This window comes from Pseudomonas sp. DWP3-1-2, from assembly GCF_049896285.1.
Lineage (GTDB): Bacteria > Pseudomonadota > Gammaproteobacteria > Pseudomonadales > Pseudomonadaceae > Aquipseudomonas.
The window spans coordinates 1-115,343 of sequence record NZ_JAFCTZ010000011.1 but is presented as its reverse complement, the minus strand read 5'-3'; the positions used below and the strand labels follow the sequence as shown (position 1 = coordinate 115,343).

The following is a 115,343-nucleotide window of genomic DNA, read 5'->3' as shown; positions in this document are numbered from 1 at the left end:
GCCGAAGTGGCCCGGGCGCTGATACCGTTCCTGATCATCGGCGCAAGCTTGTTCCTGACCATATTCCCGATGGAGCGAGTGACGGTGGTGCCGGAGACAGGGTTTGGCACGTACTCGATGAACCTGCTGTCGCCGTTTCATGGTGGCAAGTACTTCATATTTCCTGACCCGGAAATGCCGGGCCAATATGAAGGCTTCAACTACCTGGGCCTTGGCGTGCTCCTGGCGTTTGCATTGAGCGTGACGCTGAACCGCAAGGCCGCTGTGGGCAGCTTTTCAACGCACCGGGCACTGACATGGTTAATGGTGCTGTTCACAGCCTATGCGCTGTCCAACATCGTTTATTACGGTGTCCATCAAGTCGTCACCCTTAACTACCCGTCGTTCATGGACCGAATCACTTCTCAGTTCCGGGCTTCAGGCCGTTTCTTCTGGCCTGTCGGATATTGCGTCGTCATCTTTGCTATTGCGACTCTGTACAGGAAACTCAGTGCGGTTGTGTTTGCAGGGTGCATGGTTGTACTGATGGTGTTGCAAGTCTCTGACCTGTCCAACCTGCGCCATCGACTCGTCGACACCGCCAAGCGTCCGGCGGCTGCGGTATTGACGCAGCCTGAATGGGATCAGCAAGTCACCCCCGACATTCAGTACCTGTACTTCTTTCCCAAGTTTCGCTGTGGGCGTTCCGACCTGATTCTCAACACCTTGATGCCCACCATGCGCTATGCCGCTGTGCACAACATCAAGATCAATACGGGCTATGTAGCACGCGCAAACTCCAACTGTAGCGTTCAGAGCACTCAGTCTGAAATCGCTGCATCAGCGCCGGACCATTCCTTGTATGTGTTTGTCAAAGGCGACTTCCCGCAAGTGGAACAGGTGAAAGCCTTGTTCCCTGCCAATCAGCAGCCCACCTGTAAAGAAATCGACTTTGCCCATATTTGCCGTCTTAACCAATCGGGGCGTGAAACTCAATGATCACTCTAGAAAAGCGCAAGATTTCCCTGGTGTCCCCTTTCTACAATGAAGAGAAGGGCGTGCAGGCATTCTTCAATAGAATCAATGAAGTGTTTGCGCCGCTGGCCGAGCGTTATGAGCTTGAAGTTATCGCTATTAACGACGGCAGCCGTGATCAGACCTACGACGAGTTGGTCAAGGCCAAGGCCAATAACGATTACCTGACTGTCGTCGACCTGTCGCGTAACTTCGGAAAGGAAGCGGCCATTTCGGCTGGCCTGGACTTCGCCACCGGCGACGCAGTCATTCCGATTGACTCCGATCTTCAGCATCCGCCTGAAGTGATCATCGAACTCATTGAAAAATGGGAAGAGGGCGCCGAGGTCGTGCTGGCCAAGCGAGTCGATCGAGAAACCGATCGACCTATTCAAAAGCTGACGGCCAACTACTTCTACAAACTGCATAACCGGATTTCCGACATCGACATCCCGGCCGACGTCGGCGATTTCCGCCTGATGGACCGCAAGGTAGTCGAAGCGCTGAAAACCTTGCCGGAGACCCGCCGCTTCATGAAAGGTCTGTTTGCCTGGGTGGGTTTCCGCACCACCACGGTGGAGTACAAAGTGGCGCCTCGCGAACATGGCACAACCAGCTTCAACACGTGGAAGCTGTGGAACTTCGCCCTTGAAGGCATTACCAGCTTCAGCTCGGCACCGCTTCGAATATGGACGTACCTCGGCTGTGCCGTATCGGCCCTGTCGTTTGTATACGCCGCCTATCTGCTGATCAAAACCATGTTTTTCGGCGCCGACACGCCCGGCTATGCGTCGCTCATGATCACTGTGTTGTTCGCCAGCGGCGTGCAGTTGATCGGGATCGGCGTGCTGGGTGAATACGTGGGCAGAATCTTTGCTGAATCCAAGAAGCGGCCGGTCTATATCGTCCGTGACGTGATCAAGTAATCCACGTGATCATTCCCGAGAAATACCATCAATTCATACGCTTTGGCCTGGTTGGCGTTGCGAACACAGCCGTGCATGCCGGCATCGTCATTGCCTTGATGGAGGCCTTTGCGCCTCCGGCCTTTGTGGCAAATGGCATCGCGTTCGTGTTTGCCAACCTGATGTCCTACGCGCTCAACAGCCGGTTTACCTTCAGAACCCCCGTGAGCTTCCTGGGGTATCGGCGCTTCCTGCTGGTGTCCCTGGTCTCCCTGGCCCTGACGCTGCTGATCACCTCGGTCGTTGAATACCTGGGTTGGCATTACGGTATCGGGTTGGTCATGGTGATTTTTGTGGTACCGGTGTTGAACTACATGGTCATGAAGATCTGGGCTTTCGCCCCCGCGCACTAAAGCGGGGGCGATGTGCCTGCGGGGGTACGCGAAATCTAAGGCCTTGCCTGCCTCGCCACACGGGTTTTCAACCAGCGCAATGGCGCCGTAATACGCCAACTGGTAGACCGATAGATTGCCGCGAGCGTCTGTTCGTGATGGGACTGCATATTCTGCAGTTCAGCCGCTGATAAAGTCGCCATCGCCGGGCTGCCGAAGCGGGTATTGACCCACACCTGTGTGCCGTCCAGATAGGTCAAGGCCGTCAACTCGGTGTCGCTGCCTGGCGTGAACTTACAGGGCTTTTCATAGAGCAACTTCCAGCCGTTGTCATGCAGCAGATCAATAATGCCGCCCTCCAGCGCCCGGCTATGGGTGGCCACCAGCAATACCCGCACCTTACGCTGCAGTGCATCGAGGGATGCACGGATGGATTTCAACTCGAAACCCTGTATGTCCATGTGCAGGAAGTCCACTGCCGGCACATCCGACAGCACGGCTTCAATCGTATAGGTGTCAATTTCTTCTGCGTTCACGGTAATGCCCCGGTAATCTTCGCTGCCGCCCCCTTCAATAGGCGACGCGCCCCAGTCCAGAACGCTCTGGGACCCGAATGAAACCTTACCGTTATTGTCCGAAATTGCTCCATGGATGCACCGCACCTGAATTCCGCTGGCGGCCGGGTCGACATCGTTTTGCAGGTGGTTTTGTGGAAGGGGCAACCCGTTATCGACAAGGTTGGTGTGGAGCAGTTGATGGCGCTGCAGATCCGCCTCCACCCCAATAAGGTTTATGTTCAAGATCCCTCTTCGTAAGGCCGCCTTGGCCCCAAACACCAGCCATGGGCCATAACCGGCACCCAGCTCGACCACCGTGAAGCTGTTTTTGGCCTGCTCGAGGGCAACGATTGCAGCGAGATACTCGATGGTCTCGGCATGCAATGCGTCATCGGGAAAGGGGATGGCTGCGACGCGCTGCTCTGCGGGGTGGCTGTCGATCCCGAAATAGGACAGTCGGGTTCTTACGCCGGAAAAGTCCGTATAAAAGCCCGGCGAGGGCTGCGCTTCGGGCGCGCGGTACTTATCGAACAGCTGCAGATCACTTAACTGGACGCCCAGATACACCTGGTTCTCTGAGAGTGCGTCACGTATTGTTTTTTCCATGTGAGGTCCGCCTGCAATGAATATTCAATTCATCCACTCGCGTCGGGGCGAGAAAGCTGGCGATGGGATTGTCTGAGGAGCACGAAAGAAAATCAATCACCCTACTGCAAAGACGAGAAATTGAAGCGCAGCTTATCTGCCTTCACCGTCGCAAAAATATCGGTGAAGGACGACGTTGAACCCGACTGAGATTAGCCCCCTGCCTTTCGGCGTCACCGGCCTCAGACTCAACCAGGGACCACAACTTGATCTGCCCTGCTGGCCAGCCATGGGTGTTTTCTCAGATCGCACGTGGCCGCACTTGTAAGGTTCAGGTAGACTCGTTCGCTGTGATGGTACGGTGTGTGTGGTATTTCATTAATGCTGTCGTCAGCGATAGCGATAACTGATCCAAGATAATGATAATGCGCTGTGTAGCGTGTGCGCGTTTATAGCGAATAAGGGAAAAATATGAGGTCATCCATACCTGGAAAGGGGCTTCACAGGGAGCGGGATCTTTCACTGGATGGCATTAAATTCATTGCCATTTTCCTGGTTATATTGATACATGTTTCCGCGAAAGGCTTTTCGTCCATGGGGACTCATTGGTGGGCGGTTAATTTTTACGAGAGCGTTTCACGAGTGGGTGTGCCGTTATTTTTCATGGTGACAGGCGCGCTGTTGTTGAGCAAAGAGACAAGTGCAAAAGCAAGTATTAAAAGAATTTGGCGTGTTGTCTTGCCGTTGGTGTTCTGGTCAGTTATTTATCTTTCGTGGTTTGAGTATACCGGTACATCGTTTAACAACTGGATAGCGACGATAATCAAGGGTCCAATAGTTGCGCATTTCTGGTATCTTTATACGCTTATCGGGGTTTACATATTTTTGCCCGTGATGATCGGCTTCTGCAAAGTTGAAAACACCAGTTCGCAACTTCTTGCCCTTGCTGGCTGTTTCATAGGCAGCAGCATCGTGCCAATGCTCTATGCCCTTCAGCACACCACCTACATTGGGATTGAGTGGAATTTTCTTCCCTTGTATGCCGGGTATCTCATTGCGGGCTGGTTTTTATACACTACCTTCAACCGCTCGAGTATTCCCCTGTGGATCGTTGCAGCGGTATGGTTTATGTGTGCCTCGGCGACCGCCATATTTACGTGGCAACATTCACTCTCTATCGGCCATGCCGATGAAACATTCTACGTTTACTCATCACCCTTCGTTATCGTAGGAGCCCTCACTTCATTTGTGTTGATTCGCGCCTTGTTTACGCTGTTTCTGCTAAAAAGCAGTGCGGTATGCCGGTTTTTAATATTTGCCGGAAAGCTGAATTTCGGTATATATCTGGTGCATGTTTTAGTCATGTTTTGGGTCGATCTGAATGGCCTAAGCTATAACGTTATCAATCCTTGGGTCGGAATACCGGTCACCTCGCTTGTGATCTTTATTCTGAGTGGGTTGCTGGTTTATATCGTACAAAGAATTCCGTTCCTCAAGCAGGTAGTTCCTGCCTGAGCACATTGGCATGTTGTGTGGTTAACCAAACGACGGCTATCAACCGCCAGGACGCTGAATAGCCAAAACGCCTGGTTAGCACGCAGGCCGTGCTCCAATAGTTTCCAGAAAAGCAGGATGGCGACGCCGGGTAGCCATCCTGCTATTGAACGGCACGCTCAATCGAACAGATCTGCCTCACCCAGCGCCTTGCCTTGCTGGTCCTTGCCGGACAGCAAAGGCGTGCAGTCCGTTGGCCATTCGATGCCGATGGACGGGTCGTTCCAGGCGATGCAGCGTTCGCTTTGGGTGGAGTAGAAGTCCGTCGTCTTGTACAGGAACTCGGCCGTGTCGCTCAGGGTGATGAAACCGTGGGCGAAGCCGGCGGGGATCCAGAGCTGGTTGCGGTTTTCTGCCGAGAGCAGCGCGCCGACCCATTTTCCGAAGGTCGGTGATGAGCGGCGAATGTCCACCGCCACGTCAAACACTTCGCCCTGGATAACCCGGACCAGCTTGCCCTGTGCGTGGGGGGCCAGTTGATAGTGCAGGCCGCGCAGCACGCCTTTCACGGAGCGTGAATGGTTGTCCTGGACAAAATCAGGCTGCAGGCCGGTCACTTCCGCGAACACCCGGGCGTTGAAGCTTTCGTAAAAAAAACCACGGTCATCGCCGAACAGCTTGGGGGTAAACAGCACGACTTCCGGGATTGCCAACTTCTGGGCTTGCATCAAAACACCTTTTCTTTGAGCAGGTTTTTCAGGTATTGGCCGTAACCGTTCTTGGCCAGCGGTTGCGCGAGACGTTCGAGTTGAGCCGCGTCGATCCAGCCTGAGCGGTAGCAGATCTCTTCCGGGCACGCGACTTTCAGGCCCTGACGGCGCTCCAGCGTTGCGATGTATTGGCCAGCCTCAAGCAGGCTGTCATGGGTGCCGGTGTCCAGCCACGCATAGCCACGGCCCATGATCTCAACATGCAATTGCTGTTGTTCCAGATACAGCATGTTCAGGTCCGTGATTTCCAGCTCGCCACGGGGGGAGGGCTTGAGTTCACGGGCCAGATCCACAACCTGGTTGTCATAGAAATACAGGCCGGTCACTGCATAGTTGGATTTAGGCACCGCCGGTTTTTCTTCCAGCGACAGCACGCGTCCGGCATCGTCGAACTCGGCCACGCCATAACGCTCGGGATCCTGCACGTGGTAGGCAAACACCGACGCGCCGGATTCGCGATGGTTCGCGTTGTTCAGCAACGACTGGAAGTCATGGCCGTAAAAGATGTTGTCGCCCAACACCAAGGCCGACTGATCGTTGCCGATGAAGTCCGCGCCAATCATGAACGCCTGTGCCAGCCCATCCGGGCTTGGTTGTACGGCGTAGGACAAGTTCAAGCCCCACTGGCTGCCATCGCCCAGCAGCTGCGAAAAACGCGGCGTGTCCTGGGGCGTGGAGATGATCAGGATGTCACGAATCCCCGCCAGCAGCAGCGTGCTTAACGGGTAGTAAATCATCGGCTTGTCGTACACCGGCAATAACTGCTTGGAGACCGAAAGCGTTGCCGGGTGCAGACGTGTGCCAGAACCGCCAGCCAGAATTATTCCTTTGCGTGCCATAAAAATCCTTAGTGTTGAGTTTCATCCAACATGCGTTGAACGCCTTGTTGCCAAGGCGGCATTTTCAATTGAAAAGCGTGTTCGAGTTTGCCGAGCGCCAGTCGCGAATTGCGCGGCCTGGGGGCGGGCAGCGGATAAGCTTCGGTGGCAATGGCCCCGAGTTGATCGGCCGACACCTTAAGCGTAACGCCGCTTTGTTCGGCGTGCTGCAAAACATAGCGGGCAAAGCCATGCCAGGACGTTTCGCCTGCGGCCGCCAGATGGCCAATGCGGTCGGATCCTTTCGTGCGTCTGAACCTAGCAGAGTATTATGGCTGATCACATCGGCTATGTGGGCAAGAGCTCCAGCGTCAGCACTTTCGGGCGACAGTTTGTTTCCGGAGTAGTGGCAAAAAAACCTACCTGGCTTGGCAATCCGGGCTTATTTTGGATATGCTCTTTGGCCACCAGGTTTCGCTAGCGCACGGTAACGACTACATGATGGGCCACCGCAACGGCTTCATTGCTAAGCGGTTAGGCAAAAGCTCAGCGAGGCCGGCTTCTAGGAAGTCAGAGTACTCAAGGGCGATTCGTTCAATTGTGGGCCGTGGCGGTGAGTTGCAGACACACCAGACGCAAGCCCAATAGCCAGAAGCCAGCCATGTCGCAACCAATAAAAATCGCCGAGCTTTTTGCAAGTCTGCCATCTCAAGTCGGCGCGGAGTATGCTTATAGCCAGCCGATTACTGGGCTTGACGTACCGGGCATCAGCGCTATTTACGGCCTCCACCTCGCCATCTGGCAATTGCGCGATCAGGATCTGCAAAGAGACTTCCCGCTCGATACGCTTAATGGACGGTGCGGCTTTCTAGCTTGGTGCGTGTTACATGGACGCCATGAATATGCAGCTCTTAGCCAGTTGACACCGTTCTGGAAAACACTCTCCCAACGTGCAATTCTGCCTCACAGCGAATGGTCCGGTGGTATCTCGCGCTTCCTGCAACTGGTCATTCATGGCCGCAGCGATCTTGGCATCGATCCCGAACTAAAAACCTCAGACGCACAGCGTGATGCACTTCATTGGTTTTTCGGATCTGGTGGCTGGCAAGATCTGGCAGTGAGCGCGCAGGACGTACCAGGCTGGCAACGACGCTTCTTGCTGGATCAACCCGATCTGCTCCACAGCCGCTTTGCACGCCTGCTGTTAGAGAAGCGGCCAGACCTGCAAGCCATATTCCGGCAGGAAACCATTGCAGGTCTTGCAGGATTCAGGAGCTGGCTCGCACAAAGTGCCCCGCATGAAACGGGTCTGCCGCTGCTACAGAAAATCCCGCTCCAGGCATGGCCTGAACACACTGCCCAGCCATTCCAACGCTGTAATGAGAGCTTCGGTGTCAACCTGATCGGCTACGCCTTCGGCGAGCTGGGTATCGGCGAGGATGTCCGCATGGCCGCGCATGCTTGCCAGGTTGCAGGCATCCCCTTCTGCGTCATCGATTTCGCCCCGGGCAGTAACGTCCGCCAGCAGGATCGCAGCATCGCGCAATGGGTGACAGACACCCCACGCTATGGCATCAATATCGTCTGTCTCACCGCTATGGAGCATCTGAGGCTCTTCCTCACACGCGGTGCCGAACTGTTCCGCGGTCGCTACACCATCGGCTACTGGCCATGGGAGCTGCACAACTGGCCAGCCAACTGGGAGCACTGCTTTAACCTTATCGACGAGGCCTGGGCATCGAGCCGACATATCGAACAGGCCATGCAGCGTGCCAGCCCGGTTCCGGTGCATTGGATGCCGATGGCCGTGCGCCTGCCCGACGAAGTCGATACCACCGCACTGCATCAGCGATCACGCTTTGGCCTGCCGCCGGACAAAACACTGTTCGTGTTTTCCTTTGACGGGAACTCTTTTATCTCTCGCAAGAATCCGCTCGGCGTTGTCGAAGCCTTTAAACGTGCTTTCACGACCACTGATCAACATGTCGGCCTGGTTATCAAGTGCATGCGCCCTGACTCGAAAAACTCGATCTGGAAGCAAATTCTGTCAGCCGCCCAGAATGACCCGCGTATCTTCATTATCGATGCGATGCTTGAAAAAGCCGATGTCCTGGAGCTGTACCGCGCCTGCGATTGCTTTGTATCCTTGCACCGTGCCGAAGGATTTGGGCGCGGCATTGCTGAAGCCATGTTGCTCGGGTTACAGGTCATCGCCACGGATTACGGCGGAAATACTGATTTCTGCCGCGCGGCGGGCGCGCGGCTGGTGCCCTTCCGCTTGCAAGCTCTAGAACCGGGTGAGTATATCGAGGCGGTGGGTCAATTCTGGGCCGAGCCGAATATTGGCGCAGCCGCGCATGCCATGATTGACGTCGCCAATCGCTTATCCCGTGAAACTGAATCTCTACCTTTGGGTCTCGGGCAGCGTTATAACGAAATTTTCTCTACTACTGCCATTGGGGTAGTTTACCGCCGCCGAATAGCCGACTTGATCGAACTCAAGCGGAAATCATAGTGAATCAACACATCATGTGTTTTCATCCGGTAATGCTATCCGGTGGCAATGGCACCCCTCTCTGGCCGATAGCGGCCCAGGATGAAAACGACAATGCCATTCACCGCAACGTTTTTCTTTCAGGTTGCCGCAATGCTTTTGTGCGATCGGATAATAGCCATGTCGCATTGATCGCTTTGGAAGACATCGTGATGGTCGATACCGCAGGTGCTGCACAGGCAATGCAACGGGATAAGGCACAGGAAGTAGTAATGACCCGCACTGCGAAAGTGACTGAAGGCGAAAAGAAAACTCTGCTCAGTGAAAAATCACTTTATATTCCTCTAGAAAAGATCCATAAATTAAAAAACACGGAAAAAACCAAATTCCACATGAATTGAGGTCCAGTCCGGAACCGACCTGGATGAAGACTATAGTGCTAGAGTTTGTGATAATTACGGAAGAAGAAAATGACAGAAAGTATTAAATACTCGATAGATAAGTTTACGAAAAGAACTCTAGACGGCTGGATATTTTCGCCTGGTACTCCAGAGAAGCATAAAGAAATAGGAGTAACGACCAATAACAGAAAGATGAAAGTCACCGCGAACAAATATCGCGCAGATCTAGAACAATCAAAGATAGGACGTGGCGATCACTCTTTTAACATCGTATTTCACCCTGAGCTCTCAGACGATGAGTATCTTTCTGCAGAAATAATGGAAATCAGCACAGGAACAAATCTTCAAAGTGAAGATCAAATTTCAGCACTGAGATTAGCCACAAAAAAAACAGTATATTTAGAAGTTTCTGATCTGATTAACTTCCTCCGCCACGAAAAAAGAGTCACCGGTATACAGCGTCTTGTTTCGCAGCTATGCCAATCGATAATTGAAGAAGATCGTAAAAATAGCTATAAGTTCTGCACGCTTCTGTCGGAGGCAGATAATGCCCTATACGAAATAGACCGAGATACCTTTAAGGAGCTAATAGGCGCGATATTAGGTGACATCAAAGGGGACGGATTAACGCCGTTAATAAACCTAGCGACAAGTAACATACTCCCGATTAATATAGCAGATGGGGATATGCTATTTGGCACGGGTGCGTCTTTTAGCTTTCAAAACTACACATTAGCAATAAAAAAATTAAAGCTAGAAAAGCAAATAAAATATGGAACAATCATTTATGACCTTATACCGTACCATAGCAGAAATACCCTCCCGCCCGAGCTATCTGTACGGTTTTCACTTTGGTTGTCAGAGATAGTTGCAGTTTCGGACATACTTGTTTCGATTTCTGAATACACTAAAAAAGAACTCGATCGCTTCATACTCGAAAAAAATATTGTTCCTATAGAATCACAGAGTACCTTCATACCCCTAGGGTCACATCCTTCAATAAAATCCTCAAACAGCAAAATACAGAATAGGTATTTTATCGAGGATGATTTCTGCATCTTTGTGTCAACCATAGAGACCAGAAAAAATCACGCCGCACTTATAAAAGCATGGGAAAAAATCCTTGACAAAAATCCACCTCAGTTGATTATTGTCGGGAAAAGCGGTTGGGGTTTCAATGAAGTGCAGGCTCTAGTTCAAGACAATAAAGAGCTTTTCAGGAAAGTAACATTTATTCATGATGCCTCTGACAGCGACCTAGAGTGGCTGTACTCAAACTGCTTGTTCACCGTATATCCCAGTCTGTATGAAGGATGGGGGTTGCCGGTAACTGAAAGCCTGACAAGAGGCAAGTTCTGCATTTGTTCAAATACCACTTCGCTGCCTGAGGCGGGCGGTATTTATGCTGATTACTTTGACCCTAAAGATATCAATGATATATCCAGAAAAATACTTTACTACATTGAAAATAGATCAGAAATAAAAGCAAGGGAAAGCCTTATAAAAAATTCTTACAGGCCTAGAACCTGGCAAGACTATGCATTTGACCTTGATAATCTGCTGGACTCCACTCACAAGAGTGATGATAAAGAGAAATCGGATACAACGTTAGATGGTGGAGTTATTTACAGTTTTTCTAATGTAATAAATCCAAGAGAAAGTTTTTTTGAATACATTAATCACCGATCAACAGCCTACTCAATCCTTAGCCAAGGAGACTGGTTTGTTCCAGAAAGCTCCGGTCGCTGGCTACAAGGAAATTATGGGTCAATAAGGATAAAAACTCACCAACCACAACAGAAAGTAGCGGTTTACATAAAGTATTGGCTAGCCCCAAACCTCGAATCTATTAGCTTTGAGATAGCACAAAGCAAAGAATATAACGAACTCATGTCGCTCAAGGGAAACGAGATAGCAGGCCATAAACTTATAAAAGTCAATACTGTATCGGACCAAACAGGGTGTGTGGAAATAGAATTCATAAGAAGAAGCCATCAGAAAAATCAGCACCCAGATGCACGAGATATTTTTATAAATCTGCTGTCTGTGGCTGTGGCACATGACCTTAGCGAAAGGATCGACATTCTTGAAGGTCTGCTTCTATGAGGCCGAAAATCGGAAATCTGGGTGTCGTAACGTCAAAATATACAGCGTCCAAGATGCGTTAAATTTTTAGTTTCGCTCTCGAAGGCTTCTGGTGGCAGTAGCTTTAAGGAGGCTTTCGAAAGAGATGGGGGGGGGTAAAACTGCGCCTCCCTATTGCATAACTCGATAAATGAAACCATACGAAGCATAGTGGGGGCGATTGAATAAAATGAAGAACTCAATAGAAATTTCTGATAATGTAGTTTTTTTCATACACATACCGAAGTGCGCAGGTACTTCGCTAGGATCTTTTTTTAATAAAAAGCTAAGGCCTAGTGGCCATTTTTTCTGGCATGGTCACGACGGCGATATAAATAAACTGGCTAGTGAAGAAGCATTTTTTTGCAGCACCGGTAACGACGCGATCAAGTTTATTGGCGGGCACTTTACATTAGGTGCAGCAAAAAAAATAATTGCAGATGCAAAAGTGTCTAACCCAACAATATGTTCGGTAATACGAGACCCTCTTGAGCAGGCCGAATCATACTTTCACTGGATTACTTCAGAGTCTGCTATAAAGGGAGCAAAACATCCGCTTTATGAACACTGCAAAGAGATGACCCCAGAAGAGTTTTTCTGTGATGAAAAAAACCTCTCCGAGGTCAGCAACATACAGTCGAAATATCTGCTGGGTGTGAACTGCGGAATACGCCAGAGTCACGACATTAAAAGTTTATCGCTAAATCTCCTTTTGCAGAATAATTTTTACATTGCCGACGTGTCAAAAGCCGACCTGCTTGTTTCGAGAGTGGCCGAGCTCCTTTTTTTAAATGACTCTAACAGCCCGCAGGTCATGCGCGCCCCGCGCGAGAATATATCAGGAGCCAGAAAGTGCAAATTCAATGAAGCAACTATAGATATTATTAAAGAAATATTCTGGGGGGATATTCTTCTGTATGAGACATTAAATAAGTCCTACAAAAACGCCGTCAATAATATGTTTTTTGAAAACAACCCCACCTAAGAATGCTCCGATCAACTTACCGCGCAACGCGCGGTAAGTTGAAAATGGCATCGCGTTTTGCGCCAAACGCATCGTCTAAAAACACCTGCGAGTTTTCAGGCCGGTAGCGCAGACTGCCCAGCCACAGATGCTTGTGTGGTATTATTCAGGCGCATTACTATGTTGCGCCCGCTTGGTGATAGCGGCGACCCACAGAGCCACCAGCATGGCGACGCCGAGCACCATCAGCGAAGGGCCTCAGCGCGCGCTCACGCCGCAGATGCCCATTACCACGGCGGTACCGGCTATGATCAACTGTGGATCGATGGCTCATCCAGCGCGCGCAGCAAGGTTTCGACACAGGTTTGCAGGCTACTCTCGCCAGGGAACAGATGCACGTCGGGATTCACCGGACCCTCGTAGCTGCTGTCAATGCCGGTAAAGTCTTTCAGCTCGCCCCGACGCGCCTTGGCGTACAGCCCTTTGACGTCGCGCCGTTCGCATTCTTCCAGTGGAGTATCGACGAAGACCTCGACGAAATTTCCCTCCGAGAACAGTGCACGCACTCTATCTCTATCTGCGCGGAACGGTGAAATGAACGCGGTCACTACTATCATTCCAGCGTCTACCATCAATTTGGCCACTTCACCTACGCGACGGATGTTCTCCGCACGATCATCGGCACTCATGCCTAGATCCTTGTTCAGCCCTTGGCGCACATTGTCGCCGTCAAGAAGAAATGTATGCCTCCCAGCTTTGTGCAGAGACAGCTCCAGCGAATTGGCTATGGTCGACTTGCCCGAGCCGGACAGCCCAGTTAGCCAGATGCACCGGGGACGCTGGTTGAGGCTGGCAGCGCGCATGGTTTCGTTAACCTGGGTATGGTGCCAGATCACCTCCGCTTTACTGTTGTGCTCGCGGCGTTCGTAGACGATACCATCCTTCCAGGGCCCAACTTCTGGTAGCCAGTCCGTACTAGGCGCGGCACATACAATAAAGAGCGGATTGAGAAGAGTATCTGTGCGCTGCATGTAGCGCAGGGGCTCCAGTGTTGGCCAGGCAAGTACCTGACCGCCTGCAGCACTGACTACCGCATGTGCTGCCGCCGTATCCCACTCGCTGGTTGGCCCAATACGTGGATAAAGGTCGGGAGCACCTTCTACGACCAGACATAGTTTTAGCGAGCTGCTTATGCTGCTCAGTTCAGAATGACGCATGCCAGCCAAGAACGCATCGAACTCCGAGGAGACGTACGAACGACTGTCGATGACCCGGCAGGTACGTTCGCCCGTAGGCGGTATCGTCACGCGAATGGCCCGCACGTCGCCATCGGCTGTGGCCTTGAAAGCACCGACACCGCGTGATCCCCAGTAACTAACGCACAGCGCTGGGGCATGCACTACCCCTAATACGGGCTCGCCATGCTCAATCAGCGCAATGTTTACGGTGAATTCGTCGTTTTTCTTGCTGAGCTCTTTTGTACCATCTAGCGGTGTAACCAGCCAGTAACGCGACCACCTGCGTCGAAGTTTGCTATCAACCTTGGCCGACGCCTCTGAGAGCACAGGGATTTCCGGGGTCAGCGTACTCAGCTCCGTGAGGATATGCCTGTGAGCAAGCAGATCGGCCTCAGTCCGCGAACTATGGTTCTGTTTATTTTGCACGACGCAATCACGTTGGTAGACGCACATTATGATTTGGCCGGCGCCTTCGGCGATGCGGCGGATAGCTTGTATGTCGATCATAGTACTCGCTGTGATTTTCTTAATAAGCGGTTAACAAGAAGTCAGGTTGCATTCCTTTCCGAATCCGCTCTGAAATTCATCGAGTGCACCCAACAGTTCCAAATGGCTGTGCTTGCGGAAAGGTAGCCACTCGTACTTCTTGGTCTGAGGATTCAATCAAGTTCAGTGGGCAGCTATCCTGAAAAGGAAAGATCAACATAATCTGTACCAGCGACAAGATTTCATCAGACCGTCTTTTTATGAAACTGGACGGAATTAAGCTGTTTTAGATTACTCGCTGCCTCAGCTAGTCTCGCGTAAACCATTGAATTCTTGCGGGGATAATCTTTCCTCGGCGGCATCGCCAACCCCCCATAAGGCCCACTCAAATAATCCAAACTCAGTCCCGGGTGGTAGTGCGGGTCGTTTTGACCGACTTCGTACCACCGCTCAATAAAACCTTGCTGCTCACGCAGGGCGCGGGCGCGTTTTTCCGGGGTTTGGTCTTTACCGCGGCTGGCGGATTCGGCGTGGATCAGTTGCGCGAATGGGGTCCAGATCAAGTTCAGGCCGCTTTGCTGGATGCGCAGGCACAGGTCCACGTCGTTGAACGCCACCGGGAAAGCGCGTTCATCGAGGCCGTTGACGGCGTCGAACACGGATTTGTGCACCAGCAGGCAGGCGGCGGTCACGGCGCTTTGGCGGCGGGTGATCTGGTTAAAGGCTAGATAGCCAGCGTCGTGTTCTTCCCAGGTGTTGCCGGTGTGTGCAGCGAGTCCGTTGACGCCCACGACGACGCCTGCGTGCTGCACCATGCGGTTGGGCCACAGCAGTTTGGCGCCCACGGCACCCACGGCAGGGCGCAGCAGTTGGCTGACCATTTCTTTCAGCCAGCCCGCTTCGATGATTTCGATGTCGTTGTTGACCAGGCCAATCACCTCGCCAGTGGCGTGGGTTGCCGCGTGATTGTTGATGGCTGAGTAATTGAAGGGGTGCGGGTGTGGCAGGACGGTTACGCCGCGCTTCGGGAGCTCAGCGAGGTAGGCCAGGGTCTGCGGGTCGCTGGACTGGTTGTCGACGACGATGATTTCCAGGTTCGGGTAATCGGTGTCGTTCAGCAGCCCTTCAATGCAGGTGTGCAGCAAACCGTATTGGTCACGGGTTGGCACCAGCAGGCTGACCCTGGGCAGGCTTTCGGGCAAAGGCCAGTGGGCACGCAGCAGAGCAGGGTAGTCGGGCAGGGCGCTGACCGTGGCACCCGACGCCAGGGACTGGCAAAGCCAGGTGATGGCCTCAAGGCGCTCAGCGGAGGGCGATGCCTGTTCCGGGCTGGCCGATGCCTGATGGCGGCGGTGATAGATCACTTGCGGCAGGTGCACGACAGTGGCCTGGTTTTGTTCGGTGGCCAGGGCAATGCCGGCGATCAGGTGGTGCCAGTTCAGCGCGTGCAGCCCACCGGCAGGCAACAGAAGGGCCAACGCGTCTTTGACAATGGCCGTGCTGAAGATTGCGCCGGGGGTGAACAGGTCTGCGCCGATAAACAGGTCGATGTCCCACACCGGTTTGAGCCAGGGCAGGCTGCGTTCCTCTTGGGGGCCGTCGCGGTCGCAATCGGCGTAGCCCCAGGCGATGCCGTCACCGAGCAAACCGGCCAGGTGATCCAGGCCGTTGGGTGCCAGTCGGTCGCCAGCGGTCAGTGGCACGATGCAGTTACAGCCCGCCTTGAGCAGTTGTTCAAGGGCTGGCAGCAGGTTGTGCGCAGACGTTCTGGCCACTTGCACGGGTGTGGATCGGTGCGCCCGCATGCTGACCAGGGTGATTTCTTCCTGCGCCGTGTCCCCTTCGCTGATCAGCAGCAGACCCATGGGGGTCGTTGAAGGCTGGACGTTTTGCGGCGCGGCGCGCTGGAACCGTTCGAACCATTGCGGGTAATGGTGAAAGCCCGCGCTTTTGGGGTAGCGCAGCGTTTGTTCTTTGGCGACCTGGGTCAGCAACGCGAGGGTGTGCTCATCGGGGGCGTGGTCGTGTTGTTTGAGCAAGCCTTCCAGACCTTCAGGCCAGCAGCACAGGTGTATCGGGCTGCCTGACAACGGCTGGCCCAGGTCGTTTTCCACGTGCAGGGTGTGCAGTTTGCCGTCGGCCAGCTCCCATGGCAGGTCGAAGCTGAAGCCATGATCACTGGTGGTGCGGTAGACGAGGGCTTGATGGTGCGTGTCGCAGACCATGCGACCGATCACGCGGCTGTCTTCACGCAGGGTGATGTGCACGTGGCGCTGGGGCGCTTCCGGGTCCCAGGACCAACCGCTGATGCGCAGCCCGCCGGTATGCCAGACCTGCGAGGCAATGGGCGCCGGTTCTTTGCTGGGTGCGGCGGGTAACTGTAGGTCGCCTTCCAGTGCGTAGTCCTGATTGGCGATCCGGGCGCTGATGTGGCGGGCGTCCTCCAGCCAGCTTTTGTGCAGTTGTACGCCAAACCCGTGGAACTGGTCGCCGGTTTCGGCGTTGGGCTGAAACTGGTCGGCCCGGGCCAGGGTCACGCAGGCACCATCGATGCAGATCTCCACCACCAGACGTTGGTCCGGTCGTGCGGTGTCCAGCGCCCAACCCTGGAGGACATCGCCGTACAGGCCGGTGATGGCGCCTTTGAGGGTTGAATCCATGACCACGCGTTCAACGGCGTTGGGCTTATTCACAACTTCTTCTGACATCAGGCCCGGCTCGGTGAAATAGGTAACAGGTTAATGGACTGCGCGCCGACCTCGGTGGCGACCGCGCCTGGCATGGCGTACAGCGGCAGGCTCAGTTCGGCCGCCAGGTGGGGGGCATTCCAGCCCGCACCGGGGTTCATTTCCAGGCTCAGGGCTCCTTCGCAGCCGGCCAGCAAAACGCGGTCTGCCAGCTCCAGGCTTTGCACGTTGGGCAATGCATGAACTGCGCCAGTGGCGAGCAAGGATTTGAACCATGGGCCGCTGCCGTGGGAAAGCAAGCGCATGGGGAGCTTTTCCCGGTTGATGCGTCGGCCCAGATCGAGCCACTGCCCGGCAAGGGTTGCGTCGTGCAGGGTGTCTGCGATCAACAGAACGCGGGGGACCGCTTCACGGGTCGGCAGCGCTTCACCCGCAGGTTCGGTGATGAGCGTCGCATTCGGCAGGGCTGCGGCATAACGCTCGTGCAGGGCCTCGTAGGGCAGATGAACGCTGAGTGCCTGGGCGGCGAAAGCCGGCCAGTCGGTGGCGCTGTTCTGTTGCAGCAATACGTCGTCGCGGCAGAGGATGCGATACGGCTTCGCGAGCTGAGTCGGCAGTGTATAAAACGCAGCAGGGCAGGCGGCCAGTTGCTGATAGATCAACTCGTCCAGCGGCAGGCTTTGCAGGTCTTCAAGCAGGCGTTGGCTGTCTGCTGGCAACTCGTACTCGACGCTCAAGGCCAGCGGTTGCAACCGGGCAGCCAGGGTGACGAGGGTGCGTTGGCCCAGATTGCGCCAGCTGAGGGTCAGCGGCGCCTCCGGGGCGGCGCGGTTCTGGATGTGCAGTTGTTTCATGCCTTGGGCGGGCCAGGTGCATGTCGGGCTGGCGGCCATGTGCTCGGCGAGTTGCCCCAGGCGCGCGCGTTGCAGGGCCTGACGCGCCGGTTTGATAGGGTCGCGCAGGCAGAATTCCTGATAACGCGATGAGGCATCCGGGTAGCGGCGCCTGAGAATGGCGTTGTTGTGGGCCACTCGCAGGGTTTTTTCGGCACCGAAGGAAATGCCGCCCTGATGCGCCACAAAGACGCCGGGGGCGCCCATGTGTCGCCAGCCCAGGGCGCGGGCACGCAGGCACCAGTCGGTTTCTTCGCCGTAGCCGCGCAGCAGGTGGACTTCGTCCAGGTAGCCGACGGCGTTGAGGGCGCTGCGTTTGATGTAGAGGCAGAAGCCACAACCGGTTTCGAGTTCCATCGCCGGGCTGTCGGTGCGTCTGGCCAGGTCGTCCAGTGCGCTTTGTTCTTCTGCGCTGGGCATCGGGTGACTGAAGCGGGTCTCGGGGAAACTCATCAATTCGCCGTTGTTGGTGAACGGCGTGACCGAGGCGATATCCGTGGCGCTGTAGGCCACGGTGCGCAGGCGATCCAGCCAGTCGCCGTGCACGCGGGTGTCGGCGTTGAGCCAGACCACATCCTGCCGGAGGCTCAGTGCCATGCCGCGATTCATGTTGCGGATGAAGCCCAGGTTCAGGGGGCGCTGGATCAGGGTGATCTGACCTTTGCTCGCCAATACTTTCAGGGCTTTGCGCAACGCCGCCGAGGGTGTTGCATCGTCCAGGACCACCAGACGGTGTGGGGTTCGGTTCAGTTTGCGGGCCTTGAGCGCGCTGTTGATGCATTCAAGGGTTTCTTCCAAGCCGTCGAACACCGGGATCAGCACATCCACCGGTTGTTTTTCACCGGTATCGGTCACCGGCGAGGGCGGCACAAACACCGGCATGGCCGAAACCGGGCTGCCCAGCAAGGCTTGGCCTGATGCGAAACGCACATGCACCGCTGGCGTGGCGTTGGGCACTTTTATACGGATACCGCCGTGGTTCGCCGGCAATCCGGCCGCGTTGAGCAGTGGGTGCGGCGCACTGGCGGTCATGTTGATCAGGCGGCCATTGGCTTCCAGTTGCAAGGTGGCGGGTGTCTGCAGGTTGCGCAGGTCAATGGCCCAGCCGTGGATCTCCTGCTCTTCTGGCAAATAGCGCACCACGCCCACGGTGCCGGGGCAGGCTTCCTGGGCCACCAGGAGTTTGAGCACAAACGCCAGTTCATTGCCCGCCGTGATATCTGGCAGCTGGGCAAGGATGATGCGGCGCAGGGTTTCCGGTGTTTCGCACTGGCTACGAGCCTGCCACAGCATCATGCGCAGGGCGGGTTCGTCGGGCAGTTTCTCCCAGGCGGCCGCCAGGTAGCGGCTGGCGAGCGCGGGTTGACCCTGGGCAAGGATGCTGCGCCCGATCAGGGCATGAATATCTGCCCGCAGGGGGAATGTATGGATGGCGTTGCTGAAAAAAATAAAGGCAAGCTTAGGGTCCTGAGGCAGGGCATCGATACCTTTCCAGAGCAAGGCTTCTGGCTGGTATTCGGATGTCTGCAAGGCACGCTCGAGTGCAGCGTCGGCAAGGCCGTGCTCACCGGCCTGACGATGGCCGTGGAAAAGGTCCATGAGCGTTTCTCGCCCACGGTCGAGGTGTCTGGACATAGCTGGCGCGTTCACTGAAAAAATAAAAGAGGGGCGACCCGAAAGTCGCCCCTTTTCGCATACTACCCAGCCTTGCGGCTGGGCGTATCCATCGCTACGACAAGGCTAGTCGTTAAACTGCGCCGTGAAGAACAACGACGTTGTCGTTGTGTGCGATTGCTTCTGCCGAACCCACGATACCGATAGCGACGTCAGCTTCAGTGCCGCCGTTAGCCAGTACTGCAGTCCAGCCAGCCTTGCCAGCTTCATCAGCTGCGCGGCCAGTTGCGCTCAGGTACAGAGCGTCGATGAAGTCGCTGTCAGTTTTGCTAGCGGCTTCAGTCGAACCAACAATGCCTGCAGCCACTTCGCCACGGCTAGTGCCGTTGAACAGCAGGTTGACCCAAGCGTCCAGACCCGCTTCGTCTGCAGTGCGACCCAGAGCGGTGGTGTACAGCTCACGGACGAAATCGCCGTTCGACTGATCCAGCTCTTGTGCTTCAGCAGAACCGGCAATGCCAGCAGCTACATCGGCCAACGAACCGCCGTTGGCGATGATCGCTTCCCAGCTATCCGAACCGGCGCCATCAGCAGCACGACCCAACAGGGCGGTGTACAGATCGTCGATGGAAGCTTCAGTGGCAGCACCACCGAACTCGGCAGAGTTCAGGAACTGGTTAGCGATGTCGGTCAGCGAAGTGCCAGCCTCAACCAAACCAGTGAACGCTTCGGCGCCAGCTTGATCAGCGTCGCGACCCAGGATGCCTTCGTACAGACGCAGAGCAGAAGCTTCAGCTTCGCTTTGTGCCAGGGCAACAGTGCCACCGTCGGTGAAGGTCAGGAACTCGGCACCAGTGATCGCGGCAGTTTGAGTACCGGTCAGGTTCACGTTATTGCTGTTGCCAGCGGTGAAGGTGTAGTCAGAAGACGTGCCTTCCAGCTGAACAACATCGTAGCCAGCGCCAGTGTTAACGACGTCAGCAGAGCCACTCAGGATGACGGTGTCGTTACCGGTACCGGTGGTGATGTTGTTGTTACCAGCGCCAGCTACAACAGTGTTGTTGCCGTTGCCAGTTACAACGGTGTCATTACCATTGCCAACGTCGATGTAGGAGTTCTGATCGCCATTAACGGTGATCACGTCATTGCCTTCACCAGTGGTAACCAGGAACTGGATGCCAGTGTCAGCAGCAACAGCAACGCGAGCCAGGGAAGCTGATTCAGTGGCAACTGGAGCGTCAAAGGTTACATTCAGGCTAGCGCTGCTATCGAATACGAATGCTTTAGCCGAGTCCAGGGAAGCAGGAACTTCAACGGTAACCAGATCAGTAGCAGCACCCGGAACGTTAACGATTACTACGTCAGCAGCGCCTTCCTGACCGGTTGGGATTTCCGGAGCATTTACGCCGTCCCAGCTAGCCAGGTTGATGGTTTCAGCGTTTTCCAGATCCAGCAGAGTGCTGATCGCGGCGACTGTGTTGGTCGAAATGCTGGCGGTGTCCAGAAAAGTTTGGAACTCGGTATTCGTGATTGGGCTGTCGTATTGCATGTGGAATTCCTGATACTTCAGGCCATCTGGCCTGTGCTACTAATTTTCTGCGTCAATGCAGAGTTTTCCCACGGAGACTTATAGCGGGCAGCGTTCATCTTCGTAACGGGTGTAATGGAGATGTGCAGCGCCACCAGAGGCTCGGTGCCTGTGGGGCCATACATCATCTGGTTGGCGACAACGAGTTGCGGCGAAGCGCCGCTGAACACGATGTGGCCAGACAATTCGAATAAATGACGGTTGGGTCCTACCAGGCTGAAGCCGGCAGACACCAGAGGAAGAGATTTGCCACGGGTACCGGTAAAGACGCCAGTGGGAACATTCGGGCTAGGGCCTGAGCCTGCGACGGTGGAGGTGTAAACCAGATCCACGCCAGCGGGCTTTTTATCCCAGACCACGGAAAAACCTTCGAGGCGCTTGGTGCCGTCATGCTCGCCGACCCAGCCTTCAGTGGATTCCACATCGCCAATTCGTTGCAGGTGCGCAATGAGTTTCAGCGCCACAGGCGCCTGGCTTGACTCGATGGCGGGCGCAGGTTCAGGCGTTGCTACAACGGCGAAGTTGCGCATGATGGCAGGGGAGGTGTCGATGCGGTCGATGCGCAGGTCAATCGGATCGATGACGGCATCAAACATGTGATATTCGGTGATCAGGACGGTGGTAGTCCCACCTTTGACGCGAGCGACGATCGTATCGCCCAGCCGGGTCAGCATGTTCTTGCTGACGCCTTCAGCCGGGAAAAAATCAATCCCACCCTTGCCAAGCGGCGCTTGCTGCAATGCGATGCAGACAGGCTTGTCAGCAGGGGGCTGCGACGCATAGCGGAAGATATACATCCCAGGCTCCAGCAGCGTGACGCGGGAGCTTATCTTCAAGCCATCTAGTTTTGGCGACTGCACTCAATAAGCTTCCTTCTTATCCTGAGTTGGTACATCAGTCATTCAACTTGACTTCCAACTGTTTCACAGGCACTGCCTAATAACTTAATGGCGCTATGGTGGCTACCGAGGGTCGAGATTAGTCTATCCGTAGGAAAAGTCAATTGGAGCCATAGGAAATTTCTTTAGGCGGGATGGGAAAGAATTTGCCGCTGATATGTTTCATTAGATGACCCGCGAACACTGCGTCAGGCCAGATCCTGCGGGCAAATTGAACACTTTTGAACAGTTCTGAATGACTGAATTGGACGGGCCTTGCGGAGCTCCCATGGGACGGGCATGGCGTATATGCCTCGATGCGAGGCAAGTAGCTTTGTGGGGGGGACCCATCGTTGACCTGTAGGGCTTGCATTTCAAGCGTTTGACGCTGGACAGCTGAACCGTTTTTGAGTATGGCGTCAGAAGTTCACGTCTGGCTTGATGGCATTCAGACATGCTGTCCAGGCCGGATTGGCCGGTGTATGTGCGGTTGAAGTATGAATGTACGCCACACTGAGCTCTTGCGATGAAATCCCCTAATACGACATAAATGGAAGGTTCACCCAGGCGCTGACGTGCGCGTTGCACTTCGTCGGCTCAGTGAAAACTAAATGGAACTTATAAGGAATAGGTCTTTTAGCTGTTTGGGTTGTTGATCGTGGCTACTGTGTTCTTAAAGAATCTTTCATTGGCAAATGACAGCGCTGCGGTTACTTTGATGGCCCTTTAATGCTGTCTGGTGGGAAACCGGATGGTACACTGCTGCGCGTTCACGCCCCTCTCATCAGTATGGATTCTATGAGTCGCTCACACGAAAATAACTTGCAGGCGGCCCTGAAGGCTTGCAAAGGCAGTTTTATCTCGGTTGGTTTTTTCAGCTTGTTTGTAAACGCCTTAATGCTGGTCCCCACCTTTTACATGATCCAGGTTTCCGGGCGCGTCGTGCCCAGTAGCAGCACCTCAACCCTGATCATGCTGACCCTGATCATGACGATATTGATGCTGACTCTCGGTTCGCTGGAGTGGGTGCGCTCAAGGATCATGGTCCGTATCAGCAACCGCCTTGACGCGATGCTCAGCCGTGATGTGTACCGCGCCAGTTTCAAGAAGGCGTTGAGCAGTGGCGGCATGGACGCCTCTGCACAATCACTTAACGACCTGACATCGTTGCGTCAGTTCTTGACCGGTAACGGCCTGTTTGCGTTTTTCGACGCCCCTTGGCTGCCGATTTATACCGCTGTCATGTTCTTGTTCCACCCTTGGTTTGGCTGGATGACCGTGGGTTCTGCATGCGTGCTGGTGGCATTGGCATTTTTGAACAACCGCTACACCAGCAAGGCTTTGACTGAAGCAAACCAGCAGAGCGTCATCGCCACGCTGCAAACCTCCAAGAACCTGCGTAACGCCGAAGTGATCGAGTCCATGGGGATGCTCAATACCTTGATGGCACGCTGGGCCGTGCGTCAGCGTCGCGTGCTGGTGCTGCAATCCCAAGCCAGTGACAAAAGCGGCATTATTACTTCAATCTCCAAGACGTTCAGGAATTGGGCGCAGTCGATCATGCTGGCCTTGGGGGCTTATCTGGTGATCACCCATGAGATCAACCCGGGTTTGCTGATGGCCGGCTCCCTGTTGCTGGGCCGTGCGTTGTCGCCTATCGACCAGATGATTGGCAGCTGGAAAGGTTTCGTTGCGGCGCGTGTGCAATATGGCCGGCTGAACGAGACGCTCGAAAAACTCAATGCGGAGCCGCAGCGCATGTCGTTGCCTGATCCGGAAGGCCATATCCAGGTCGAGAATCTGGTGATTGCCCCGCCCGGCGCCAAAGCAGCGGTCATTCGCAACATGAGTTTTGTCGCTCCGGCGGGCTCCATCGTGGGCATTGTTGGCCCCAGTGCTGCCGGTAAATCGACGCTGGCCCGTGCTTTATTGGGTATCTGGCCGCCCCAGCACGGCACCGTGCGTCTGGACGGCGCTGATATCGCTGCCTGGGACAAGCAGAAACTGGGCCCGCATCTGGGTTATCTGCCCCAGGATATCGAGCTGTTCGAGGGCACCATCAGCGATAACGTGGCCCGATTCGGCAAGGTAGACCCTGAGAAAGTCGTGCTGGCTGCCCGGGTTGCGGGTGTTCATGAAATGATTCTGCAGTTGCCTGATGGCTATGACACCGTTATCGGCAGCGAGGGCATCAACCTTTCCGGTGGCCAGCGTCAACGTATTGGCCTGGCGCGCGCCATTTACGGTAGCCCCCGGTTGATTGTGCTGGATGAACCCAACTCCAACCTGGATGACGTGGGCGAGAAAGCGTTGGCTGTGGCGTTGCAGAAGATCAAGGAAACCGGTGCGACGGTGTTTATCATTTCCCACCGCCCGAGCATTCTCTCGCGGCTTGACCGGATCATGGTCATGGCCAACGGCAACATTACGATGTATGGCTCGCGGGACCAGGTCATCGCCGAACTCGCCCAGCAGCAGGCAAAAGCCCAGCAACGGGTGGCTCCCGCTGCATCTGCTGTCACTGACGTTGCACCCACGCAACCTAGCGCGTGAAAGGAATTCATACATGAGCAGTAATGCGCTGAACGTGCTCGACGAGCCTTCTGATGACATGCCGACTTCCGACCGCGGCATACGCCGGATCGGCCTGACCATTGTTTTTGTGACCTTCGGTCTGTTTGGCACATGGGCCGCCTTTGCGCCGCTGGGCAATGCGGTCTACGGCACCGGTGTCGTGACGGTGCAGACGTACCGCAAGACGGTGCAGCATCTGGAAGGCGGCATTGTTAAAGAACTGCTGGCTCGCGATGGCGACACGGTGCACAAGGGCGACCCCTTGATTGTGCTGGACGACTCGCAGCTGAGTTCCGAATACGAATCCACGCGCAACCAGTTGATTTCCGCCAAGGCCAAGGAAGCCCGCTTGCGCGCCGAGCGCGATGACCTTTCGGCTATCCCGCCGTTGGCGATCAGCGGCACGGACAGTGAGCGTGCCCAGGAAGCCATTGATGGCGAAGCCCAGGTGTTCAAAGCCCGGCATGACTCTCGATTGGGCGAAATATCCGTTCAGCAGGAACGCGTGGGCCAGCTGAAACAGCAAATTGCGGGCCTCAAGGAGATGATTCGCTCCAAGCAGAGCCTGGGCAAATCCTACAGCGGTGAAATCACCGAGCTTAAGGACCTTCTGGCGCAGGGCTTCATGGACAAACAGCGCTTGCTTGAGCAGGAGCGCAAGCTGGACATGCTCAAGTCTGAAATTGCCGATCACGAGTCGAACATCACCCAGACCCGATTGCAGATCAACGAAACCGAACTGCAGATCGTTCAGTTGAACAAGAAATTCAGCTCCGATGTGGCAAAGGAATTGAGCGATGTGCAGGCCCAGGTGTTTGACCTGCAGGAAAAAGCCTCGGCCCTTGAAGATCGTTTGTCTCGTATCGTGATCCGGGCACCGGAAGACGGCATGGTGCTGGACATGAAAGTTCACACCATCGGTGGTGTGGTCGGTGCGGGAACGCCGCTGCTGGATATCGTGCCAGCCTCTTCGGAGCTGATCGTTGAAGCCCATGTCGCCACGACGGACATCGACCGCATTGCCTTGGGCAAACTGACCGATATCCGGTTCAGTGCGTTCAACAGCGCAACCACGCCTGTTATTGAGGGCATTGTGACCCGCGTTTCGGCTGACCGCCTGACCGATCAGCAAACCGGTGATGCTTATTACCTGGTCCGGGTCAAAGTGACCGACGACGGGATGGAAAAGCTCGGTGATCGCAAGCTGCAACCGGGTATGCCAGCCGAGGTGCTGATCAATGCCGGTGATCGCACCATGCTGCAGTACCTGATGAAGCCTGCGCGCAATTTGTTTGCCAAGTCGATGATCGAGGAATGATCGTGCTGCGTTTCTTACCCGTAGTGGCTGTTCTGGGGCTGGTGACACTGCACGTCGACGCCGCGCAACCGGTGGCACCACAAGCCACCAGCGCCTCGGCGTACACAACCGATCTGATGGCGCTGTATCACGAATCCCGTCTTGAAGATCCGCGAATACTGGCCGCTTATCTGCGCGCCCAGTCGGCGGCCGAGAAAGAGCGTGAAGCGTTTGGTGGTTTACTCCCACAGGTGACCGCGAACACCAACTCCAACCGGATTCTGCGCAAGGACGAAACAAACCGGGAAATCTACGACAACGCCAGCTACTCCCTGAACCTTACCCAAGCTCTTTACAACAAGACGGTCTGGGAGGGTTATCAGAAGGCCAAAAGCGTCACCAGCCAGAAAGCCTTGCAGGCCGATGACGCTCAGGCTGAAGCCACTGTCGATCTGGCCAAGCGCTACTTCATGGCCTTGTCTGCCGATGACGAACTCGAATTGCTGATGGCCGAACGCCGCGCCACGCAAAACAGCCTGGATCGCGTTACGGCGATGTATGACAAGCAAATGGCCATGGTCACCGACGTGCTGGATCTCAAGGCGCGTGTTGATTTGCTCGCTGCGCAAGAGGTCGAGGCGCGTAATCAGGTGCGATTGACCCGGGCAGGTCTGTCTGAAATTGTCGGTCGCCCCATTACCGAACCCCTGAGCCGAATCAGAAACGATATCGCCTTGCAGGCGCCAGGCAAGTCCATGGACATTTGGGTCATGCAGGCCATGGACAGCAACCCATTGCTCAAGGCCCATGAACGCGGCCTGGACGTGGCCAATGCCGCCGTGCGCGAAGGCAAGGGCGGTCATTACCCGACATTGACGTTCAGCCTCGGCGCCCAGCGAAGCGACGTGGGTTATGACAACACCCAGTCACCGCGCAGCGACAGTTACGTGGCCACCATTGGCGTAAAAGTGCCGATCTACAGCGGCGGCTCGACGTCGGCACGGGTACGCGGGCTGTACGACGAACAACTGGCAATCGAACAGGAAGTGGAAGGCGTGCGCCGCCAAGTGGTCAAGGAAACGACGAATGCTTACCTGACAGCCGTGTCCAGCGTGGAAAAGATTCGCGCCAGTAAAAACGCCCTGGCCTCGGCAGAGCAGTCCAGCATCGCGTCGCAAAAGGCTTTCGCTTATGGCGTGAAGAACTCGGTCGATGTACTGACCGCCGTGCAGGCTGAATTCAAGGCGCGTCGCGACCTGCTGAAGGCTCAATACGACTTCATCACCAACCTGTTCATCCTGAACCGCTGGGCCGGCCGCCCGCCTGAAGAAAGCGTAGACGCCGTCAACGTCTGGCTCGGTGGCGTCGAACTGGCTGCCAAGACAGAGCCTACCGGTACTAAATCCCTGACGGATAAACCCGCGCCATTGCCTGCTCGCCGTTGACGGCTTGACGGGCAGCAATCATTGTGGCGTTTCAATATCACCTGAACGCCACCTTGAGACCTCCCATGAAACACATTCTTGCCGCCGCTGGCCTTTCGCTTTTCGCTGCGCAGGCGTTCGCTGCAACGATCAATATCGAAAACAACTCGTCCTGGGAGATCCACGAGATCTACTTCGCCCCGTCCAGCCAGGACGATTGGGGTAATGACCACTTGGGCCAGAAAGTCCTCAAGCCAGGCATGACCCTGACGTTGACCGGTGTTAACCCAGGCAAGTGGGATGTGCGTCTGGTGGATCAGGACGAAGACGAGTGCATCGTAAAGAACCAGCAAATCAGCGCTTCGGAAAAATTCTCCATCGATGACGATGACCTGCTCGGCTGTCAGGCGGCGACGGAAGAGTAAGGGTGGGTCAGGCTTTATCGGGATTACGGGCGTAGCCATTCAATCCGAATAAGCCAGCCAAGCGCTACAGTCTGAAATGGAATGCCAAGTCCTTCTACGAGGGCATGGCATTGGCACAGATCCAGATTCGTCATCGGTTGCATTGAGTGTGATTTAAATCCCGCGTGTCATCACAGCTTGCGCAATAACGTCATCGCAATCATTCCGGATGACATGCTGACTATAAATACCCACATGGGAATACATATCCATCGTCTGTCCCTGCGTGAAACCCGACGGACTTCATCAATATCCACCATGCCCTTTTCACTCAAGCGCAGCGTAGAAGTCAGCGCGAGATACACCATCGCAGACCGCTGTATCTTCCCGATTTTACCCGTAAGCCCCCAAAAGGCTCTCGCGCTGGCGACCAGTTTGCAGTTTTTTAACTGGTCCTCAACCTTGGGCAGAATGAAGTGATCGACGTAAAGCATGACCAGACAGTTCAGGATTATCGAGAATGATGAAGCGAGCACCACCCACGTCAAGAACTCCTTATTCATCGCCGAAAACCCCATAAAACACGGTGCCCGCAAGTTCGCCAAATTCGTTGCCTCCCTGGCCCAAAGCTCATGCTCCATAAGCGCCTCCGGCGATGCCGCAGCGTTGCTTCACCACAACTGCCCCAACAAGACCTGAATCCATATCCCGGAAAGGACGTTGGCCCCGCCGGTCCATATGGGAATACATATCCATCGCCTGTGGCCAGGGGAAATTCTGCTGATTTCATCCATGTCTACCATCCCTTTTTTGCTCAGACTGCGTGTAGACGTCAACGCGAGAAACACCGCAGCAGACCGCTGCGTTTTCCCGATATACCCCGTCAGCCCCCAAAACCTCCGGGCATCGGCTACCAGTGTGCAATTCTTCAGTTGGTCTTCAACCTTCGGCAAAATGCACTGATTGACGTAAAGCATTACGAAGCAATTGATAAGCATCGAAACTGCCCAGACGACGGCCATCCACTCGGGGAAGTGGGCGTGGAACTGGATGGCCCGCGAGCAGATCGCCAGCGCTGCCTGGGTGGCCCCTGTGTTCAAGCTTGCCCAGTCATAAGCGGCCAAGGCCATGTAAAGCCATGGGCAGGCTCGCCGACGTCACGACGGCGGTTATTATTGTTACGTATACCCAGTACCTTTTTTTCCTGGGGATTTTTGATAGTTCATCAAGGTCGACAAGACCTTTCTTGCTCCAGCAACGTGAAAAAAATAGCGCGTTAAACAGCATGCCTACCCGATATAACCTGCCGACGACTCCAAGTCCCCTCCCTGCAACGCGTGCATCAACGACGATTCTGGTGTTCGCCAGCATCGCCTCAATGTCGTCGAGTACAAAAAAAGCAACGTATAGGAGCATGAAATAATTGACGAAAGTGACGATCAGCAAAATCAACGCTATCCCTTCAAGAATGCTCATTGATCGCCATTCACATACTCATAAATATGTTTACCCAGAGATTCCCCGCCTGCAGATCCCGCCTTGCCGGCCCCCCAGCCCCCAACTGCCCCGCCGATAATTCCGCAGACTAATAGACTCGCACCACCAGAAGGTACGCCTAACGCGAGGCAGACCGCACCGGAGACGACTAAGCCTGCAGTACCCCCGGCGGCTGCAGCAGGAATTCCGAACGCCATCTTTCCTCCCTCCACGTACTTAGCCTGCTTACACTGCTCCTCGCGTCCAACCGAGCAGGCTTCCTGAATGTCCAAAGCGCCCGCGCCTACGTCCAGGGCAACGCCGACGTAAGTGCCTTTGCTCAATGCACTGGCTGTTTTCGAAATACTTTTTACGGTTCTGGCGTATCCGGCAATTTCACCCTTGTGCAGGTAGCTTTTGCTGGAAATGCCGAGCATATCCTTGATATTTGACTGGATCTTGAGGCCCGTGCCGAAACGTCCAATGCCGTGAAGCTGGGTTTTCAGCTTGGCGAACAGAAGTTGACGCTGGGCAATGAACTGGTCTTTTGAGAGAACTCCGGATTTCCAGCGGTGGTGCAGCCTTTCAATATCTTTGAGGGTCTCTTCAACCTGCTTAAGGTGTTTGCTCCACGCGGCGGTGGCGCTGCCTATGCCGATGGAGCCGTAGGACATGAGGCTTTGCAGCAAGTCATAGTTCTGCACCATAACCTTGCTGCCGGTGTAGCCATTACTGACCAGGCTGTCGCGAATGTCACTGGCCAGCCACATCAGTTTTTGTTCCTCTGGGGTGCACAGGCTGCCCGAGTGGTCGCTGACGATGACCAACTGCCCGGGCAACACCACTGAGTTGAGGATATGCGGGTTGAGGCGGTCGAAGCGTTTTCGCGCACTGACGCTGGTCAGTACGGCTTCCCTGAGCTCTGAGTAGTTTTTCACTTCGTCGTTGATGAACGCATAGGTTCTGGCCATGGCGGGGCGCTCAAGCGTAAGGCTTGCAGGCGATGCGATCCCAGCCGCCGCAGATGTTGCCACCCGCTTGCCCATCGGCGCGGCTCTGGTGGGTGTAGGCGGTTTTAATGCGGCCGTAATTGAGATGGATGATTTCCAGCGGCTGGTCGGCCTCACCCACTTGGGAAAAATTGGAAATCAGCACTTCCTCAAGTTGGATTTCGAAATAACGGAGTTTGTCGCCGCCCGCGCGGTTGAGTGACAGCACGACGTTTTTGAGATGAGTGCCTTTGCAACTGGCCTCGAAGAGTTTGCTGCTCGCGCTGTCCAGTCGTTTGGTGAACCGCAAATCGGTGAGGTCGGCGCCGCCTGCCGTTGCACCACCGGAAGAGCTGGCGGTTGAGGAAATGCTTTGTCGGGCACCAAAGCTGTAATCGATGATCTCGATCCAGTTCTTATGCCCGTCGTCCAGCGCGTCACCTGGAATCCCATCAATCTTGATAAATGCATCGAATGCCATGAAACAACGTCCCTGATCCCTTGGTTGAAGATCAGGACGATAAGTTTGGGCGTGGGACGAGTCATTAAACAAAGTGTTGAAATCCCCTGTTTTGAGAGCTTTTGGGAAAGCGCCTACAACTACAAATAGTTACCAACCATTCCCACAAGGTTTTTATGGGAGATGCTACGAAGGGAATCCCGGTCGAAAAACGGGATTGGGAACCACCTGTGGCCGTCCATCATTGGAGTTGCACCCGGTTTTATGCTGAGACTGGTGTTGATGAGCTGTTTTCAGCGTGTTCGGGCCAAGCCTTGATAGCCATCACTTGTGCAGGGTTATTCCGGGTCTATTGAAAGTTCTTTCGTACGATATGACACACCATGTTGCATCCCCTTTATAGCCCCCGGATAATGCTCGGCTCGCTACGCCCATACGCAAACGAATGGAGTTTCTATGTTTACCCCTGTAATCCTGGCTGGCGGCAATGGTTCGCGTTTGTGGCCGCTTTCGCGCCAAAGCTTTCCCAAGCAGTTTCTTGCCCTTGACGGTCAGGATCAGGGAACGATGTTTCAGCGCACGCTGGCTCGGCTGCAAGGCCTTGAGCATTCGCCTGCGGTGGTGGTCAGTAACGAAAATCACCGTTTTATCGTGGCTGAGCAACTGCGCGTAGCGAAGATGAGCGGTCGCCGGATCATTCTTGAGCCGTTGGCCCGCAACACTGCCCCGGCCATTGCCCTGGCTGCGCTGGAAGCCACCGCCGATGGCAGTGATCCGATCCTGCTGGTGCTGGCCGCCGATCACCATATCCATGACGAAAACGCGTTTCGCGAGGCCGTGCGTGTGGCCCAGGCCCACGCCGAAGCGGGGCGTCTGGTGACCTTTGGTATCACGCCGACCCACGCCGAGACCGGTTTTGGTTACATCCAGTGCGGCGCGGCCATCGAGCAGGGCGCTTTTGCCATTGGGGCGTTCAAGGAAAAACCTTCGCCGGAGATGGCCGAGGAGTATCTGTCCTCAGGCGCTTACCTGTGGAACAGCGGCATGTTCATGTTCCGCGCTTCGGTGTTCCTCAAGGAGCTGGGCCGGCATCGCCCGGACATTCTGTCCGCGTGCCGGGTTGCCCTGAGTCAGGCAGACGCCGACAGTCACTTCCTGCATATCCCGGCCGAACAGTTCGCGCTGTGTGCCGACGAGTCGGTGGACTACGCGGTGATGGAACACACCGCCGCCGGTCTGGTGGTGCCGCTGGATGCGGGCTGGAATGACCTGGGTAGCTGGGCGGCGATCTGGGACGTGGGCCCGCATGACGCTGACAGGAATCGCCTCGAAGGTGATGTGATGGCCATCGACACGCATAACTGTCTGGTGCAGTCCCATCACCGTCTGGTGGCCACCGTTGGTCTGGAAGACCTGATCGTCATCGAAACCAAGGACGCCGTGCTGGTTGCCAACAAGCACAACAGCCAGCAGGTCAAGGACGTGGTCAAGCGTCTGCAGGCCGAAGAGCGCGCCGAGTTTGTGACCCATCCGCTGGTCATGCGCCCTTGGGGCCATTACGACACCGTGGACAAGGGCGAGCGCTATCAGGTCAAGCGCATCAGCGTTTTGCCGGGCGAATGCCTGTCGTTGCAGATGCATTACCATCGTGCCGAACACTGGATCGTGGTGTCGGGTACGGCGCGGGTTATCTGCGGCGACAAGGAACTGATTCTTTCCGAGAACCAGTCCACGTATATCCCGCTGGGCATCAAGCACTCGCTGTCCAACCCCGGCAAAGTGCCGCTGGAACTGATCGAAGTGCAGTCCGGGTCTTATCTGGGCGAGGACGATATCGTGCGCTTCGAAGACCGTTACGGGCGTCTGGCCAAGTAAGCGCTACGCCGTTTGTATCGCACCTGAAGAAACCCGCGTCCTGGACGCGGGTTTTTTGGTTATGTGCCCCCCATCCCCGCTTTCATTGACGGATATCAAGCTCGCCGTGTGGCTTCGTCCGACACTTGAGAGCGTGGCCCGCGCTCCGCATCAATGGGCCCCCTTCCTTGATGGAGACGTGACATGAGCCAGTACCAACGGTTGTTACTCATTGCCGACGATGACTTGCCCGATTCGGCGGCAACTGAACGAGCGCTGGCCCTGGTAGCGGGCACGGACGCGAGCATTCATGTGCTGGCGCTGGTGCAGGAGCCGTCGAGAATACCGGTGCTTGAGCTGAAGATGAGCGAAGAGGAGCGGGCGGAGTACTTCGAACGTTACAAGGACTGGGTGCAGGCGTCGGTCAAGCAGTTGCAGAACAAGCATGCGCACGTCACGTGCGAGGCGATCTGGACGGAAGATCCGCTGACGCAAATCCTGATTTGCATCCGCGAGCTCAAGCCCGACGTGGTGATCAAGGGCACGCAGACGCTGCCGATGCTCAAGCGTGTATTTGTGACGCCGCTGGATTGGGATCTGCTGCATGCCAGCACCGTGCCCGTGCTTTTTGTGAATCGGGGTGCGCGGGACCTGCCCCGCATTGTCGTTGCCGCCGTCGATCCGTCCACCAGCGAACCGGCTTTGCAGCGCTTCAATGAAGAGATCATCAAGGTGGCCGAAGCTTTCGCCCGGCAGTGCTGCGCCGAGTTGCACCTGGTGTATGCCTATGACTTGAGCCCCGCGTTCACGGCTCAAGCCTCGGCCGCAGTGTCCTGGACTGAAGAACTGCGCACGGCATTGTTCGAGCCTTTCAAGGCGCTGGCGGACAGTTGCCACATGCCGGACGGTCGTCGGCACTTCCGCATGGGATCGCCTGTGGGGGTTATCAAGGAACTGGTCGAGGAGCTGAAGGCTGACGTGGTGGTCATGGGCGCCGTGCAGCCTAAAGGGCTGGGCAAGCTGATCGGCGATACCACCGAGCGGGTGTTGCAGATTCAGGCATGCAGCGTATTGACCCTCAAGCCGGGCAGCCATCTGATCTGAGTCAGCTGCTGTTGGATTTCATCGGCCGTAACGCCGCTGTCGCTGAGTGCCTGGTCTGTGTTCATGCGGGACAGATGCTGACCAGACGAAAGATTTCCCCGCTGGCCTTGCGTTCGGTGGCTCACAGGCTGCTACCAAGGGCTGCTACCAAGGGCTGCGATCAAAGCGCCCGGACCCAGAGCACTTTAGTGCTGGCAGCGCTGGCTGTGCCGGTGGATGTGGTGTCGGTTGTGGTTTGGTCTGTGGTGAGTGTGGAGACATCGATGGCAATGCCGCCCTGACTGATGTTGGTCTGGCCGGGTGTGTTTGCGCCAGTAGACACACCGCCCTGGATAGTGGTGGTTGCACCCGACGTATTAATGACGCCGCCGAGAATGACGTTGCCGTAGATGTTCCAGCCGCTGGTGGTGAGTGTGCCTTCGGCTTCGATGGCGACGTTGCCGATAGGAATGCCTGAATGAGACACGCCAGCTGAGTCCGTCCAACTGGCTAGCGCTGGCGGGCTGGCGGCTTTGTTGCACAGATTCGTAGGCCAGAACGAATCCGTACACAAGTTTGTGTAACCGGAAAAATTCGGTGCGTAGAGTGGGATGTGACCACTGCCGGTCAGGGTGACGTTACCCGTGGTGAGCACGGTGTTGGTCAACCTGCTGCCTTGAACGCCATCGAAGCTGACGTTGCCTTGAAACCACAGCACGCCGGTGGGGAATGCAGTGATGCCAGTGAGTGTCCAGCCGGTGCTCGGCGTCGCGGTCTTGCCACAGGTGTTGTTTCCGTAGCCGCAAATCATGAAGTTGACACCACCGAGCTTGCGCAGGTCGGTGGTTGCCAGGTTATACGGACCTTCCGCAACTGCCGTTCCGTCAGCTTTTTTGATGTTCTGGATCTTGAGCATCGGCGTGCTGCCGTTGAAATAAAAGACGTAGTTGGCCTGACTTTGCAGAGCTGTCACGTCTACGGACTTGAACGTCAGGTCGCAATAGGGCACACCGGGCAAGCCAGGAGATGCGTTGGCGACTGCGGTCGTCAGGTTGTTGATCGTTCCGCCGGAATAGGCGCTGCCATTCATATTGCGCAAGGTGCCGGCGATCTGACTGGGGCTGCTGAACGTCGGTGTGTTGTATTGCTGGACGCTCAGATTCCCGCCACCCTGAAACTGGCCAATGTTGGCGGTCAGGATCGACACGTTGCCGTGAGCCTTGAGCACAGGATAGTTGGCGCTCCAGCCAGTCAAGGCAAAGGTGTAGCCCCAAAACGTGTTCACCGTTGCGGTCTTGAACGCTACATCGCCGCCGTACACGGCGTTGTACGTCAGGGAAATCGTGGCGGGCAGAGTGCCGCTACCGGAAATTTTCTTTGCTCCGGCAGTGGTAGTGATGACATTGCCGGACTGAGTGACCAGGCTCATATCCAGTGTGTAAACACTGCCGCCTGTCAGCGTGATGAGTGCGGTGCCGTTGTTGAATGCGGTGATGGAGTTGTCAGCGTTTTTGATGCCGCCGACGATGGCGGTACCGATGGTCGCACTATTGGAGATAACGTTGGCGGTGAAACCGCCTGCCTTGATCGACAGATAACTGCCGCCGTCCTGGGAAATGGCAATCGACTTGGCGCCCACCGTCAAGTTGACGGGTGCAGAGCTGCTGCTCATGGTGAACGTGCCTTCGGTGAGCAACGTGGCATTGCTTGCCACACCTCCGCCCGACAGCGTAATCCCGCCTTTTGCGCAGCCCGAAACCAGTGCTGTCGCGCCGTTGGTGATACTCAGCACACCGCTTACGCCAATGCTGGCCAGGGCCGCGCCATCGACAATCGACAGAGAGCCCCCGGAATAGACCAGATCGCCGTTGAACGTCAGCGCCTTGGTGGAACTGGCAACGGGGCTGGTGGCCGGACTGAGTTGATAGACCACCTGCAATGTGGAGGTCGCAAGGCTGCTGGTGCCGGTGATGTTGACCGACACTTGGGTCTGGAGGCCGACTGTTTCCTTGCCTGTAATCTGGGCTGTGATGCCGGATGCATTGGTGGTTAGGGTTTGTGCAGTCAAGGCCGCGACCTCACTGGTCGACAGGCTATTCAGGTAAAGGCGCACCAACTCCACTCCTTCCCATGCCCGTGCTTCAGCGGGCACCGTCGCATGACTGGCCATTTGCTGTTCCTGAGCGCTTCGTAAGCCATACATCATGCCCAGGGCCGTCACAGTGACCGCCATGCCTGTCAGCAACATGACCAAAATAGTGGCCATGCCTCGTTGGACAGACCTGGATGCTTTGCTTGTCGGAAATCGCATGGGCATGAGGTTTGCGCTAAACCTTTTCAAGGTTGGGCAGACAGACCGTGCTTTTGCTTTTCACATAGGCAGGCTGCGGGTCAGTGCTGTTGGGGTCGACGGTGCTGTTTGTGGCCGTCAATACGACCTGCACACGGGTGGTACCGCTGGTGGCGTCGGCGATCTTGCCAAAAGGCCAGCACCCTGCGTATTGCGCGGTAAAAAATGCAGCGGGCTGGTTGGCTTCGATCAGCGTGGTAGCGGTCCAGCTGGTGCTGTTCCATTGGGAAACCTGAGTGCAGCCGGAAGGCCCTTGCAGGCGGCTGAGCACACCGTTTTGCACCAGCAGCCCGGCGCAGGTCGCCGTGGCAGTGGATGTGGCTTTACTGATCCAGACCATGGCATTGCCGATTACAGCCGTGTTACCGATGGTTTGTGCCGTGCCTGCCAGAGTACCGGCGTTGAGCGTGGCGCCACTGAGCAGCACGGCGCGGCTGGCGACCGGCACCGCATTCGGGTCAATTCTGAAGCCGGCGTTGAGCAGTTCACGTTGAGCGATCATCAGGCCCGCGGCAATCTGTCCATCCTGCGTGGCGTCCTGGATGGACATTACCGAAATGCCAATTATGTTTTTGTACAGCGACAGCATCGCCAGAATGCTGACCATCGACAGCGTCATACCAATCATCAGGCTGACCAGATTGAAACCCTGCTGCGGTGCTCTCATGTTTCGTCACCGACGCGGATCACGCCACCGAACAAGCTGTTGTCGGCGGACCTTGTGGTCAGCACGACTTTGCCCAAGGTAGCGCCGCCGGTTATGGAGCGCCCGCCAATGGTGACCGCCGTCGCCGCAGTGCAGGCAACGACCAGCGGGATCGTGGTGGTTTGCGTCGGCAAGGTGATGACCGCCAGTGCCGCGTTGGTGGTGCATAGCGTGTTGCCGTGCAGGGCCAGAAGGTTGCGCATCTGAGCGACGGCGATGCCTTGCAGTTTCATGTCGCGCTGAGCCACGACGGCCCGCGACGATGTGAAGCTGATGCCCAGACCGATAATCGACATCAAAAGTATGCCGATCAACGATTCAAGCAGGATATCCCCGCGTTGCTTGCGTTTGCCGCAGTCAGATAATGAGAACATTGAGTGCGCTCTCGCTGCCGACGATCACGTCGATGGCGGTTGTCGTGCAGGCACTGCCTCCCACGACGGCCAAACCACGGCTGTTGAACGCCACGCAAGTAATCTCGGCACCTGCTGCCTGCGCGCTTGTGGAGGCCGGCAGTTGGGCGGTCCAAAGGATGTTGCTGGTTGAGGCGCAATTTATGGACTGCGCATTTGCAATGCTGAATAACTTTAGAGTCTGACCCGACCTGCACAGCACCGCCGCAGGCGCGTTGTCGAGCGCGGCACCGGGGTTGCGCAGCGCCGTGGCCTTGGCGCGACTGATGCCGTGCTTCAACAGGCCCGCAGCATTGCGCTGATGGGCGCTGTCAGTCCAGGCCTTGGTAAGCGGTGCGCCGATGAACAGCAAAATGCCGAAAATCGCGATGGTGACCATCAGTTCGATAAGCGTGAAGCCACTGGGGCGCATCTACAGCCAACTTCCGTTGTACGGACTGCAAGAAGCAATGACGCGCACATTGTCTTGGGTCAGCGTGACGCTGCAGCCATTAACTTTGCCAGCGTTGCCCAAGGCTTCGATCTTATAAGTGGTCGTGGTTGCAGTGACGATTTTGTAGGTGAACGAATCGGACTGACTGGGTTGCCAGGCAGAAGCGGCAGAGGTGCACGTTGTGGTGCCAGTGGCTGATACACACTTTGTCTCTGCCGTAGAGCTGGCGGTTGTCGTTGGGTAGACCAGTTGACGCTGGAAACGGTTTTCCAATACCAGGCTGAGGGCAACCAGATCAGCCTGAGCCGACTTGAGTTTGCTCTTGGTGACATAACTGTCATAAGCCGGGAATGCGATGCCAGCCAGAATGCCGACAATGGCGATGGTGATCAGCAATTCAACCAGGGTGAATCCATTCGATTTAATCGCGCCGACGCGCATGATCTGATCCGCAAAAAATGAGAGGTGATGCAATATTACTATGCCACCCCATCGGTGTCAGGATAGAAGAGACTGGCCGCGCCTGTCAGCAAGGCCGGCACAGTCAGATCCAGCAGGGCGTGGGCAATCCACCCTTGGTTTGCATGCAGGTGCGCCCGGCCAATGAAGCGCGATCGATGACAGATCCAATGCGGCAGATTCTGATATAGATCAGATGCGGCCCTGCCGGACACGCAAGACTGGTTGCTGGTCAATCCATTCAGTTGGCTAGGGGAATAATGATTATGTCTACGATAAAAAAACCTGCCAGCCTTGATGCCGATGAAAGCTGGAACGAATCTCTGGACGATGGCACGCAGGTGCAGATCCGGCCCTTGAAGCCCGAGGACCGGGAGCGTGAAGCTGAGTTCTTCAGGCACCTGGTGCGCTCGGGCCGCTTTCGCTTCATGAGTACCTTCAGCCCTGAGCAGGCCTCATTGCTGGATAAATTGATGGATATCGATTATCACAATCGCATGGCCTACGTCGCGTTGACCGAAGAAAACGGCCAGCAGATCGAGATAGGCGTAAGCCGCTACGGCGCTTTCGAAGGGGACCGCCACTGTGCATTCGCAGTGGCCGTTGCTGATGACTGGCAGCACCGAGGGCTGGGGCGGATGTTGATGGGCCATCTGATCGAAGCGGCGCGTGATCAGGGCTTTGATTGCATGGTGGGCATGGATATCTCCAGCAATGAGCTGATGCGTAAAATGGCCGAGAACCACGGTTTTGAATGCCATGTCGATGAGCAGCATCCTTCCCAGATATTCTACAAGTACGTGCTCGGCAAGAAGGATAAGAAAGGGCCCTGAGCCGATGAGGCCGCAGCCCGCTGGTTGACGAGCCCGGCCTGGGGGATACACCCCATCAGGGCGGTTCGCCAGCACCTTCAAAAGGTCAGGCGTTTTTTGCCAGCACCTTGCGATAAACATCCAGCGTTTGCTGCGCACAGGCCTGCCAGGTGTACTGCCGGGCTCGGGCCAGGCCGCGCTGGATTTTCTCTTCGCGCTCATCGCTGTGTTGCAGAACGCTCAGCATGGCCGCGCTGATGCTCGCGGCGCTGGAAGGGTCCACAGGCCAGGCTGCATCCCCCGTCACTTCCGGCAACGACGTGGTGTTGGAGGCGATCACCGGGCATTGCGCGGCAAAGGCTTCGATCACCGGCAAGCCAAAACCTTCGTAAAGCGAGGCAAACACCAGCGCGCCAGCGCTTTGCAGTAGGGTCAGGACTTCATCCTGCGGCAAATAGCTGAGCCAGCGGCCTTCGCCACGTTCTTGCAGCGCCTGAAGTTGCGGCAACAGGTCTTCATTGCTCCAGCCATCGCGACCCACAATCACCAGCGGATGCTCTTTGCGCACGGCTTCTGGCAGTTGCTCAAAGGCTTCAAGCACGCGGGGCAGGTTCTTGCGTGGCTGCAAAGTGCCGACAAACAGGAAGAAACCGGGTTTTAGTCCGTGTTTTGCCAGCACGGCTTCGCGCTGTGGCTCCGGGATGCGTTCGAAATAGATCGGGTCCACGCCCAGCGGCGTGACGCTGATGCGCTCAGGCTCAATGCCCAGGTGCTGGATCATGTCCTGCTTGCTGTGCTCGGAGATGGTGATGATGTGATCGGCGCGTCGGATGCTGGTTGCAAACAGCCAGCTCTTGAGGCTTTTCAGATCCTGTTTGATCCATTCCGGGTGCAGCAGCGGGATCAAGTCCATGATCGTGGCCACGGTCGGCACGCCACGAAGCAGCGGGATGTGGTGATCGGTGGCATGAAACAGGTCGATGTCATGGCCAATGGCCGCGCTGTTGCTCAGCGGCAACTTGAGTACGCCGCTCAGCACGGCGTGGATGCGATAGTCCTTGGCCAGCACCTGAGGCGAGCCACAGGCCATGGCGGGCAAGTGTTTGCCGAAAGCGTAAGGTTTGAATCGAGTGTCACTGCTTTGGGTGGCGTCGCTCAAGCCCTGCCAGAGCGCGCGGGTGTAAATACCGATACCGTCCAGATGTCCTGCTCGTTCCCCGTCGGCCCAGAGAGTGCAGCTAAAGCCTATGTTCATTCGTGCTTTTCTCGATTCAAACCCGTTGCATGATGACTCAACCGTGAGCCCGGAACGCGCTTGCGACGCGATTTCGGTGGAGGCTCTATGTGAGAAGTAATCAGGGCGCGGAGCCTAACATGTACAGGCGTTTCAAGCATTTATCACGGCCCGGGGCGTGACAACAAGGTGACAACCTGACCAAGGGGCATTCATGCCTTTTCCGGAAGTGCCGATAATCTGGAAACACTCATGCAAATAGCGGTGCTTTATGTTCAACACTCGTTTGAAAATGGAATTACAAGCGCAGCAAGCTGAGCTCTCTATTTACCGGCAGATGGAAAGGGGGATGGACACGCAAATGTTGTCCGTGACCCTGGACCCCACCTATCGCATTACCCACGCCAATGCCAACTTCCTCAAGGCGCTGGGCTATACCGCCAGCTATTTGCAGGGCCGTGGCATGGATGAGATTGTCCCGGCTTACGTCAAGCAACTCGATTGCTACCGCAACCTGCGTAAAGCCGTGGCAGCGGGCGAGTCGGTCATGGATAACTACCGGTTCCTCAGGGTGGACGGCAGCCTGGTCTGGGTCCGGGCGACCTGGTGTCCCATCGCGGGCGACGACGGCAAGCTCTCGCAGATACGCTGTTTCGCCAGCGATATCACCACGTCGATGGAACAGGCGGCGGAAAACGCGTCATTCATTCAGGCGTTGCAGTATTCCACGGCCGTGATCGAGTTCAATCTGACAGGTCATGTGCTGACGGCCAATGATCAGTTTTTGCGCGGCATGGGATACACCCTTGCCCAGATCAAAGGCAAGCACCACAGCCTGTTTTGTGAGCCTCACGAAGCGGCGTCGAGCGAGTACAAAGCGTTCTGGGAAACCCTCAATCGAGGTGAGTTTGTCGCCAGCCGTTTCAAACGACTGGACAGCAGCGGCCGTGTCGTGTGGCTGGAAGCAACCTATAACCCGGTTCATGACAGCCAGGGCAAGCTCTACAAAGTGGTCAAGTTCGCCACGATCGTGACGGATCAGGTGGAGCGGGAGGCGGAAGTCTCCGAGGCCGCCGGCATGGCCTACGAGATCTCTCAGCAAACCGACCTCAGCGCCCAGCGCGGAGCGTCGGTGGTCAAGGAAACGGTGCAGACCATGCGCAAGATCTCCGAAGAAATGCAGTCCGCCTCGGAAGGTATCGAAGCGTTGGGCAAGCAGTCGCTGTTGATCAGTTCGATTGTGCAAACCATCGGCGGCATCGCCCAGCAGACCAACCTGTTGGCGCTCAACGCCGCCATTGAAGCGGCGCGTGCGGGCGAGCAGGGCAGGGGTTTTGCGGTGGTGGCCGATGAGGTGCGCCAACTGGCGGGCCGCACCAGCGCGGCGACCGAAGAAATCGTCAGCGTCGTGCAGCAGAACCAGACGCTGGTCGATGAAGCCGTGCGCGGCATGGCCAACAGCCGAGGTCAGGCCGAACAGGGCCTTGGGCTGGCCAATGACGCTGGCGCGGTGATCGTCGAGATCCAGGACGGCGCCCGACAAGTGGTCAGCGCCGTGGGACGGTTTGCCAATCAGTTGAAGTGACGGCTGAGGGGCAAACACGGTGTTGGCCCTCCCCGCTGCGATATCCCGCCGTTCCAACGCCCCATGCACATGGCCTGGGGCGTTTTCTTCTTATGGCGCGGTGCAAGATCAGCGCTTTTGCATTGCTCGTGCATTGAGTACCCTTGCGGGCCAAAAAGTCGCTCCACGGGAGCCGCACCGCACATGACACCTTTCTTCACACACTGGCGTACCGGCCTGGCCTGGGCCGCATTCGCCGTGTTGCTCGCCGGTTGCGACAACACGGGAAAAACTCCACCGCCACCCCCCGCGCCGCCGCACACCACCTATACCCCCGCCGGTTGGGATGTATTGCCCGCGGTGACCGACAGCGATTTGCAGGCAGGTTTTGCGTCCTGGCGCAGCGCGTGTGTGCGCCTCAAGGCCGATTCGGTCTGGGGCGCGACCTGTGCGGCGGCCAGTACCCTGGCGGCTGAGCCCACCGGCGCTGAAATCCGCACTTTCCTGCAAGCTCAATTGCAGATTTATGTCCTGCGTTCCGCTGCGGGCAGTACGGACGGGCTGATCACGGGCTATTACGAGCCGGTCTATCCGGGCAGCCTCGCCCGGACGGCCCAGGCCAAGGTGCCGGTGTATGGCGTGCCTGACGATTTGATCGTGGTGAACCTGGACAGTATCTATCCCGAACTCAAGGGCAAGCGCTTGCGCGGCAGGCTCGAAGGGCGAGTGCTCAAGCCTTATGACGACGCAGCGACTATCAACAGCAAGGGGCTCAATGCGCCTGTCATTGCCTGGCTGACGGACCCGATGGACCTGCAATTCCTGCAAATCCAGGGTTCGGGCCGGGTGCGCCTGGACGACGGGCAACAGCTGCGCATCGGGTACGCCGACCAGAACGGTCGGCCGTATCGGGCCATTGGCCGCTGGCTGGTGGAGCAGGGTGAATTGAAGAAAGAGGACGTGACCATGGGCGCCATCAGTGCATGGGCCAAGGCGCATCCCGAACGTATCAACGACCTGTTGGCGAGCAACCCCAGCTATGTGTTTTTTGCCCGTAACCCTGACAGCAATGAAGGGCCACGGGGTTCGCTCAACGTGCCGTTAACGGCCGGTTACAGCGTGGCGATTGACCGCAAGGTGATTCCGCTGGGCAGCCTCTTGTGGCTGTCCACGACCCGCCCGGACGGCAGCAGTCTGGTGCGTCCGGTCGCGGCACAGGACACCGGCGGCGCCATCGCCGGTGAAGTACGCGCCGATCTGTTCTGGGGTACGGGCGATGACGCTGGCCATCTGGCGGGCGACATGAAGCAGAAGGGCAACATCTGGTTGCTGTGGCCCAAAGGGATGGCGTTGCCGGAGGGTTAAACAGCGGCGACCACCGGTTCGACCGCTGTAAAGCTTCATGGGGCAGAAGCTCTCCGGCGTCCCCAATCCCCGACAGGGAATTGGGGACGCCCGGCCAATGGTTGGACGCTTTAGCTGCTCATTGCAATCGCCAACCCGCGGTTGGGTTAGCACTGGTCAGCAGCTTCTCCACTACGTCGGCAGCCCGCTTGACGCTGGTATTAATACGCTTCGCCGCCTTTATGGCTTCTGCCCCTGTATCTTTACGATGTAACAAGACGTCGGCGCTGAGCAGTATGGCGCCCAAGTGGGTGCGCAAGTCATGTCCAAGAGTGCCAAAAAAATGAACGCGGGCATTCTCAACGGCGTGTGAATGGCTCACGAGGGATTGGGCAAGGGCCTGGTCCACGGACTCGTTGAAACGAACCATGTATTCATCTTCCAGATCGGTTTCCGATTCGATCCGTTGCAGCCATTTCATCATCACGCTCATGCGCAGAATGCTGTATTGCGAAACGATCTGGTGGATGGCCGAATCTGCCACAGGGCCGGTTCCGGCGTGAATATTGGAAGCTGTTCCATCGTATTGTGTGAGGGCAGTGTCGCCCGACGTGCTGCTGCGCTCATCAATTGTCTTCACCGTGGCTGAATCGGCGGCGACGCTCCTGAGCATTTTCTCCGCATGGTCGCGTGATTCAATCGACTCCAGACCTTTACGCTGTGCAGTTTTGCTTGCGAAGGAACTCCACTGCTCAAGAATGGGTTCAAGATTTTCTAAAATGAAGTCGCTCATGCGCATACCGATTTTCTGCCAGTCATACTGCGCTCAACGCTGAATGAGAGAGTCAATCAACACGGGCTGCCCGAGCGTTCGCGAAATTCCGAACGCTCATGGGTGATAGATAGGCCCGTTAAACGGCAGAAAGTTGCATGGTGCCTCGGACTTACGCCACAGTTGCTACCGGTTTTTCATGCCTGCCCGCAAAAAGATGACCAGGCATCATCTTTTGCGTGGCCTGAATCAACGGTTATGTTTGTACCTACCGCTCGCCTAGGGTTTATTATCAGAGCCACCAAGACACGACCGGTGTGGGGCCGGTCCGAGCTTGGCTTTTGTGAGCTGCGTACATGACAGTTAAAAACACCTTCAATAATGCCAGTGTCCCTGTGGTTATCCATGTCGTCGATGATGATTGTGCTACTCGCGATGCGCTACATCAATTGCTGACGTTTGCCGGCTACCCGGTACAGCTTCATGCCAGCGGAGCGGCGTTTTTAAAGGCTTACGACGGTCTTCCAGGCTGCATGATCCTTGATCTTGCGATGCCTGAAATGCGTGGTGAGGTTCTATTGGATGAGATCGTTCGCCTCAATTTGAATGTGGTTGTCATGGTGATGACAGGGCATGCGACCATTGAATCCGCCATTCACATAACACGTGCCGGTGCGATTGGTTTTTTGCAAAAGCCCTTCGATAACGCTCAGTTATTGGAAAAACTCGAACACATGTCCCTCAAGGCACAATCGGTTTTTGCCCGCCGAGCCTTGACTGACGATTACCGCCAGCGGCTCGAGAACCTGACTTCTCGAGAGCGAGAGGTTCTGGATCTGATGCTCGCCGCTATGACCAGCCAGGAAATCGCCACTCACTTGGGTAATAGTAAAAAAACGGTAGACATCCATCGGGGCCGAGTCATGCAAAAAATGGGAGCCAGCACTATTACCGAATTGATCATGGGATGGACCATGCTTTTTTATATTCCCATGTCGGAAGCGTAATGATCCCTCTGATTCCACAGGCGGCGCTCTTACCGGAAAATACGGTTGTCGGTATTCAACCGACGCATTTCGGGCCTGCGTGTCATTCTCATGTGGAAGGTTGCGTGGGGCACGCATGATGTTGATGAGGGGCCTGGCGGCAAATCTTCCTGTAGGGCTTGCCGGCGCCGGGTGTTTTTTCAACTCCGTTGAAAGCGGCTATTTGGAATTCTTTAGCGATTAGTCACTGTTTTACCTTTCTGATAGGTACATGTACCTATGTCAGCTTTGTCTCGCTTGCAAAAACAAATGGCCTCCATAAACTGTGGTGGCCAAGGTGCTGTTCATCTCTTTTATTAATACTGTTTTATGGCGGGCTTATTCGTCCTCCACTCTAGAGGGGCTGAGGGCCGCTTGAATGTGTTTTTATCCGATGAGTCAGCACGCAAGTAATATTAATTAAAGTAATCCGTCCTGTAGCCGAAGAGTTGTTTGTAGAGATTCTACTGCAAACAAAAATTCATAGCTTCCAGGCAAAAGTTCGTTTGATATTCGCAGGCAGCCATAGTGGATGTTTTTACTGTGGGCACGGTTAGGGGTGTCAAGAACACACGTCGCGCCTTTGGACATGCTTTAAAGGTCATCGGCTACAGGGTTCGCATGACGTCATTTGGAACGCACTGAGCCTGTGAGTCCACAGGACTCTTGTATTAGGTAGGAATACCATCAGGTAGAAATACCGAGAGGATTATTGTGCAGAAGAAGTTTGTGGCGTGTGTGCTATTGACCTTGAGCCAAGGGGTGTATGCGGTACAGCTTCCTCCGGGTGCAGGCAGCCAGATACAACAAATTCCCGCTACGCCCACACTAAAAAAGGTGGAGCCGGAAATCCATGTCGAGCCCTCCCGGACTCCCGCAGTCCCTGCTTCGGACAACGTCCGTATAAAGGTCAATTCGCTGCATTTGACGGGGCAGCGCCTCTATTCCGAAGCCGACTTGCTTAAGCTCACTGGTTTCACTGCGGGCAAAGAACTAAACCTTGGCCAATTGCAGACGATGGCCGCGCAGATTGCCGACTTCTATCACCAGAAGGGATATTTCGTTGCCCAGGCTTACTTGCCAGCCCAGGAAATCAAGAACGGCGCTGTAACGATCACGGTCATAGAGGGCCAATACGGTGCCGTGTCGATGCGTAATCAGAGCAACCTTTCCGACCGATTGGCCAATGGCGCTGTGGACGATCTGCACAGCGGCGATGTCATCCGCTCTTCTGCGCTCGAAAGAGATTTGTTGCTGCTGTCGGACACGCCCGGCGTCGAAGTACGTTCGACGCTGGTGCCCGGCGCATCGGTGGGCGCTGCTGACCTGATTGTCGACGTGACACCTGGACAACAGGTGACGGGCAGCATCGACGCCGATAACGGAGGCAACCGTTATACCGGTGAGTACCGTTTGGGCGGGACCTTGAATATCAACAATCTGGCAGGGCAGGGGGATGTTGCCACACTTCGCGCACTCTCCAGCTTCGACGGGCTGGACTATGCCCGCGCGGCTTATCAGATGCAGTTTGGCGAGGCGACAGCGGGCGTAGCCTACAGTCGGCTGGAGTATGAGCTGGGCAGGGAGTTCAGTGACTTACATGCCAACGGCACGGCAGACATTGCCAGTGTCTATGGCAGCTACCCACTGCTTCGTTCACGCCGAAGCAATCTTTATGTACAGATGGGTTTTGATTACAAAACGTTCGAAGACCGAATCGACTTAGTGTCGTCCCACGTCGACAGGAACGCCCAGGTACTGATGACAACGCTGCGTGGCGATCACCGCGATGACTTTGGCGGTGGCGGGATGACGGCGGGTTCCGTGACCTGGTCAACGGGCATCCTTGACATCGAAACTCCAGAAGCACGCTCATCGGATGGTCTTACGGCCCGCAGTAACGGCCATTACGACAAGTTGGGTTTCAGTGTCATGCGATTGCAGCGTGTCACGGATGCGTTTTCGCTTTATGGCGCGGTCAATGGACAAGTGGCCTCTAAAAACCTGGATATCTCGGAAAAGATGTACCTCGGTGGGATAGACGGCGTACGGGCTTATCCGCAAGGCGAAGCCTTTGGTGATGAAGGTTATCTGGCGACCGTGGAAGCCCGATATTTACTGCCGCAATTCTCTGATCGATGGTTAGGGCAAGTGCAACTGATCAGCTTCGTCGATACCGGTACGGTCACGCTTAATAAAGATCGCTGGGATGACTCGGAAAGAACCAGAACGCTGAGCGGGGCGGGGGTGGGCGTTAACTGGTTCGACTTCAATAACTTCTCCGTGAAGACCTACTACGCGCAGAAGCTGGGTGGCGAAAAAGCGACCTCGGCTCCCGATTCGAATGGTCGCTTCTGGGTCCAGATGGTCAAGTATTTTTGATCGCAGGCTCGGTTACCGCAGCGCATCCCACGTTAGCAATGCCTGAATCAAGTAGGTAAACACCATGAATACCCGTTACCAATCAATCTGGAGTGCCAAGACCGGCACCTTCGTGGCCGTTTCGGAAAATGCGAAAACCGGCGGCAAGAAAGCGGCAGGCCGAAGCGAGGGATCCGTGATGATTCCTGTCCATTGCACGCTGAAGGTGCTGACCACCGCCATCCTGCTGTCGGCCGGATTTAACGTCTATGCATTACCGGTAGGCGGAGCGGTGTCGGCGGGCAGTGCCACGATCGGTTCGGGTGGCAGTACCACGACCATTACCCAAACGAGCCAGAATGCCGCCATCAACTGGCAGAGTTTCAACATCGGAACGGGCGAGTCGGTCAATTTCGTGCAGCCCAACAGCAGCGCCACGACGCTCAATCGTGTGCTGGGCTCGGACCCTTCGAGTATTTTGGGGGGCCTTAACGCCAACGGTAAAGTGTTCCTGGTCAACCCGAACGGTGTCGTATTCGGTCAAGGCGCGTCGGTCAATGTCGGCGGATTGGTGGGATCTACACGGAACATCACCGACAGCGATTTCATGGCGGGTAAATACAACTTTGAAGGCACCGGGGACGGCAGCGTAGTCAACTACGGTTCGATCAATGCCAATGGAGGCTCTGTGGCTCTGCTCGGTGCCAATGTCAGCAACCAGGGCGTTATCCAGGCGCAACTGGGCACTGTCGCACTGGCGGCTGGCAACTCGTTCACCCTGGATGTGGCGGGTGACGGGCTGCTCAATGTGGCCGTCAACAACGGCGCCGTGGATGCACTGGTGCAGAACGGCGGGCTGATCCAGGCGGATGGCGGTCGGGTGCTGATGACCGCTCAGTCGGCAAACAATCTGTTGACGTCCTCCGTGAACAACACCGGCGTCATTCGGGCCCAGACCATCGAAAATCGCAACGGCACCATCATGTTGATGGGGGATATGCAGAGCGGCACCGTGAATGTTGCCGGCACTCTGGATGCCAGTGCGCCCAATGGCGGTTCCGGGGGCTTTATCGAGACCTCTGCCGCACACGTCAATGTCGCAAATGGCTCAACGGTGACCACGCTGGCGCCCGCTGGAACGACGGGAACCTGGCTGATCGATCCTCTTGATTTCGTTGTCTCCAGCTCGGGAAATATCTCAGGCACCACCCTTTCCAATAACTTGCAGACCAGTAACGTCACCTATACAAACGCCCCGGGCGCAGGCAACGGCGATATTCTTGTCGAGGAGCCCGTGACATGGACGGCCCCGACAACGTTGACCCTGAGTGCCAGTCGTGATGTGGTCGTGCAGGCAGCCATCACCACGACCGGAGGAAATCTGGCGCTGATCGCCGGACGTGATATCAACCAGAACGCCACAGTGACCGCGACCGGGGGCGCTAGCGGAGGTGATATCACGATGGTGGCTGGCCGTAATGTCAACGTCAACGCGATGTTCACTGCGACCAACGGTAATGTATTGCTTGTGGGCGCAAATGACGGTACCGGTGTCGGTACCGTAAATTTTGCATCCGGCATCAAACCCGCTGTGACCGGGCCGCTGTCCACCGTCAGGATTTATTACGCGCCTGTCTCTTACGCGACGCCAACGGATTTTACCGGCAATTTCACGTTGTCTGGAGGCGCCACGCTGACGCCGTTCATGTGGGTATTTGTCCAGGCTGACGATAAGGTTTATGACGGCAACAACGCAGCGACATTGTCATTACAACGCAACCCGGCGTTGGCAGGTGATGTTGCGCTGCAGGCCGGGACTGCGACGTTTGATTCTCCAAACGTGGGTACTGGCAAAACGGTGAATTACAGTGGTTATTCGCTTGGCGGTGCCGATGCAAACCTGTTTGCCTTGTTTGCGCCGTTCGATAGCCTGACGGCAGCACCCGGTACTCCGGGGTCCGGAATCACCCTGGCGAACATAACGCCAGCCCCGCTGACGATCACTGCAAACGACGCCACCAAGGAGTTCGGTCAAACGATTGTTCTTCCGACTTCCGGTTTCACCTCGACCGGACTGGTCAATAACGAGACCGTTGGAAGCGTCACAGTGACGAGCCCCGGAACAGTCGCGACCGCCCCGATAACCGGCAATCCTTACCGAATCACGCCCAGCAACGCGACTGCAGGAACTTTTAATCCGGCTAACTATTTGATCAACTACGTTCAGGGCACCTTGTTGATCACGGCGGCGCCGGTTACGACACCAATCGATCCGACACCGGTTGATCCGACCGATCCTGGCTCGACACCACCGGGCTCGACACCTACAGATCCAACACCGACCGATCCAACACCTACCGATCCCGGCTCTACGCCCCCTGGTTCGACGCCTGCAGATCCAACACCGACCTCTCCGACGCCGACCTCTCCGGGTTCGACATCGCCGGTTACGACGGTGCCTGGCTCGACATCGCCGGTTACGACGGTGCCTGTGTCGACATCGCCGGTTACGACGGTGCCTGGCTCGACATCGCCGGTTTCGACGCCGATAGGCTCAACGCCTACAGATTCGACCTCTCCCGGCACGACTTCCCCTGGCACGAGTCTGCCGGAGCTGCCCGTCGCTTCCAATCAACCCGGCTTGCCGGTGCAGGCCTACCGGGGGGCAACGACTCCCGATACCGGCAACTCGGGCGATCCCGACAGGCCGCTTGCCACTGCCTACCCGAATCATGGCAACTCGTACGCCCCGTTGTTGCCCGCGCTTACCGTGGTCGGGACCGGTATTAACGTGCCAGGCAATCAGTTGGCACAGGTCACGCCAATCCTGCCGGTACCGGTCAAGGCATCGGAAAAGGTGCCGGCCCACCAGATACCTTATGTCTACAAGGCCCCCGTGTATTTGCCTAAACAGGAGCGCAACTAAACACGGCCTTCGCATAACGGGTTGATAAACCACGCCAACCTTATCGACAGTCAGGGCCCATGCCCTGGCTGCTGGAGCGTTGAGCGCGTCCTAAGCAGTGATGGGAGTATTGCCTTGCACCATTTGCCCAGGGCAAAAAAAAGCACCACCCTGAGGAAGGTTCTTCTTCTGGCACCTGAACTCGTCTGTTTTGGTCTGCTGGCCGTTGCGTCTGTTTTCCAACTGCCTGCACTGGCTGCACCTGTGCCTCACCCTTCCGCTTCTGCACCGGCCGGCCAGCCGGGTTCTTCATCCACCTCCACGCGTGCGGATTTCAGGAACAACGATGTGTCCCAAGCGGCCCGAGACACCGCCAATTGGGTTGTGGACTCGGGCGATAATCTGGGGATGCCCTTTATCATCATCGACAAGGCGCAGGCCCGCGTTCTGGTGTTCAATGCCAAGGGTCAACTCGGCGGCACGGCTCCGGCGCTGTTGGGGTTGGCAATCGGCGATGACTCCGTACCCGGCATCGGGGATCGGAAGCTTTCAAGCATTCGCCCGGACGAACGCACAACCCCCGCAGGGCGTTTTGTCGCCTCACTGGCCCGCAACCTCAAAGGCGAAGAAATTCTTTGGGTGGATTATAAAAATGCCATTGCGATGCATCCTGTCGTGACCAGCAATCCGAAAGAGCGCCGTACGGAGCGCCTGGCTTCGTCCAATATTCAGGACAAGCGTATCTCTTATGGCTGCATCAACGTTCCGGCCGATTTCTACCGAAAACTGGTCAGCCCAGCGTTCAGCGGAACGAGTGGTGTGGTGTACGTGCTGCCGGAAACCCGCTCGAACATGAGTGTTTTTGCGTCGTATTATGAAGTCCGGTAACGCCTCGCCGGAGCCTCGGGAGCCATGCAAAACGGTTAATTTCTTCAGTGAGAAACAGTTAACCGTTGATATCGCCCAGCATGAATCAACCCGAGTCGCTGCTCAAAATAGCTAGCTATATAGCTAGCTAACCGCTCACGGGCATCGTGCTATCCCTCAACACTTTTAAGTCGCCAATTTTGTGACGTAAATTTGCCGTTCATCCGAAGGCTCAATTCTCTGTTACAAAATATTGACAGTATCACTTTGATGGCACACTATTTGGGCGGCCCCATCGGATTAACGTATTCGACTTCGGGCGGTTTCCCATTCAGTTTTTCATTGTGAGTGATCCTTGTCGTTCAACGATGACGATGAATACCGTCGCAAAAACGCGGCGTCGGATACTCGTGATCTTTTTTCTGGCTACCTAAAGTTCTGGTAGTTCTGCCGATAGTTAGCCGTAAGGCTAAGTGTCGCTTAATGCATTTGGATTGTTGGAGTAGAAGGTTTTGGGTCAAGTCACGTTAGCCATCCGGCATCTGCAGGATGAGCAAATGTTGCTGCGCCAGGGAGGGTTATATTGGGTTGTCCTGGATCATGCGACCGATGCGAAAATCATGGCTCGCCAGTTTTTATCGGCCTTGTCTGAAGAGCCTGTCGCTACATTGGTAGGCTGCGGCATCGACCCTCAATCGGTCGTTCAGACCATGGCTGAGGACTGCGGTCCTTCTACGCTGCGTCTGTTTGCCATGCCCGATGATGCGCGCGCCCGTCTGGCTTTCAAGGCACTGACTTCGGACTTGCACCGAATCAATATTGCACGGGGCAGCGTGCTGGTAGTGATGTTGTCTGCGGCCCATCTGGACACGTTTAACATCCAACAGTTAAAGCACTGGTGTGAAACGACGCGCCAATGGTTAATAAGAATTAATTGCACCTTGTTAGTGCTGTGCAGCGGTCAGGCGCCTTTACTGCATGAGCGCCTATTGAGTCTGAATGAACAACTTTCCGGTTTGTCGCAGTTGTATCGCCAGGACGGCGCGATTCATTACCAACTGAACTTCTGGCACAGCGAATTGGGTGTTTGTGCCGCTCAGGCGTTTGACCTGCAAGTGTCCGACGATGGTTTTTCCCTGAGCGATTCACAGCGCTCCAATCCTGCCCAGACCCGTACCGACGACCAGCGTATTTACCTGACCCAGCGTTCAGCGCTGGAGGGTGCGCCGCCGTTGTCTGAGCAGTGGCGCCTGTTCGAGCACCGTGACGAACTGCTTCAACAGGCTGGCCACGCCCGTGCTGCCAGCGTGATCGTGGCGCTGGAAACCAACCAGGACGTCGAACCCCTGGCTCGGCAGTTGTATGCGTTGCGCGAGCAGTGTGGCCCGGCCTTGAAAATCATCGTGCGGGAAATGGAGCCTTGCCTGCGTTACCGCGACGAGCGTCTGCTGCAAGCCTGCGGGGCCAATCTGATCGTGCCTTCCAACACCACGCTGGCGAACTTCTTCAGCATGGTGGAGAGCGCTCAAGGGCAGACCTGGCGTTATCGCCAGACGCCCGATATCCATTCGCTGTTTGAACGTCTGCGGCCCCCGGCCCAGCGCGGGATATTGCCGCCCAGGGAATTCATCCAGCTGCTCGACCAGATCTACGGCGGTGCTTCGGGAGAGTTGGCTCACCAGTTGTTGCGCCTGCGTCCGCGAGGCGACCTGAACATTGAGCAGTACCTGAGCCAGATCACCTTGCGCCGTTTTGGCGACGTGGCCTGCGTGCTCGATGGTGTTTTTTATCTGTTTCTGTTCGCTTGCCGTGGCGACGGGCTGGAGCCTGCGCTGGGCAATATCTGCCGTCTGCCGTGGCGGGACATGTTCAGCGAGTGCAAGGTGCTTTCTGCCGCGGACGTGCTGCCGCGCCAGGACTTCATTGACGCCCCTCAGGTTTCCGAAACCGCACGCCTGGCCACCGGACAGGTGAGCGCTGATTTGACCCGCGCGATTGTCCAGACCGGGTACGTGCCGCAACGCATCACGCTGTCGCTGTCGGAGCCGTGTTCATGAGTTACACCCAACTGCTGCAGGTCATGGCGGCAAGCTGCCTGATGACCGTGGCCTTCATGCTGGTGTTGCGCAGTTTCCGTCAGCGTCTCAGTCGCTGGTTTCAGCGGTATCTGCCACCGCGTTATTTGCAGCCACGTGGGGTGCGCCGTCGCACGCCTGTGGTGCCCGTGGTGAGGAACGCTGATGAACAGTCCTGAGCGTATTGATGTGAGCCAGGCCACCGCACAAAACACTTGGACATGGCCGGGTCTGGGGCTATGGAATCTGTATTTCATCATCAAGCTGGCGCTGCTGTGGGCCGGTTATCTGAATCTGCAGATCCTGCCGAACATGGTGTTTGCGGCCGTACTGCTGGTGCCGCTGGGCAATCGCTATCTGAGGCTGCTGCGCACCTTGATCGCCATTCCGGTGGGCGTGGCGCTGTTTTATCAGGACACCTGGTTGCCGCCGTTCAGTCGCTTGCTGGATCAACCGGGGGTGCTGAATTTCACCGGGGATTACCTGCTGGAACTGGCCGGGCGTTTCATCGACTGGAACCTGTGCGGCGCCTTGCTGCTGTTGGTGGTGGCGTATTTCTTTGTGCGCCAATGGCTGCGCCTGACCACCCTGACCCTGGCCGGCTTTGCCTGGCTGGGCGGAGCGGGGTTGATGGCCATGCATGTACCTGCTCCGCAAAGCACGACACACGTGAATGTTGCCGGTGGCACAGCGATTGTCAGCGGCGAGCCGGACAGTCCGACGCTGGACGCGTATCTGCAAAAGTTCTACAGCACCGAAGCCGGTCGGCAAGTGGTGTTCCAGCCGTCGCAGTCGGCTGCCCAGCCGTTCGACCTGCTGCTTATCAATATCTGTTCGATGGCCTGGGATGATCTGGACGCCGTGGGTTTGCACGACAACAGCCTGTTGCAGCAGATGGACATGGTGTTCGACAACTTCAATTCGGCCACTTCCTACAGTGGGCCCGCCGCCATCCGGTTGTTGCGCGCCAGTTGCGGCCAGCAACCCCACAGCAAGCTTTACGGCGTGGCACCCGAGCAATGTCTGTTGATGGATGACCTGAAAAAACTGGGCTTCGACAGCGAAGTCATGCTCAACCACACCGGTCAGTTCGAAGGGTTTATCGACGAAGTCCGCGCCCAGGGTTCATTGCCGGGACCGGAAGTCAGTACCGCCAACCTGCAACGCGCCCTGGTGGGTTTCGATGGCTCGCCGATCTGGCGTGACCGTGACGTGCTCAATAAATGGTGGCAGCACCGGGAAGCGCAGGGCGCTTCACGCGTGGCGCTGTTCTACAACACCACGACGCTGCATGACGGCAACCGCGCCCTGACCCTTGACGGCGGCACCAAGAGCGCCGAGTACAAGCCGCGCGCCCAGACGTTGATCGACGACCTGAGCGCGTTCCTCAAAGAGTTGGAGAAAAGTGGACGTCGCGTGGCGGTGGTGATCGTGCCCGAGCACGGCGCGGCCCTGCACGGTGACCGTATGCAGATCGCCGGGATGCGGGAAATCCCGAGCCCGTCGATTACCCATGTACCGGTGGGCATCAAGCTGGTGGGCATGGGCAAGAATCCGCGCACCGAGCCGATTCACGTCACCGGGCCGAGCAGTTATCTGGCCTTGTCGGAAATCATCTCGCGCCTCTACGCCGCGCCACCCCAGGGCGACGGGCTGGGCCCGGACTGGCAGGCGCTGCTGGCCAATCTGCCGCAAACCCCGGTGGTCTCGGAAAACGCCGGAACCGTTGTCCTCGACTACGCGGGCAAGCCTTACGTTCGGATCAAGGAGAAGGGCGCATGGCTGCCTTACCCGCAAAGATTCAAGTAAAAAACCAGGTTCTGTCGCGTAACGAGCGGGCCGATGACATTGCCCGGCTCAAGGCCGAACTGCACCTGCCAAGCCTGGAATATGTCGATATTTCGGCGCAACTGGAGTTGAGCCGCGCGCTCAAGCGCTGGCCATTGCTGGCGGACTTCACGCCCGCTGACGCCCATGACGAGCAACCGCCGCTGCCGGTTGCCCAGCCGGTGCAACAGGACAAGTTCGGAGCGCTCAAGTGACATCACTGAGTCTGCGCGGGGTTCGCGGCGGTGTCGGCACCACTTCGTTGGTGGCGGCCATCGGTTATGCCCTGGAAAGTCTCGGCGAACGGGTGCTGATGATCGACATGTGCCCGGAAAACCTGCTGCGCCTGCATTGCAATCTGCAGGCGCAGCAGGCGTCGGGCTGGGCGCGAGGGATGCTCGATGGTCAGAGCTGGCACACACACGCCTGGGGCCTGACGCCAACCCTGCACATACTGCCTTATGGCGGCTTGACGGCCGATGAGTCGGCCAGCATCGAACAACAACTGGTGGCTGATCCACAGCTCTGGGCACGGCGTCAGGCGAGTCTGGCGCCGCACTATGACTGGCTGCTGTTCGACCTGCCGCAACGCTTGCCGGGGCACAGCGCGGTAGGTCCCTGCCTGCTTCCGATCCAGGTGGTCGAGGCCGACGCCGCTTGCCATGTGTTGCTGTTGCAGCAGGCGATGAATAGCCCCGTGCTGGTGAACCGCTTCGATCCGGGCAGGCAGTTGCAACGGGACCTGTTGCTTATTTGGCGCAAGCACTATTCGGCGCGTCTGCTGCCGCTGACGGTGCATGCCGATGAAGCCATGTGCGAAGCGCTGGCGTGCAAGCAGCCGGTGGGGCAATACGCACCGGACAGCCTTGCGGCGAAAGACGCGCTGAGTCTGGCGACCTGGTGCCTGACACGACGCCGGGAGCTGACATGACGGCTCACTGGTTTCCTTACCTGCAACTGCGCCGTCGCTACGACTGCTATCCGCCCACGGCGTTCATGCTGGCCTCGTTCACGGCATTGGCCTGGTTGTTTTTGCGTCTGGAGTCGCCCGTCTGGCAGCGTCTGACCGAGCAACGCCAGCGCTGGTACCCGCACCTGGCCAGCAAAACGCCGAGTGCCGGTGATCCGCTGCGCATCATGCTGCAAAGCCTCTGGCTGCTGGTGGCTCGCCCATGGCCGCAGTTCCGGCGGCGCTCGACCCCGCACTGGATAAGCCTCGCAGGTCAGATGATCAGGCAGACCTGGCATCGTGCGGGAGTTGTGCTCAATGCCCTGCCTGAGCGGGTCAATCAGAGCAAGGCCATGCACGACGGCACCCAGTGGTGGCAGCGTCTGGACCCTCGCCAACAGCAGTGGCTCAATGGTTTTTGCGCGGTGGTCGGATTGATGCTCGTGCTGGTGTGCATCACCCAGCCGTTCAGCTACCTGTCGCAGCTGATATTCGTGATCCTGCTGTGGGTGGTGGCCATGGTGATTCGCCGGGTGCCAGGGCGGTTTCCGACGCTGCTGTTGATCGTACTGTCGGTCATCGTTTCCTGCCGTTACCTGTGGTGGCGCTACACCGCGACCCTGAACTGGAACAGCCCGCTGGACCTGGCCTGCGGCATCTTGCTGCTGATTGCCGAAACCTTTTCCTGGCTGGTGCTGTTGCTGGGCTATATCCAGACCTGCTGGCCGTTGAACCGCGCCCCGGCGCAATTGCCCCGCGACACGCGCTTGTGGCCCACGGTGGATTTGTTGATCCCTACGTACAACGAGGACTTGTCCATTGTGCGGGGTACGGTCTACGCCGCCCTGGGGATCGACTGGCCCCACGACAAGTTGCGCATCTCGATTCTCGACGACGGCAAACGCGATGAATTCCGCGTGTTCGCCGAACAGGCCGGGGTGAACTACATCACCCGTACCGATAACAAACACGCCAAGGCCGGCAACCTTAACCATGCGTTGACGCAACTCGATGGCGAGCTGGTGGCGATTTTCGATTGCGATCACGTGCCGGTGCGTTCATTCCTGCAACTCACGGTGGGCTGGTTTCTGCGCGATGCCAGGCTGGCACTGGTGCAGACCCCGCATCACTTCCTGTCGCCGGATCCGTTCGAGCGCAACCTTCATACCTTTCGCCATCAGCCCAATGAAGGTGAGCTGTTCTACGGCCTGGTGCAGGACGGCAACGACATGTGGAATGCCGCGTTTTTCTGCGGTTCCTGTGCCGTGCTGCGCCGCAGCGCGCTTGACGAGATCGGGGGCTTCGCCGTGGAAACCGTCACCGAAGACGCCCATACCGCGCTGCGCCTGCATCGCCAGGGCTGGAACTCGGCGTATGTGCGCATCCCCCAGGCCGCCGGGCTGGCCACTGAAAGCCTCTCGGCGCACATCGGTCAGCGCATTCGCTGGGCCCGGGGCATGGCGCAGATTTTCCGCACCGACAACCCGTTGCTGGGCAAAGGCCTGAGCTTTTTCCAGCGCGTCTGCTACGCCAACGCGATGCTGCACTTTCTGGCGGGCCTGCCGCGTCTGGTGTTCCTCACCGCGCCTTTGGCGTTTCTGCTGATGCACGCCTACATCATTTATGCGCCAGCGCTGATGATCGTTCTGTACGTGATCCCGCACATGGTTCACGCCAGCCTGACCAACTCCCGCATGCAGGGCGAATACCGCCTGACGTTCTGGGGAGAGGTCTATGAAACCGTGCTGGCCTGGTACATCGCACGGCCCACCACCGTTGCGCTGTTCAATCCGAAAAAAGGCACCTTCAACGTGACGGCCAAGGGTGGCCTGATCACCGAGGACCAGTTCGATTGGGGGATCGCCAAGCCGTATCTGGTGTTGGCGGTGCTGAACATCGCGGGCCTGGGGTTCGCGGTGTGGCGCTTGTTTTACGGGCCTGCCAATGAGATCGGCACCACGCTGGTCAGCAGTCTGTGGGTGATTTACAACCTGTTGATCATCGGTTCTGCCGTGGCGATTGCCGCTGAAGTGCGCCAGGTGCGGCACACCCAGCGGGTGCAGGCCAGATTGCCTACGGCGGTGCGTTTGCAAAACGGACGCTTCTATCCAGGCATGCTGGTGGACTACTCCGATGGCGGTACCGGCGTCGAGCTGGACGTCGAGCTTGCACTGCCGTTGGGTGAACGGGTTTGCCTGATGATGCAGCGTGGCGAGCGCGAGTTTCTGTTCCCCGGCATCGTCAGCCGCAGCCACAAGCACTTCATTGGCATCGTCCTCAACGAGCTGTCTTCGCAACAGAAGATCGACTACGTGCAGTGCACGTTCGCCCGTGCCGACGCCTGGCTGAACTGGAACGACGACTTCGTCCCGGACCGCCCGCTGCACAGTTTTATCGACGTGCTGCGTCTGGGAGCCACGGGTTATTACCGCCTGTATCAATACGTGCCTGCCTGGATTCGCACCCTGGCCCGCCCCGTGGTGCGCTTGTTCGCCTGGCTGATCAGCTATGTGCCGCGTTTTGCCAAGGCCTCCCCCCTTTCCTCTACTTCTCGATCGGTATGCGCGCCATGAGTCGCTATTTCAGTTTCACGTTGCTGGGCCTGTTGTCGCTGGCTATCGGTTGTGCTCAGGCGCAGCCCCTCAAGGAGCAATCCCCCAAGGCGCAAGCGCTGGTCGTGGCCCCGCGGGTGGATTCGCCCGAGGTGAGCCTTGCGCCGACCTGGGACGTCAAGCGCACTTTCGAACAGTTGGGGCGAACCTCTGACAGCCTGTTGCGGGGCACCCACACCACCGATCAGTTCGAGTTCACCCTGCGCCGCGACCGCATCGCCAGCGACGCGAAGCTGCAACTGGAATACACGCCGTCACCGGCACTGCTGCCAACGCTGTCGCATCTGCGGGTCTACCTCAACGATGTGTTGATGAGCGTGATCCCCATCGACAAGGAGCAGTTGGGTAAAAAGACCGTGCGCCAGGTCGATCTTGACCCGCGTCTGATCAGCGACTTCAACCGGGTTCGCCTGGAGTTCGTCGGCCATTACACCGACATTTGCGAAGACCCTTCCAACAGCACGCTGTGGGTCAATATCAGCCGCACCAGCCTGGTGTCGTTGAAAGAACAGGCGCTGATCGTCAAGAACGATCTGGCGTATTTCCCCACGCCTTTCTACGATCCACGCGGCTATGACGAGCCGGTGCTGACCATGGTGTTCGCAGCGTCTCCGACTCAGGGCGAGCAGCGGGCAGCGGGGGTTCTGGCCTCGTATTTCGGCAGTCAGGCGGCGTGGCGCGGTACGCAATTCCCGGTGCTGTTTGACCGGTTGCCCGTTGCCACGACGGCGACACCGGTGACCTCGTCCATCGTGTTCGCCACCAACAGCCATCGTCCTGCGTTTCTGGCCGACCTGAAGCAGTTCCCGGCGGTCGAGGCGCCGGTGGTGCAGATGATCGACAACCCCAATGACCGCTACAGCAAGGTGTTGCTGGTGCTGGGCCGTGACGAAGCCGATCTGGTGGCGGCCGCGCAAGCGTTGGCGCTGGGCGGCGATCTGTTTCGGGGTGAGCGGGTCGTCATCGACAAGGTGCAGCAGATTCAGCCGCGCCAGCCTTACGATGCGCCGAACTGGATGCGCACCGATCGGGCTGTGCGCTTCGCCGAGCTGATCAAGTACCCCGAGCAATTGCGCGCCACCGGCTTGCAGCCTCTGCCCATCAGCCTGGACATCAACCTGCCGCCGGACCTGTTTGTCTGGCGCAACCAGGGCATCCCGCTGCAAACCAAGTACCGCTACACGCCACCGCCTTACAATGACGGTTCGCGACTGAACATCAGCCTCAACAACCAGTTCATCACCAGCTTGCCATTGCTGGTCAACAGCAATGACCGGCTTGAAGAGCTGCGCCTGGCTGTGCTGTCCAGCGAGTCGGCCAACGTCAGCGAAAAACTGTCGGTCCCGGCGTTGAAAATCGGTGATCGCAACAACCTGAAGTTCAATTTCAGCTTTGCCACGACCACCAGCAGTTCCCAGCGTGATCACTGCCAGACGTCGTTGCCGGTGGATATCCAGGCGGTGATCGACGATCAGTCGACCATCGATATGTCGGGCTATCACCATTACATCGCCATGCCGGATCTGGCCGCGTTCGCCCGCAGCGGTTTTCCGTACAGCCGCATGGCGGATCTGTCCGAGACCGTGGTGATGATGCCGCCGCAGCCCAGCGCCGTGCAACTGAGCACCTACCTGGAGGCGGTGGCCGGGATTTCGGCCCGCTCGGGTCTGCCGGCCATGAACCTGGTCCTGAGCGACAACTGGGAAGAGGCTTCCCGGCACGATGCGGACCTGCTGATCCTCGGCTCCTTCGCCCCGGACATGCGCGATAACCAGGACATGAATCTGCTTCTGGACCGTTCCCGGGACTGGCTGCTCAAGGCGAACAATCAGGGGCCGGGTTCGTCGCAGAGCCAGGGTGCGGGCAACCCGGCGGCCAACCGTGTCGAGGTGTCGGCCAAGGGCCCGATAGCCGCCATTGTCGGCCTGCAATCGCCTTTCCATGAGCAACGCAGCATCGTGGCCTTGCTGGCCACGGATGATGCCGACTTCGAATTACTGCGCCAGACGCTCAATGACAGCGGCAAGATGGAGGCGGTGGCCGGTTCGGTGGCGTTGATCCGCAGCAGTGGCGTGCACAGCCAGATGGTCGGCGATCAGTATTACGTCGGCAACCTGCCATGGTGGCTGATGCTCTGGTTCAAGCTGTCCGAGAGCCCGATCCTGCTGGCATTCCTGGCGGTGTTCGGTGTGCTGCTCACCGCGTTCCTGACCTGGCGCATCCTCAAACTGTTGGCGCGTCGTCGTCTGGCTTATGAAGAGTAAACCGTTGACCCGCGTCCGCTCGTTGCTGCTTGCTGCCTTGCCTGTATTGGCAGGGCCTGCGCTGGGCGCGAGCCAATGCGCCTGGCCGGCCTGGGAAAACTATAAACAGCAGTTGATCAGTGCGGACGGGCGGGTCATCGATGCGTCGACCGCGCAACAGATCACCACGTCCGAAGGGCAAAGCTACGGGTTGTTTTTCGCGCTGGTGGCCAACGACGCCCAAAGCTTTGAACAGCTGTTGACCTGGACCCGCAATAATCTGGCGGGCGGCGATCTTGAACGGCGTCTGCCCGCCTGGCAGTGGGGCCTGGACAAGGACGGCCAATGGCGCGTGCTCGACAGCAACAATGCCAGCGACGCTGACCTGTGGATTGCCTACAGCCTGCTTGAAGCCGGCCGTCTGTGGCGCAGGCCGGATTATCTGGCCCTGGGCAATCACATGCTGTGGCGCAGCGCCGCGCAAACCTTGGGCAAGCTGCCGGGGCTGGGTCTGATGGTGCTGCCAGCAGATTACGGTTTTGAGGCCGGTCAGGGCTGGCGTTTGAACCCCAGCTATCTGCCCCCGCAACTGTTGGCCCGCTTCGCGCTGATCGCGCCGGTCTGGAGCGAAGTGGCACAAAACGCCCGGCGCCTGTGGATCGAAGGTTCACCCAAAGGTTTTGCACCGGACTGGGTGATGTGGCAGGACGGAAAAGGCTTCGTCCCTGACGCCAAGGGTGCAACGGGCAGCTACGACGCGATTCGTGTCTATCTGTGGCTGGGCATGCTGGCCCCCGGTGCAGCCGAGCGCAATGTGTTGCTTGATCACTTCAGACCCATGCTTGAGGCCACTGCGCGCCTTGGGTATGTGCCGGAACAGGTCGATGCCGTCACCGGCAAGGATCAGGGCACAGGACCGGTGGGGTTTTCCGCCGCCCTGCTGCCTTTGCTGGCCAGGGATGCGTCGACGGCGGCGGCGCTTGCCGCTCAGCGTGAACGCCTGAATCAATCACCTCCCTTGGCCGATGCCTATTACAACCAGTCACTGCTGATGTTTGGTCAGGGCTGGGACGAACAGCGTTATCGATTCGACAAGGATGGACGCTTGCAACCGAACTGGAAACGTCCATGCGCGCAGTGAACCCGGCACTCCCGTCTCGCCTGTTCAAGGTCCTGGCCCTGAGCGGCACCCTGTTGCTGTCCTGCGTGAGCGCTGCGGCGTTCGCTGTTTCACAGCAGCAACAACAACAGCAATGGCTGCTGCAACAGATGCGTATGGGTGAAGCCTTGCAGCGCGATGATCTGGTCCGCGACTCGCTGGCGCGCCTGGAACTGATAGCCCCCGACCACCCTCAAGTGCTGGTGGGCGAGATTCGTCAGGCGCTGGCGGACCAGACCCAGGCGCAGAACGTCGCCTGGATCGAGCAATTAATGACCCGTCTGCGCCAGCAAGGCCCCAACTCGGCAGCGCTGCGTCAGGCTCAGGCGTTGATCAAGTTGCAGAGCCCGGACGGCCTGCGCCAGTTGCAGCAGGCGCGTCTATTGGCGGCGGCGGGGCGTTTCGAGGAAGCCCGTGGGGCGTTCGAAGCACTGTTCGGCGAAGAGCCGCCGGACCTGGCGATGGCCCTGGAATACTGGAGCGCCCGCAGCCGCATCCCGGGCCAGCGCGGGGTCGTGCTGGGTCATGTGCAGGCGCTGGATCGGGATTATCCCGGCAATGCCGGCGTGCGGCAGATGCTGGTCGGGCTCCTGTTTGCCGAAGATCGCAACGACGAAGCGCTGGCCGTGCTCCATGAATTGGCAGGCGATCCTCAGGCCAGTGCCAATGCGGCCGAGCGGGAATACAACTACCTGATCAAGTTGCCGGTCAATGCCCGCACGGCGCAGGCCTGGCAGGCATTCATCGGCTATTACCCGTATTCACCCTTTGCCCGGCAAGCCAGCCAGCAACTCGCTTTGCAGCGAGGCTTGTTGGCCGATCCCGCCTGGCAAGCGGGTGTCAAAGCCAAGCACCTGCTTGAGCAAGACACCGCCACAGGCAACGCCACCGCCGAAGGCTTGTTGCGCCGCGCCCTCAAGGTGTATCCCGAAGACTCAAGCCTCTATGGCGCCTTGGGCACGGCCTTGATGCGCCAAAACAAATATCCGGCGGCGTATCAGGCGTTTTCCACGGCGCTGGCCAAGGAGCAGGACACCGATTACATCAGCAAATGGCAGGACCTGCAGGCGGTCACGCGCAACTGGATGATCCTGCAAAAGGGCGACGAAGCCCTGCAACGCAAGGATTACGCGGCGGCACGCAAGGCGTATCAGCAATCGCGCAGCCTCAAGGCTGACTCCGCCGACCCCTTGATCGGCTTGGCCAATGTCGCCATGGCAGAGGCCGATGACATCGCGGCTGAAGCCCTGTTGTTGCAAGCGCGCAAGGTCGACCCAAGCAACGGCAGCGTGGTGCGGGCGCTGGTGCGGCTGTATCGCGGGCAGTCCAGCGAGCGGGCCGAAGCCTTCCTCAACACGTTGCCAGCCAGCGGCCAAGCGGAATTCGCCAGCCTGCGCCAGAGCATCGAACTTGAACGCCTGAACCTGCAAGCGGATCTGGCCAGTCAGCGTTCGGACTGGGCACAGCTGGTGCCGCTGTTGAAGAAAATCCGCGTGCTGGACCCGGACAACCCATGGCTGACCTATCGCCTGGCCGCCGCCGAGATTGCCCTGGGGCAACCGCGTCAGGCTGATGATGCGTTCCGTCAATTGCTGGCCCGCCAAGGCCGCAATCCCGAAGCGCGCTACGCCCATGGCTTGTACCTGGCCAACGAGAACCGCGACAGCGAAGTGTCGACCACCCTCGGGCAAATCCCGGCCGCCGCCTGGACCGACAACATGCGCGAGCTGGACACCCGGATCAAACGTCGGCAGTTGCTGGCTCGGGCCGAACAACTGCGCAATGCCGGGCATGAACCCCAAGCCATCGCCCTGTTGCTGCGTCATCCTACCGTGGATGATCTGGGCACTCTGGCCGATTGGGCCGCGCAGCGTGAAGACCCTGCGGAGGCCGAACGCTATTACCGTCAGGTGCTCAAGGTTCAGCCGCAGAATGCCGAGGCTCAATTGGGCCTGATTGAAGCGTTGATCGCCTTGGGGCGTGTCCCGCAAGCGCGTGCAGGCCTGGATAAACTCGTCGTGGCACCTTCGGCCCCGGCGCCGTGGCAGCGGCGCCTGGCCAATGCCTGGCTGGCGGTGGGCGAGAAGGACAAGGCCCGTGCGATATTCGCCAACCTGCTGAAGACGCCGCAGACCGATCCGTTGATCTACCGCGACGCTGCGCGCTTGATGGCCAAGGATCAGCCGCAACAGGCACTGGATAACTACGCGCGCAGCATGGCCGTCGCAGGCTTGATTTCACCGGCTCAGGCCAGCCCCCGAAACAACATCGCGATGACCGAAGCCAGTCGTGCCAAAGACACTGACGAGTGGCTGGCGCGCAGTGTGCGTAGCGACGTCGATGAGCTGTACCAGGCGCAAAATCCGACCGTCAATCTCTACCGGGACTTCGCCTGGCGCACCGACAATACGGCACCGGGGATTTCCGACCTCACGACCCAGACGACGATTCTGCGCATCGACGCGCCGTTTGCCCAAGGCCAGGGTTTTGTCCAGGCCGAGCAGGTGGACCTTGAAGCCACGAAGTTCGACACCGACGCTGATGGCTTGCACCGGGAAGAATTCGGCACCTGCGCCGTGCAGTTTCGTGACCGCGCCACCGGAGCGCTGGTGCCCAATGGCTGCCGCAGCACGTCGCAAAGCACCAGCGGTCCAAGCCTGGCCGTAGGCTGGAAAAACGCCCAATGGGCGCTGGATCTGGGCCATACGCCACAAGGGTTCGAAGTGGGCAACTGGCTCGGCGGCGTCGGTTACAGCAGTGACTGGAAATCCATCGGCTGGACGCTGACCGCTTCACGTCGCCCCATGACCAACTCGGTGGTGTCTTACGCCGGTGCCGTCGACCCTGTGACCGGTACGCGCTGGGGCGGCGTGACCAGTAACGGCGTGACCTTGAGCCTGAGCCATGACGAAGGCGGTGTGGATGGGGTATGGGCCAGTTTCGGCGCCCATTGGTTGCGCGGCAAAAACGTGGTCGACAACCAGCGGCTCTCGGCCATGACCGGTTATTACTACCGGCTGGTTGACCGCGCCGACGAACGCATGCGCACCGGCCTGACGCTCATGTATTGGGGCTATGACAAGGACTTGAGCGAGTACACCCTGGGGCAGGGCGGTTACTACAGCCCGCAACAGTACTACTCGATTGGCGTGCCCTTTACCTACGCCTGGCGTAACGCCAACTGGTCAGCGCAACTGGAAACCTCCGTGGGCTGGTCGTTCTCGACCACCGACGACAGCGATTTGTACCCTCTGGACGGTCCGGCGGCCAAGCTGTTCAATCAGGCCGCCGCTGCCGGGCTGGATGTCGACGCCGGCACATCACTGACCAGCGCCGGGAGCAGCAGCTCCGGTATCGGCGTTAGCCTGCAGGCGAAGGTCGAACGCCGTCTGACCAATCATCTGGTGTTGGGCTCCGGCATTTCCCTGCAACACAGCGAAGGCTACGCTCCGAGCCGCGCCATGCTGTACCTGCGTTACACCTTCGATGAATGGCAAGGCAACCTGCCGATGCCGATCGAACCGGTGACGCCGTATGCGGATATGCGGTGAGGGAGGTGTTGCCTGCTACGGCGCGGGTCGTTTCCGGCAACGACTCGTTCGCCAATGAAACATGTGTTGTCCCGCAAACACTGCGCCCGGCATGGCGCTCAGTCGTATCGGCAGCACTCGTCTCATGACGGGCTTTCAAAACCGGGGGAGGGCGTGTTCAATGAGGTGCATTTCTCTGCGGCACCCGAGCAAGACGGGGAACGCTTTTACCTGACCTCAATTCTGGAGTATTTCCCATGGCAACAGCCTCTGCATCCCTGCGTCTCCCGGTCGCTGCAGACACCGTATGGCAGTTGGTCGGTGGCTTTCTTGCACTCCCGGACTGGCTGCCGTTCATTGCCAGCAGCGAAACTGCCGAAGGCGGACGCCTGCGCAAGCTCACCACGGTCGATGGCGCCGTGATCGTCGAGCGCCTGGAAACCTTCGACAATCAGGCCCGCATGTACAGCTACTCCATCACTGAAGGGCCATTCCCGGTCACTGACTACCTCGCCACGTTGAAGGTCGAAGCGGCGGGCGACAGCGAAACGCTGGTGACCTGGTCTGGCCGCTTTACCCCTGACGGCGTTTCCGATGCTGAGGCTCAGGCGTTGTTTCAGGGGGTATATGAAGGCGGCCTGGAGGCGTTGAAGGGGAACTTTACAAACGCCTAGAGCAACCGCTCATCCAGCTGGAAATCCAGTTCCCGTGCCTGCGCCACCATGGCGAGATAGGCCGGATGCCGGACGTTGAGCAGGTAATTGGATTCACGCGGGATGATCACGCTGGGCACGGCCAGCGCCAGGCTTTGCCCGGATTCCAGCCAGTTATCGCCAAACGTGGCGGTGGAGGGTGGGGCGGGTTCTTCGCGCCAGTCGTTGGGCAGAATGTCCGGGCTGGCGTTGAGGATGTGCTCTTCAGGAAGCTTCAGCTCAAGCATGGCGTAATGCTGGATGACCGTGGAATTACCCAGGTGCACCAGCACTTCCAGCAGCGCCAGGGATTCACTGCCCGCGCAGTACACACAGGCCTTGCCCTTGCTGTTCCAGCGCCCGCCATACAGCCTCGCACCTTCGCCGTCGAACGCCTGAGCCAGCCACTTTCGTTTGACCAGACGATAAACGCTGATCAAGCCACGACCCCGTGCTCAAGGCGGCCGATCAGGTCCAGGACGGCCTGGGCTTCGGCTGAAGTGGCGAGCATTTCCAGCGGTCGGCGATTGCCCAGGCCTCGTACCGGTTCGGCGAGCCAGCGCCGGGTGGCTTGGGTATCGCCTTCGAACAGGTCCAGCGCGGCCTTGTAAACGGCAGCCAGGCGGAACAGACGATCGCTCTCCTCGGCATTGAATTGCCGCACTTTCAGGCGTCGTTGCAGCGTGGCAGGCGCAATACCCAAATGAATGGCCAGGGTCGAGCGAGTGATATCCGTGTACTGCGCCAACCGTTCGAACACTTCGTAAGGCAATCCTTCACGCAGCGCGGCATACAACTGAGCGCCTCGTGGCGGAACGCCCAGTTGCTGCCAGAAACCCGTTTCCGGGGCCGTTGCAGGTAGATAGTCGCGAATGGCGGTGGACATGGTTGAGTCCTTTTGATCGTTTGATGCATAGACTCTATATCAAATGATGTTGTGGCGAAAGGTGATCCCTTGAAAACAGGCCCGTGAACCATGAGCATCAGGGCACCCATCATCGCCACACACACAGGCACGCTATGGTCACGGGTGGTGTTGGTGTGTGGCACGCCGCAGATTGCGTTTAATGGGTATCAAAGACGGAAACGATCCACTGACTGCGCGAGCTGATCTGCAAGCCCGGAGAGCTCATCGGTGGTGCTGGCAGTTTGATCTATTACCCTGCTATTGCCTTCCGACATGCTGGCAATCATCTCCACCTGATGAGCTATTTCGTTGCTGGCAAGGCTCTGCTCGCCAATGGTGCGTGTGATCTCGTTGACCAGCTCTGTGGTGCTCAGAGTAGCCTCAAGTATCTCTTTGATCGCCCGTTCCACCTCGGCAGTGACGGCCATGCCCTTGTCGACCTGGGCGACACCCGCTTCCATGCTGGTCACTGCCTCGCGGGTGCTTTGCTGGATGCGTGCAACCATACTGGCAATTTCCTGGGTTGAGGCGCTGGTGCGCCCCGCCAGACTGCGCACTTCGTCGGCTACCACAGCAAAACCTCGTCCCTGCTCACCGGCACGGGCGGCTTCAATGGCCGCATTGAGTGCCAACAAGTTAGTCTGGTCAGCGATTCCCTTGATCACTTGAATGATGTTGAAAATCCCTTCGGACTCTGAGTCCAACGTGCGAATCACCTGTGCGGACTGCTGCGACGAACGAGCAATGCCGTCCATGTCGTTCACAACTTTATGAATCACGACACCGCCGTTTTTGGCCAGTGCCTCGGCTTGGTTGGCCATCTCCACTGCGCGCATCGCATGTCGAGTAATCTCCTCGATGCTAGCGGTCATTTCGCTGGTCGCCGCAGACATTGTGCCTGCCGCTGAGCTTTGCTGCCTGCTACTGTCGGCAACCTCGTGGCAACCGCTGCTCAACTGCCGACTCATATTGCTGACACCTTGGGCATTGTTGCGCACGACTTCAATCATGCCTCGCAAATCACGCTGCATGACTGCGAGGCTGCGGATTAACATACTCGCTTCATCGCGACTGCGAGGTTCAGCAATGGGCTCACTCAGGTTGCCATGCGCAATACTATCGGCAATGCGACTGGCAGCATGCAGTGGGATCATGATGCTTCGTGTCACCCAGATGCCTTGAACCACCAACAGCAACAGGCCGACGATCAGCACAATGCAGAGGGTAAGATTCGCGTAGTAGGTGGCCTGATGGGCGGCATCGCCGCTTGCCTTGGAATTGTCCTCAATCAGTTCGCTCAGGCTGGACATCTGTCCTTCCAGTTGAGTGAAAGCGCTGATAAACATGCCCAACTGCTGTTGCGCGCCGTCAGGATTGTCCAAGGCCAGAGCCACAATTCGCTTGCCTGTTTCGATATAGTTTTCCAGGCTCGGCTTGACCTTGTTCAGTTCCGCCTTGAGGGTATCGGTGACAGGAAGGTTGATATTATCGCTGAGCACCTGGCTAAAATGCGTAGCATGCTCATTGATGGCCGCCAACACTTCTTCACGGCTGCTGCCACTTTTGCCCATCCCGACCAGTATCGCCGACAATACATCGGCGCGAAGCGCATCGTGCATCATGTCGGCTTCCATATGATTGCGCAGGGCTTTCATGCTGGTTTCACTGTCCTTGATCGCGGCCTCCATTCTGAAATTACCCAGAAAACTGACGAGGCTGATGATCAGGACACTGAGCACACCGGTGCCTATCAGCACCAAAAGACGTAGTTTTATAGACATTCTTATTGCCTCTGCTGGCTATGAAATAAAGCGAACTGTCGATCCCTCCTTTCTCGTTAGGTTTATCGGCGCGGATTGACGGTTGATTAATTTCATTTCCAGGTTGTTCGCGGCTTCTTAAACGGATCTATACAAAATAAACAACCCGTAATTGTTTCGGAGTATTACTCCCTGGCCAGGCTCGCTCAGGCGCATTGCGACAATGTCTATAAAACCTTCCGGCGGTGGAGCGCTCAGGGCGCATTTGAGCAACTGCATGATCGGCTTCGTGCCCAATGGCGAGAGCGAGTGGCGCGTGATGAAAGACCGTCAGCCGCTGTCTTGGATCCAATCAACGCGTCTCTTGTTTTAAGCATATTTTCCATGCCGGCAGCGTCTGCGACCAAGAGTGCGAAACGCGGCGTGGCCTATGACATCGCTTTCCCCGCCGACTTGAGTGCTTGTCTTGGCTTTACGGGCTGGATAGATGACTTGGCCGGACGAATACGTTGAGGCGGGCTGTGGTGCAGTGGAATGTTCCTAAATCCAGTCTTCAACGCGAAGACCCGGCACGCGGTTAAACTCGCGTAGATTATGGGTTACCAAAATCAGGCTTTGCGAACGAGCGTGTCCTGCAATCATCTGGTCGTACGGCCCAATTGGGTGCCGGCACTGGCAAGCTCTGCCCTCAACTGGCCTGTGCGCGCTGCCGCATCCTGATCATATGCCAGGACTTAAAGCCGTGCTGCAAGTCCTCCACATCCGCCAGATTTCGCGCCTGGTTGGAAGACTTTTCCGCGCCGTAAATGAGTTCCATCAAGGTCACGGTGCCGATGCACAGTTGGCCATGGTGCGTTTTGAACGCTTCGAGCACATGCTGCGGTTTGTTTTTGAGGGTGAATATGCAGACTGTTTGGCGTCCTTTTGCGGGTACCTGACCCTTGAGGCTGCTGCACACATTTCTGAGACCTGGGCCTTTTAACTGATCCCGGGAAAAACAGTGTGAAAAGACCAGGGAGCGGATCAAGGCTGGCCCAGTGACGTGGGCCCGCCGCGATTTAACCCGTCAGGCCCTCTTGACCTTGAACGTGCTCAAGGCTCGCTGCATCGCCGCGGCGCGTTCGGAAAGCTCCTGTGCGGCGGCGGCGCATTCCTGACTGCTAGCGTTGTTTTGCTGGGTCACTTCATCGATTTGCTCCAGGCCAATGCTGGCCTGGCGCAGCCCGGAGGCCTGTTCGCTGGAAGCCTGGTAGATCAACGACACCAGTGTCGAGACCTGGCTGGTGCCGGTCACGATGCCCTTGAGTGAGCTGGCGGTGCGGCTGGCAATCACCATGCCCCGTTGGGTCTTGACCGAGGAATCGGCGATCAGCGCTGCGGTCTGTTGGGCGGCTTCGGCGCTGCGGGCGGCCAGGCTGCGGACTTCATCGGCAACCACCGCAAACCCGCGTCCCAGTTCCCCGGCGCGCGCGGCCTCAATGGCGGCGTTCAACGCCAGCAGGTTGGTCTGGGCGGCAATGTTGTCGATGGTGGTGATGATGGCCGTGATGTCTTTGCCCGAGGCATCAATCTCGGCCATGGCCGCGATCAGCTCGCTCATCAACTGATCGCTTTGCCCTGCATCGGAGCGTGAGGATTGCGATTGCTCGTCGGCTTTTTCGGCGTTCTCGGCGTTTTCGTTGGTTTGTGCCGCCATCTGGGTCATGGCCGCGCTGATTTCGGTGATGGAAGAGGCAGAGTTGGCCGCGCCATCGGAAAGGTTCTGGCTCAGTTCGCTGACCTGTGCCGAACTGCCGGTGATTTGGGTGGCGTTGCTTTGCACTTCAATGATCAGGTGGTTGAGATTACGCACCATTTGCTGCAATGCCTTGCCCAACTGATCATTTTGCGATGACAGGGTCACCTCCAGGTCAAGGTCGCCTTCGGATATGCGTTCGGCCACTTTGACCTGTCTTTGCAGGCTGTCGGACATTTCATTGAGCGCAACAGACAGTTGCCCGACTTCATCTTCGGATGTCTTTTTCAGGCGTTTGGAAAATTCGCCTTGGCTGATCTGCAGCGCCAGTGTGGCTGAGTCTCTGATGGGCCCGACAATTTTACCGGCCGCGATCCACAAGGCGATCAAGGCGAGCACTGAAACACCCAGACCGACCAGGATCTGCAAGACGCTGCTGTTATTACTGCGAGCCTCAAGTTCCTGTTCCAGCGCAATCGCCTGGCTCATCACCACGGCTTTGGGCAGTCGAATCAATATGGACCAGGGTTTGTTGGTGCGGCCCAGCGTAATGGGCATCAAGACTTCAATGTTTTGTGTGGCTTCATTTAAATGACCACCGCCGGTGCCGGACTTGATATCGGCGAGTGTTTTCTCCCAGCTATCGGGTATCAGCGCTTTTAAATTTTGACCGATCAACGCGGCACGTTGACTGTCCGCGACTACAAGGCCCTGGTTACTCAGGATCGACACCGAACCCTTTCCGTCATACAGGTCCGCTGACATTTCCTCACTTATTTTCTGAATAAAGTCCAGGTTGTAGTCGGCACCCACCACGCCATAAAACTTATTGTTCACGACCACCGGTACAGAAAGGGTGGTGAGCCAGACGTTCTTGCCCTGGACCACATAGGGAATCGGGTCCAGCACGCTTTCCTGAAGGGTGTCGCGGGGGCCGTTGTACCAGCCGCCTTTGAGCACGCCATTGGGGTGGCGATCCTGGGTGTCGTATTCCACCAGGGGTTGCACGGCGACACGTCCATCGGCACTGCGGGTCCAGTAGGGGGTGAAACGCCCCGTCGTCGGGTTGTTGCCGTTCTGGCCATCTCGGTGCGCGGCATCCTGGCCGTCCAGTGCATCGGGCTCCCAGCACGAGTAGGTGCCGTTGAACTCAGGGTTATCCTTGAGCACACCCAGCAATACGGCGTTGATCTGCTCGCGGCCCACCAGCAATGAGCTGTTGGCGGTTTTGCTGGTGGCGAAGGTGTTGGCCATCACCCGAGCGGCATCCAGTGCGGTCTGCAATTTGGCCTGGATAGCGGTGGCACGGGATTCAGCAAGGTTTTTCACCTCGCGGATGGTCGCCTCCTGAACCAGCTTAGAGACCTCGGTGGAAACGAACACTTCATTGGCTTTCGAAGAATAAAGTCCATATAAAACAAGGCTGGTACACGAAAGAAAAAGGCAGACACCGGCGGTTGTACAAATGCGCGCTTGTAGGGATTTGAATTTCATGGGTCAGGTTCCTGTACTGCTTTCAGAAACAATGAATGGCTGCTAATAGGGGCGGCAGAATGTGCACCAAGGCATTGCCATAGTTTCAATTTGCCATTAGTGGTGTATATGCTACTTAGGTATCGAATGTATTTATATTTGTTAGCGATGTGTCGGGGAGTAGTTAAGTAATTATTTCTCTGAAGATTATTAATACGAATGCATAGCAATCAGCAGTTTCTATTTCAACGTTCTAAGGGAGTAAGGGTGATGATCCAGTGGGGTGGTCTTACTTGTATAGTTGGATCCAATATTTGAATTAATAGATTCACTGTCCACACTAATCATTAGCTGGCTACCTTATATATTCAGGGTTCTTTCGCAGGATGATTGTACTGAGTTGGCAAAACGCTGAGATTCGGATTCAGCAAGGCCCAGCCATCGCGTCATGCCGGAATGACCAGGTCTGATGGGGGCATGGCGGGGCAATGCACCCCGGCTCAGACCGGTCAAGGCAGGGTTACTTCGCCAGCGCTTTGACCAGCTCCGGCGTCACGTAATGCGGGCCGTCGAACAGGTACAGCGGGTAGCCGTCGTAAGCCGCCAGTTGCGGTTTGAGCTCGGCCGCCGTGGCGGAGCGAAAGCCGCCGCCGTAGTTGGGGCGGAAGGCTTCGACGATGATACGCACCCGGTCCTTGCCCAGACGTTCGCGCAGGGTGTCGGCATAGGTGCGGGCCACGGGGGCGGTGCGGGCATAGACGCCGACGCCGTCCTGGAAGAACACGCCGATGTCGTCCGGCAACCATTGCTTGAGCCAGTCGGCCGTGGCGGCGGGGCCGATGTTGGCGCCGTCGTAGACGCTGATCCACAACGGACGCGGCAGCTTGGCCAGCAGCGCTGGCAGCTCCTTGGCGCGGGTCCAGCTGGGGTCGACTTCCGCCGGGAAGTACCAGCCGGTAACGTGCAGCGGCGTCGGCAGTTTGGCAATGCGTTCGGACACCGCCGCCAATTGCTCGATGTTGTCCCGCGAGCGGTTTTCGCTGAAGTAACCGGCCAGCCCAACGATCACATCCTGAGCCCAGGGCTCTTTGGCGATGCGCGCCCAGTCTGGCAGCACCGGCACACTGGGCAGGCCGGTTCCGGGCACGAAGGCCTGGTCATCGACGACGGTCCATTGCACCAGCAGCTCCCGGGCGCCGAGTTTTTGCCAGTCGCCCTTGATGCCGACCGTCTTGTTGTCCGGTTGCCAGACGATGCCGACGATGCCGGGGTCCAGCGGTTTCAAAGCAGTGACGTATAACATGGCGGTACCTGTTCCAAGCGTCGCTGCAAGCAGCAGAACACCCAGAGTGGCACGGCTGAGGGTTTTGCCGAAAACCTTCAAGGCAGCGCCTTCTTGATTCGCTGGTGCCACTGGCTGATTGAAGTCACGCCTTTGGCGTTCCAGTTGGCGGCGGCGTCGGGGCCTAGATGAAACTGGCCCTCATTGAATTGCCAGACGATCACCTGCGGCTTGTGCTGGGCAAAGTCCGGGGATTCCAGGTATTGCAGCAGCGTGGCCCACGGGCCCACATCACCGGGGTTCCAGGTCAGGTTGACCGGGCGGTCCAGGGCGTTGGACAACTTCTGGGTGTAGCCCAGATAAGGCTGCACGAAGCTGTTGCCGATCACTTGAACCGGCGCGGGAGCGTCGTCGATCAACAGGTCTTTTTCCACCTGATGGCGCACGGTGTAGATGTCGCGACCGATCGCCTTGCGCTTCACGGCGGGCAGGAAGTTGCTGGCCAGGTCGCCAAATGCGCGTTTGTCGAACCACTCGCCCAGCACGGCGCCGCCACCGGGCTCGCCTTGCAGGCGATAGCGTCCAGTGATGAGCTTCGCCGTGGCGTCGGCAGTGTTCTCGGCGCTCCAGGCGGTCCAGTGATAGTCGGCGCGGTAGAACGCGGTCTGCTTGCCTTGCTCGGTTTGCTGCAGGATCGGCTTGATGTTCAGCGTGGTCAGGCCCGCGGTGCTCAACTCGCTCTGCAAGCGGTCGTAACGCTGCGCCACGGCTGGGCTCAACGGTTGATCGGCCGGCAGTCGCTGGGCGTAGAACGGCGCTTTCATGGGCACCACCAACACCACCAGGGCGATTTTTTCCCGCTCAAGCTGCTGCTTCACGTCTTTGATCAGGCCGATGCTGCGGGCGGTGCCGGCGTTATCGACCTTGTTCAGGCTTTCCCAGGCGGGAAACAGCCAGCCGTCTTTACCGGTGATCACTGACGAGGCCGCGTGCACGGCGGTGCCCGACAGGCTGAACAGCACGCCAGCAATCAGGGCGGGCAGGGGCAGGCGGCGCATGGAACCTTCAGGTTTTACGTGGCTAGTCATGGGGCAGTCTGGTCAACAAGGCCAATCAGGCGTGGGGTCTGGCGCGAGCCGACGAGGAACAGGCTGTAGCGATCACCTGCCTTGAAGGGCTCAAGTTTGAGCGGCAGGCCGGCAGCCTGATCGCAGCTGGCGATCAAGGTCGCCTGCACCGGGTTGATGGTGCGTTGCGCCTGGCCGTTAAAGGACAGTTGGCTGAACACGCTTGAGCCATTGGCCAGCTTGATGTCGGCTTTTTTGCAGCCCGTGCTGAGGTTGTAGACGTTGAGCTCGGCGCGCAGGTCTTTGCCGCGCGGTTGCGGGTCAATCACTACCCGTGGCGCTGCGCCGGGATGGCTGTCGAGGATCAGCGTAACGAAAGCGTCTTTTGGCACGTTCAGGCCCTTGATCTCGCGACCGTTGACCGTCACGTGCAGCGGCTGCCGGGAATCCACGACCTGAAACGGGCTGGCAATCACGGACTGCGCCGACAGGGTCATGTCCGGCTTCTGATCCACGCGCACCTGCACGGCCGTGTCGGAGGGGTTGACCACCCGCACCCAGGCCGAGCCTTCCGGCAGTTTGGGCGCGTAGAGCTGGGCAATTTCAGGCGCGGCCTGAGCCAGTGTCGAGGCCAGGCCCAAACCGAGCCCCGCGCAGATACGAAGGTGCATAAAAGTCCTCAATAGGAGTAGGTCAGGCGAGCGAACACACCTTTGGCGCGGTCATCGCCAAACACCTTCACTCGGTATTGCAGCGAAAAATCCACATAGGATTGCGGCGCGTTATAGGCGTCCTCGCGGAACCAGTAGCGCACGTTGTTCCCCAGACCGACGCCTGCGGCCCGGCCGGAGGAATAGTCAACGCTGCCGTCGGACTGGGTTTCGCTGTCCATCTTGGAGTCGTAGTCGAACGCGGCCACCACGTGCGGGAAGGTTACCCAGCGCGAGCCGGTGCCGCCGATGGCGTAGCTGCGGCCCCCTTGCCATTCACTGTTGAAGTAATTGCGCGAGTCATTGACGTAATGGCCGGCCTCGGCGAACAACTGCGACGTCCACCAGCTCGGCGTATCGACCCGCAGGTCGGTGCCAATGCTGGAGCCATAACCCAGACGCAACAGCCAGTCGCCATCTACGTTGGACGAGCCCAGGGGAAAGGTGCGTTCAACGGCGGCCATGACGTTCAGGGACGTAAAGGGTTTGACCCGCACGCCGAGGGCGCCTTGCAGGGCATCCAGGCCCGTGTCCGAATCGCCGTTCTTGCTCCACAGCGTGTCGGTGACACGGCCGTACAGCTCGACGAAGCGGGCGTTGCGGTAACCCAGCGGACGCCACGAGAGTTCGGTGCTGTTTTGCAGGCTGTCGGTGCTGCTGTTGTTGCTGCCACCGCTATTGCCGCCGGTACTGGGGGCCGAACTCAGCCCGCTGGTGGAGCTGTTGCCGCGATAACTGGTGGTGCTGATCAGGCCCCAGGTGCGCGAGACATCCGCCACGGCGCGGCGGGTATCGAACAACTGCTGGGCGGGCATGTCCAGTTCGCCGGATTTTTCCGCGTCGATGACCCGCTTGAAGTAACCCACCGCGTGCTCGTCGTCGTTGACCCGCATGGCGGTGTAGGCCGCATCCTGTGTGGCGGTCGGCGTCAGGCCCGTGGCGATATCAGCCTTGCGGAATGACTCGTGGGCGGCGTCATCGTCACCCGCCTGAACCGACAGATAAGCCACCTGCAGATCGCTCATGCCGTCCAGTTCGCCCGCCGTACGGGCTTGCTGCAAGCGTTCCCGGGCGGTTCGGCGCTGACCTAGCGCAGCGTAAAGGCTGGCTTCTTCATAAGTGGGCAGGCTGCCCAGCGCCAGGGCCTGGGTGAAGTCCCGGCGCGCACCGGCGTCATCACCGGTTTGCTGGCGCAGACGACCGCGCTGGGCCAGCAAGCGGGCGTCATCGCCAGTGGCTTGCAGGCCGTCGCTGGCGGCGGCCACTGCTTCGGGCAGACGCTTCTGGTCGGTCAAGGCGCTGACCAACAGGCTGCGATAAGCCGGGTTTTGCGGGGCGCGGCGAATGGCTTCGCTGGCCAGGGTCGTGGCTGAGGCCGCGTCCTTGCGGGCCAGCGCCGCATAAGCCTGCACGGCGATGTCGGTGCCGCCATCGCGCTGATTGCCCGGCCAGATGTCGCAGACCAGCCCGAACGCGCTTTCCTGACAGTTAAGCGCCGGGGCAGGGAAGCGTGTCGCGGTTTTCAGGCCGTTGTTCTTTTGGCGCAGTGCGACCTGTGCAATGGCACGGCGGCGGGCCACCTCACCGCTGTCGTCAGCGGGCAGTTTTTGCAGTTGGTCCAGCGCTTGTTGAGGCTCGTTGTTGGCCAGCGCCAGATCGGCGGCGAAGAAGCGAATCTCGCGTACTTCCGAATCCAGCAGGCCGTCGATGGCCAGGGCTTGATTCAGGTCAGCCTGGGCGGCCTGAGTCTTGCCCTGACGGTCCAGCGCGTAGCTGCGCAGAATCCACGGCGCGGTCTCGCCGTCGTCCTGAGCCAGCGCGCCGGTGGCGGCCTGTTCAGCGGCGCGGTAATCCTTCTGCGCCAACAGAGCGCTGATCAACAGTTGTTGATGGGCGCCGATTTCCGGGGACCAGGCCACGGCCTTGCGGGCTTGGTCCACCGCCAGGGGCAGATTGCCGGCTTCCAGAGCGCGATAACCCGCAATCGCCAAAGGCGCGGCGAGTTGGCGGCGAATGGCTTCGCGGCGCATCAGCAAGCTGTCGTCATCCGGGAAGACCCGAAGGGCTTCAGTGGTGGCTTGATCGGCTTCTTGCAGATGCTGTTGGCGCTGCAAGGCTTCAATCAGCAGCAACCGGTAGTCCATGCGCCGGGGCGCCTGGGCGATGGCTTTGCGGGCTGACTGGGCGGCAACGCCGAAGTCGTCGCGGTCATACGCCTTGAACGCCTGGGCCGCCGCATTGAAACCGGGGGCCTGACGCGCCTGAGCGGTGGATTTCGGGTAGCGCTTGGGGTTATCGCGCAATGCCTTGTCCCGTTGCGCCTGCACGATCAACCGATTCAAACGGGTGACGTCCGCCCGCTGACGCAAGGCTTCACGGGCCTTGGCGATGGCCAGGTCGTAGTCCTTGCGATCGTAGGCGCTGTAGGCTTCGTTGGCGGCCTGGTAAGCCGGACCGGTCAACGGCAGCGGCAGGATTTCCGCATGGGCCAGTGCAGGCAGCAGGCACAACCCCGTGGCCATCAGCGTCAGGAAGGGGCGGTTCATGCCGGAAGCTCCGTTGGGTAATGACTGTGCTGACGGGCCACGGCCTGTTCGATGGTGGCGCGGGGCAGCACGCCGATGTCGACCAGATAGTCGCCGATACGGCCGTGATGCTGCGGGCGGTAATTGAGCATGGCGCGGCTGAACACGTCGCGGTTCAGCAGGCCCATCTCGATCAGCAGGTCGCCCAACAGCGGCGCACGGGCATTCGGGACGGCCTGACCTTCCAGAGCGTTCACCTCGCGCAACTGCGCGACGATTTCGCTTTCCCGGGCGATCAACTGCACCGGTTCACTGCCCAGTTCATCGCTGATCTGTTGCAGGCCTTCGTCGGACAGCGGGCTGGCGACGGCGATTTGCGCGCGGCCCTCCTCGTTCATGCCCAACGGCACCACGCGCCAGCGCAGAGCGAACTCATCGCTCAACAGTGACGGGTCAGCCTTGTGGGCGACATCGAAAACCCGGGGCAGATCGTTCTGGAACGCGATGGCTTCGGCCAGGGTTTCGTCATCCAGCCAGCCGTGGCTGAGCAGGATGCGGCCCAGTGGCATGTGCCGGGTCTGCTGTTCGTCCAGTGCCGTTTGCAGGTGGGTGTCGTTGATGGCTTGCCAGGATAGCAACACGCTGCCCAGCTTGCGCGGTGCGGCGGCCACCAGGTCGGTGGACGGGAAATCGTGCATGGTCTTGTCCCAGACCAGCTTGCGATTGAGCACCTTGCCCACCAGAAACATACGCCACGCCCGGGAGGCGGCCATGAAGTTGACGAAGTTGCCGACGACCATGCGCGGGATCGACAGCAAACCGTGCTGCCAGCCGTACAGCACCGTGGTGAAGTAGCAGCGGTGCAGGATGCGCCAGCCCAGAGCGATACCGTTGGCAATCAGCAGATACTTGATCCAGCCATTGGCTTCGAACGGCGTCGGGAAGCTCACGTCCCACAGCCCGCTCTGACGCAGAATGATCAGCGCCACCAACTGCACCAGAATCACGTAGGCCAGGATGCTGACGAACGCCGTCACCACGCCTTTGCGATCCCGAAACAGCAGATAACGGTTGGCCAGCGAGCCGTTCCAGCCCATCTGTTCCCAGCCTTGCAGGCCGATGCCCAGGGTCCAGCGCGCTTTTTGACGAAACGCCGTGCGGAAGGTGTCCGGGAAGAATTCGCGCACACACAGCGGCATCTTCAGGGTGGATTCGTAAGGTTTGCGAAACCAGGATTTGCGCAGCACTCGAAACTGCACCGGAAAGCGCACGAAGATCGCGTTCATGCCGACCTTGGCCAGCCGCGCGCCGACGTCGTAGTCCTCGGTGAGGCTGTCGGTGTTGAACGGCTGGTTCTGGGTTTCCCCGGCCAGCACGCGCAACGCACGGTGTGAGAAACAGGTGCCGACGCCGGCCGAAGGCACGGTGTCAGTCATGCTTTCGCGGACCACCAGGTCCTTGCCGTGCCATTCGGCGAACTCGTCCATGTAGGTGCCCGCCACCCATTCGTACCAGTTGCGCTCCAGGGACACGACCGGCAACTGGATCATGTCCTTGCGGGGCAACAGGTAGTTGAACAGGCGCAGTTCCAACGGGTGCAGCACGTCTTCGCTGTCATGCAGCACGACCCCGGCGAAGGTCGTGCCGTGGGTTTCTTCGTACAGGAAGATCGCCTGGATCACCCAATTGAGGCAGTCGGCCTTGCAGGTCGGCCCCGCGTGAGGGACTTCCACGCGGTGCAACTGTTTGTAGCGCCGACGCATGCGCTCCACCTCATCGATGGTGCGCTGATCGTTGATGTAGGTGCCGACGAAGACCACATAGTTCTGGTAATCCAGGGTCGACACCATGTTCTCGATCATCGGCGCGATGACGTCGTATTCCAGCCAGGCCGGGACCATGATTGCCAGGGGCTGCTCATCCCGGGCCATCAATTGCTCGGCCGTCAGCGGCCGGTATTTGCGGTCTGCCGTGAACTTGCGGAACAGGCGGCGAGACCAGTACCACAGGTCAATGAACAGATCGTCCAGACTGGAAATCAGGATCAGTACCGCGACCACAATGGTCGCGACTTCCAGGAAACTGTAGTAATGGGCCAGCCAGTAGGGCCAATAAAGCGACGTCATCGAAGGCTTCCGTTACTGGCGATTGCGACGGGCGCTACGGCCAGCCAGCATCAGGATAAGCACCAACAGGATGCCGCCGGGGATCAGCCACAACAGCGAAGGCGTGCGCCAGGCGTCCAGGCCCTTGGGCTCTTCTTTCTCGATGAACTGGCTGCCGCTCGGGTCCTGGGTGTCGAAGGTGGTCAAGGCACCGTTGTCCCCCAGAATCGCCACGTCGCCACGGGTCAACAGCACTGGCTTGGCGAAGACAGGCGCATCGCTGCCCAGGGTGCGATAGACCAGACCGTGCTGGCCACCGGCATCGACGGCTTGCAGCGAAGCCAGATGGTTAAGGGGATGCAGGTCCAGCAACGGCTCATCCTTGTGATTGATGCGCAGGCGGCCTTGGTCATCGACCTGCACCGATTCCTTGCTGTCCTTGAGAGGTAACTCGAACGCCAGGAAGGCTTTGTCGGGCGTGACTGTCGCTTTTGGATCGGCGCTGACTTTCAGTTCTGCGCGCAGCGGCGAAACACCGGCACCGTCCGCCACCGAAATCACCTGCGGCAAGCTGCTGGCCGGGTGATCGAGGTACGCCTGAGGCACGAGGACTTGTGTGTTCGAAGCGAAGCGCGCCGCCATGCCGGAGAAGCCGTCATTGAGGGCGATTTTTTCCAGCACGATGTGGCTGGTTGGCAGCACCGAGACCGGGAACGCCTGAGGCGTTTCCAGGCAGCGATCACTGACCGGCTGACGCTGGAACGACACACGCAGCACGTTCGTGGAGCCCAGGGCATAGCTCGGGATACGCGCTTCGATGCGTTGTTTTTCACCGTTGGCAATCAGTTGTTGCGCGCCAATCAGGTAGTCGTTGAGAAACACCGACGCCACGGGTGCGGTGTCCGAAGCGCCCGGTGCGGCGGCGACATCCACCACGGCCTTGACCGGCAGACGACCGTCATAAGCGACGCTGCCCAGCGGGAACGAAGCGCTCCAGTCGGACTTGGCAAGCACGTCGATGGTGCCAGGGTTGCCGCCCAGATTGGCCAGGGCCACGCGGCCATCGGCGCTCAACGGCATTTGTGCTTCGCTGACGGTCAAGGTGCGGCTGCGTGCCAGCTTGTTCCAGGCCGTGCTGAACAGGGCCATGGCCTTGCCGGTGGCCTCCGGCGCGATCATCAGTACCAGGCGTGTGCCCAGCAACGCGAGGCGCACATTGTCCGTGCCCTTGGCGGCCAGACCGGCATTCACATGGCGATCACGCCATTGGGTGAACGCGGTGCCTGCAGCGGCGTCCAGACCTTGAATCTGGCTCTGCAAGGCGTCCAGGGATTCATTGATCGCCTTGAGCAACTGCGGATCATTGATCGCCAGGTCAGCCTGCACGTTGGGGGTTTGACCCAGCATCAGCAGCGCGCCGATTTCCGCCGGGTTGGCCAGGGTATAAGTGCCCTTGCCATTGAGGCTGGCGAAGGCCGGAATGTTCTGCAGCTCGACCGGGATACGCAGGCCGCTCAGGTCTACGCTGTCCTGTACGCCGGGGAAGGGCAGGATGCGGGCGTGTTTGCCGATCCGCTCCAGTGCCACGCCCAGACGCCAGGCGGCGTCGTAACTGCCGGCCGCCAAACTGCCTGGGGCGACCATGATGCCGGGTTTGCCGGGCAATGCGGTCCAGGCGGCGCCCACGTCCTGCAACAGGTTGGCGTCGTAGCTGTAATTGAGGCGGGTGTCCGGTTCGATGCGCAAGACGTTGCCGATGGCGCGTTCGTCTTCACACAACACGCGGGACACGATCGACGACCAGGCCACGCCCAGGCGTACCGAGCCATTGTCGCGAGCGGCCTTGTCCACGCCCAATACCGAGCTGGCGTTGCCCTGGGCTTCGCTGAGCCCTTCGGCACGTACCGGGTAGCCGTCCAGCGACAACAGCAACGTGTTGCGACCGCCTTCGCCATTGAGGTAGCTGGCATCGAACGTCAGTGACGCATCGGTGAGCGGCACGCCCGCCGGAACCGGCAGGTACAGCTCACGGCGCGAATCGGTGGAACCCAGGATGATCGGTGCGTCGATCCCCAGATCGCTCAGGCGAATTTCGCGTTGCTGATGCGTATCAGCGTTGAGTCGATTGATGGCCTGGGTGAGCGGGCTGTCCGCCGCCAGGGCAAAAGTCGGCATGAGCGCGAGCAGGCTCACGCCACAGGCAAGGGCGCTGAGCGCGCCCGTTTGTATGGCAACGGAAGACTTCATTCAGGCAGATCTCAAGCGAAATAGAGGGGGTGTACGTTTGTGACTAATAAGTGGATGCCGGCCGATGGTCGTCCGATGCCGGGCGGGTCGGGTCATGCTCAAGGTACTTGGGCAACTGCAACTGGCCGACCACGAAATCGCTGACCGGACGGCCCATCAACGCATCGACAATGCGCGAACTGGCCTGGCCATCGCCGTAAGGGTTGGCCGCCTGGGAGGCGCGACGCCACAACAGATCATCGTCGAACAACGCATTGACGCCGCTGATAATGGAGTCCGGCGATGTGCCGACCAGGCGCACGGTGCCGGCCGCCACGGCTTCGGGCCGCTCGGTGACGTCGCGCATGACCAGTACCGGTTTGCCCAGGGAGGGTGCTTCTTCCTGAACGCCGCCGGAGTCGGTCAGAATCACGTGGGCGCGCTGCATCAGACGCACGAACGCCAGGTAATCCAGTGGCTTGATCAGGTGCACATTGGGAAGGTCGCCCAGGTGTTCCGTCACAGGGCCCAGAACATTGGGGTTCAAATGCACCGGATACACAATCTGGATATCGCTGCGCTGTGCGAGGTGACGCAAGGCTTTGCAGATATCGAGGAAGCCGTCGCCGAAGTTTTCCCGACGATGCCCGGTCACCAGCAAGACTCTGCGGTCGGCCTGCAGGAAGGAAAACTGCTGATCCAGGTCTGCGCGCAACGCGGCGTCTTGCTCGATGCGTTGAGCCGTCAATTGCAGGGCATCAATCACGGTGTTGCCGGTGACAAACGTGCGCCCTTGCAAGCGTTCGCCCAGCAGGTTGCGCCGCGATTCTTCGGTGGGGGCAAACAGCAAATCGGCGCTCAGGTCGATGCAGCGGCGGTTCATTTCTTCCGGCCATGGGCTGTAGATATCACCGGTGCGCAGACCGGCTTCCACATGGCCCACGGGAATGCGGCGATGGAAGGCACACATCGACGCCACCATGGCCGACGTCGTGTCGCCATGCACCAGCACACGATCGGGCTGGGTGATTTCCAGAACGGGATCAATTGCCCCGTACAGCGCGGCTGTCAGCGAGTTGAGGGTCTGATGCGGCGTCATTACATCCAGAGTGAAATCAGCTTTCAGGTCGAACAGCTCCAGCACCTGTTTAAGCATGCTTTGGTGCTGACCGGTGATGCAGATCTGGGAATGAATACCCGGTTCCGCAGCCAGGGCCTTGACCAATGGCGCCATTTTTATGGCTTCTGGACGTGTGCCGAAAATCGACAGGATTTTAAGCCTTGAATGACTACGAGCGATGATGCCCTCCTCGCGCAATTTTCGTGCGCCGCACAGCCACTACTCAAGGCGCAATGGCAACTTGAGTAACTAGCGTAATGAGTTTTTAACGGGCCGGGACTTGATCAGTATGAAGACTGGATTCACTTCGTGTGAGATGGCGCATTGCCTTGCACCCCGGAACAGGCCGGATTAATAACACCGATGGCGATAACTGCAAAGCGTTATATGCGAATTATCTATTTAATTCTGAAGTGTGAAACTTTTATATAAGGGGTGGGTCTTTAGAAGGTTTTGTGTGGCGGAAAGTGGAGTACCTTAGATGCCTCTTGTTTAGCGTTTTGTCCTTTGTTTACAGGGGGTTGGTAATTTGCCAATACCGCTCGTCTGTAAATATGGATCTTTTTATATGGGCCGATGTCGCGAAAATCAGTGCAAGGATAGTGCAAATATCTTTGGGTGCTTGATAGTCACGGGAATGACGCCTGTATATTGTCAGGCCCGAGGAGGAGTGTCGGACAATAAAAGTCTGGTGGCAAGAATTTAATTAAAAAAGCAGAGGGATTCATGATTGAACAAATAATGGCCTATTGATATCAATTGTGTCTGCAAATACTCAGGAATATCAATGCCGTCAGAAGGGAGCTGCAGGGATAGTTCCTGTCGTGGCGCATGACCTAGAGGTCATGCCCCTGAAAATATACCTGAGTATGAGTCACACACCCTGATGGCTAATCGGAATCAAGGGCATCGGATGTTACCTTTTGCGTGCTGCACAGGACCCTTAATCTTTGCCCTCACGGTCCACCGGCGGCATGACGAGGCTTGAGGCCTTGACTGCCGAGCGTGCGCCTTGCACAAATATTGCATGCAGCTCAACAGTAAGCGTAATGGGTGAATATTCTACTCAATTGAAGTGTTATGAAGGCATGGGTCAAAGCTGCTTGGGCGTGGACGTGTTTCATTTACTCGTCGTTGAGATAAAACCCGCCCATGCTTTCGAACGTCCGCCTGAAACTCTTTTGCAGTGAGAAAGAACGCAATGCCCATGATTCCCCTACTGATTTGCGACGATTCAAACATGGCGCGCAAGCAGTTATTGCGGGCGTTACCCGCCGATTGGGGCGTGTCGGTCACCATGGCCACCAATGGACAGGAAGGCCTTGATGCGGTTCGCCAGGGCCTGGGTCAGGTAATGCTGCTGGATTTGACGATGCCGGTCATGGATGGCTACCAGGCATTGGCGGCCATTCGTGCAGAGAACCTGACGGCCAACATCATCGTGGTTTCCGGCGACGTTCAGGAAGAAGCCGTGCGCCGCGTCATGGAACTGGGCGCCCTGGCGTTTCTGAAAAAACCGGCTGATCCTGAGGAGCTTGAGGCAACTCTGCGTCGACTCGGGCTGATGGGCGCGCCTGCGCAGCAGGCCGTGGTCCCGGTGGGCAACACGGGCCTGATCAGCTTTCAGGATGCGTTCCGCGAAACCGTCAACGTGGCGATGGGCCGTGCGGCGGCGCTGTTGGCGCGGGTCCTTGGGGTCTTCGTGCAATTGCCGGTGCCCAACGTCAACATGCTTGAAGTCGGTGAGTTGCACATGGCGCTGGCCGATGCCCAAAGCAGCGAACGGCTGACGGCGGTATGCCAGGGGTATATCGGGGAAGGTATCGCCGGGGAAGCGTTGCTGATTTTCCATGACTCTGAAATCGCCGACATGGGTCAGTTGATGCAGCGTGACTCGGCTGAATACTCGGACATGGAAATGCTCCTGGACCTGTCCACGATCCTGATCGGTGCCTGTCTGAGTGGCATTGCCGAGCAGATCGACGTGGAGTTTTCCCAGGGCCACCCGCAAGTACTCGGCACTCATGGTGGCATCGACGAGTTGATTCGCATCAATCAGCAGCGCTGGAAGAAAACCCTGGCCGTGGAAATCAGCTACAGCCTCGAAGGCCATAACATTCATTTCGATCTGCTGATGCTGTTCACCGAAGACTCGGTAGAGCTGCTGACCCGCAAACTCGCTTACCTGATGAGCTGACCATGAACGACCGTCTCGATCTCAATGAGCTTCACTGGATGCTGGCGATCACCCAGAGCATCGACGTGGGTGTTGTGGTACTCGACAGGCATTACTGCGTGCAGGTCTGGAACAACTTCATGGAAAACCGCTCGGGTGTCTTGCCCTCTGAAGCGGCCGGTCAGTCTTTTTTCAAGCTGTTCCCTGAAATCAATGAGCAGTGGTTCAGCAAGAAAATCGAGAACGTGGTGACCCTGGGTACACCCGCGTTCACGATCTGGGAGCAACGCCCCTACCTGATGCGGTTCAAGAACTACCAGCCGATTACCGGGCAGGAAGATTTCATGTACCAGAACACCACCCTGTTTCCACTGCGCTCCACCAACAGTGAAATCAGCCACATCTGCCTGGTGATCTATGACGTCACCGACGTCGCCACCAACCGTCACCAGTTGCAGGCCGCCAACGCCCAGTTGCAAAAGCTTTCCAGCACCGATCACCTGACGGGGTTGTACAACCGTGGTCACTGGGAGGAAGCCGTCAAGCGCGAATATGCCCGGCACAGTCGCTACGCCTCCAATGCTTCGCTGGTGATGATCGACATCGACCACTTCAAGCGGGTCAATGACACCTATGGTCATCAGGCCGGTGATGCGGTCATCCGGCGGGTTGCCGAGGTGATCCGCCGCCATGCCCGTGATACCGATGTTGTCGGACGTTACGGTGGCGAAGAGTTCGCGGTATTGCTACCCGATACGGACAAGGAGGGCGCCCGCGTTTTCAGTGAGCGTCTGCGCCAGGCCATCGAGGCCGAGGTTGTCGAGCATGAAGGGCAGCGTATTCGGTGCACGATCAGCCTCGGGGTGGCAGACCTGAGCCAACCTTTAGAGGGCTATGAATCCCTGATCGAGCGGGCCGATCAAGCGCTTTATGACTCGAAGGAAAACGGTCGCAATCAGGTGTCCGTGCGCGGTTGAACCCCTTCTGTGACGGGCTGAAACAGGGATATATGCATATGGATAGCTAGATAGCTAGCTATCTATGTGCGGCCGAAATCTCAGGCGCGGCCCCGAAATATCAGGCTTTATGCAGGCCCGCATTCTGGACAAGGGCCATTACTGGTAGGATCGCGATTTTTCCGGCGACGATCAGGGGCATCATGCGACCTTCATCCACTCTCACTGTATTTCCGGTGGACCGGCCATTGATCGGCCGTGTCAGCCCGCCTGGCTCGAAATCCATTACCAACCGCGCGCTGTTGCTGGCCGGTCTGGCCAAAGGCACCAGTCGCCTGAGCGGAGCGCTCAAGAGCGATGATACACGGGTGATGTCCGAAGCCTTGCGGCTGATGGGCGTACAGGTCGATGAGCCTGACGACAGCACCTTCGTGGTCACCAGCACAGGCCAATGGCACGCGCCGCAACAAGCGCTGTTCCTGGGCAATGCGGGGACAGCCACACGCTTTTTGACGGCCGCGCTGGCCAATTTCCAGGGCGAGTTCGTGGTCGACGGCGACGAGTACATGCGCAAGCGCCCGATTGGTCCGTTGGTGGACGCGCTGCAGCGCATGGGCGTGGAGATCAGCGCGCCCAGCGGCTGCCCGCCGGTCTCGATCAAAGGCCGGGGCGGACTCGCGGCGGGCCGCATCGAAATCGACGGCAACCTGTCCAGTCAATACGTGTCGGCCTTGTTGATGGCCGGTGCGTGCGGTCAAGGCCCGGTGGAAGTGGCCTTGACCGGCAGCGACATCGGCGCGCGGGGTTATGTGGACCTGACGCTGGCGGCGATGAAAGCCTTTGGTGCCCAGGTTGAAGCCATGGGCGATACGGCCTGGAAAGTGGCTGCCACCGGCTATCAGGCAACCGACTTCCATATCGAGCCTGACGCGTCGGCGGCCACGTACCTGTGGGCGGCCCAGGCGCTGACCGACGGCGCGATTGATCTGGGCGTCGCGGCGCAGGACTTCACTCAGCCGGACGCATTGGCCAGCCAACTGATCGACAGCTTCCCGAACATGCCGGCGGTGATCGACGGCTCGCAAATGCAGGACGCCATCCCGACGCTGGCCGTGCTGGCGGCGTTCAATAATCAGCCGGTGCGTTTTGTGGGTCTGGCGAACCTGCGGGTCAAGGAGTGTGATCGCATTTCAGCGCTGTCCCACGGCTTGTGCGCCATCGCGCCGGGTCTGGCAGTGGAGGAAGGCGACGACCTGATCGTCCACGCCAACCCGCAACTGGCCGGGCAAACCGTGGACGCGCTGATCGACACCCATTCCGACCACCGCATCGCCATGTGCTTCGCCCTGGCCGGCCTGAAAATCGCTGGCATCCACATCCTCGACCCCGACTGCGTGGGCAAGACCTATCCCGGTTACTGGGATGCGTTGCAGTCGTTGGGGGTGAAGGTAAAGCGCACTGACTGAGTCAATAAATCCGTTGGCGCGAGGCTTGCCCGCGAACCAGATCACCTGCGCAGTGCAGGCACCCCGCGTTATCGTTCTTCGCGGGCAAGCCTCGCTCCAACGGTTGTATTGCCAGCGCGTCTTTTTTATTTAATGTAAAGGCGAATGTCATTACATGGGGGCAATTTTCATGGCATCTATTAACGTCCGCATTGACGACGATCTTAAGGCTCGTGCCTACCGTGAGCTGGAAAAACTGGGAGTCACTCCCTCTGAACTCATGCGCCAGGCTTTGCAATATGTAGCGGAGCGGGGCCAGCTGCCCTTTCGCCCGGTCCTGATGACCGAAGAAGACGAGGCGTTGATCGCTACAGTCCGCGAGCGACTGGTAGCGCCTCAACGGGTCAAGGTTTCATTGGATGACTTATAGCCTTGAGTTCGATGCTCGTGCGTTAAAGGAGTGGCAAAAACTGGGCGACCCCGTGCGTCAGCAACTTAAAAAGAAGCTGGCCGCCATTCTGCTTAATCCGCGTATTGAAGCCAACCGCCTGCATGCCTTACCCGACTGCTACAAGATAAAGCTGCGCAGCAGTGGTTACCGCTTGATCTATCAAGTGATTGATCAGGATGTCGTGGTATTTGTAATCGCTCTCGATAAACGTGAGCGCGAGCAGACCTATCGCAAAGCCGCCGAGCGTTTGAGTTAGCACTCACACCCCCCGATACCGCAACCTGAAACTCAACGCCGCCGTTTCCCCCTGCTGCAATAACTGCAACCCCGGATGCCCTGGCAGGTGATGGGCGTTGACCGGATGGCTGACCGGTTCGAAGCAGAAAAAATCCAGCCCGGGCGGGCAGAAGACCAGGAAGAAATGACTGCCGGTCGCCTGACATTCAAGCTCATAGCCCAAGTCCGGCTGACTGATCAGACCATTGCCGTCCCATCTCGTAAAACCGTTGTCCAGACGTGTATCGGGCAGAACATTCAACGCATTGAAATCCCAGTGGGCAGGCAGGTGCTCAAGATGCGTTGGCAGGCCCGCGTCATCGCATAACCAGACGTGCTCGGCCTGAGCGCGCAGCTGCGTGTTGGCGGTACGCGGGAAATACGGGTGCAGGCCCAGGCCATGCCAGGCAGCGCGCGAGTCCAGGTGAGTGACGCTGAGGGCGATGGTCAGCGTGCCTTCATCCAGCGTGTAACGCAGCTGCGCGCGATAGGCGAACGGGATTGCGCTGTCCAGTTGCAGGCAGGCATGCCGGTCGGTTTGCTCGATCACGTGCCAGGGCTGCTGCCAGGCGCTGCCATGAATCGGCAGAGGGTCGTTGGCGCTGTTGGGTTCCAGGGCCAGCCAACCCGCCGGGTTCTCGAAGCCGCCGTTGCCGATGCGGTTGGACCAGGGGGCCAGGGGATAGCACGCCAGCTTGCGCGGCGTCCCGGCGTTCGAGGCCTGCTCATCGCTGGGCCGCAACAACGGTTGACCGCTGGCCAGCACGCTCCAGTTGACGATACTGCCGCCGGTTTGCGGGGCCAGGGTCAGGCGCGTCACGCCATCGTCGAGGGTCAAGGTCTGAGGCTGCATGACGATTTACCGAATGGGTTAAAGGAATGACGGCTCACGGGTTGGCGCGGCGCCAGGTCAGCAACACGATGCCGGTCACCACGATCAGGCCGCCGACGACTTGTCCGCTGCTGAGCAATTGATCCAGGATCAACCAGCCGAACAGCAGGCTGGCGACCGGCTCGATATTCATGACCGGCGCGTTACGGGCCATGTCCAGGCGCGTCATGCAGATGAACAGCAGGGAAAAGCCCAAGCCATACAGCGCCACCAGGCAACCCAGCGCCATCCAGCCAGTGGACGTGCCCGGCAACGAAAGGCCGCCCGGCAACAGCCCGCTGAAGCCCGCCAGGGCGGCGGCGCTGAACACAATCAGCATGGTCAACATGCTGCGCACGGTGCCGCGCATGCTCGACAGTTTATGATCGGTGATCCACAGCGCACAGGCAAAGACGCCCGCTGCGGTAAAGCCGAAGGCGATGCCTTCCAGCCATTGGGCTTCAGTGGTGTTCGAGCTGGACAAGCGCTCGGGAACGTCCAGCGCGAACACCAGCCCCAGCAGGATAAAGCCCATCAGCAACGCCGCACGGCGGGTGGGTGCCGGACCGCCCAGCGCCCAGGTCAGCAGCACCAGCAAGATCGGCGCGACGTTGGCGATCAACAAGGCCAGCGCCACGGGAATACGCGCCACGGCCGAATAAATGCAAAAGCTTTGCGCCGCGATCAGTACCCCCAGCAGCAATTGCCAACGCCACGTGCGGGCCGTCAGGCGAGGGCGTTCGCGCTGCCACATCACCAACCCGGTTAGCACCAGCAACGTCACGCCCGAGCGGCAGAGAATCGCCAGTAACAGGCCGGTGTCATGGTCGAAAGCGATACGTGCCGCGATGTGGTTGCCGGCAAAAGCACAGGCCAGAAGCGCAAGGATCAATACAGCAATGTGACGGGGGAACAGCGCAGAAGCGGACATGAGCAACCAGCCTCCTTGGCTGGAAAATAGGAGACGGGTAAATGATTTCGTGGGACCGGCTTTAGCCGGGAAGTGGGTACGCCTGACGCATGTGATCGTCAGCGATACCATATTCCCGGCTAAAGCCGGTCCCACAAGGTGTCGCGCCCAGCCTCATTTTTTGGGTGCTTACAACACCACGCTTGGCAACCACAGGGAGATTGCAGGGATGTAAGTCACCAGCATCAATACCATGAACAATGCCAGATAGAACGGCAGCAGTGCCTTGACCGTGGCCTCGATGGTGACCTTGCCCACCGCAGCGCCCACAAACAACACCGCGCCCACCGGCGGCGTAATCAGTCCGATTCCCAGGTTGACCAGCATGATCATGCCGAAGTGCACCGGGTCTACCCCGACGCTTGCGACCACGGGCAGCAGGATGGGGGTCAGGATCAGAATCAGCGGCGCCATGTCCATGATGGTGCCCAGCAGCAACAGCATGATGTTGATGCACATGAGGATCACGTAGCGGTTGTCTGACAGGGTCAGGAACGCTGTCGTGATCTTCATCGGGATTTCCATCAGCGTCAGGATGTAACCGAAGCTGGCGGCGAAACCGATCAGGATCATCACGATGGAAATGGTACGGGCCGCCCTGTGCATCAGCTTGGGCAGGTCGCGCCATTTGTAGTCGCGGTAGATGAACATGGTGACGAAGAACGACCAGAGCACGGCAATGGCCGCTGATTCGGTCGCGGTGAAGATACCCGAGAGAATGCCGCCCAGGATGATGACCAGCGCCATCATGCCCCAAAGCGCTTCGCCAGCAATTTTCAAGGCCTTGCGCAGCGGGATGACTTCACCCTTGGGGTAGTTGCGCTTGCGGGCAAAGATCATGCACAGGCCCATCATCACCGCACTGAGCAGCAGGCCTGGCATGATTCCGGCCATGAACAGCGAGGCAATAGACACCGAGCCGCCCGCTGCCAGCGAGTACAGCACCGAGTTGTGGCTTGGCGGGGTCAGCAGGGCTTGTACCGAACCGCTGACGGTCACGGCCGTGGAGAAATCGCGGGGATAGCCGGCGCGTTCCATTTCCGGGATCAGCACCGAGCCTACCGAGGCGGTGTCGGCCACGGAGGAGCCGGAAATCGCCCCGAAGAAGGTCGAGGCCACAATGTTCACCAGCGACAGACCACCACGTACAAATCCGACCAGCACACCGGCAAACGCCACCAGCCTGCGCGACATGCCGCCTTCGGCCATGATCGCCCCGGCCAGCACGAAGAACGGGATTGCCAAAAGAGAGAATTTGTTCACGCCACCGGCAATCTGAATCATCAGGGCGTCAGCCGGGATGTCGATCCACCAGGCACCGATCAAGGCCGAAAGCCCCAGTGCGTAGGCGACCGGCATGCCGACAAGAATGAGCGCTATGAAGCTGCCCAACAGAATAAGAGCGTCCATTTATGCGGCACCTTCACTGGCTTCTACAACGTCGAACCGCATGACAGCGCGATGGCTTTGGTCACCCAGGAAAATTCTTTCCAGGATAAAAATCAGCGTCACGATGCCGCCCACCGGGATCGGCAGATAAGAGATGCCCACCCGCAGGCCCGGGATTTCGCCGAGGAACTGGTTCCAGGTGGTGGCACAGAGTTTGAAACCTTTGAAGATCATGAACAGCGCGACCACGGCCATCAGGATCTGCACCACCAGAGACGCAACCTTGCGTAGCTCAAGCGGCATGCGATCAACCGCCATGGAGACGGCCATGTGGGCGCCGGCGCGGTAACTGGCCGCTGCACCAAAGAAAGTGAACACCACCATCAACAGGATGGCGACCGGTTCCGGCCAGCTTGAGCCGCTGCCCAGCACGTAGCGGGTAAAAATGCCCCAGGGAATAATCAGGGTCATGATCAGTACCGACAAACCGGCGATCCCGATGCAGACCCGATAAAGCGTGTCGTTAATGCGCAGCAACGTATTTTTCATGGGGCTCACCACATCGGCGGCGGACGAACTTGCGCTCGTCCCCGCAGCGTTATCAGACAGACTTATTGGGTAGCTTGGCTTTTTGCCGCGAGCAGAGCCGGGTCAGTTTTGACGGCGTCGATGCGGCTGATCAGCTCTTTGTACGGCGCGCCGTATTTGTCGCGAACTGGCTGGGTAGCGTCGTAGAAGGCTTTCTTCTGATCTGCAGTCAGGGAAATGAATTCCACGCCAGCCGCCTTGAGCTTGGCTTCATCCGCCGCCGTTGCCTTGTCCCACAGCACGCGCTCTTCCAACTGCGCTTCACGGGCCAGTTTTTTCACTAAAGCCTGTTGCTCGGGTTTGAGTTTTTCCCAAGTGGTTTTCGACATCACGATCGGCTCAGGCAGGATCAAGTGCTCGGTCATCGTGTAGTACTTGGCATTCTGGTAATGGTTGTGCTGGAAGTAGGTCGGCGGGTTGTTTTCCGCGCCGTCGATAACACCCGTCTGCAAGGCGCTGAAAATCTCGCCCGTGGCCATGGCGATACCGCTGCCACCCATGTCATTGATCGTGTCGATGAACACCGGGTTGCCTTGTACGCGGATTTTCATGCCCTTGAGGTCGGAGATCTGACGCACGGGCTTCTTGGTGTACAGGTTACGGGTGCCGCCATCCATCCAGGCCAGAGCGACCAGGTTGAAGTTGGAGTTGGTGATCTTGTCGAGAATCTCCTGGCCGATCTCACCGTCGATAATCGTGCGCATATGCGCCTGATCACGGAAGACGAACGGCAGGTTGAAGACGTTCACGTCCGGTACTACCGGACCGACGATCCCGAGGCTGACACGGGTCATCTGAATGGCGCCGCTTTGGACCTGCTCAACGACTTCTTTCTCGGAACCGAGCACGCCGCCCGCGTACATTTTGAAGCTGATATCGCCTTTGCTCTGCTCTTCGAGCTTTTTACCCATGTTCTGTTCGGCCACGACCGGCGCATAACCGGCAGGGTGAACTTCGGCGAACTTGATTTTGACTTCTGCCTGAGCCAGACCAGACATGCAGAAAGCCAGCGGAAGTGCTGCGATGAGAAGTGTGCGTTTGAAATCCATGGATAACTCCAATGTTGTTGTTTTTGTTAATGTTTTGCATCGGCATTGCTGGGGAAAAACGCGGGCTTCAGCCCTTGAATTCGGGCTCCTTCAGGCCTTTGACGCCAGGCCGTAGTGCAAACACACCACCGGCCAGGGGTTGGTCGCTGAGGTCACCACCCGGACGAATCGACGTGACAAACAAGGTGTCCAGATCCGGCCCGCCAAAGGCGCACATGGTGGGTTTCTTCACCGGGACGACCAGGGACTGATCGAGCTTGCCCGCAGGCGTAAAACGATGGATCAGGCCCGCATCGTTGCCGCAGATCCAGTAACAACCGTCGGCGTCCACGGCGGCGCCATCGGGGCGGCCCAAATACGTGTTCATGTCGACAAACAGGCGCCGGTTGTGGGGCGTTCCGGTGTCGGTGTCGTAGTCAAATACCCAGATTTTCTGCACCGCAGGATGCGAGTCCGACAGGTACATAAGGGTGCCGTCAGGGCTGAAGGCCAGACCGTTGGGAACAGTGAAGCCTTCAAGCTGCGCGTTCAGTGGCTCGGTTTGCCCGGCGCTGTAGCGATACATCGCGCCCACCGGTGCGCCAGCGGCCATGTCCAGGAGCATGGTGCCCGCCCAGAAACGGCCCTGGCGATCACAGCGGCCGTCATTGAAACGCATGCCCGGTTGCGCGTGCTGCACACTGGTCAAGGGTAGGGCGCTCAGCGTGCCATCGTCTTTGGCGGTGAGCCGGAACAGGCCGTCTTCCATGCCTGCAATCCAGCTGCCGTCGCCATAGCGAGCGATACAGGCCAGCATCTGCGGCGCTTCCCAGCTTTGGCTCGCGCCGTCCGCCAGATTCCAGCGGTGCAGGCGTCTGGCCGGGATATCCACCCAGTAAAGCGCCTGTTCACGGGCGCTCCAGACCGGGCTTTCGCCGGTGGCATTGCGTGCGTCGAGTATCAGTTCAGCATCCATGGTGCTCGATCCACTGGTTTGTTTTTATTGGGGGCTTCAGCGTTTCAGTTGTCACCAAACGGGCCTGCTGCCACAAACGCACCGCCCTGATACACCATGGCCGGATCATCGGCCGCAGGCATGGGTTGGGCTTCAACCTTGTCGCGGAAGACTTCGGAGCTGTCCTTGGGCTGGAAGCCCAGGTGCGCCGCAAAACGGTTGTCCCACCAGACTTCACGGTTGTTGGAGGCGCCGTACACCACGGTGTGGCCAACGTTGGGGGTGAACAGGCTGCGTTCGATCAGTTGCGTCAGGTCGTCGAAGCTCAGCCAGGTGCTCATCATTCTGCGGTTCTGCGGTTCCGGGAACGAAGAGCCGATGCGGATGCTGACGGTTTCGATGCCATAGCGATCGAAATAGAAGGTGGCCATGTCTTCGCCGTAGGATTTGGACAGGCCGTAATAGCTGTCCGGACGGCGTGGCGACTGGGCGTCGATGGTTTCATCCTGCTTGTAGAAACCGATCACGTGGTTGGAGCTGGCGAAAATGACGCGCTTGACGCCATGGCGACGTGCCGCTTCGTAAATATGGAAAACGCCGCTGATGTTCGGGCCGAGGATTTCCTCGAACGGGCGTTCTACCGAAACACCACCGAAATGCAGGATCGCGTCGACGCCTTCAACCAGTTGGTGAACAGCGTTCTTGTCGGAAAGATCGCACACCTGGACTTCTTCATGGCTGCCGGTGGCGGGAGCCATGTCAGCGATGTCGGACAGTCGCAAAACCTTGGCGTAAGGCTTCAGGCTTTCGCGCAATACCTTCCCCAGACCGCCTGCAGCGCCAGTCAGGAGAAGGCGATTGAAGGGATTTTGGACGGTGTGAGTGGTTGTCATGAGGAGACCCTTGAATTCTTATTGATGTCATCTGTTGTCGTATGACTTGATCGGGATTATCAGCAGTCAGGATCATTTTTGTCAACGTGACTAAGGTCTAAAGTGCCACTTTCCCAACTGACTGCGTTAAAAAGCCCGTCCAGAGGGACGGGCCAGGATGTTCACGAGGCGTGAGCGTAGAAATCAGAGCAGCGACAGCGGATAGCTGATGAATACCCGGTTTTCGTCGAACTCGTTGGTGCTGTAATCACGACGGATACTCGCGTTACGCCATTTCACGTTGAGACTCTTGAACGTGCCACTTTGAACGGTATAGGCCAGCTCCGATTCACGTCCCCACTCCTTGCCATCGGTGATGGCGCCGGTGTGCACGTTGTCACCGCTGATGTAGCGGTTCATCAGGGTCAGGCCGGGCACGCCGAAGACTGCGAAATCCAGGTCATGACGCAGTTGCCAGGATTTTTCCTTTGCGTTGTCATAGCTGGAGTTGTAGCTGTCGTTGGCCAGGGTGCCGCCGCTGGTGCCGTTGACCCGGAACCAGCCATCATCCCCGCTGACCTTCTGCAGGCCCAGGTACAGGGTGTTGCCTTTGTATTTGGCGGACAGCAGCGCATAGGCGGTTTTGTTGTCCAGATCGCCGGCCAGTTTGCTGCCGTCTTCCTCGCCCCAGAAGTAGCCCAGGTTAGCGCCCAGGGTCACGTCGCCAAGCGGCTGGCTATGCAGGAGGTTGACGAACTTCTGTTGGTAAATGTCTTCCAACTGGGCGTACCAGACGCCGACCTGAGTGCGCTTTTCGTTGAAGGTGTACTCGCCGCCACCGAAGTTGAAACGGTCGGAAGTAAAGGCGCCACGACCGTTGAGCGACATGTCCTCCATGCTGGCATCGTTACGCGGGCTGTTGCCCCGGAACTGGCCGCCGTAGAGGCTCAGACCGGCGAATTCCTTGGAGGTGATCTGGCCACCACGGAAGGTTTGCGGCAGGGAGCGACCGTCGTCCGAGCGTAATATCGGCAAGACCGGCATCCACTCGCCCACCTTCAGTTCGGTGTTGGAAATCTTGGCCTTGGCGGCGACACCCAAGCGTCCGAAATCATCGGCCGGGCTGCCATCCCCGTGGACCGGCAGCAACTGAGTGCCGGTGGTGCCTTTACCGCCATCGAGCTTCACCGAGTACATCCCCAACACGTCCACACCAAAGCCCACCACGCCTTGGGTATAACCGGACTTGGCGTCCAGAATGAAGCTCTGGGTCCATTCTTCAGCCTTGCCCTGCGGCGAGGCGCTGTTTGGGTAGGACGGGTTGGTGAAGTTACGGTTGAAGTAGGCGTTGCGCAGGTTGAGGGTGGCTTTGGCGTCATCGACAAAGCCTTCAGCGCTGGCCAGCATTGGCATGGCCAGGCTCATGCTGCCCAAGCCCAACAGAACCAGCGACCGGGTGTTTTGAGATCTCATTATTGTTGTGCTCCCTTTTTGCAAAGCGATCCCCACTGACCGATAACAACGGCCATTGAATTGGGGGGATTGTGATGCCCCTTATGCCAGGGCTTTGGACTCATGCCGCTGATGCGGACGAGCCTTTGCTTCAGGTCTAACCTTCAGCGAATTCGAAAGGGGGGCATCCCGTGGTCAAACGGAATCCGGGAGGGGATTGATTCGTTGGCACAAGGGCTTTTGTCACGGCGTGGACGCGGGACGAGGGGACGGCGGTCAAGACGAAAATCGTCATACGTAGGATTCCCTGATTATTGTTATTTTTGTTATCTGTTGTCGTACAACTTTGGCGGATTATTTACAGCCTGTGTCGGCTTTGTCAATCCGTCTGTAGACGAAAGTCTAGGAGCCACCCTTGTCATGACCCGCCAGCATGCATCTGTGCAAGGTGGTCACACACACAACTGAACCCACCCCGCCCAAAACCAGTCAATAAAGAGCCCATCTGTGCACGGGTGTGCGTTACATGAGCCGACTCAGGGAATGCTGTCGTGGTCGATCGGCCTTCGTTTACTGACCCGAGGGTTGTGACATGAGCAAATTCCAGCACGTTGATGCCAATCCCCAGGGCCGAGATTTTGCGGTGGGCGACATTCACGGGCATTTCACCCGGCTGCAGGCAGCGCTGGATGCGGTCGAGTTTGACCCTGCCGTGGACCGGTTATTCAGCGTGGGTGATCTGGTGGATCGCGGCCCGCAAAGCGAGCAGGCGCTGGACTGGCTGGCGCAGCCCTGGTTCTTTGCCATTCAGGGCAACCACGAGTCCCTGGCGATCCAGCATGCCTTGCATCAGCCGCTGGATTATCGAATGTACAAAGCCAGCGGCGGCAGCTGGTTTCTTGAGCTCAAGCCCGAGGCCCAGAAACTCTTTGCCGCGCATTTCGCCAGGTTGCCACTGGCCCTTGAAGTGGAAACGTCCTCGGGGCTCATTGGTCTGGTGCATGCCGATTGTCCGCTGCCTACGTGGGACTTGTTGCGCTCGACCCTGTTGGGCCACCTGTCGGAGCAGGGCAAGCTGGAGGAGTATTGCCTGTGGTCTCGCGAGCGTCTGCAGATGGGGGACATGAGTGGCATCCCCGACCTTCGGGCACTGATCGTCGGCCATACGACGCTGCCACAGCCGCACGTTCTCGGTAATGTGTTCCACATTGATACCGGCGGCTGGCGATCCGGTGACAGTGGTTATTTCACGTTGCTGGACCTGGCCACACTGCAAGTCAACCCGCCGATTGCCGCCGGCTGAGCGGTTTTATTGGTCCTCGAGGTACACGTCGTCGTCTTCGTCCTCCAGCTCCAGTTCATCGGCGAAGGCATCTGGATCGGTGGCGGGTTTGCGCGCTTCGTCCAGGTCTGTCGGCAAATCTTCCACGCCAGGCTCGCGGCCCGGCGTTGCGGCGGCAAGACCGCGGTGAACTGTTGCGGGGAATGCAGTCTGAATGTTCATAACGCCTCCTCAAATAGGGTTCCAATACGTTCCATGATCATTGCGCATTCAGGGACCGGTGCAAAACACGTTCGCGGAATAACCCAATCGGCTTTTTATAGCCCGGCATACTAAGAGTATCGACGCGATGAGCATTACCTGGCTCCGGCAGGACCGGACCTTTTCGGCTTGGCCTCTGTGCCCATGAAAATCGGTCTGATTTCCGATACACACGGGCTGTTACGCCCCCAGGCGCTGCAAGCCTTGCACGGTTGCGCGCAGTTGATTCACGCCGGGGATATCGGCAACCCGGACATTCTCGACGCCTTGCGGGCTATCGCGCCGCTGACGGTGGTGCGGGGCAACAATGACCGGGATGACGCGTGGGCTGGCGAGGTGCCGCATTCGGCCATCCTGCGAGCGGGCCAAATCGGTATCTACATCACCCACATCCCGGCGGACGTACCGCCGACGCTGCCGGCGAACATCCAGGTGGTGGTCACCGGGCACACCCACAAGCCGCTGATGCAGCAACGGGACGGTGTGTTGTTCATCAACCCCGGCAGCGCTGGCCCGAGACGTTTCAAGCTACCGATTGCGGTGGGCCTGCTGCACATCGACGGGCAAGGCGTGGTCGGCGAGCTGATCGAACTGACGCTCTAACCTTCGCTTCGGTTATTTGGCGATGGGGTCCAGTCCGCTGTTCTTGATCGCCGGGGCCGCTGCCAGGGAACCCAGGTAATCCAGCAACTGTTGGGCCTGCTCCGGGTGGGCACTGCGCAGGGAAACGCCGCCCGCGTAAAGGGTCATCTGCTGCGCCTGATCAGGAATCAGCCCAATGATGTCGATGCCTTCCACAGGCTTGAGTTCGCTCAGCTGCTGAAAGCCAATCTGCGCGTCGCCCCGGGCGACCACTTCCCCCACGGGCGTGGCCTGGATCATGTGACTTTTGTCCTTGATCAGGCCGGCAATGTGCATTTGATTGAACAGCACACGAGACAGATAAACGCCACTGGCACTGTCGGAATAGGCAATGGATTTGGCGTCGATCAGGGTTTGCTTGAACGCCTCCATGGTGCTGATGTCGGGTTTCGGGTCACCGTGACGGACAGCCATGGCGATATAAGATTTGCCCAGATCCACGCGGCTTTTGGGATCAACCTGGCCATCCTTGATCAGTTTGTCGAGGCCGTAACTGACCATCAGCACCACATCGGCGGGCTCCTGGCGCGCCAGTCGGTTGGGAATCGCCTGCGGCGTCGCGCCCATGGATGGCGCAACTTCAGCCACCAGGCGCACGCCGGTACGTTGTTCGTAATCGGCGCTGATCGCCTTGAATGCACCCATGATGCCCCCGGAGCTGAGAACGATAAGCTCAATGGGCTTGGCCGCCGTGGCGGCATGAACAAAGGCCGCAGGCACAAAGGAAAGGGCGGCGCTCAGTAAAAAGGGAAGAATTTTTTTCATTGAAGATAAACCTGGCAGTGAAAGGAACGCGGGGGATTATGTGGGAAAGTCATCTTCGGTGCGCGCTTATCGGTGCCGTGTCAGAGCAATCGGGTAAAGCGAAAAGGCCCGTGTAGTGTCTGGAAACCGCCGAACCGGTTATCACTGTTGAACGATATCAGGATCAATAAAACTGCCCCATTTCTGATGTTTGGGATTCATTCGAATATCATGTTAAGAACCGTGAAATGCAGTAAACCCTGTTAATGATGTTTGGATGAGCCGTAAACTGAGCTTTAAAGCTTGGTGGTGGCCTAGTGTCATCATTGGTTCGAGGCCGCAGTATATGGGCCAGCTCAAATGACTGACTTCATGGAATATGCGCTTATTTGCGCTATAGATAGATAATGAACACCTCATCAACAGCCGACACATCGGGGTTAAGGTGTTACGACAAGGTCGTAGATGATGTCACCTATAAAATTCCACGAGGCATAACTCGCGATGTGCGAGGCGGTGTCTGGATTGTTCGTGTCTTGAAAAATAAACAGTTGCGGGTGCATGCACGGTTTACAGACAAGCGGTTTGATGGCCCTAAACGTGCGCTGGATGCCGCCATCATTCACTTGATTCACAGCGGACACGCACGGCTCGAAGATGAGGTACTGCGATTGAGTGAGCGAACTGTCGTGCATTGGCGCAAGCGCAGCGGGATCGGGTTGTGCGCTGTGGCTTATGTCACAGGTCCTGGCCCCGGGCGCGGCAAGACGTTTTTCCTGTCAACTTATAAGCGTGTGGTCAGTGGTCGGGGAATGGACAAGTTTCGTGGCAAACTTCAGCAAGTACTGGAGCATGATTATCAGGTTGCAAGTGGGGGGATGATTGCGCCTCGTTCAGTCCTTGATGAAATACATCTGAAGTTGGATCGGTTATGGCTTGATCCTGTCTTTAAGGCTTTTATCAAAGCGGGTACGAGGAAAGCTGATCAGGTTGCGATCTCTGAGTATGTTGAAAGTATGAGCGCGAGTTGATCGCTGTTATTTCGGCGATACAAAAAAATCAAGCCCGGCAGAAGCCGGGCTGGGGAAGAGCAGGGAAGGAATCAGCCTAAACGGTTTGCACCGACACGATCAGCACCGTCAGCGGCGACACGGTTTGCACCGACACGATCGGCACCATCAGCGGCGACACGGTTTGCACCGACACGATCGGCACCATCAGCGGCGACACGGTTTGCACCGACACGATCGGCACCATCAGCGGCGACACGGTTTGCACCGACACGGTCAGCACCATCAGCGGCGATAACAGGTGCGTTCAGGTGTTCGTGGCCATTCACAGCTGGAAGGGCGAAAGCGCTGGAAGCCAATACGGAAAAAGCCAGGCCGAAGATCAGTTTTGAAGTTTTCATGGTCGTTGCTCCAGATCGATTAAGTGGGGTGTTAACTCGGTATGGAGGCAATGCTACGCCGCTGGGATTTATTAAGAAGTCAATGCGATTGGTACCGATCATTGCCGAAATTGATAGTTGCAACAGCGGCGTATGGCTGTTGTAGCGCGGGCAGTGAGTATCGTCGTGACGTGTGGATTCGAATGCCGAGGGCGGAGGGACGACCTTGCCCGGGCGGGATCGGCCATTCACGAGCGAAGAAGTTTCGCTCGTGCTCACAGTTGCTGCGAATGCTGCAGCCAGAGGATTTTGTCAGCGAGGGTCAGGCGGGAAAGTGCTGGTTGGCGATGTCTACGACGTCCTGCTCGGTGATCGGTGAAAGGGCTGCGATGGCCCAAAGATCGTAGAACGGATGTGCTCGCTGGATGGGCAATACCATTTTGAAACCGGCGGCCTGCAGACTGCCCGTCAGGACCTTTTTGGTAAAACCGCACCGATGCGCCATGAACACGTTGCCATTGGCCATAGCCGGACGATGCCCGTACAGGATGTCGATCGGCGCAATCGGTCCCGCGGGCGAGAGATAGGCCTCGTCAGTCAATTTGTCTTCGGCCACTAGAGCGCACACCGATTGCAGGTCAGGGCAGGTGATGACCACAAAGCCTCCCGGCTTGAGGACCCGTTTGAATTCTGCCAATGCCACCGGTACTTCGTGCGGGTAGAGATGCTCAATGTTGTGGCTGGAAAACAGTGCGTCCACTGACGCGTCCTGCACCTTGGACATGTCGGTCATGGTGCCCACGATATCGGGATTGACGCTTTGATCAATATCGAAGCGCAGTTCTTGCCACTCCGGGGAAGCGAAGCCCTTGGTCGTGCCGCTTTTATTTTTCGGACCGCAACCTACATGAAGAAAGGTTTTCACAATCTGTTACTCGATCAAGGCCCTTGCCGGAAAGCGTAGGGGAGTGGGGGCGTACTCCGGCCAGCCAGGGCAGCCTTGTGTCCGGACGGAGATTGCAGCGAACACTAGGTGAGTGTCTGGGGTTGGTCAAGGTCAAGCCGACACGGACATTGCCGGTTCAGCGCAATGGGAAGCGCGCTGCGTGCTCGTGGTGGGTGGCAATATGACATCTTTTTTTAGGGGTCAGCCTATATTCAGACGGTTTTTAATAACCAAATGTTCAAAAAAGGCAATGAGCCACCATAAAACATTCTTAATGTTTCGACACATTCGGTCGCTACTCATGACACGTGGGTTACCAAACCCTCCCCATTAGGCTACGGCGACATCGCTGGCAGCGCGGTTAATGACCTCAGACAGGACGCGTACATGAGCTTTATATCTTCGTTAACTACCGCGCAAATTGCCGCTTTGAGCACAACAACCATTGCGGGCCTTGCCACGGCAGATATTGCGGCCATGAGCACTGCCCAGGTCGCCGCCCTGACTACCGCCCAAATCGCGGTGATTACCAAAGCGAACGTTGCCGTTCTCTCAGCTACCCAACTCCCTGCACTGACCACTGCCCAGATTGTGGCGCTGACCACTGCTCAGGTTCCGGCACTGACCACTGCTCAAATTGTGGCGCTGACGACCACCCAGGTGGCGGCTTTCGAAACAGCTGACATCGCTGCCTTGCCAGCGGCTATTGTGGCGGGTATGACCACGGCCCAAACCGCAGCGTTGACCACGGCGCAAGTTGTAGCCCTGACCACCGCTCAGGTCGCCGCACTCAAAACCACGCAGGTTGCGGCCTTGACGACTACGCAAGTGGCCGCCATGGAAACAGCCGACATTGGCGCGCTGACCACCGCAGGCGTTGTGGCCTTGACCACCGCCCAGGTTGCAGCCCTCACCGTCGCGCAGATTGCAGCGCTCAAGCCTGCCCAAATCAGCGCGATGGAAAATGCCGATGTTGCGGCTCTGACCACGGCCCAGGTTGTGGCCTTGACCACCGCGCAGATCGCAGCGCTGAAAACCACGCAAGTCGCTGCCATGACCACCACGCAAGTGGCGGCTCTGGAAACCGCTGATATTGCGGCCTTGCCAGCAGCCAGCGTGGCCGCCCTGACCACTGCTCAGGCAGCGGCGTTGACCACGGCCCAGATCGTGGCCTTGACTTCTGCTCAGGTCGCTTCGCTGACCACCGCACAAGTTGCCGCCTTGACCACCACGCAAGTGGCGGCCCTGCAAACCGCTGACATTGGCGCGCTGACCACCGCAGGCGTTGTGGCCTTGACCACCGCCCAGGTTGCAGCCCTGACCGTCGCGCAGATTGCAGCGCTCAAGCCTGCCCAGATCAGCGCGATGGAAACCGCTGATGTCGCAGCACTGACCACGGCCCAGGTTGTGGCCTTGACCACCGCGCAAGTGGCAGCACTGAAAACCACACAGGTTGCAGCCTTGACCACCACGCAAGTGGCAGCCCTGGAAACCGCTGACATCGCGGCTTTGCCAGTGACCAGCGTGGCAGCCCTGACCACTGCTCAGGCAGCGGCGCTGACGACTGCACAAATCGTGGCCCTGACCTCGACTCAGGTCGCCGCCTTGACTACGGCCCAGGTCGCCGCCCTGACCACCACGCAAGTGGCGGCCCTGCAGCCGGCCGATCTGGCTGCATTGACCACCGCTGGTGTCGTGGCATTGACCACGGCCCAGGTTGCCGCGCTGACCACCGCTCAGGTTGCCGCGCTGACGCCGGTACAGATCGCAGCGCTGGAAACCGCTGATGTGGCGGCCCTGACCACGGCGCAAGTTGTGGCTCTGACCACCGCGCAGGTAGCCGCACTCAAAACCACCCAAATCGCTGCCATGACCACCACGCAAGTGGCCGCCATGGAAACTGCCGACATTGGCGCGCTGACCACCGCTGGCGTTGTGGCCTTGACCACTGCCCAGGTTGCAGCCCTCACCGTCGCGCAGATTGCAGCGCTGAAAACCACGCAAATCGCAGCGATGGAAAATGCCGATGTTGCGGCGCTGACCACGGCCCAGGTTGTGGCCCTGACCACCGCGCAGATCGCAGCGCTGAAAACCACGCAGGTTGCGGCCTTGACCACCACGCAAGTGGCGGCTCTGGAAACCGCTGACATCGCGGCTTTGCCAGTGACCAGCGTGGCAGCCCTGACCACTGCTCAGGCAGCGGCGTTGACCACTGCACAAATCGTGGCCCTGACCTCTGCTCAGGTCGCCGCGCTGACCACCGCGCAGGTTGCCGCCTTGACCACCACGCAAGTGGCGGCCCTGCAGCCGGCTGATCTGGCAGCATTGACCACCGCAGGCGTTGTGGCACTGACCACGGCCCAGGTTGCCGCGCTGACCACCGCTCAGGTTGCCGCGCTGACGCCGGTACAGATCGCGGCCATGGAAACCGCTGATGTGGCGGCCCTGACCACGGCGCAAGTTGTGGCTCTGACCACGGCGCAGGTAGCCGCACTCAAAACCACCCAAATCGCTGCCATGACCACCACGCAAGTGGCCGCCATGGAAACTGCCGACATTGGCGCGCTGACCACCGCGGGCGTTGTGGCCTTGACCACGGCCCAGGTTGCAGCCCTGACCGTTACCCAGATCGCTGCGCTCAAGCCTGCCCAGATCAGCGCGATGGAAACCGCTGATGTCGCAGCACTGACCACGGCCCAGGTTGTGGCCTTGACCACCGCGCAAGTGGCAGCACTGAAAACCACACAGGTTGCAGCCTTGACCACCACGCAAGTGGCAGCCCTGGAAACCGCTGACATCGCGGCTTTGCCAGTGACCAGCGTGGCAGCCCTGACCACTGCTCAGGCAGCGGCGCTGACGACTGCACAAATCGTGGCCCTGACCTCGACTCAGGTCGCCGCCTTGACTACGGCCCAGGTCGCCGCCCTGACCACCACGCAAGTGGCGGCCCTGCAGCCGGCCGATCTGGCTGCATTGACCACCGCCGGTGTCGTGGCATTGACCACGGCCCAGGTTGCCGCGCTGACCACCGCTCAGGTTGCCGCGCTGACGCCGGTACAGATCGCAGCGCTGGAAACCGCTGATGTGGCGGCCCTGACCACGGCGCAAGTTGTGGCTCTGACCACCGCGCAGGTAGCCGCACTCAAAACCACCCAAATCGCTGCCATGACCACCACGCAAGTGGCCGCCATGGAAACCGCCGATATTGGCGCGCTGACCACCGCAGGCGTTGTGGCCTTGACCACGGCCCAGGTTGCAGCCCTGACGGTCGCGCAGATCGCAGCGCTCAAGCCTGCCCAAATCAGCGCCATGGAAAATGCCGATGTTGCAGCGCTGACCACCGCGCAAGTGGTAGCCCTGACCACCGCGCAGATCGCAGCGCTGAAAACCACGCAAGTCGCTGCCATGACCACCACGCAAGTGGCGGCTCTGGAAACCGCTGATATTGCGGCTTTGCCAGTGACCAGCGTGGCAGCCCTGACCACTGCTCAGGCAGCAGCGCTGACGACTGCACAAATCGTGGCCCTGACCTCGACTCAGGTCGCCGCGCTGACCACGGCCCAGGTTGCCGCCTTGACCACCACGCAAGTGGCGGCCCTGCAAACAGCTGATCTGGTGGCCTTGACCACTGCCGGTGTTGTGGCCTTGACCACTGCTCAGGTTGCCGCCTTGACGGTTGCCCAGGTCGCGGCACTGACCCCGGTCCAGATCGCAGCGATGGAAACCGCTGATGTCGCAGCACTGACCACGGCCCAGGTTGTGGCCCTGACCACCGCTCAGGTAGCAGCGCTGAAAACCACGCAGGTTGCGGCCTTGACCACCACGCAAGTGGCGGCTCTGGAAACCGCTGATATTGCGGCCTTGCCAGCAGCCAGCGTGGCAGCCCTGACCACTGCTCAGGCAGCGGCGCTGACGACTGCACAAATCGTGGCCCTGACCTCGACTCAGGTCGCCGCCTTGACCACGGCCCAGGTCGCCGCCTTGACCACCACGCAAGTGGCGGCCCTGCAGCCGGCTGATCTGGCTGCATTGACCACCGCCGGTGTCGTGGCACTGACCACGGCCCAGGTTGCCGCGTTGACCACCGCACAGGTTGCCGCGCTGACGCCGGTACAGATCGCGGCCATGGAAACCGCTGATGTGGCGGCCCTGACCACGGCGCAAGTTGTGGCTCTGACCACCGCGCAGGTTGCAGCACTGAAAACCACGCAGGTTGCGGCCTTGACCACCACGCAAGTGGCCGCCATGGAAACTGCCGACATTGGCGCGCTGACCACCGCAGGCGTTGTGGCCTTGACCACTGCCCAGGTTGCAGCCCTCACCGTCGCGCAGATTGCAGCGCTGAAAACCACGCAAATCGCAGCGATGGAAAATGCCGATGTTGCGGCGCTGACCACGGCCCAGGTTGTGGCCCTGACCACCGCGCAGATCGCAGCGCTGAAAACCACGCAAATCGCTGCCATGACCACCACGCAAGTGGCGGCTCTGGAAACCGCTGATATTGCGGCTTTGCCAGTGACCAGCGTGGCCGCCCTGACCACTGCTCAGGCAGCGGCGCTGACGACTGCACAAATCGTGGCCCTGACCTCGACCCAGGTTGCCGCGCTGACTACCGCCCAGGTCGCCGCCTTGACCACCACGCAAGTGGCGGCCCTGCAAACGGCTGATCTGGTGGCCTTGACCACTGCCGGTGTTGTGGCCTTGACCACGGCTCAGGTTGCCGCCTTGACGGTTGCCCAGGTCGCGGCACTGACCCCGGTCCAGATCGCAGCGATGGAAAATGCCGATGTCGCAGCACTGACCACGGCCCAGGTTGTGGCCCTGACCACCGCGCAAATCGCAGCGCTGAAAACCACGCAGGTTGCGGCCTTGACCACCACGCAAGTGGCGGCTCTGGAAACCGCTGACATCGCGGCTTTGCCAGTGACCAGCGTGGCAGCCCTGACCACTGCTCAGGCAGCGGCGCTGACGACTGCACAAATCGTGGCCCTGACCTCGACTCAGGTCGCCGCCTTGACCACGGCCCAGGTCGCCGCCTTGACCACCACGCAAGTGGCGGCCCTGCAGCCGGCTGATCTGGCAGCATTGACCACCGCAGGCGTTGTGGCACTGACCACGGCCCAGGTTGCCGCGCTGACCACCGCTCAGGTTGCCGCGCTGACGCCGGTACAGATCGCGGCCATGGAAACCGCTGATGTGGCGGCCCTGACCACGGCGCAAGTTGTGGCTCTGACCACCGCGCAGGTAGCCGCACTCAAAACCACCCAAATCGCTGCCATGACCACCACGCAAGTGGCCGCCATGGAAACAGCCGACATCGGCGCGCTGACCACTGCCGGCATTGTGGCCTTGACCACCGCCCAGGTTGCAGCCCTGACCGTCGCGCAGATTGCAGCGCTCAAGCCTGCCCAGATCAGCGCCATGGAAAATGCCGATGTTGCAGCGCTGACCACCGCGCAAGTGGTAGCCCTGACCACCGCGCAGATCGCAGCGCTGAAAACCACGCAAGTCGCTGCCATGACCACCACGCAAGTGGCGGCTCTGGAAACCGCTGATATTGCGGCCTTGCCAGCAGCCAGCGTGGCCGCCCTGACCACTGCTCAGGCAGCGGCGTTGACCACGGCCCAGATCGTGGCCTTGACTTCTGCTCAGGTCGCTTCGCTGACCACCGCACAAGTTGCCGCCTTGACCACCACCCAAGTGGCGGCCATGGAAACCGCTGATATTGGCGCGCTGACCACCGCAGGTGTGGTGGCCTTGACCACGGCTCAAGTCGCAGCTCTGACCACGGCCCAGATTGTCGCGTTGAAACCGACTCAAATCAGCGCGATGGAAACTGCTGATGTGGCGGCCTTGACCACGGCCCATATCGTGGCCTTGACCACTGCACAGGTAGCAGCGTTCAAGCCAACGCAAATCGCCGCACTGACCACCACGCAAGTGGCAGCTTTGGAAACCGCTGACATTGGCGTGCTGAGCTCGGCCCAGCTGGTGGCTCTGACTACTGGCCAGGTCGCAGCTCTGACCACGGCGCAGATTGTGGCGCTGAAACCGACTCAGATCAGCGCGCTGGAAACTGCTGATGTGGCGGCTCTGACAACCGCTCAAATCCAGGCGATCGAAACGGCTGACATGGCCGCTTTGACGACCGCCCAGGTTGTTGCATTGACCACTGCTCAAGCGGCGGCCATGACCACGGCGCAGTTGTCGCACCTGAGCATGACCCAGGTCGATGCATTTACGACTACGCAGTTGCAGGCAATGAGCGCCACCCAGGTCGACGCACTGGCTCTGTCCACGCCACTGGTCCTGGACCTCAATGGCGACGGCGTTCAGACCACCCATCTAAGCGCAGGTACTCAGTTCGACCTGAACGCCAACGGCATCAAGGAAACGACTGGCTGGACTGCTGGCGGTGATGGTCTGCTCTCCATCGACCTGAATGGCGATGGTCAGATCAACAACGGTTCGGAACTGTTTGGTTCTTCGTTCCGCCTTGCCGATGGTTCACTGGCAAAAGACGGCTTCGAAGCACTCAACAGTCTGGACAGCAACCACGATGGCGTCGTCAACGGCGGCGATCAGCTCTTTGCAGCCCTGCAGGTCTGGGTCGATACCAATAACGATGGCATCAGCGAGAAGGGCGAGTTGCACAGCCTGAAAGAGCTGGGTATTTCTCAGTTCAATCTCGACGTCGCCAAGGTTACCGAGCTCAACCACGGTAACCTGATCGGGTTGAACAGCAGCTTTGAAACCACTGATGGCCAGACTCACACCATTGCCGATGTGTGGTTCCGCACTGACGCGAACGGTGATCAGTCCATCGACTTGACCAAGCTGGATCCGGAGTCCATCGGTGCTCACACTCTGGGCGCTATCGATCTCGCTTCCGATGGTGGCAAGGCCAGCACATTGACGGTTGATGCCCAGTCGGTCAGCCAGCTCGGTCAGGCAGGCCAGGTTGATGTTGCCAGCGGCGCCGCGGCGCCGGTGCAGATGATCATCAATGGCGACAGCAACGACACCGTCAACATCAACGGCACAAGTGGCGAGTGGCACGCAGACGGTACTGCTACTGTCGATGGCGCGAGCTACAACGTGTTCAACGATGGTAACGTCCAACTGCTGGTGGCAACGGATGTTCAAACCTGGGTTCACTGATCGTCAGTGTTAAACCTTGATTGACCGGATACCGAGCTCGCGAGAGCTCGGTATTTTTTTTATTGGTGGAGACTGCTTCGCGAATGCTTACAGAGAATCTTGAGAGTCCGGACCTGGACGTGGCGCTGGCCAGTGCCTTGCAGTTGGCAAAAGGCATTGCGCTGCAACCCATGCAGTTGCTCTCTGTTGCTGATCGACTCAATGAGGCCTCACGTCTGGCCGACGTCGCAGGCTTGTATCAATGCTGGCTTCAGCACTGCCAGTCCTCGATCAACTACATCATCCAATTCAATCTGGGCGTTACGCTTACGAATCTGGGCCAGTTGGCAGGCGCCGAAAGCGCCTACCGCGCCGCCATTGCCCAGAGCCCGGAATTCGCCCAGGCCTGGTTTAACCTGGGCACATTGCAGGAGCGCCAGGGCCAACCTAAGGACGCTTTGACGACGTGGCAATCGATGCTCGATGACAAGCGAGTCAACGCGCAGGACAGCCGCGAGTTGTACTTGATGGTGTGTAACAATTTGGGCCGCCTGCTGGAAGAAACCCGGCAGTTGCAGGCGGCAGAAGCCATCCTGCGCGCCAGTCTTGAAGTGGATCCGGCTCAGCCCAAGGTCATTCAACACTGGGTGCATTTGCGCCAGAAGCAATGTGTCTGGCCGGTGTACGCTCCCCCTGAAGGCTTGACCCAAGGGGATTTGCTCAAGGCCTCTTCGCCCCTGGCCTTGCTCGCCGGCAGCGATGACCCTGGCATGCAGTTGGCCGCCGCCGTGCACTTTGTCAGGGAGCGCGTGAATGTGCGGGTTCCAGCCTTGGCACCGTCCCAGGGTTATGCGCATCAGAAGCTGCGGATTGGCTTTCTGTCGTCGGACTTTTGCCTGCACGCCGTGTCGTTGCTCACGGTTGAACTGTTCGAGCTGATCGACCGTGAGCGCTTTGACGTCTATGGTTTTTGCTGGAGTCGTGAGGACGGTTCGCCCCTGCGCGAGCGGGTGAAAAACGCCTTGGATCACTTTGTGCGCATTGCCGGTATGGATGATGCCTCGGCCGCTCAATGCATTCGCAATCATGAAATCGACATCCTGATCGACCTGCATGGCCTCACGTCCGGCGCCCGTCCGGATATCCCGGCGTACCGTCCCGCCCCGGTGCAAATGACTTACCTGGGTTTTCCCGGTTCAACCGGTCTGCCCGGTATCGATTATGTGATTGCTGACCGCTATCTCATTCCAGACAGCGTAAAGCCCTATTACAGCGAAACGCCCTTGTATCTGGCGCAGATCTACCAGTGCAGCGACCGGCAACGGCCCGTTGCTGCACTGCCGACGCGCGCCGAATGTGGCCTGCCTGAAAATCGCTTTGTGTTCTGCTCGTTCAACAACAACTACAAGTTCAACGAAGAAGTCTTCGATTGCTGGATGCGCATTCTTCAGCGTGCGCCTGAGAGCGTGTTGTGGTTGTTGGCTGACAACGCCTGGGCGCAGAAAAACCTGTGCGACAGGGCGCAGCTACGCGGGGTCGATCCCGAGCGTTTGCTGTTTGCTCCACGGGTGGCGCCGGCTCAGTATCTGGCTCGCTACAGCGCTGCGGATCTGTTCCTGGACGCTTACCCGTTCAATGCCGGAACGACAGCCAATGATGCATTGTGGATGGGGCTCCCGGTACTTACGCGTTCAGGTCGCACCTTTGCCTCGCGCATGGCGGGCAGCCTGCTGACCGCATTGGAGCTGCCTGAGCTGATCACCACGACGCTGGCTGACTATGAGGAGCGGGCCGTTCAATTGGCAACGCAAAGGGATCTGTTGCCCGGATTACGCCAGCGTCTGAAGCAGGCGCGAACCGATTCTCCGCTGTTCGATACGCCGCGTTTCGTCAGGGATTTCGAAACTGCGATCAGCAGTGTAGCGCTCAAGCGTGCGTAGGGCGGTCGGCTCGCAGGCGCGGCTCAGGCCGCTCTTGTAGAACCCGGCAAGCCTGTCCCAAGAGTGAGATCAGAACAGCCCCTGAATCTTTTCCAGCTGGCTGCGGGTCATCTGTCCGGTACGGGTGTGCAGGTTGACGTAACTGAGCAACATCGCCAGCTTGGTGTCGAGCAGGTCCCGTTTGGCGGAATACAGACGTTGTTGTGCATCGAGGATTTCCACCGTGGAGCGTACGCCCGCCTGATAGCCTTTTTCCGCAGACGTCAGAGCAACCTGGCTTGAGCGCACGGACGTGACCAACGCCTTACTTTTCTCGAACCCCGCGACCACTCCCAGGTAGTTGGCTTCGATATCTTCGGTCAGTTGCTGGAGTTGGGCGTCGTAGCTCGAACGGGCACTTTCCAGAGCGGCGCGCGCCTTTTCGGAGGAGGCAGTGACCCCGCCACCCTGATACAGCGGGATGTCAATCACCACGCCCACGTAGTAAGTGGACTGGCGTTGGGAAAGGTCATTGATGTCGCTTTGGTCGACCCGAGACAGGCGACCGCTCAGGGCCACGGTCGGGTAGTGTCCGGACTTCTGCAGTTTCAGATTGGCTTCGGCAACGTTGATCGAGGCACGGCTTACGCCCAGCGTAGAAGCGGCCTGATCGGCCTTGAGCATCCAGTAATCCAGGTCTTCTTCAGGTGCCAGTAGCGCGGCAGCGGGCGTTTTTTCCTGCATCTCGGGGATGTTTCCGACGGCCATGCCCGAACGCCCCGAGAGTTTGCGTAACGCAGCCCGGCGTCGAGCCTGTAATTCGATTTCCTGGGCACGCGTCGAATCCAGTCGGGCCTGAGCTTCCTCAAGGTCCGTGATTGTTCCTTCTCCGGCTTCAAACAGGCGCTTGGACTGTTTGGCCAAGGCTTCGATGGACGCTTTTTGCTGAGTCGTCAGCTTCAGCTCGTTTTCCACTTGCGCGACGTCGAAATAGGCTTCCACCACACGGTCGAATAACCCTTGTCCGGCCCCTTCGTGCTGCACTTCGCCCAGTTTTGCACGCGCCTTGGCTTGTTCGTAGGAGGCCCAGCGACCTTTGTCGAACAACGGCTGGCTAACCGAGAGAGCGACGCTGTCTGCGGCGAACTGGTCGTCCTGGCTATTGGCCGTGGATTGCTTTTCAAACTGTCCGCCGTGGCCGTATCGGGAGTTGATGGCAACCTGCGGCAGCAAGCCGCTGCGGCCGATCGCTATCTCCTGGCGCGACGCTTCATAGTCATGATCGGCAACTTTGTACGTCGCGTCGTTCAGCCTGGAGGCATCGTAGAGGGCGACCAGCGACAGTTGATCGTCGCTCGCCAGAAGCCGGCACGACCAGAGCAAAGAGAGCAGGGCTATACGTGTGCGCATGGTCATTCTTCCTTGAAAGCACCGGCCATGCGCTCGGCAACCGGTTGCATCAGGTAATTGGCCAGCGTGCGTTCGCCGGTTTTGACCAGTACTTCGGCTTGCATACCGGGCTTGATATCCAGGCCCAGATCGCGCAGATGAATAATGTCTTCGGGGCTGACGGACACCTCGACCGAGAAGTACGGCGAGTTGGTGTGTTCGTCGATCAACTGGTCAGCCGACACTGTGGCAACCTTGCCGACGATGACCGGGGTGTGGACCCGCTGCAATGAGCCAAAGCGCAGGTCTACCGGCAACCCTGGTTTGAGTCGGTCGGCCATCATCGGCGGGAATTGCGCCTTGACCACCCAGCTGGAACCTTGCGGGACGATGTCCATCAAGCGTTGGCCAGCGGGCGCGATACCGCCCACGGTGTGCACGGCCAGGCCCATCACTTGACCCGCGACCGGTGCAACCACTGATGCGCTCTGCACCTCGAATTCGAAGGCCTTGATCTGATCCCTCAGACTCGAGGTTTGTGCGGAAACCTGAGTCAATTGCGACTCGGCGTCGCTGCGGAAAATCTGCCCTTGTTGCAACGCCTTGAGCTTGCTTTCGTTGATGGACTGCTTTGTACGGCCGATATCGGAAATCGTCGACGCCAGCTGGGCGCCCAGTTGTGCGGCATTGCTTTCGGCTTCGAACAGACGATTGCGTGGCAGGTAGCCTTCCCGGGCCAGTTCACGCAGGCCCTTGAGCTCTTGCTGCTGGAATTGAAACTGGGCCGCGTGGTTGCGTTTGATCTCTTCGTAGCCGGCCAATTGCTGGTTGAACGACGCGATTTCGTGCTGGCTTATCTGCATCCGGCTGGCCAGTTCGGCGCGGCGGGTGGCGAACAGGTAGCCTTGCAGCTCCATGGCTGCGCGCGCTCGCGGGTCGTTCGCTTTGGCCAGCAACTCCGGCGACCACTGGATGCTGTCGCGGGCCAGGCGCTCGGCCATCAGCCGCTCCTCCACGGCCCGTGCGCTCAGCCATTGACCCAGGGCGACATCCAGTTGCGATTGTGTCTGGACGATATTGAGCTGGACCACCACCTGACCTTGCTGCACCTGATCACCTTCGCGCACCAGGATGCGATCAATCATACCGCCCGTACGTGACTGCACGGTCTTGCGCTCACCGGAAACCACGACGGTGCCACTGCCCACCACACCGCGATCCAGCGGGGCCAGGCCAGCCCACAGGAAAAATCCGCCCAGGCTCAGGATCAAAAGCCATACACCAATACGAGCAATGCCCGCAGCATCGGCATCGGGTGCTGGCGTAGGGGTCAACATGTCGTTCTGACTGGTTTGCATTGACACCTCAGGCTTCTTGATTGCTGGATTCAGCAGGTTTCTGCACCGGTGGTGGTACCAATGTCTTGAGCACCTGATCCCGAGGGCCGAACAGATGCTGTACGCCATCCCTGAGGAACAACAGCTTGTCGACCACACCGAGAATGTTCGGTCGGTGGGTCACCAGCACCACGGTGGAGCCGGCGGCCTTCAACTGACGGACAGCCTTCACCAACGCCGCTTCTCCGGCTTCGTCCAGGTTTGAGTTGGGCTCATCCAGAACCACCAGCGGCGGGGCGCCGTAAAGGGCGCGCGCCAGGCCAATGCGCTGTTTCTGTCCCCCGGACAGGCCCAGCCCGCCAGCGCCCAGGAGCGTGTCGTAGCCCTTGGGGAAATGCAGAATCATTTCGTGAATGCCGGCCAGTTGTGCCGCTTCGATGACCTTTACCGCGTCGACTTCACCAAAGCGTGCAATGTTTTCGGCGATGGTGCCGTCGAACAGCTCGATGTCCTGCGGCAGGTAGCCCAGATACGGGCCCAGCGCTTCGCGGGACCATTGGCTGACTTCGGCATTGTCCAGACGAACCGAGCCATGGTTCGCCGGCCAGATGCCCACCATGGCCCGGGCCAGCGACGATTTGCCCGAAGCACTAGGCCCGATGATCGCCAGGACTTCGCCTTTGGCCAGCTTGATCGTTACACCGTTCACGGCGGGTCGTTGCATGCCGGGCGGGGTGATGACCAGTTTGTCGATGCTCAATGCGCCAGTAGGTGCTGGCAGCGCCATGCGCGGTGGCGAATGAGGGAACTCACTGAGCAGGCGATTTAACCGCTCATAACTGCTCTTGGTATTGCCCATCTGTTTCCACGATCCAATCAGCGCCTCGGCAGGCGCCATGGCCCGCCCCAGCAGCACCGACACAGCAATCATCACCCCGGCGGAGATCTGGTTTTCCATCACCAGCACCGCGCCCAGCCCCAATGCCAGAGATTGCCAGGTCATGCGCACAAACCGGGAAATCGCAGCGATCCGCGAGCTGCGATCGCTGGCCTCGCCTTGCTCGGTGATAACGCGCTGCTGCACGTTGAACCAGCGGCGGCGCAGCGGGGCGAGCATGCCCATCGCCTGGATGACTTCGGCGTTCTGCAGGGTGCTGTTGACGTAGCTGGCCGAAGATACGGACAGCCGGTTGGCTTCACTCATGCTTTTGCGGGTGGTCAGCTCATTCCAGACGCCAAGGCCAGCAAGGATGAGCGAGCCCACAACCGTAAACACCCCCAGCCAGGGATGAAAGAGAAAAGTGACAATGACGTAGATCGGCAGCCATGGCGCATCGAACAGCGCAATCAGACCGGGGCCAGTGACGAACTGGCGAATGCTGTTCAGGTCGCTGAGCACTTGGGCCGGGTTGGAACTGTGCTCCTTGAGGCTGCGCTGGAAAGCGGCATCGAACACCCGCTCGCCCAACTGGGCATCGAGCCCGGCGCTCATCTTGATCATGACCTGGCCGCGCACCCACTCCAGCGCGCAGCTGAGGGCGAAAAAGCCCAGCAGGATCAGGCTGAGCATCAACAGCGTGGTTTCGTTGCGGCTGGTCAGGACCCGATCGAAGACTTGCATCATGTAAATGGAAGGGACCAGCATCAATAGGTTGATCACCCCACTGAACAGTGCCAGCACTCCAAAAAGACGACGATAGCGCAGCAGCGCTGCATCAATATCTCGCTTGGGATCAAGAAAAAGTCGCATAAAGTCCAAGAGATAGAGTAGCGGTAGGAAATGCCGGTAGTGCCAGGGTCAGGCGGGCCAATGCGTGGAGAGCATTCAGGGCGGCCGATGCTAGCACTTTGCCGTTAACTAATGAACCGCGCGCAGCCCGTTCACACATCTACTTCATCGGCCCCAAGGACTTGATCTTGAGCAGGTTTTTACGGCGGCTATCCCTGAGGTATCAACGTGATCCATAAACGATCAAGCCCGCTAAAAACCGGGCTTGAGAGTGTTCGGGGCAAATCGCTGAAGATCAGATTTTGAAGTGACGGACCATCGCTTGCAGCTGTCCACCCAGGCGGGCGAGCTCGACGCTGGAGGCGGCGGTTTCTTCACTGGCTGATGCGGTTTGTTCGGAGACGTCGCGCACGCTGAGGATGCTGCGGCTGATTTCCTCGGCCACGGCGCT

Annotated in this window: 87 protein-coding genes and 6 pseudogenes (1 of these 93 running past the window's edge); 43 read left to right on the top strand and 50 right to left on the bottom strand. The window is 58.3% G+C overall.

Annotated features, from left to right (window positions below; translation table 11 throughout):
• The 3 genes in view from ACP7B0_RS20260 to ACP7B0_RS20250 are tightly spaced (at most 5 nt apart) and all read left to right on the top strand, a layout consistent with a single transcriptional unit that may run on beyond the window.
• Positions 1-978 carry the 3' portion of a DUF6311 domain-containing protein gene (locus ACP7B0_RS20260; protein WP_426143414.1) on the top strand. Its footprint begins 663 nt before the window's first position, so 978 of the gene's 1,641 nt are visible here — the last part of the coding sequence; its start codon lies beyond the left edge, outside the window; it ends in the stop codon at positions 976-978.
• Positions 975-1,919 (top strand): glycosyltransferase family 2 protein, encoded by a 945-nt coding sequence (locus tag ACP7B0_RS20255; protein WP_426143413.1) that lies wholly within the window; start codon positions 975-977, stop codon positions 1,917-1,919. The genes ACP7B0_RS20260 and ACP7B0_RS20255 overlap by 4 nt, the downstream gene beginning before the upstream one ends.
• Positions 1,920-1,924: 5 nt before the next feature.
• Complete coding sequence (locus ACP7B0_RS20250; RefSeq protein WP_426143412.1) at positions 1,925-2,311, top strand: GtrA family protein; 387 nt, start codon at positions 1,925-1,927, stop codon at positions 2,309-2,311.
• Between the two features lie 35 nt (positions 2,312-2,346).
• Here ACP7B0_RS20250 and ACP7B0_RS20245 read toward each other — a convergent pair whose 3' ends face one another.
• A complete protein-coding gene (locus tag ACP7B0_RS20245) occupies positions 2,347-3,414 on the bottom strand; it encodes an FkbM family methyltransferase (protein ID WP_426143411.1) in 1,068 nt (355 codons plus the stop codon).
• Between the two features lie 489 nt (positions 3,415-3,903).
• On the opposite strand from ACP7B0_RS20245, the gene ACP7B0_RS20240 reads away from it, so the two are divergent.
• Positions 3,904-4,947 (top strand): acyltransferase, encoded by a 1,044-nt coding sequence (locus ACP7B0_RS20240; RefSeq protein WP_426143410.1) that lies wholly within the window; start codon positions 3,904-3,906, stop codon positions 4,945-4,947.
• A gap of 158 nt (positions 4,948-5,105) precedes the next feature.
• Here ACP7B0_RS20240 and rfbC read toward each other — a convergent pair whose 3' ends face one another.
• The 3 genes and pseudogenes from rfbC to ACP7B0_RS20225 all read right to left on the bottom strand — a co-directional run.
• Complete coding sequence (gene rfbC, locus ACP7B0_RS20235) at positions 5,106-5,654, bottom strand: dTDP-4-dehydrorhamnose 3,5-epimerase (protein WP_426143409.1); 549 nt, start codon at positions 5,652-5,654, stop codon at positions 5,106-5,108.
• Positions 5,654-6,535 carry a glucose-1-phosphate thymidylyltransferase RfbA gene (gene rfbA / locus ACP7B0_RS20230; protein WP_426143407.1) on the bottom strand — a complete coding sequence of 294 codons (882 nt, stop codon included), beginning with the start codon at positions 6,533-6,535 and terminating at the stop codon, positions 5,654-5,656. Before rfbA ends, rfbC begins: the two co-directional genes overlap by 1 nt.
• Before the next feature lie 8 nt (positions 6,536-6,543).
• A pseudogene (locus ACP7B0_RS20225) lies at positions 6,544-6,804 on the bottom strand (sugar nucleotide-binding protein); the annotation flags it as partial.
• A 371-nt stretch (positions 6,805-7,175) separates the two neighbouring features.
• Between ACP7B0_RS20225 and ACP7B0_RS20220 the strand changes: the two are divergent.
• The 4 genes from ACP7B0_RS20220 (at position 7,176) to ACP7B0_RS20205 (ending at position 12,518) form a co-directional block, all read left to right on the top strand.
• Entirely contained in the window at positions 7,176-9,029 is a 1,854-nt protein-coding gene (locus tag ACP7B0_RS20220) for a glycosyltransferase (protein ID WP_426143406.1), read from the top strand.
• Positions 9,029-9,409: a hypothetical protein gene (locus ACP7B0_RS20215; protein ID WP_426143404.1), complete on the top strand. Its 381-nt coding sequence runs from the start codon at positions 9,029-9,031 to the stop codon at positions 9,407-9,409. Before ACP7B0_RS20220 ends, ACP7B0_RS20215 begins: the two co-directional genes overlap by 1 nt.
• A gap of 69 nt (positions 9,410-9,478) precedes the next feature.
• On the top strand, positions 9,479-11,515 hold the full coding sequence (locus ACP7B0_RS20210) for a glycosyltransferase family 4 protein (protein WP_426143403.1): 2,037 nt from the start codon (positions 9,479-9,481) through the stop codon (positions 11,513-11,515).
• Between the two features lie 208 nt (positions 11,516-11,723).
• The gene (locus tag ACP7B0_RS20205) at positions 11,724-12,518 is read left to right on the top strand and encodes a hypothetical protein (protein ID WP_426143401.1); all 795 of its coding nucleotides are present in this window, start codon (positions 11,724-11,726) and stop codon (positions 12,516-12,518) included.
• A 290-nt stretch (positions 12,519-12,808) separates the two neighbouring features.
• Here ACP7B0_RS20205 and cysQ read toward each other — a convergent pair whose 3' ends face one another.
• From cysQ to ACP7B0_RS20180, 5 genes are all read right to left on the bottom strand, one after another.
• The gene (gene cysQ, locus ACP7B0_RS20200) at positions 12,809-14,242 is read right to left on the bottom strand and encodes a 3'(2'),5'-bisphosphate nucleotidase CysQ (protein ID WP_426143399.1); all 1,434 of its coding nucleotides are present in this window, start codon (positions 14,240-14,242) and stop codon (positions 12,809-12,811) included.
• 224 nt (positions 14,243-14,466) lie between these two features.
• A complete protein-coding gene (locus ACP7B0_RS20195; RefSeq protein ID WP_426143397.1) occupies positions 14,467-16,929 on the bottom strand; it encodes a glycosyltransferase family 2 protein in 2,463 nt (820 codons plus the stop codon).
• Positions 16,929-19,400, bottom strand: coding sequence for a glycosyltransferase (locus tag ACP7B0_RS20190; RefSeq protein ID WP_426143396.1), 2,472 nt, complete (start codon positions 19,398-19,400; stop codon positions 16,929-16,931). The genes ACP7B0_RS20195 and ACP7B0_RS20190 overlap by 1 nt, the downstream gene beginning before the upstream one ends.
• 148 nt (positions 19,401-19,548) lie before the next feature.
• Positions 19,549-20,964, bottom strand: coding sequence for a DUF4214 domain-containing protein (locus ACP7B0_RS20185; protein ID WP_426143394.1), 1,416 nt, complete (start codon positions 20,962-20,964; stop codon positions 19,549-19,551).
• Between the two features lie 17 nt (positions 20,965-20,981).
• A complete protein-coding gene (locus ACP7B0_RS20180) occupies positions 20,982-21,800 on the bottom strand; it encodes a hypothetical protein (RefSeq protein ID WP_426143392.1) in 819 nt (272 codons plus the stop codon).
• An 879-nt stretch (positions 21,801-22,679) separates the two neighbouring features.
• On the opposite strand from ACP7B0_RS20180, the gene ACP7B0_RS20175 reads away from it, so the two are divergent.
• The 4 genes from ACP7B0_RS20175 to ACP7B0_RS20160 all read left to right on the top strand — a co-directional run bounded on the left by ACP7B0_RS20175 (position 22,680) and on the right by ACP7B0_RS20160 (position 27,601).
• Positions 22,680-24,434 carry a type I secretion system permease/ATPase gene (locus ACP7B0_RS20175; RefSeq protein WP_426143391.1) on the top strand — a complete coding sequence of 585 codons (1,755 nt, stop codon included), beginning with the start codon at positions 22,680-22,682 and terminating at the stop codon, positions 24,432-24,434.
• 13 nt (positions 24,435-24,447) lie between these two features.
• On the top strand, positions 24,448-25,773 hold the full coding sequence (locus tag ACP7B0_RS20170) for an HlyD family type I secretion periplasmic adaptor subunit (protein WP_426143389.1): 1,326 nt from the start codon (positions 24,448-24,450) through the stop codon (positions 25,771-25,773).
• Complete coding sequence (locus ACP7B0_RS20165; protein WP_426143388.1) at positions 25,770-27,197, top strand: TolC family outer membrane protein; 1,428 nt, start codon at positions 25,770-25,772, stop codon at positions 27,195-27,197. The genes ACP7B0_RS20170 and ACP7B0_RS20165 overlap by 4 nt, the downstream gene beginning before the upstream one ends.
• Positions 27,198-27,262: 65 nt before the next feature.
• A complete protein-coding gene (locus ACP7B0_RS20160) occupies positions 27,263-27,601 on the top strand; it encodes a hypothetical protein (RefSeq protein ID WP_426143387.1) in 339 nt (112 codons plus the stop codon).
• Positions 27,602-27,771: 170 nt separating this feature from the next.
• On the opposite strand, the gene ACP7B0_RS20155 is transcribed toward ACP7B0_RS20160, so the two are convergent.
• From ACP7B0_RS20155 to ACP7B0_RS20140, 4 genes are all read right to left on the bottom strand, one after another.
• Entirely contained in the window at positions 27,772-28,221 is a 450-nt protein-coding gene (locus ACP7B0_RS20155; protein WP_426143385.1) for a hypothetical protein, read from the bottom strand.
• Between the two features lie 469 nt (positions 28,222-28,690).
• The gene (locus ACP7B0_RS20150) at positions 28,691-29,056 is read right to left on the bottom strand and encodes a hypothetical protein (RefSeq protein WP_426143384.1); all 366 of its coding nucleotides are present in this window, start codon (positions 29,054-29,056) and stop codon (positions 28,691-28,693) included.
• Positions 29,053-30,027: a hypothetical protein gene (locus ACP7B0_RS20145; protein ID WP_426143382.1), complete on the bottom strand. Its 975-nt coding sequence runs from the start codon at positions 30,025-30,027 to the stop codon at positions 29,053-29,055. The genes ACP7B0_RS20150 and ACP7B0_RS20145 overlap by 4 nt, the downstream gene beginning before the upstream one ends.
• A gap of 10 nt (positions 30,028-30,037) precedes the next feature.
• Positions 30,038-30,526 (bottom strand): Hcp family type VI secretion system effector, encoded by a 489-nt coding sequence (locus ACP7B0_RS20140; RefSeq protein WP_426143380.1) that lies wholly within the window; start codon positions 30,524-30,526, stop codon positions 30,038-30,040.
• A gap of 435 nt (positions 30,527-30,961) precedes the next feature.
• On the opposite strand from ACP7B0_RS20140, the gene ACP7B0_RS20135 reads away from it, so the two are divergent.
• Positions 30,962-32,380, top strand: a complete 1,419-nt coding sequence (locus tag ACP7B0_RS20135; RefSeq protein WP_426143379.1) for a mannose-1-phosphate guanylyltransferase/mannose-6-phosphate isomerase — start codon at positions 30,962-30,964, stop codon at positions 32,378-32,380.
• A gap of 183 nt (positions 32,381-32,563) precedes the next feature.
• Positions 32,564-33,463, top strand: coding sequence for a universal stress protein (locus tag ACP7B0_RS20130; RefSeq protein WP_426143378.1), 900 nt, complete (start codon positions 32,564-32,566; stop codon positions 33,461-33,463).
• Positions 33,464-33,623: 160 nt separating this feature from the next.
• Here ACP7B0_RS20130 and ACP7B0_RS20125 read toward each other — a convergent pair whose 3' ends face one another.
• The 5 genes from ACP7B0_RS20125 to ACP7B0_RS20105 all read right to left on the bottom strand — a co-directional run bounded on the left by ACP7B0_RS20125 (position 33,624) and on the right by ACP7B0_RS20105 (position 37,785).
• A complete protein-coding gene (locus ACP7B0_RS20125; RefSeq protein WP_426143377.1) occupies positions 33,624-35,708 on the bottom strand; it encodes a hypothetical protein in 2,085 nt (694 codons plus the stop codon).
• A gap of 61 nt (positions 35,709-35,769) precedes the next feature.
• Positions 35,770-36,459, bottom strand: a complete 690-nt coding sequence (locus ACP7B0_RS20120) for a PilW family protein (RefSeq protein ID WP_426143376.1) — start codon at positions 36,457-36,459, stop codon at positions 35,770-35,772.
• Positions 36,456-36,872: a type IV pilus modification PilV family protein gene (locus tag ACP7B0_RS20115; protein WP_426143375.1), complete on the bottom strand. Its 417-nt coding sequence runs from the start codon at positions 36,870-36,872 to the stop codon at positions 36,456-36,458. The genes ACP7B0_RS20120 and ACP7B0_RS20115 overlap by 4 nt, the downstream gene beginning before the upstream one ends.
• Positions 36,856-37,323 carry a pilus assembly FimT family protein gene (locus ACP7B0_RS20110; protein ID WP_426143374.1) on the bottom strand — a complete coding sequence of 156 codons (468 nt, stop codon included), beginning with the start codon at positions 37,321-37,323 and terminating at the stop codon, positions 36,856-36,858. The genes ACP7B0_RS20115 and ACP7B0_RS20110 overlap by 17 nt, the downstream gene beginning before the upstream one ends.
• On the bottom strand, positions 37,324-37,785 hold the full coding sequence (locus ACP7B0_RS20105) for a type IV pilin protein (RefSeq protein WP_426143373.1): 462 nt from the start codon (positions 37,783-37,785) through the stop codon (positions 37,324-37,326).
• 284 nt (positions 37,786-38,069) lie between these two features.
• Here ACP7B0_RS20105 and ACP7B0_RS20100 point away from each other — a divergent pair, with 284 nt between their 5' ends.
• Complete coding sequence (locus tag ACP7B0_RS20100) at positions 38,070-38,636, top strand: GNAT family N-acetyltransferase (protein WP_426143371.1); 567 nt, start codon at positions 38,070-38,072, stop codon at positions 38,634-38,636.
• Between the two features lie 85 nt (positions 38,637-38,721).
• Here ACP7B0_RS20100 and ACP7B0_RS20095 read toward each other — a convergent pair whose 3' ends face one another.
• A complete protein-coding gene (locus ACP7B0_RS20095; protein WP_426143370.1) occupies positions 38,722-39,870 on the bottom strand; it encodes a glycosyltransferase family 4 protein in 1,149 nt (382 codons plus the stop codon).
• Positions 39,871-40,120: 250 nt separating this feature from the next.
• Between ACP7B0_RS20095 and ACP7B0_RS20090 the strand changes: the two are divergent.
• The 3 genes and pseudogenes from ACP7B0_RS20090 to mltA all read left to right on the top strand — a co-directional run.
• Positions 40,121-40,897 (top strand): annotated as a pseudogene (locus ACP7B0_RS20090) (PAS domain-containing protein); the annotation flags it as partial.
• 30 nt (positions 40,898-40,927) lie between these two features.
• On the top strand, positions 40,928-41,434 hold the full coding sequence (locus ACP7B0_RS20085; RefSeq protein WP_426143440.1) for a methyl-accepting chemotaxis protein: 507 nt from the start codon (positions 40,928-40,930) through the stop codon (positions 41,432-41,434).
• Positions 41,435-41,617: 183 nt separating this feature from the next.
• Positions 41,618-42,778: a murein transglycosylase A gene (gene mltA / locus ACP7B0_RS20080; protein WP_426143369.1), complete on the top strand. Its 1,161-nt coding sequence runs from the start codon at positions 41,618-41,620 to the stop codon at positions 42,776-42,778.
• 118 nt (positions 42,779-42,896) lie between these two features.
• Here the strand turns inward: mltA and ACP7B0_RS20075 are convergent, their stop codons facing one another.
• The gene (locus ACP7B0_RS20075; protein WP_426143368.1) at positions 42,897-43,550 is read right to left on the bottom strand and encodes a histidine kinase dimerization/phospho-acceptor domain-containing protein; all 654 of its coding nucleotides are present in this window, start codon (positions 43,548-43,550) and stop codon (positions 42,897-42,899) included.
• 335 nt (positions 43,551-43,885) lie between these two features.
• Between ACP7B0_RS20075 and ACP7B0_RS20070 the strand changes: the two genes are divergently transcribed.
• The 14 genes from ACP7B0_RS20070 (at position 43,886) to ACP7B0_RS20005 (ending at position 65,756) form a co-directional block, all read left to right on the top strand.
• A complete protein-coding gene (locus tag ACP7B0_RS20070) occupies positions 43,886-44,536 on the top strand; it encodes a response regulator transcription factor (protein ID WP_426143367.1) in 651 nt (216 codons plus the stop codon).
• Positions 44,537-45,268: 732 nt separating this feature from the next.
• Positions 45,269-46,936, top strand: coding sequence for a ShlB/FhaC/HecB family hemolysin secretion/activation protein (locus ACP7B0_RS20065; RefSeq protein ID WP_426143366.1), 1,668 nt, complete (start codon positions 45,269-45,271; stop codon positions 46,934-46,936).
• A gap of 64 nt (positions 46,937-47,000) precedes the next feature.
• Positions 47,001-49,841: a filamentous hemagglutinin N-terminal domain-containing protein gene (locus tag ACP7B0_RS20060; RefSeq protein ID WP_426143365.1), complete on the top strand. Its 2,841-nt coding sequence runs from the start codon at positions 47,001-47,003 to the stop codon at positions 49,839-49,841.
• Between the two features lie 327 nt (positions 49,842-50,168).
• On the top strand, positions 50,169-50,708 hold the full coding sequence (locus ACP7B0_RS20055) for a hypothetical protein (protein ID WP_426143364.1): 540 nt from the start codon (positions 50,169-50,171) through the stop codon (positions 50,706-50,708).
• 491 nt (positions 50,709-51,199) lie between these two features.
• Complete coding sequence (gene bcsE, locus ACP7B0_RS20050; RefSeq protein WP_426143362.1) at positions 51,200-52,744, top strand: cellulose biosynthesis protein BcsE; 1,545 nt, start codon at positions 51,200-51,202, stop codon at positions 52,742-52,744.
• On the top strand, positions 52,741-52,941 hold the full coding sequence (bcsF, locus tag ACP7B0_RS20045) for a cellulose biosynthesis protein BcsF (RefSeq protein WP_426143361.1): 201 nt from the start codon (positions 52,741-52,743) through the stop codon (positions 52,939-52,941). The genes bcsE and bcsF overlap by 4 nt, the downstream gene beginning before the upstream one ends.
• Entirely contained in the window at positions 52,928-54,571 is a 1,644-nt protein-coding gene (gene bcsG / locus ACP7B0_RS20040) for a cellulose biosynthesis protein BcsG (protein ID WP_426143360.1), read from the top strand. Before bcsF ends, bcsG begins: the two co-directional genes overlap by 14 nt.
• Positions 54,541-54,804 carry a cellulose biosynthesis protein BcsR gene (gene bcsR / locus ACP7B0_RS20035; RefSeq protein WP_069553233.1) on the top strand — a complete coding sequence of 88 codons (264 nt, stop codon included), beginning with the start codon at positions 54,541-54,543 and terminating at the stop codon, positions 54,802-54,804. The genes bcsG and bcsR overlap by 31 nt, the downstream gene beginning before the upstream one ends.
• Positions 54,801-55,520 carry a cellulose biosynthesis protein BcsQ gene (gene bcsQ, locus ACP7B0_RS20030; protein WP_426143359.1) on the top strand — a complete coding sequence of 240 codons (720 nt, stop codon included), beginning with the start codon at positions 54,801-54,803 and terminating at the stop codon, positions 55,518-55,520. The genes bcsR and bcsQ overlap by 4 nt, the downstream gene beginning before the upstream one ends.
• Positions 55,517-58,111 (top strand): UDP-forming cellulose synthase catalytic subunit, encoded by a 2,595-nt coding sequence (gene bcsA / locus ACP7B0_RS20025; RefSeq protein ID WP_426143357.1) that lies wholly within the window; start codon positions 55,517-55,519, stop codon positions 58,109-58,111. The genes bcsQ and bcsA overlap by 4 nt, the downstream gene beginning before the upstream one ends.
• Positions 58,108-60,414, top strand: coding sequence for a cellulose biosynthesis cyclic di-GMP-binding regulatory protein BcsB (gene bcsB, locus ACP7B0_RS20020; RefSeq protein WP_426143355.1), 2,307 nt, complete (start codon positions 58,108-58,110; stop codon positions 60,412-60,414). The genes bcsA and bcsB overlap by 4 nt, the downstream gene beginning before the upstream one ends.
• Before the next feature lie 4 nt (positions 60,415-60,418).
• Complete coding sequence (gene bcsZ, locus ACP7B0_RS20015) at positions 60,419-61,534, top strand: cellulose synthase complex periplasmic endoglucanase BcsZ (protein WP_426143354.1); 1,116 nt, start codon at positions 60,419-60,421, stop codon at positions 61,532-61,534.
• Positions 61,522-65,103, top strand: a complete 3,582-nt coding sequence (gene bcsC / locus ACP7B0_RS20010; protein ID WP_426143353.1) for a cellulose synthase complex outer membrane protein BcsC — start codon at positions 61,522-61,524, stop codon at positions 65,101-65,103. The genes bcsZ and bcsC overlap by 13 nt, the downstream gene beginning before the upstream one ends.
• A 236-nt stretch (positions 65,104-65,339) precedes the next feature.
• A complete protein-coding gene (locus ACP7B0_RS20005; RefSeq protein ID WP_426143352.1) occupies positions 65,340-65,756 on the top strand; it encodes an SRPBCC family protein in 417 nt (138 codons plus the stop codon).
• Here ACP7B0_RS20005 and ACP7B0_RS20000 read toward each other — a convergent pair.
• The 4 genes and pseudogenes from ACP7B0_RS20000 to ACP7B0_RS19985 all read right to left on the bottom strand — a co-directional run.
• Entirely contained in the window at positions 65,753-66,214 is a 462-nt protein-coding gene (locus ACP7B0_RS20000; RefSeq protein ID WP_426143351.1) for an RES family NAD+ phosphorylase, read from the bottom strand. The genes ACP7B0_RS20005 and ACP7B0_RS20000 overlap by 4 nt on opposite strands.
• Positions 66,211-66,660: a type II RES/Xre toxin-antitoxin system antitoxin gene (parS, locus tag ACP7B0_RS19995; RefSeq protein WP_069553240.1), complete on the bottom strand. Its 450-nt coding sequence runs from the start codon at positions 66,658-66,660 to the stop codon at positions 66,211-66,213. Before parS ends, ACP7B0_RS20000 begins: the two co-directional genes overlap by 4 nt.
• Positions 66,661-66,848: 188 nt before the next feature.
• On the bottom strand, positions 66,849-67,574 hold the full coding sequence (locus ACP7B0_RS19990; protein WP_426143439.1) for a methyl-accepting chemotaxis protein: 726 nt from the start codon (positions 67,572-67,574) through the stop codon (positions 66,849-66,851).
• 132 nt (positions 67,575-67,706) lie between these two features.
• Positions 67,707-68,462 (bottom strand): annotated as a pseudogene (locus ACP7B0_RS19985) (MCP four helix bundle domain-containing protein); the annotation flags it as partial.
• Between the two features lie 192 nt (positions 68,463-68,654).
• Here ACP7B0_RS19985 and ACP7B0_RS19980 point away from each other — a divergent pair.
• Positions 68,655-68,789 (top strand): annotated as a pseudogene (locus ACP7B0_RS19980) (IS5/IS1182 family transposase); the annotation flags it as partial.
• A gap of 192 nt (positions 68,790-68,981) precedes the next feature.
• On the opposite strand, the pseudogene vapC reads toward ACP7B0_RS19980, so the two are convergent.
• The 10 genes and pseudogenes from vapC to wecB form a co-directional block, all read right to left on the bottom strand.
• Positions 68,982-69,399 (bottom strand): annotated as a pseudogene (gene vapC, locus ACP7B0_RS19975) (tRNA(fMet)-specific endonuclease VapC).
• 108 nt (positions 69,400-69,507) lie between these two features.
• Positions 69,508-70,296 (bottom strand): methyl-accepting chemotaxis protein, encoded by a 789-nt coding sequence (locus ACP7B0_RS19970; protein WP_426143438.1) that lies wholly within the window; start codon positions 70,294-70,296, stop codon positions 69,508-69,510.
• Positions 70,291-71,430: pseudogene (locus tag ACP7B0_RS19965) on the bottom strand (HAMP domain-containing protein); the annotation flags it as partial. The gene ACP7B0_RS19970 and the pseudogene ACP7B0_RS19965, both read right to left, overlap by 6 nt.
• A 739-nt stretch (positions 71,431-72,169) precedes the next feature.
• On the bottom strand, positions 72,170-72,952 hold the full coding sequence (locus ACP7B0_RS19960; protein WP_426143437.1) for a hypothetical protein: 783 nt from the start codon (positions 72,950-72,952) through the stop codon (positions 72,170-72,172).
• 77 nt (positions 72,953-73,029) lie between these two features.
• Entirely contained in the window at positions 73,030-74,019 is a 990-nt protein-coding gene (locus tag ACP7B0_RS19955; protein ID WP_426143349.1) for an alginate O-acetyltransferase AlgX-related protein, read from the bottom strand.
• The gene (locus ACP7B0_RS19950) at positions 74,016-74,669 is read right to left on the bottom strand and encodes an alginate O-acetyltransferase AlgF (RefSeq protein ID WP_426143347.1); all 654 of its coding nucleotides are present in this window, start codon (positions 74,667-74,669) and stop codon (positions 74,016-74,018) included. Before ACP7B0_RS19950 ends, ACP7B0_RS19955 begins: the two co-directional genes overlap by 4 nt.
• An 8-nt stretch (positions 74,670-74,677) precedes the next feature.
• Positions 74,678-77,254, bottom strand: a complete 2,577-nt coding sequence (locus ACP7B0_RS19945) for an NfrA family protein (RefSeq protein WP_426143346.1) — start codon at positions 77,252-77,254, stop codon at positions 74,678-74,680.
• The gene (locus ACP7B0_RS19940; protein ID WP_426143345.1) at positions 77,251-79,359 is read right to left on the bottom strand and encodes a glycosyl transferase family protein; all 2,109 of its coding nucleotides are present in this window, start codon (positions 79,357-79,359) and stop codon (positions 77,251-77,253) included. Before ACP7B0_RS19940 ends, ACP7B0_RS19945 begins: the two co-directional genes overlap by 4 nt.
• A 12-nt stretch (positions 79,360-79,371) precedes the next feature.
• The gene (locus ACP7B0_RS19935; protein ID WP_426143344.1) at positions 79,372-81,585 is read right to left on the bottom strand and encodes a hypothetical protein; all 2,214 of its coding nucleotides are present in this window, start codon (positions 81,583-81,585) and stop codon (positions 79,372-79,374) included.
• 43 nt (positions 81,586-81,628) lie between these two features.
• Complete coding sequence (gene wecB, locus ACP7B0_RS19930; protein WP_426143436.1) at positions 81,629-82,864, bottom strand: non-hydrolyzing UDP-N-acetylglucosamine 2-epimerase; 1,236 nt, start codon at positions 82,862-82,864, stop codon at positions 81,629-81,631.
• Positions 82,865-83,885: 1,021 nt separating this feature from the next.
• Between wecB and ACP7B0_RS19925 the strand changes: the two genes are divergently transcribed.
• The 5 genes from ACP7B0_RS19925 to ACP7B0_RS19905 all read left to right on the top strand — a co-directional run bounded on the left by ACP7B0_RS19925 (position 83,886) and on the right by ACP7B0_RS19905 (position 87,968).
• On the top strand, positions 83,886-84,881 hold the full coding sequence (locus tag ACP7B0_RS19925) for a response regulator (protein ID WP_426143342.1): 996 nt from the start codon (positions 83,886-83,888) through the stop codon (positions 84,879-84,881).
• A gap of 2 nt (positions 84,882-84,883) precedes the next feature.
• Positions 84,884-85,837 carry a diguanylate cyclase gene (locus ACP7B0_RS19920; protein ID WP_426143340.1) on the top strand — a complete coding sequence of 318 codons (954 nt, stop codon included), beginning with the start codon at positions 84,884-84,886 and terminating at the stop codon, positions 85,835-85,837.
• A 182-nt stretch (positions 85,838-86,019) separates the two neighbouring features.
• Entirely contained in the window at positions 86,020-87,282 is a 1,263-nt protein-coding gene (gene aroA / locus ACP7B0_RS19915; RefSeq protein ID WP_426143339.1) for a 3-phosphoshikimate 1-carboxyvinyltransferase, read from the top strand.
• Positions 87,283-87,451: 169 nt separating this feature from the next.
• Positions 87,452-87,691: a type II toxin-antitoxin system RelB/DinJ family antitoxin gene (locus tag ACP7B0_RS19910; protein ID WP_426143337.1), complete on the top strand. Its 240-nt coding sequence runs from the start codon at positions 87,452-87,454 to the stop codon at positions 87,689-87,691.
• Positions 87,681-87,968: a type II toxin-antitoxin system RelE family toxin gene (locus tag ACP7B0_RS19905; protein ID WP_426143336.1), complete on the top strand. Its 288-nt coding sequence runs from the start codon at positions 87,681-87,683 to the stop codon at positions 87,966-87,968. The genes ACP7B0_RS19910 and ACP7B0_RS19905 overlap by 11 nt, the downstream gene beginning before the upstream one ends.
• A 3-nt stretch (positions 87,969-87,971) precedes the next feature.
• Here the strand turns inward: ACP7B0_RS19905 and ACP7B0_RS19900 are convergent, their stop codons facing one another.
• From ACP7B0_RS19900 to ACP7B0_RS19865, 8 genes are all read right to left on the bottom strand, one after another.
• A complete protein-coding gene (locus ACP7B0_RS19900) occupies positions 87,972-88,841 on the bottom strand; it encodes an aldose 1-epimerase (protein WP_426143335.1) in 870 nt (289 codons plus the stop codon).
• Positions 88,842-88,875: 34 nt separating this feature from the next.
• Positions 88,876-89,790: an EamA family transporter gene (locus ACP7B0_RS19895; RefSeq protein ID WP_426143333.1), complete on the bottom strand. Its 915-nt coding sequence runs from the start codon at positions 89,788-89,790 to the stop codon at positions 88,876-88,878.
• Between the two features lie 168 nt (positions 89,791-89,958).
• Positions 89,959-91,239 carry a TRAP transporter large permease gene (locus ACP7B0_RS19890; RefSeq protein WP_426143332.1) on the bottom strand — a complete coding sequence of 427 codons (1,281 nt, stop codon included), beginning with the start codon at positions 91,237-91,239 and terminating at the stop codon, positions 89,959-89,961.
• On the bottom strand, positions 91,240-91,767 hold the full coding sequence (locus tag ACP7B0_RS19885) for a TRAP transporter small permease (protein WP_426143331.1): 528 nt from the start codon (positions 91,765-91,767) through the stop codon (positions 91,240-91,242). It lies immediately after the preceding gene.
• Positions 91,768-91,829: 62 nt separating this feature from the next.
• A complete protein-coding gene (locus ACP7B0_RS19880) occupies positions 91,830-92,855 on the bottom strand; it encodes a TRAP transporter substrate-binding protein (protein WP_426143330.1) in 1,026 nt (341 codons plus the stop codon).
• A gap of 67 nt (positions 92,856-92,922) precedes the next feature.
• Positions 92,923-93,810 carry a glucurono-1,5-lactonase gene (locus ACP7B0_RS19875; RefSeq protein WP_426143329.1) on the bottom strand — a complete coding sequence of 296 codons (888 nt, stop codon included), beginning with the start codon at positions 93,808-93,810 and terminating at the stop codon, positions 92,923-92,925.
• 44 nt (positions 93,811-93,854) lie between these two features.
• Positions 93,855-94,682, bottom strand: coding sequence for an NAD-dependent epimerase/dehydratase family protein (locus ACP7B0_RS19870; RefSeq protein ID WP_426143328.1), 828 nt, complete (start codon positions 94,680-94,682; stop codon positions 93,855-93,857).
• A 183-nt stretch (positions 94,683-94,865) separates the two neighbouring features.
• Entirely contained in the window at positions 94,866-96,134 is a 1,269-nt protein-coding gene (locus ACP7B0_RS19865) for an OprD family porin (protein ID WP_426143327.1), read from the bottom strand.
• A gap of 571 nt (positions 96,135-96,705) precedes the next feature.
• Between ACP7B0_RS19865 and ACP7B0_RS19860 the strand changes: the two genes are divergently transcribed.
• Positions 96,706-97,416, top strand: a complete 711-nt coding sequence (locus tag ACP7B0_RS19860) for a metallophosphoesterase (RefSeq protein ID WP_426143326.1) — start codon at positions 96,706-96,708, stop codon at positions 97,414-97,416.
• A 6-nt stretch (positions 97,417-97,422) separates the two neighbouring features.
• Here ACP7B0_RS19860 and ACP7B0_RS19855 read toward each other — a convergent pair whose 3' ends face one another.
• Positions 97,423-97,617 (bottom strand): hypothetical protein, encoded by a 195-nt coding sequence (locus ACP7B0_RS19855; protein ID WP_426143325.1) that lies wholly within the window; start codon positions 97,615-97,617, stop codon positions 97,423-97,425.
• Between the two features lie 183 nt (positions 97,618-97,800).
• On the opposite strand from ACP7B0_RS19855, the gene ACP7B0_RS19850 reads away from it, so the two are divergent.
• Positions 97,801-98,259 (top strand): metallophosphoesterase family protein, encoded by a 459-nt coding sequence (locus ACP7B0_RS19850; RefSeq protein WP_426143324.1) that lies wholly within the window; start codon positions 97,801-97,803, stop codon positions 98,257-98,259.
• Positions 98,260-98,271: 12 nt separating this feature from the next.
• On the opposite strand, the gene ACP7B0_RS19845 is transcribed toward ACP7B0_RS19850, so the two are convergent.
• Positions 98,272-99,063 carry a substrate-binding domain-containing protein gene (locus ACP7B0_RS19845; RefSeq protein ID WP_426143323.1) on the bottom strand — a complete coding sequence of 264 codons (792 nt, stop codon included), beginning with the start codon at positions 99,061-99,063 and terminating at the stop codon, positions 98,272-98,274.
• A gap of 386 nt (positions 99,064-99,449) precedes the next feature.
• Between ACP7B0_RS19845 and ACP7B0_RS19840 the strand changes: the two genes are divergently transcribed.
• Complete coding sequence (locus tag ACP7B0_RS19840; RefSeq protein WP_426143322.1) at positions 99,450-100,073, top strand: hypothetical protein; 624 nt, start codon at positions 99,450-99,452, stop codon at positions 100,071-100,073.
• Between the two features lie 71 nt (positions 100,074-100,144).
• Here ACP7B0_RS19840 and ACP7B0_RS19835 read toward each other — a convergent pair whose 3' ends face one another.
• Both ACP7B0_RS19835 and ACP7B0_RS19830 read right to left on the bottom strand, forming a co-directional pair.
• Positions 100,145-100,453 (bottom strand): hypothetical protein, encoded by a 309-nt coding sequence (locus tag ACP7B0_RS19835; protein WP_426143321.1) that lies wholly within the window; start codon positions 100,451-100,453, stop codon positions 100,145-100,147.
• A gap of 301 nt (positions 100,454-100,754) precedes the next feature.
• Entirely contained in the window at positions 100,755-101,357 is a 603-nt protein-coding gene (locus ACP7B0_RS19830) for a class I SAM-dependent methyltransferase (protein ID WP_426143320.1), read from the bottom strand.
• A 408-nt stretch (positions 101,358-101,765) separates the two neighbouring features.
• Between ACP7B0_RS19830 and ACP7B0_RS19825 the strand changes: the two genes are divergently transcribed.
• Together ACP7B0_RS19825 and ACP7B0_RS19820 are read left to right on the top strand one after the other, a co-directional pair.
• Positions 101,766-108,539 carry a beta strand repeat-containing protein gene (locus ACP7B0_RS19825; RefSeq protein WP_426143319.1) on the top strand — a complete coding sequence of 2,258 codons (6,774 nt, stop codon included), beginning with the start codon at positions 101,766-101,768 and terminating at the stop codon, positions 108,537-108,539.
• 83 nt (positions 108,540-108,622) lie between these two features.
• Positions 108,623-110,458, top strand: a complete 1,836-nt coding sequence (locus ACP7B0_RS19820; protein ID WP_426143318.1) for a tetratricopeptide repeat protein — start codon at positions 108,623-108,625, stop codon at positions 110,456-110,458.
• Between the two features lie 69 nt (positions 110,459-110,527).
• Here ACP7B0_RS19820 and ACP7B0_RS19815 read toward each other — a convergent pair whose 3' ends face one another.
• The 4 genes from ACP7B0_RS19815 to ACP7B0_RS19800 form a co-directional block, all read right to left on the bottom strand.
• Entirely contained in the window at positions 110,528-111,853 is a 1,326-nt protein-coding gene (locus ACP7B0_RS19815; protein ID WP_426143317.1) for a TolC family outer membrane protein, read from the bottom strand.
• Positions 111,850-113,184 carry an HlyD family type I secretion periplasmic adaptor subunit gene (locus ACP7B0_RS19810; RefSeq protein ID WP_426143316.1) on the bottom strand — a complete coding sequence of 445 codons (1,335 nt, stop codon included), beginning with the start codon at positions 113,182-113,184 and terminating at the stop codon, positions 111,850-111,852. The genes ACP7B0_RS19815 and ACP7B0_RS19810 overlap by 4 nt, the downstream gene beginning before the upstream one ends.
• Before the next feature lie 7 nt (positions 113,185-113,191).
• Complete coding sequence (locus ACP7B0_RS19805) at positions 113,192-114,913, bottom strand: type I secretion system permease/ATPase (protein ID WP_426143315.1); 1,722 nt, start codon at positions 114,911-114,913, stop codon at positions 113,192-113,194.
• 274 nt (positions 114,914-115,187) lie between these two features.
• On the bottom strand, positions 115,188-115,343 hold a 156-nt coding region (locus tag ACP7B0_RS19800; protein WP_426143435.1), incomplete at its 5' end, for a hypothetical protein.

Excerpts from the sequence above, each read along its gene's own strand:
- ACP7B0_RS19850 (WP_426143324.1), top strand. The coding sequence starts at position 97,801 with ATGAAAATCGGTCTGATTTCCGATACACACGGGCTGTTACGCCCCCAG.
- ACP7B0_RS20130 (WP_426143378.1), top strand. The coding sequence starts at position 32,564 with ATGAGCCAGTACCAACGGTTGTTACTCATTGCCGACGATGACTTGCCC.
- ACP7B0_RS19840 (WP_426143322.1), top strand. The coding sequence starts at position 99,450 with ATGAACACCTCATCAACAGCCGACACATCGGGGTTAAGGTGTTACGAC.
- ACP7B0_RS19990 (WP_426143439.1), bottom strand. The coding sequence starts at position 67,574 with ATGTCTGCGGCGACCAGCGAAATGACCGCTAGCATCGAGGAGATTACT.
- ACP7B0_RS19895 (WP_426143333.1), bottom strand. The coding sequence starts at position 89,790 with ATGTCCGCTTCTGCGCTGTTCCCCCGTCACATTGCTGTATTGATCCTT.
- ACP7B0_RS19950 (WP_426143347.1), bottom strand. The coding sequence starts at position 74,669 with ATGCACCTTCGTATCTGCGCGGGGCTCGGTTTGGGCCTGGCCTCGACA.
- ACP7B0_RS20195 (WP_426143397.1), bottom strand. The coding sequence starts at position 16,929 with ATGTCAGAAGAAGTTGTGAATAAGCCCAACGCCGTTGAACGCGTGGTC.
- ACP7B0_RS19865 (WP_426143327.1), bottom strand. The coding sequence starts at position 96,134 with ATGAGATCTCAAAACACCCGGTCGCTGGTTCTGTTGGGCTTGGGCAGC.
- ACP7B0_RS19960 (WP_426143437.1), bottom strand. The coding sequence starts at position 72,952 with ATGTTATACGTCACTGCTTTGAAACCGCTGGACCCCGGCATCGTCGGC.
- ACP7B0_RS19910 (WP_426143337.1), top strand. The coding sequence starts at position 87,452 with ATGGCATCTATTAACGTCCGCATTGACGACGATCTTAAGGCTCGTGCC.
- ACP7B0_RS20140 (WP_426143380.1), bottom strand. The coding sequence starts at position 30,526 with ATGGCATTCGATGCATTTATCAAGATTGATGGGATTCCAGGTGACGCG.
- ACP7B0_RS20100 (WP_426143371.1), top strand. The coding sequence starts at position 38,070 with ATGTCTACGATAAAAAAACCTGCCAGCCTTGATGCCGATGAAAGCTGG.
- ACP7B0_RS19845 (WP_426143323.1), bottom strand. The coding sequence starts at position 99,063 with ATGAAAAAAATTCTTCCCTTTTTACTGAGCGCCGCCCTTTCCTTTGTG.
- ACP7B0_RS20070 (WP_426143367.1), top strand. The coding sequence starts at position 43,886 with ATGACAGTTAAAAACACCTTCAATAATGCCAGTGTCCCTGTGGTTATC.
- cysQ (WP_426143399.1), bottom strand. The coding sequence starts at position 14,242 with ATGATCGACATACAAGCTATCCGCCGCATCGCCGAAGGCGCCGGCCAA.
- ACP7B0_RS20115 (WP_426143375.1), bottom strand. The coding sequence starts at position 36,872 with ATGTTCTCATTATCTGACTGCGGCAAACGCAAGCAACGCGGGGATATC.
- ACP7B0_RS20210 (WP_426143403.1), top strand. The coding sequence starts at position 9,479 with ATGACAGAAAGTATTAAATACTCGATAGATAAGTTTACGAAAAGAACT.
- ACP7B0_RS20060 (WP_426143365.1), top strand. The coding sequence starts at position 47,001 with ATGAATACCCGTTACCAATCAATCTGGAGTGCCAAGACCGGCACCTTC.
- ACP7B0_RS19880 (WP_426143330.1), bottom strand. The coding sequence starts at position 92,855 with ATGGATTTCAAACGCACACTTCTCATCGCAGCACTTCCGCTGGCTTTC.
- ACP7B0_RS19945 (WP_426143346.1), bottom strand. The coding sequence starts at position 77,254 with ATGAACCGCCCCTTCCTGACGCTGATGGCCACGGGGTTGTGCCTGCTG.
- rfbA (WP_426143407.1), bottom strand. The coding sequence starts at position 6,535 with ATGGCACGCAAAGGAATAATTCTGGCTGGCGGTTCTGGCACACGTCTG.
- ACP7B0_RS19870 (WP_426143328.1), bottom strand. The coding sequence starts at position 94,682 with ATGACAACCACTCACACCGTCCAAAATCCCTTCAATCGCCTTCTCCTG.
- ACP7B0_RS20165 (WP_426143388.1), top strand. The coding sequence starts at position 25,770 with ATGATCGTGCTGCGTTTCTTACCCGTAGTGGCTGTTCTGGGGCTGGTG.
- ACP7B0_RS19855 (WP_426143325.1), bottom strand. The coding sequence starts at position 97,617 with ATGAACATTCAGACTGCATTCCCCGCAACAGTTCACCGCGGTCTTGCC.
- bcsB (WP_426143355.1), top strand. The coding sequence starts at position 58,108 with ATGAGTCGCTATTTCAGTTTCACGTTGCTGGGCCTGTTGTCGCTGGCT.
- ACP7B0_RS20125 (WP_426143377.1), bottom strand. The coding sequence starts at position 35,708 with ATGGCCACTATTTTGGTCATGTTGCTGACAGGCATGGCGGTCACTGTG.
- ACP7B0_RS19825 (WP_426143319.1), top strand. The coding sequence starts at position 101,766 with ATGAGCTTTATATCTTCGTTAACTACCGCGCAAATTGCCGCTTTGAGC.
- ACP7B0_RS19835 (WP_426143321.1), bottom strand. The coding sequence starts at position 100,453 with ATGAAAACTTCAAAACTGATCTTCGGCCTGGCTTTTTCCGTATTGGCT.
- rfbC (WP_426143409.1), bottom strand. The coding sequence starts at position 5,654 with ATGCAAGCCCAGAAGTTGGCAATCCCGGAAGTCGTGCTGTTTACCCCC.
- ACP7B0_RS20240 (WP_426143410.1), top strand. The coding sequence starts at position 3,904 with ATGAGGTCATCCATACCTGGAAAGGGGCTTCACAGGGAGCGGGATCTT.
- ACP7B0_RS20085 (WP_426143440.1), top strand. The coding sequence starts at position 40,928 with ATGGCCTACGAGATCTCTCAGCAAACCGACCTCAGCGCCCAGCGCGGA.
- ACP7B0_RS20155 (WP_426143385.1), bottom strand. The coding sequence starts at position 28,221 with ATGGAGCATGAGCTTTGGGCCAGGGAGGCAACGAATTTGGCGAACTTG.
- ACP7B0_RS19885 (WP_426143331.1), bottom strand. The coding sequence starts at position 91,767 with ATGAAAAATACGTTGCTGCGCATTAACGACACGCTTTATCGGGTCTGC.
- ACP7B0_RS19875 (WP_426143329.1), bottom strand. The coding sequence starts at position 93,810 with ATGGATGCTGAACTGATACTCGACGCACGCAATGCCACCGGCGAAAGC.
- ACP7B0_RS19905 (WP_426143336.1), top strand. The coding sequence starts at position 87,681 with ATGACTTATAGCCTTGAGTTCGATGCTCGTGCGTTAAAGGAGTGGCAA.
- bcsC (WP_426143353.1), top strand. The coding sequence starts at position 61,522 with ATGCGCGCAGTGAACCCGGCACTCCCGTCTCGCCTGTTCAAGGTCCTG.
- ACP7B0_RS20120 (WP_426143376.1), bottom strand. The coding sequence starts at position 36,459 with ATGAGAGCACCGCAGCAGGGTTTCAATCTGGTCAGCCTGATGATTGGT.
- ACP7B0_RS19935 (WP_426143344.1), bottom strand. The coding sequence starts at position 81,585 with ATGAAGTCTTCCGTTGCCATACAAACGGGCGCGCTCAGCGCCCTTGCC.
- bcsR (WP_069553233.1), top strand. The coding sequence starts at position 54,541 with ATGGCTGCCTTACCCGCAAAGATTCAAGTAAAAAACCAGGTTCTGTCG.
- ACP7B0_RS20135 (WP_426143379.1), top strand. The coding sequence starts at position 30,962 with ATGTTTACCCCTGTAATCCTGGCTGGCGGCAATGGTTCGCGTTTGTGG.
- ACP7B0_RS20005 (WP_426143352.1), top strand. The coding sequence starts at position 65,340 with ATGGCAACAGCCTCTGCATCCCTGCGTCTCCCGGTCGCTGCAGACACC.
- mltA (WP_426143369.1), top strand. The coding sequence starts at position 41,618 with ATGACACCTTTCTTCACACACTGGCGTACCGGCCTGGCCTGGGCCGCA.
- ACP7B0_RS20255 (WP_426143413.1), top strand. The coding sequence starts at position 975 with ATGATCACTCTAGAAAAGCGCAAGATTTCCCTGGTGTCCCCTTTCTAC.
- ACP7B0_RS19955 (WP_426143349.1), bottom strand. The coding sequence starts at position 74,019 with ATGACTAGCCACGTAAAACCTGAAGGTTCCATGCGCCGCCTGCCCCTG.
- ACP7B0_RS19925 (WP_426143342.1), top strand. The coding sequence starts at position 83,886 with ATGCCCATGATTCCCCTACTGATTTGCGACGATTCAAACATGGCGCGC.
- bcsA (WP_426143357.1), top strand. The coding sequence starts at position 55,517 with ATGACGGCTCACTGGTTTCCTTACCTGCAACTGCGCCGTCGCTACGAC.
- ACP7B0_RS19805 (WP_426143315.1), bottom strand. The coding sequence starts at position 114,913 with ATGCGACTTTTTCTTGATCCCAAGCGAGATATTGATGCAGCGCTGCTG.
- bcsF (WP_426143361.1), top strand. The coding sequence starts at position 52,741 with ATGAGTTACACCCAACTGCTGCAGGTCATGGCGGCAAGCTGCCTGATG.
- aroA (WP_426143339.1), top strand. The coding sequence starts at position 86,020 with ATGCGACCTTCATCCACTCTCACTGTATTTCCGGTGGACCGGCCATTG.
- ACP7B0_RS20075 (WP_426143368.1), bottom strand. The coding sequence starts at position 43,550 with ATGAGCGACTTCATTTTAGAAAATCTTGAACCCATTCTTGAGCAGTGG.
- ACP7B0_RS20175 (WP_426143391.1), top strand. The coding sequence starts at position 22,680 with ATGAGTCGCTCACACGAAAATAACTTGCAGGCGGCCCTGAAGGCTTGC.
- ACP7B0_RS20220 (WP_426143406.1), top strand. The coding sequence starts at position 7,176 with ATGTCGCAACCAATAAAAATCGCCGAGCTTTTTGCAAGTCTGCCATCT.
- ACP7B0_RS19940 (WP_426143345.1), bottom strand. The coding sequence starts at position 79,359 with ATGACGTCGCTTTATTGGCCCTACTGGCTGGCCCATTACTACAGTTTC.
- ACP7B0_RS20170 (WP_426143389.1), top strand. The coding sequence starts at position 24,448 with ATGAGCAGTAATGCGCTGAACGTGCTCGACGAGCCTTCTGATGACATG.
- bcsG (WP_426143360.1), top strand. The coding sequence starts at position 52,928 with ATGAACAGTCCTGAGCGTATTGATGTGAGCCAGGCCACCGCACAAAAC.
- ACP7B0_RS20110 (WP_426143374.1), bottom strand. The coding sequence starts at position 37,323 with ATGCGCCCCAGTGGCTTCACGCTTATCGAACTGATGGTCACCATCGCG.
- ACP7B0_RS20185 (WP_426143394.1), bottom strand. The coding sequence starts at position 20,964 with ATGCAATACGACAGCCCAATCACGAATACCGAGTTCCAAACTTTTCTG.
- ACP7B0_RS20095 (WP_426143370.1), bottom strand. The coding sequence starts at position 39,870 with ATGAACATAGGCTTTAGCTGCACTCTCTGGGCCGACGGGGAACGAGCA.
- ACP7B0_RS20190 (WP_426143396.1), bottom strand. The coding sequence starts at position 19,400 with ATGGACCTTTTCCACGGCCATCGTCAGGCCGGTGAGCACGGCCTTGCC.
- ACP7B0_RS20105 (WP_426143373.1), bottom strand. The coding sequence starts at position 37,785 with ATGCGCGTCGGCGCGATTAAATCGAATGGATTCACCCTGGTTGAATTG.
- ACP7B0_RS20180 (WP_426143392.1), bottom strand. The coding sequence starts at position 21,800 with ATGTATATCTTCCGCTATGCGTCGCAGCCCCCTGCTGACAAGCCTGTC.
- parS (WP_069553240.1), bottom strand. The coding sequence starts at position 66,660 with ATGTCCACCGCCATTCGCGACTATCTACCTGCAACGGCCCCGGAAACG.
- ACP7B0_RS19900 (WP_426143335.1), bottom strand. The coding sequence starts at position 88,841 with ATGCAGCCTCAGACCTTGACCCTCGACGATGGCGTGACGCGCCTGACC.
- ACP7B0_RS19970 (WP_426143438.1), bottom strand. The coding sequence starts at position 70,296 with ATGGTGCGTAATCTCAACCACCTGATCATTGAAGTGCAAAGCAACGCC.
- ACP7B0_RS20150 (WP_426143384.1), bottom strand. The coding sequence starts at position 29,056 with ATGAGCATTCTTGAAGGGATAGCGTTGATTTTGCTGATCGTCACTTTC.
- ACP7B0_RS19810 (WP_426143316.1), bottom strand. The coding sequence starts at position 113,184 with ATGCAAACCAGTCAGAACGACATGTTGACCCCTACGCCAGCACCCGAT.
- ACP7B0_RS20145 (WP_426143382.1), bottom strand. The coding sequence starts at position 30,027 with ATGGCCAGAACCTATGCGTTCATCAACGACGAAGTGAAAAACTACTCA.
- ACP7B0_RS19920 (WP_426143340.1), top strand. The coding sequence starts at position 84,884 with ATGAACGACCGTCTCGATCTCAATGAGCTTCACTGGATGCTGGCGATC.
- ACP7B0_RS20205 (WP_426143401.1), top strand. The coding sequence starts at position 11,724 with ATGAAGAACTCAATAGAAATTTCTGATAATGTAGTTTTTTTCATACAC.
- ACP7B0_RS19890 (WP_426143332.1), bottom strand. The coding sequence starts at position 91,239 with ATGGACGCTCTTATTCTGTTGGGCAGCTTCATAGCGCTCATTCTTGTC.
- ACP7B0_RS20160 (WP_426143387.1), top strand. The coding sequence starts at position 27,263 with ATGAAACACATTCTTGCCGCCGCTGGCCTTTCGCTTTTCGCTGCGCAG.
- ACP7B0_RS19820 (WP_426143318.1), top strand. The coding sequence starts at position 108,623 with ATGCTTACAGAGAATCTTGAGAGTCCGGACCTGGACGTGGCGCTGGCC.
- ACP7B0_RS19860 (WP_426143326.1), top strand. The coding sequence starts at position 96,706 with ATGAGCAAATTCCAGCACGTTGATGCCAATCCCCAGGGCCGAGATTTT.
- ACP7B0_RS19815 (WP_426143317.1), bottom strand. The coding sequence starts at position 111,853 with ATGACCATGCGCACACGTATAGCCCTGCTCTCTTTGCTCTGGTCGTGC.